Raw genomic sequence first — 112,204 nt, forward strand, 5'->3', positions numbered from 1 at the left:
AAAAAGAAGATAAAGTAATTAAATCAGAGAAAGAAAGTAAAGAAACTGAATCAAAAAAAGAAGATAAAGTAATTAAATCAGAGAAAGAAAGTAAAGAAACTGAATCAAAAAAAGAAGATAAAGTAATTAAATCAGAGAAAGAAAGTAAAGAAACTGAATCAAAAAAAGAAGATAAAGCAATTGAATTAAAGAAAGAAAGTGAAAAAACTAGATCAGCAAAAGAAGATAAAGCGAATGGATTAAAGGAAGAAGAGGTGAAAATTAAATCAGCAAAAGAAGATGAAGAAACCGAGTCAGAGAAAGAAGAAATAGTAATTGCATCAAAGAAAAAAAGTGAAGAGACTGAACCAGCAAAAGAAGAAGTAGCAAATGAATCAAAGAAAGTAAGTATAGATTCAGGATCAAAAATAGAGACTTCAGTGAGTTCAATAGTAGTGAAGACTCCATTTTCTATTATTTCGGATGTGACTAGTTTTATAAAATTTCCTAATATTAATGTAAAAAAACAAGAAGTATTTGTATTTCGTAATGAAAAAAATGCTAGGGGTCGTGAACTGGATGCTAAGTTATTAACGACAGTGCAACATTATCATGGAGAAGTTAATTGTAATTTAGTTTCTTCAAACCTTCATGAAAAGAGAGTACTTTTAGAATTTCCTAATCAAAAAATAAAAGGTAATACTAAAGAGAATTGTATAGGAACATCTTCGTGGATCCCTATACACGGTATAATTTTAGAGAAGGAAGATGAAGGAGGAGTAAATAATTACATACCTGCGAAATTACCAATAGAAATAGGGAAGTATAAAGGTGAAATTAATTTACGAGAAAAAGTGGTATTTAAAGAAAAAGTTATAGAAATAAAAGAGGTGTCACAGGAAATTATTTTAACAAAAAAAGAATTCTTAGTGCCAAAAATAATAAAGAAAGGAAATAATCCATCTATAATTGAAAAAGGGAGCTTACTTGTAGAAGGTTATATTTCTCAATGTATTGAATTTATATCGGAACGAAGTACACCACATGATAACACTTATCAATTAATGCAAAATATTGTATTGGAATTAACTATACAATTATTACAAGAACAGGAAGTGTTGGTGCGGATTAAATAAATGATCATCCCCATTAACTAGTTAAAAATTTCCTCAGGAATATGTAATAGGGAAACTTAAAAATAGTGCTAGCAAGTTTGTAAACGAGCTAGCTAATAAGCGTTTGGGAAAGATGTGAAATACAACTGATGGATCGATTTAAAAAACTAGGTACTTAAATTGATGAAAGGCATAAATCTTTATTAAAACATGTGGTGTAATACAAAGTGTATCCACTCCTATTATAGAAAACTCACAACTTAAATAGTAATACATGTTTATCATAATTTTTCAAACACCAATTATATTTTTTTAGAATAATTGGATGGACAACCTCTTGCGTAGTATCGACTTCAGTAAAACCGTATTTTTTATAAAAGCTTTTTAATTCTTCGAAAGGGAGACAGAATACATGTTGCATATATGATTCCTTTGCTGTTTGCACTAAAAATGAAACGAGTTCTCCTGCTAATTGTAACCCTCTAAATTTAGGTGCTATGAAAATCCCCCCCATTTCCATAGTCTCTCCATCGATTTGGACTAAACGACCTACACCTGCATACTCATCGTTATATGTAATGATTGCAACTTTATCCCGCTTTAAATCACTTGGTAAAAAACCTATTGATTCGTATTGTTTATTAATCCATTCTAAATCTTTAGGAGTAGCTAGTTGTATACTCATAAGAACCTCCTTTGGAAGAGTATTAATATTCTAATTATATATAGCTCTATAACTGGTGAAAAGAGGATGAATTGAAATCATTTTACTTTATAGTTCAAGTTTTGAAGAATAGAGCATACAATATAAAGTCTTTTCCTTTCTTCATTTAAGTTTTACGTATATAATTTAAAAGTACTATTTTTATTTTATATTTTTTATATTTATAACAGAATAGAGGTTTAAAAATGGGTGTTAAAATCATTACGGATAGTGCGGCGGATTTACCGGTAGAATTGCTGCAAGCATATGATATTGATTTAATTCCACTCCGTGTATATGATGAAGCAGAAACAGAGTATTTAGATGGGGTTACATTAAAATCAGTTACTTTATTGCAAAAAATGAGAGAAGGTGCAGTTTATAAAACGTCATTGCCTTCACTTGAAACATTTCAAGAAAAATTTGTTTCTTATGCAAAAGAAGGTAATCCTTGTATATATTTAGCTTTCTCATCTGAACTGTCTGGTACATATCAATCGTCAGTTCTCATTAAAGAAGAAGTGAAAGAAACATACACTGATTTAGATTTAGAAATTATTGATACAAAATGTGCCTCACTCGGTCAAGGTATTGTCGTATTAGAAGCTGCTAAAATGGCGAAAGACGGCGCATCAAAAGAAGAAATATTAAACCGTGTCGCTTTTCTAATGAACCATATGGAACATATCTTCACTGTAGCTGACTTGCAGTACCTAGTGAGAGGTGGGCGTTTAAGTAAAGTAGCTGGTATTATCGGTGGTTTATTAAACATTAAGCCGATCTTAAATGTGGATGAAGGAAAACTTGTACCACTTGAAAAGGTAAGAGGGAAAAAGAAAGTATTAAGCCGCATTGTTGATATTATGGAAGAGCGTGGGAAAGACCTTAAAGGTCAAACAATTGGTATGACTCACGGTGATGATTTAGAAACTGCCGAAGCATTAAAAGCATTAATTACTGAAAGATTCGGCTGTGAAGTATTTATCGTAAATACAATTGGAGCTGCAATCGGAGCGCATACAGGACCTGGTGCGTTAACATTGTTCTTCTTAAATGAAGTAGAGTAAAGGATTGATCTTTTGATCAATCCTTTTTTTATTCTATTATAATTGTTTTTTGCGAATGAAAAATATGTAATTTTATATTAGTTAGTAACTTTCTTTTTAGTAGGTAAGAAGGTAGATAGGAAACCAGTGAAGGCTAGCATGAAACCAAATATTTCAGTATCATCAATTACTAAACCATTGTTCCACTGATAAAGGAAGGATGCTAGCAATAAAAGAGTAGCAGCGCCTCCAACATATCTTGCTATTTTTCGTGTTGAATCTTTTTTTGTTTTTACAATCATATTTGTCATCCTTTCATATTTACTAAATAATTCAACAAACTAATTTCTAGGATGTGATATTGATAATTCATCTATTGAGCTCATTTAATTTATTTTCATTTACAATAGATGTCTTCCATGTACTAGGTAAATGTAATTAACCATTCGATCTATTTTAAGAATGATAGTTTACATGTAGTTAAATCCTTTTCATTAAGTTTATCGTAATTCAAGTATATGGCGCCGTCTTTGTTAATAACAAGAAGTAAAATTGTATGAAAAAAATGGACGGAAAACCCAAATTTTAACCATAAAATTTAACAAGCCATCTAGAAATAATCATAGTATGAATGTAAAATTAAAATATGTGATACATTTTTTTACATTTGTGAAATTATACATTTTCTTAATATGAAAGATTAAGCAATACATAATGGCTGATTTGGTAAAAAGAAAGAAATGGTTAAGCAGGGAGAGTAGAAAGATGGAAATAGGGGAACGTATTCGCCATGTTCGAATGCATAAAGGATTAACACAGGGGGAGCTCGTATCAGGAATATGTTCAATAACATATTTGAGTAGAATAGAAAGTGGAAAAATAAAACCGTCATCTTCTTTTATAAAAAAGGTTTCTAAGAAGTTAGAAGTTAAGAGCGATTATCTTATAAATGGAAATTACGAGGAGATACAGCTTACTATTTTTAAAATATGTAATAAATATAAAAAAGATAAAAGTATTACAGAAGCTGACTTATCTTTGTTAGAATTATACGTTCGTGAAGTAGATTCAATCCCTGTATTACTAAAGGTATATGGTGTACTTATATACTATCATGCCCGACAAAAAAACGTGTTATATGTGAAGTCGCTTATAGATCAAGCTTCGCAAATGATACCAAGTCAGGTCGAAATGCAAGATCCTGAAGATTATATTTATTATTTAAAAGCTCGAGGTTTATATTTTTATAATAAACAAGACTACAGTGCTGCTCATGATATTTATGTACAGGCTGAGAGTTTACTTGGTGCAGAAGAAACTGAACAACATGGTCATATATACTATAATTTATGTCATGTATATAAGGAGCTTTATAAAGATAAAAGTATTAGTCGTTTGTATGCCTTAAAAGCTTACAACATATACAGAAAAAATGGTATGCAGAAAAACGTAATAAATACACTTTTAATGCTTGCAATATTGTATATTATGGATGAGTTATATGAAAAGGCACTTGAAATTTTACAGCAAGTAGAAAATAGTTTGACTACTAATGGTGATTCAAAGTATTTACCTATCATTTCATATGATTACGGTAAAATTTATCAAGGTTTGAAAGACTATACGAATGCCATTAAATACTACGAAAAAACTTTGGAATTAAGTGAATTTTTATCACAGAAAGATCAAAAAGTATATGCGTTACGAAACATGTTGGAGGTTTACATAGAACTTAAAGATTGGAAAAATGTTAATAAGGTTATGAATGAAGCATTTCATTTTTTATCGATTTATGATGTACCAATTGCATTTGTCCAACTATATGGGTTGAAAGCTAAAGTATTCAAAATACGTGGAGATTATTATGAATATGAGAAAAATATGCAAAAAGCAATTGAAGTAGGATTAGAAAAAAAACAACATCGCTTAGTTGTTGAATTATCCTATGAGTTGGGTAACTTTTATAATGAGAATCGCTCTTATAAATTATCTGCGAAGTATTATAAAATATCAGCTGAAAATAAAATGGACTTATAAAGAAGTTTAGTCAAAAATTCTAATAAATTGTAAAGGGTTATCCAAAAGAGTAGGGTATTTTATACCTTTTGGATAACCTCTTTTTATTACTATTCTATAATTATCGGTCGATATGGTATCGGTGATGATAAAATCATAGAAGTTTTTACTGTACCAAATGGTATAACGATATCAATTAATTCCTCTAATTCTTTCATAGAGTGGACTGCTACTTTTAAGTAATAGCTACTTTCGCCTGTTACTCGATGACATTCGAGCATTCTATATTCTTCGTAGATTTTCTCCTCGAATTTTTTACAAGGAATCTTTAGATTTTCAATTCTTAAAAATGCTTGAATTGATTTTCCAACTGCATCTAATGATACCAGTGCGGTATATTTCTCAATTATTCCAGTATCTTGTAACCTCTTTAGTCTTTCGGTAACACTAGGGCGGCTGAGGTGTAGATGCTCAGTCATTTCTGTAATTTTCATCATGGCATCTTCTTGTAATAATGGGATTATTTTCTTATCAATCTCATCCATTACTCATGCTCCTTTGCAAAGTTGAAAGTAAACTTCTGAAATACATGCATAATATAAAATCTAATGCTAAATTACATACACAATTGAATGTTGAATAAACTGATAACTTTCTATAATTAAAATATAAATGGAGGTGCATGTAATGTCTAATCATTTCAACGAAACAATTTCTATTAAAAAGGGAACAGCTTTATACGTAGGGGCAGTTTTAGGATCAGGAATTCTTATTTTACCTGGTATGACTGCGAGTATAGCGGAAGGGAATGCGATTATTTCTTGGCTTATTATGATTTTACTTAGTATCCCACTTGCATTAACATTCGCTTTTTTATCTATTGAGCATCCAAGTGCAGGGGGGATTGCAACTTTTTCTGAGAAGGCTTTTGGTAAAAAAGTAGGTGCGATTATAGGGTGGTGTTTTTTTATCGCAGGTAGTGTTGGGCAAATCATTGTATCACTGACAGGTGGAATGTATATAGTAAAAGTCTTTTCTTTACCATCGTATTTTTCTTATATTATCGGGTTAATCATAGTAAGTATTTCTATCGGCTTTAATTTATTTGGATTAAAAATGAGCGGTTCATTTCAAGTATGTATCGGTGTATTAACTTTTTTTATTTTAATCGTAACAATTATAAGCTCACTACCTTATATTGAAATGAAAAATATAAATGTACATATTTCTATGAAAGCAGTAAACCCGATTTTAGATGCGTCATTATTAATTTTTTGGTCGTTTTTCGGTTGGGAAGCAATTGCGAGTTTAGCTCCAGAATTTAAAGCACCTAGAAAAAGAAATATTATTTTGTCTACAGGATTTGCGATTATTATTATTGGAGTTTTATATATGGGGATTGCATTATCAGTAATTGGAACAAAATCATATCATATTAATGCTGATAATACTACAGCTCTAGTACTTGGAATAAAACAAACATTAGGTAATCAATTTGCATGGTTAATTGGATTTGTAGCTTTTATTATTTGCTTAGGGACGACAAATGCATTTATCGCAAGCATGGGCCGTTTAGGCTATTCGCTAGGGCAGGAAGAAGTTGCACCTCGTTATTTAGCAAGTATTAATGTAAAAAGAGCAGCGCCAACAAATGCAATAAAAGTTGTAGGTTTTATTGCATTAATAGGTTTGTTAATATGTTTCGTTTTTCATATTAGTATAGATAGAATCGTATTAATACCGAACTCGTTAGGGATTGTTACATATATAGTCGGTACTGCGGCCGGAATTAAGTTAATAAATAATAGATTAGGTAAAATTTTTTCTATAATAGCTTTTACATGTTGTATAGCGGTTTATCCCTTTATTGGAGGAGTCATACTTATTCCAATAGTTGTAGCTTTAGCGTCTTTATGCTATTTATATTGCATAAAAGGTAGACTTGTAAATGGGAGGGAGCAGAATAAGGAATGTTAAAATACATCCGTTTAAGTTTCAATATTTAGATATATCTAAATACTGGAGATTCATATATAATTATGGAGGGATTAAATTGTTGTAACTATTTGTAAAAATAGGAGGCTATTAAAATGAATATACTTATTCAAGCTCCAACTAAATGGGATTTAGGCAGACTATATTCTAATAAACAAGATTTTATATTTTCTATAGAACGGTTAATTATAGAATATAAAGCAACAAAAGATACAGTAACTCTTTTACAACTTATTCAAGCTATCGAAAAGGCGGAATATTATTTGTATTGCCGTTCCACTGAAGATGATGTACAACCTGAAAATACTTTACTAAGTGTAAAAGTAAATCAATTAAAGAAAGAAGTCCAACTATTAATAGAATCTAGTAAGGGACAAAGTGTTCATGCAAATCATTCAAGTATTAAACTAATAGAAAATGAATTAAAAGCTTGGGAAGATATGTATGCACAATTAAGAAATAAGATAGTAGTAATACACGATAAAGAGACTTTATCATTTGGACAAGCAAATTACGTTGCGATGAATAGTGATGATCATAATGGAAGATTAATAGTATTTGATTCTCTTACAAATGCTTTGAATAAGGAAAAAGATATCTTTGCTACTGTATTGAATCAAATAGGAAGATTACGTCATGCTAAAAGTGATGAAATGGAAGGGAAAGAGATTTTAAAACAATCACTACAAGCGAATGGCATCTCTGAAACTGCATTATCCCAAATATGGAATGCAACGGAACAAAATCTTACGAAGCTAGTAATTGCGTTAAACGGTTATAAAAAAGGAAAGAATTCAATTACATGGCACGAGCTAATGACATGGAAAGAAAGTAATGAGACTGTTATTCCTTTTTCAGTAGCAGTAAAAAATATATATGATGCACTAAAAAATATAGATGAAGAATTGGCACAGTTCGCACAGAATGCAATAGCGAATGGCTGGATCGATGCTGAACCGAGAGATAATAAACCGCCGGGTGGATTTTGTGCTCCTTTTTTCAGTGAAAAAGAATCGCGCATTTCAATTCGTTATGATGGAACAATTGATAGTGTAAGAGTACTTGCTCATGAACTAGGACACGCTTGGCATTTTTATGTTATGAGTCTTGAACAATCTACAACATTTTTAGATGATTATCTGCCAATGAGTACAGCTGAATCAGCGTCTATTTTCTTTGAAACGGTAATCATGAATTATTTAATTCAAACAACAGATTGTATAGAGATGAAAAAGTCATTGCTTAGCTGGAAAATAAGAAATAGTTTTAATTATATTATGGCAATACGTGCTTCGTTTGAATTTGAGAAGGATTTTTATGAAAAATGTAAAGAAGGTCCTTTAAGTGCTGATGAAATCGAGAGATTATCTATAGTCGCGCAAGAAAAAGCATACGGGAATGCATTATCAGAATATCAGCCGTTTGTTTGGATGAAATATGTTCAGTTTTATATAGCAGATGTTCCTTTTTATAATTATCCATACACATTTGGTTATTTAGCTAGTTTTAGTTTATTAGAAATAGCTCAAGAAAGTAAAAGTACTTTTCATTCGAAATATAAAGAGTTTTTACGAGAAACAGGAAAAGCCCCAGTGGAAGAGCTTATGAAAAAACATCTTGAAATAGATATTACAAAATATGAATTTTGGAATAAAGCTTTTCTTCAAATGAATAAAGATATTGATGAATATTTGCAAATCATATAGGGGAGAGCAATTAGATAAAGGGGACTACATACATGAACAGAATCGGCATTATCGGAGCAATGCAAATTGAAATAGACTTACTTTTAGAAAAACTACATATAAAAGAGAAACATACAATTGCGGGAATGCCTTTTTACATTGGCGAATTCATGGGAACAGAAGTAATTATTACACGTTCTGGTGTAGGGAAAGTAAATGCAGCGGCATGTACGCAAACCTTAATTCATAAATTTAATGTAGATGCTATCATCAATACGGGTGTTGCTGGCGGGTTACACCCGAATGTAAAAGTTGGTGATATCGTTATTTCAACGAATGTTACCCATCATGATGTAAGTAAAACTCAAATGAAAAACTTATTCCCGTTCCAAGAAGAATTTAATGCAAGTAAGGAATTAATAGAGTTAGCACGTAAAGCATGCAATAGTAGTAGTTTACATATGGAGGTTCATAAAGGAAGAATTGTCAGCGGTGAATGTTTTGTTGAGGATTCAAAACTAAAAGCGAAACTAATAGACGAATATGCACCTCATTGTACAGAGATGGAAGGTGCAGCAATTGGACATGTTGCTTACATAAATGAAGTACCGTTTCTCGTTATACGATGTATTTCAGACAGCGCAGACGATGAAGCACAAGTCTCTTATGATGACTTCGCGAAAACTGCCGCAAATTATTGTTCGGAAATTATTGTTGAGATGCTGAAAAATATATCGAGTAATACTTATAGTTCAAAAGGGGAGAATGGAATGTTACAAGCATTAATTTTTGATATGGACGGAACATTATTTCAAACAGATAAAATTTTAGAATTATCGTTAGATGATACATTTGGTCACTTAAGATCACTACAATTATGGGATACGGTAACACCTATTGATAAATACCGTGAAATCATGGGTGTGCCTTTACCAAAAGTTTGGGAAGCTTTATTACCGAATCATTCTCTTGAAGTAAGAGAACAAACAGATGCATATTTTTTAGAAAGACTAATTGAAAACATTAAGAGCGGAAAAGGTGCTTTATATCCGAACGTAAAAGAAGTTTTTACATATATAAAAGAAAGTAATTGTTCAATATATATTGCTAGTAATGGTTTAACTGAATATTTACAAGCGATCGTATCTTATTACGCTTTAGACCAATGGGTTACTGAAACGTTTAGTATTGAGCAAATTAACTCACTTAATAAAAGCGACTTAGTTAAAAGTATTTTGAACAAATATGATATAAAAGAAGCAGCTGTAGTTGGGGATCGTTTATCAGATATTAATGCGGCAAAAGATAATGGTTTAATTGCGATTGGATGTAATTTTGATTTTGCACAAGAAGATGAGCTTGCTCATGCTGATTTAGTAATTGATGATTTAATGGAACTGAAGGGGATATTACCAGAATTGAAGAATACGTACATAACAAAATGAATAAGTTCACATTCAAATAAATGCTCAGGATAATATATTCTTGGGCATTTTTATTTTTCAAAAAGATACATTTGGATAGAGAAAGTGGGGGGAGTAAGCTGGAAAATATACAAATAAAACGAATTGGAGATTTGCTAAAATATGAGGTCAATCACCTTGTCCAGAAAAGTAAAGAAGAAGGATTTAACTTCTTAATAAAACTAATAAATGAATATGAAAGTAAAAGAAATACATTTAGTAAAACGGGCGAATGTTTATATGGCATTTTTCGAGATGATACGTTAATTGGAATCGGGGGATTAAATCAAGATCCGTATACGAAAGATAATAAAATTGGCCGATTAAGAAGGTTTTACATTGCAAAAGATTACCGGCGGAAAGGATTAGGAAGGTTACTGTTAGGGAGAATATTAAGCGATGCAAAAATCTATTTTACTATTGTTGTCTTACATACAGATACAGAACAGGGGGATCAATTTTATACTTTGAGTGGATTTGTGAAAGGGAAAATGTATGTAGGAACAAGCCATTATCTAAACTTAGATAAAAGGATGCAGTGAAGTATTATTTATTCTCCAATTGGAACATTCGTTCTTGTATGTGTAGATTAATGGTATAATTTATATAAATCTACTATTAGAATGGGGATTAGATGATGGGAGACAATAAAATTATTAATGATTTTAAAGAGTATTCAATTTGGATAACTACATTAAAAGATATGAAAGAAGAATTGTGGACAGCACCAATATCAGAGGGGAAATGGACTATTGGTGAAATCATATCTCATATTATGAATTGGGATGACTATCTTTTACGTGAGACATTATCATCAGTGAGAGATGGACTGGGAATGGAGTTCCCTGACTTTGATACATATAATAAAATAGCCTCTAATTATGCAAAATCAGGTATATCTAAGATAAAACTTCTTGAAGAAGCACAAGCTAAAAGAGATTTACTTGTTCAAGAGCTTAACCGACTGTCTATTGGAAAGCTAAAGGAACATTTAACTGCCAATGGAGTATCGCATTGTCCTCATACTGGAATGCCGTACTCTCTAATATATATTATTAAAGAATTCGTAGATCACGATAATCATCACAAAAGGCAGATTATTAATTTTTTAAATGAAAATCATATTAAAAAATCAACTTGTTAACTGATTAAGAAAGATCCCGCGAATGATACTTGTGGGATCTTTCTTTAATAAATTATAATTTAACATTCATTTGTTTCAATAAAGTTTTCGGATTACCTTTTACATAATAAAAATGTGGATTATTCTCATCATCGTAAAGCATAATGTAAGGTTTTTCATTAAGTGGGAGAAGGATGAGTACTTCATCGATTGTTGTATGTAACCATTGATTTGTAATAGGAACAGGTTTTGATAACGGGATTTTTATCATATGACCATCTTTCGGAACGACATTTAAGTTTTTAAATGGACCAGTAATTGATTTTGCGTATTGAACTGCTTCTTTTTGAATGGCTGAATCTAAAGATTGTTTTTGGACTACCATTTCTTTTTTGCAATCAAATACTTCAATTTGTTTATTTGTATTTGCGAACGCATTTGTTGATAATAAAAAGAAGAGAAGAGTAATGACTCCTATTTTTTTGAACATAAAACAACACCTCACACTTACTATACCCTCAAACGTTATAAATATTTTTATGTCACATTGATGTAACAAAGAAGTTGTATGATAAAATTGATATTTGTTTATAAGTTATGGAGGAAATGTAATGAAAGTATTAATCGCGGATGATGAACAAGATATGCTGAAAATTTTAAAAGCGTATTTTGAAAAAGAAGGCTTCGAAGTTTTACTAGCAAAAGATGGAGAGGAAGCACTTCAAATATTTTATGATGAGAAAATTGACTTAGCTATTTTAGACTGGATGATGCCGAAAAGTAGTGGTATTACTGTCTGTCAGGAAATAAAAAAGAATTCGAGTGTAAAAGTATTAATGCTTACTGCGAAAAGTGAAAGTGAAGATGAATTAGCAGCGCTTCAAAGCGGAGCAGATGAGTATGTGAAAAAACCGTTTCACCCAGGCGTACTAATTACGCGAGCGAAAAAGCTTGTACAACATGATGATATTATTCAAGTTCAAGATTTGAAAATAGATTTCACTAAAAATAAAGTATATAAAAACGAGAAAGAATTAGATATTACAAAGACAGAATTACAATTAATAAAATGTTTTTTAAATCATAAAGGAACGATTTTAACGCGGAAAAAGTTGTTAGATATCGTTTGGGGATTTGATTATTTTGGGGAAGAGCGAACGGTGGATACGCATGTAAGAAGGTTGCGTAAAAAAATAGGAGAAAATATTATAAAGACACATCGCGGTTTAGGATACAGTTTGGAGGAAGAGTGTGAATAAACTCGGTAAAAAGTTATTTTTCAGCATCTCTTTAACAGTCATCCTTATTTATACGGTCTCTTTATTATTAATTAACTATTTTTTACCCAAATATAATGTGCACAAAACACGCGAAAGCTTAGAAGGCATTACAGCGCAAATACAGTCAATACCGCGTAAAGAACTGGATGATGCTATAAATCGTATCGAAAATGAAGGTAATGTTACGATTGCGTATACATCAATAAATAATTCAGAAGATGCTATTAATGAAGAATTACGCATGCAACTTACAAAAAAGAGAGTTGCATTGAATAAACTTTGGATTACAAAAGAAGAAATTACGAAAGTGAAGAACCTCGGACAATCGAATAAAATATATGATCAAGAAAAGATAAAATCTAGTTTTTTTGCGAAATACATTGCGAAAGATGATATGTTGATTTTAGTAGGAGTTTCTATCGCACATTCTAATGAAGTAATTAAAACGCTTAACTCATTTTATTTATACATTTTGGGATTTTCACTATTTCTTATTATCGTACTCGTCTGGATTTTTTCAAAAACAATCACTACACCACTGAATGAATTGAGTGATGTCGCAGAAGATATTTCACGTCTGAAATTTAAACGGACGAAAGTTAAAACGAATGATGAAATAGGTGATTTAGCAAATAGTATAAATATTATGAGTGATAAATTACATGAAGCACATCAAGATTTAACAGATCGAAATGACCACTTAAAACGATTTATGGGCGATGTAACTCATGAATTAAAAACACCAATCGCATTAGTAAAAGCATATTCTATGGGAATAAAAGATGGTTTAGATGATGGTACATATGTTGATACAATCATTAAACAAACAGATCAAATTTCAAATTTAATTGAAGAGTTATTGCGATTTTCTAAACTAGAAAGAGATATTTTACAAAAAGAAGAATTCCCTATTGAACCACTAGTCCAAAGTATAATAGATAAGCATAAGATTGAACTGGAGTTGAAAGAACTCAATTTGCAAGTGAACTATAATGCTGGTGACGCGATTGTTTATGCTGATTTAAATAAAATGAGAATGGTCTTTCAAAATTTAATCTCTAATGCGATAAAATATACAACGAATCAAAATATAAAAATCATATTAGAAGAGAAAAATGACGTTGTGTATTTTCAAATTCAAAATGGTATTGCCGCTGAGGGCAGTAAAGAGATAGATAAAATTTGGGAACCTTTTTACGTATTAGAATCTTCTCGTAGTAAAGAAAAATCAGGTACAGGATTAGGACTAGCGATAGTAAAAAGTATTTTAGAAAGGCATGGATTTGAATACGGGGTTTCGGTAGTAGATGAGGAAATACAATTCTATATGTATATAGAAAGGAACTAATTGTTATTAGTTCCTTTTTTATATGATAATATTTGATAGTTCTACAAATTTCTCAACTTTTTATATAAAATATAAACTGAATTTTCTGTGTTTTTGATGTATAGTAAAAGAAGGAATATATGGGGAGGGAAGGGCATGAAAAAAAAGAAAATAGCAATTACACTATCGACTATATTATCTTTAACAATTACTTCAGGAGTTTCTAGTATGACTGCACATGCAGAAAATAATGAAGGGAGCTCCGTAAAAGACAAAAATGTTATGTTAAATGGTCAAATTTCAGAGGATTTAATGTCAAATACGAAAATTGAATTAGAAAATGGGATGACGAAGCCAATCTATTCACTTGATGAAGCCATCGTAGAAAATCTATTTGTAGAGACAGAAGTTGATAGTGATCGAGATGGTAAAAAAGATCGTGTATCAGTAAAGGTTATGCGTCCAAAGACGAATCCAGATGTGAAAGTCCCCGTTATTTATGAAATGAGTCCATATCGATCTGGATTAAAAGATGTTCCTGTTTATAATGTTGATGAAGAATTGAATGCATATGGAGGAAAACCGTATGGAGCTGTTAATCTTGGTTCATACGGAAATTATTACGTACCAAGAGGATATGCAGTCATTTTAGGTGAAAGTATCGGAACTGGGAAATCAGATGGATGTCCGACCACTGGAGATGAGCAAGAAATATTAGGGACTAAGTCTGTCATTGATTGGGTAAATGGTCGTGCAAAAGCATATACAGAGGATGGTAAGGAAGTAAATGCAAATTGGTCTACGGGAAATGTAGGGATGACAGGAGTTTCTTATAATGGTACGTTACCGAATGCTGTTGCGACGACAGGTGTTGAAGGTTTAAAAACAATTATTCCAATCGCAGCGATTAGTAGTTGGTATGACTATTATCGTGCAAATGGGGCAGTAATTGCGCCGGGAGGTTATCAAGGAGAAGATACAGATAATATGGCTGAAGCAGTACTAACAAGAAAGAACCCAGAAGTTTGCGGTCAGATCATTAAAGAACTAACAGCTGGACAAGATCGTAAAACAGGTGATTATAACGACTTTTGGGATAAACGTAACTATGTAAAAGATGTTAAGAATGTGAAGGCTAGTGTGTTTGTTGTTCACGGTTTAAATGATTGGAATGTAAAAACGAAGCAGTTCGCACAGTGGTGGGAAGCGCTTGGCGAAAATAATGTTCCTCGTAAAATGTGGTTACATCAAGGTGGACACGGCGGAACATCAAGTAATAACTGGCAACAAACGCAAAATAAATGGTTTGATTATTGGTTATATGGAATTGAAAATGGAATAATGGATGAACCAATGGTAGATGTACAACGTGAAAATAAATCGTGGCAAAAAATAAAAAATTGGCCAGATCCTGCGGCTGTACCATCAAAAGTCCGTATGTATTTAAGTAATAAAGCCACCAATCTACCATTAAGTATGGGATCAGTAAACGATGTTTTCTCATTAGTAGATGATGCAAAAATAAAATCGAATCAATTAGTAGAAAACCCAGAGCTAGAAATAGCGAACCGATTAGTATATACAATGCCTGTACTGCAAAAAGATATGCGAATAAGTGGGACGCCGAAAATTTCAATAACAGGTAATATTGATCGATCTGTTTCAAATTTAACCGCCTTACTCGTTGATTACGGCGGAGCGAAGCCTGAAATTGTAACGAGAGGTTGGATGGATCCGCAAAACTTAAATAGTATAGAAAATTCAACGGCACTTCAACCTGGTAAGAATTATACATTTACATGGGACATGCAGCCAGATGATTACGTATTTAAAGCAGGGCATCAAATAGGAGTCGTCTTAATCGCAAGTGACTACGATTATACAATTAGACCGAAAGCAGGAACAAAGCTAGCGGTGAAATTAAGTGAAGTAACATTGCCGATTGTGAAATAAATGGTTTTTGATGAAGAGCTTACTATAGTAAGCTCTTTGTTTATAATCAGAATTTTTAACTTTGGTATGTTCAATCGGGAGGGGATATTATACAATGTAAATATATTACATGGAAAGTGAGTGATAAATTATGACAGTCAGCTCTTTCGAATTCTCATTAAAATTAGAGGTACGGAAAGATTAAGTAAATTAGAATCTTCCGTACACATAAAACGGAGGAGAAAATAAATGTTTAGTTTTTATAGTACACTTTGTACGGAACTTTATGATTACACAAAACCTGTTGGTTATTCTTTAAATGGTGATATTGAGTATTACCAAAAACGTTTAAATAATTGTGAGGGCAGAATTCTCGAAGCAGCAGTAGGATCAGGGCGTGTCATTATACCACTTCTTGAAGCTGGTTTTAAAGTTGATGGGATAGATTATTCACCTGAAATGCTAGATTCTTGCCGTACGCGGTGTAACGAGAGAGGTTTGCATCCTAATTTATATGAAGGAAGCTTACAACAACTCTCACTGCCACATAAATATGAAGCGATAATAATTCCTACTGGTTCCTTTTGTTTAATTGAAAATCGTGATGATTCTATAAACGCTTTGAAATGTTTTTATGAACATCTTAATCCAGGTGGGCGTTTAATTGTAGATCTTGCGCTTCCATATGACTGGAAGACGGGTGAAATTCATACATCGACTTTTTCCTTACCAAGCGGAGACGGGATTACATTAGAAAATAAATCAATTGAAATAGATTGGCTTAACCAAGTAACTGTATCATATTTAAAATATGAAAAATGGAGTAAAGGACAGCTAGTACAAACAGAACTACAACGTTTTGCAATGCGGTGGTATGGAATAGAAGAGTTTAGACTCCTTTTAGAAAGTATAGGTTTCTCTAACATTACTTGCTCTGCTGAATATGTATACGAAAAAGAGCCATCAAATGCAAATCAAATGATTACGTTTGAAGCTGTACGAAAAAAATAGTACAGAAACTATTAATAAAAATAAGGCAATCGATACGAAATCGACTGCCTTATTTTCTATTTTATGTAATTGTTTATAGAGAAAGATAGGAGGGAAATAAATGAAATTCATATTAATATTTGGCCCACAAGCAGTTGGGAAAATGACAGTGGGGCAAGAATTAGCAACATTAACCGGTTTAAAACTTTTTCATAACCACATGACAATTGATTTAGTAAGTCCAATTTTTGATTACAGTACGAAAGAAGCCAAAAGACTAGTAAGTTTATTTCGTAATGAAATATTTGAAGAAGTATCTAAAAGTGATTTATCTGGAATGATTTTTACGTATGTATGGGCATTTGACCTCCAATCCGATTGGGATTATATACATCATGTAGTAAGTATTTTTGAATCAAAAGGTGGGACAGTGTATTTTGTAGAGCTGGAAGCGGAATTAGATGAAAGATTAGAACGGAATAAAAGTCCGCATAGATTAGAGCATAAACCGAAAAAAAGAGATATTGAATGGTCTGAAAATAATTTAAAAGAAACGATGAAAAAGCATAGATTAAACTCTCTTCATGGTGAAATTGAAAAAGAAGAGTATATAAAAATTAATAATACTTACTTGAGTGCAAAAAAAGTAGCGGAAATGATTAAAAAGAAGTTTCGATTGTAAAATTTTAAAATGCTAATACGTTTTCATTGTCCAAGCATTCTCCTACTAACTACATATACTATTTATGTTAAAATCGGTCACTATTTTAAACAGGACTGCTATTTTAATATATGCAACTATTCAGGGAAGAGGGGAGAATAAATTTGGAAAACGAAGAACAAGGAAGAATTGAAAATCAAGTGTATTCTAATCGGGTAGTTAGATCTGAATTTGATGAGAATTGGGAAACGTGTATTTCAAAGAGTGGTTATGTAATCTATGTAGCTACAAGTGATCATGCGGAAGTAATAGTACTTCTTGCAGATGGTTCAAGTAAATTATTAATCTTTGGAAAAGGCGGTAAAGTAGTAGTAGGTGGCGGCGGAACGAGTCATTACAGCAAACCACATATTGCAAGAAATATATAAGGTAGAACATGTTAATTAAAAAGACACTTGAAAACGGTTCGTCTATCATGTTTAGAACATGATAGACGAACCGTTTTAATTTGTTTAAGTGGTTTTAGAAAAACTTAATTTATTATTAACTTATGCATCATTCATATCATTTCGTCAAATGAATGTCACATAAAGGTCTTATAGTGTGAGTAGAAAGTGAAACATACACAAAACAGGAGATGAAATGATGAAAAAAGCGTTACAATATATATTCATATTACTTATATTAGTAACAGTAACGAATGCTCTTTATTCAAAATATGAGAAGTATAAAGAGATTGAAAATAATAAAAAAATAATTGGTGAAGTTGCTAAGAGGTATGATATTCCAGAGTGGATCCCACTATCTATCGCAGACCATGAAACAAAATTGAATCGAAAAGCGATAGGGGATAATGGCACATCATTTGGATTATTCCAATTGCATCGGGGCGGATTAGCACCAGCCTCGTTATCTGAAGAAAGTTTAATGGATTCACAAATCAATGCAAAAATAGCAATTACTAATATGGTCAAATCATATGAGCGCGGTGTGAAAAAAGGATTAAAAGATTGGGAGTTATTAAAATATGTCGCTAATACATCAGGGTGGCCAGGTAATTTAGGAGAAGAATGGACGGATAAAAACACGAAATATAATATAGGTTTGGAACAATCATATAAGCAATATAAGAAAGTGAATTAAGAAAAAGCATTTCCTATTTCGGGAAGTGCTTTTTCTATGTTATAGTATAATAGTGTTTTAAAATGATGTTATTTTAATATACTTCAAATTTTGTTATGTATTATTTTTATATTAAATAATCATTTAAAGTATTTTTTTATATAAGGAGCAATAATTAGAGAAATGAAAAATATAGACTTTATACTAGAAAGTGATGAGACATTAAAACCGTCAGAACGATTAGTACTATTATTATTAGAGAAGCATAGAATGTTATATACGAACGATCTATTGGCATTGTCTAATTTATCATATAAAACATTAACGGATTCATTAACTGCGCTTGTTTTAAAATCATATGTGTTAAAGGAAACAGGTAAGGGGAGAAGGCAAAATTGTTATAGATTAGTATGATAAGTCTGCTGATATTAGAGGGTTTATACGTATTTTTTTCAAACGAAAGGCTAAATTCTATTTAAGCTTTCAGATGATAAACATTTAATAGGCAGCTGTTTTTTGATATGCATAATGCGCTCGGGTTTTTAATATATATTTTTTATTTCATTATTATAAATCCAATTCAGTTAGGGTAAAAACGATTAAATTATTTTAAAAATTATAAAAATTATAAAAATGAAATACAAAAACAATCCATTTGTTAGATGGATTGTTTTTGTATTGGGATAATAAATTATAAAAATAATAGTATTATGTAAACAGTTTGAACTGAGAAGTAATGCCCCGTTATTAATAGAATGTATCCCGCTATTTGCCGGTAAGTAAAACTCCCACCTTAAACTCAGCTGGAACAAAGAAGTAAAGTGGAAGTAGGGATGCCCGTAAATGCCCGATTGGTGAAAGGTGATAATCAGTGGGGGAACAAAACCCCCACTGATTAAAGTTTCACTTTATAAAAATAAAAACATTACATCTTTATAAAAAGATGTAATTGTAGAATGATTCATATTAATATTAAAAGTAGTTATAGGTTGGCATAAAATTCAATTTGTAGTCTGTAATAAAATGGAATGATTGAATAAAATAATAATATGTTTTTAATAAAGGTGTGAAATTAATGGATGGAACGCAAGTAATGGTTTATTTCAATCTGTCCGGAGATGAATTTCCAGTAGAGGTTGTTTCTGAAAGATTGCAAGTAGACCCAACTAAAAGTTATAAAAAAGGGGAAATAATTAGAAAAACAAACGAAACTGAAAACATAACAAGAAACTATACATCTTGGCAACTAAGTACAGGATATCAGGAATCATTTGATGTAGGAGATGTAATGGAGCAATTAATTCTAAAACTAAAAGATAAGTCAGCCATTATTAATGAACTAAAAAGAGAATTTGGATTAGAATGTAGATTCACTATTGTAATTAAAATAAATGATGGTCATACACCAGCTTTTCATTTAGAAAATCAAGTAATTGATTTTGCTAACAGTATTAAAGCTGATTTTGATATTGATTTATATGCGAATCCTTATGTTGAGGAGATAAAGTGCTAAGTAAAAAAACTCTTCTACAATAGTAGAAAAAGAATAACATAAACTACTATTTTATTGCAGCATACATAAAAAATCTCGATGTAAATATGGAAATGTCGTCGAATGCTATCTTTAATTGGTTAATTTGTGAGATATTTTTGTGAAGGAACTTATTTTATAAGAATAGAATTTAGTTTAGTAAGAAAACGTGCCTATGGTAGTGAAAAATATGGGTTAGGGGGATTTGAAATGAGGAAACTCAAAAGAGTAAATGTTCCTAATATACCAGAGCAACTATCACAACCTAGTGACAATCGTACTATAAACAAAAAGAAATTAAGACGACTTATTTTAATGGTTCTTTTTATTGCAGCGACTACTTTGTATGTTCAATATATTTTAACGAAACAGCAAGAGATAATAATGAATAAAAAAGATACGATTACAAATCAAAAGAAACAATTAGTTACATTAGAGAAGGATCAATCGTTTCTAAAGGCTAACATTGAGAATTTAACGGATAATGAAGAGGAAATTTTGAAGTTTGCGAGAAAAGAGTACCAATTTTCTAAGTCAAATGAAACGATTTTCGTATTACCAAAGTAATGAAACAGTTAGCGTTGGCTAACTGTTTTTTATTTGTAAATGAAGTACGAAAACAGAAAGGCTAAATCTTTGCATGGTACAAGGAATTCTAACATAATGTAAGATGTACAGTTGAAGCTATTACATCAATGGAATTCAAGATTATCCATAATTATGGAATATGTGTAAAAATAAATGTTGTTAAAATTCTGATAATTCTATATAATATGCGTAAACGGATACATTTTTTAATTAACGTTGAGTTTATCGCTCGTACGACTATTAAGAAACCCGTTATCCACGTATAAGAAAGGAAGATAGCTGTGTATGCTTCAAATACAATTTATGTCGTAGGGGATGCGAAAGCGCCTCAAAATAATCCCATTACTGAAAAGTTTAAAAGCTATTTTGTAGCATTTGTACTTGTGAAGGAGACGGGGGAAATTGTAGATGCAGATTGCTCAGCGACAATTGCATTAACATCTCAATTCGTTAAATATTTATTTCTACATAAAAATATTAATGATCCAGCGCTAGTAACAGAGATAAAAGATCGTTATTTCGGTTCAACTCAAAAGGCACTACTTGTAGCGCTAAAAGATGCGCAAAAAAAATATAATCAGATTGCTGCTTTGTCTACTCAATCATAGACAAAATCCAGCCGTAAGGAAGTTCTTGCGGCTGGATTTTTTTATTGGACAACGAAAGGATGAGCGAAATGAAAATAACGGATATAAAGGTGAAACGTCGTTGTGTAAAGCTTCATACTCCATTTAAAACCGCACTTCGTACCGTAACTGAAATTGAAAGTATTGATGTGTTTATTCATACAGATGAAGGAATTGTTGGAAAAGGAGCTGCGGCCGCAACGCCGGTTATTACAGGGGATTTCACTAGTGGGATTGAGGAAGCAATTTTAGGACCGATGCGCTCACATCTAATTGGTCAAGATATAATTCAATTTCAGCAGTTATTACAGCATATCCAAATGAGTTGTATTGGAAATACAAGTGCGAAAGCGGCGGTTGATATCGCTTTATATGATGTGTATTGCCAATATCAAAACGTTCCTCTTTACGCATTATTAGGTGGTAAGAAAGAAATCTATACAGATATTACAGTAAGTGTAGATGATCCTATTATTATGGCAAAAGAGGCAAAGCAACATGTAGAAAAAGGATTTCAAACTTTAAAAATTAAAGTTGGTAAATCTGCTCATTTAGATTTAGAACGTATTGAGGCGATTCGAAATAGCGTACCCAAAAATACGACGTTACGATTAGATGCAAATCAAGGATGGAATCCAAAAGAAGCGGTTTCTATTGTTAAAGAGATGGAAAATCGTAATTTAAATATAGAATTCATTGAACAACCAGTACACGCGAAAGATTGGGATGGATTAAAGTACGTGAAAGAAAATGTACAAACGCCTATTATGGCTGATGAAAGTATCTTTTCAGCAAGTGACGCATTAAAACTCGTTCAAGGAAGATATGCGGACTTAATTAATATTAAATTAATGAAATGCGGTGGTATACGTGAAGCGTGGCGAATTGCGGATATTGCAGAAGCGGCAGGTGTGAAATGTATGGTTGGCAGTATGATGGAATCTTCACTTTCCGTTAGTGCTGTAGCACACTTTGCTGCTGCACATCCGAATATTCATTATTTCGATCTTGATGCACCGCTATGGTTAATGGAAGAACCGGAAGGAATGACTTACTCCGGCTCAAAGGTAAACCTTCATTCCAAAGTGAATATGTAATCTTAGAAGAAATGAATAGTAACTTACCTTTTAAGGAGGATATATATGAAAAAAGTAGGAACTGCATTTTTAACAACTTTATTTATATTTTCATCGTTTACATCGGCAAATGCTGAAGAGAAGAAAGATAGCAAAGCGTTTATCGATGTATCTGCCGCAACACTCTGGACTGCACCTGATTCATTACGGCCAATTGATGCACCGAGCGCAACAAATCCAGTTGATTTATGGAAGTGGACGAAATCAATGACGCTCGATGAAAAATTATGGTTAACAAATGCAAATAAATTAGAAACGCAAGCGCTATTAGGTCAAGAAGTAACGGTTGTTGATAAAAAAGGTGACTGGGTGAAAGTGTTAGTCCATGGTCAGCCAACTCCACGAAACGAAGAAGGCTATCCAGGTTGGATGCCTGAAAAACAATTAACATATAATCAAGAATTTGCAGATAAAACAAACGAACCTTTCGTTTTAGTAACGAAACCGACAGCCATTTTGTATATTAATCCTTCTGAAAAACATAAATCACTTGAAGTCAGTTATAATACGCGACTGCCGCTATTAAGTGAAGATACGATTTCATACCGTGTATTGTTGCCAAATGGTCAGAAGGCATGGCTACGAAAAAATGATGGAACGGTTTATCGTTCGCAAAATGATATTCCAAAGCCGACAGCTGATGATTTAATAAACACGGGAAAAATGTTTTTAGGATTACCGTATATATGGGCTGGTACAAGTGGATTCGGATTTGATTGCTCTGGATTTACACATACGCTTTATAAATCGTACGGTATTACAATTCCGCGGGATTCTGGTCCACAATCGAGAAATGGAGTTGCAGTTGATAAAGAAAACTTACAAAAAGGAGATTTAATCTTCTTTGCACATGAGCAAGGAAAAGGTAGTGTTCACCATGTTGCTATGTATATTGGTGATGGAAATATGATTCACTCACCGAGAGCTGAAAGATCGGTAGAGATTATACCACTAAATACGCCAGGATATATAGAAGAATACGCTGGTGCTCGTCGTTACTTACCTTAAAAAATAGAGGGGGTTTTCAAATGAAAAAAGTTGTTCGTTACTCATTAGTTAGTACTCTATTAGTTTCTTCATTCTTAGTTGGCTGCGCAAAAGAAAAAACAACTACAAAGCCGAAAGATGAGAAAAAAGTATTACAGCTACTAGAAACGGGTGAAATTCCGTCATTAAATTCAGGGAAAGTAACAGATGCGGTATCGTTTAACGTGTTAAATAACGTAATGGAAGGGTTATTCCGTTTATCGAAAAATGATGAAGTGATTGAGGCTGGGGCACAGAAATATGAAGTGAGTAAAGACGGAAAGACTTATACATTCCACTTGCGTGATGCAAAATGGTCTAACGGTGATCCAGTAACAGCTCATGATTACGTATATGCTTGGAAGCAACTTATTAATCCAGATACAGTCTCTCAATATGCATATATCGCGTACGATGTGAAAAATGCGGAGAAGATAAATAAGAAACAATTAGGCTTAGAAGAATTAGGTGTGAAAGCAAAAGATGATAAAACGTTCGTTGTTGAGTTAGAACATCCAGTACCGTATTTTACGAAACTACTTATTTTACCGTCTTTCTATCCAATTAATGAAAAGTTTGCAAAAGAGCAAGGCGATAAATACGGGTTAGAAGCAAATAAAGCGATATATAATGGGCCATTCACATTATCAGAGTGGAAGCATGAAGCAAGTTTTACAATGAAGAAAAACGATAAATATTGGGATAAAAAAGAAGTGAAATTAGATGAGGTAAACTATCAAATTGTTAAAGAAATTTCAACTGCGGTAAATTTATATGAAACAGATAAAGTAGACAGAGCAGTTATTTCTACAGAATTCGTAGATAAATATAAAAATAATAAAGAACTGAAACAATATACAGATCCAGTTATGTATTTCTTCCGTTTCAATGAAAATGTACCGATTCTTAAAAATAAAAACGCCCGTCTTGCATTAAGCACAGTTTTTGATAAGAAGGGGCTCGCAACTTCATTTTTAAATGATGGTTCCGTAGCTGCGAACTATTACGTTCCGAAAGGGTTTTTAAAAGGGCCAGACAAGAAAGACTTTAGAAGTACGGCAGGTGAGTTTAATAAGACTGATGTAAAACAGGCGAAAGAATATTGGGAAAAGGCAAAGCAAGAAACGGGAACAAATGAAGTAACGCTGGAGTTATTAAACTATGACTTAGAAAACTTTAAAAAAGTAGGCGAGTATATTAAAGAACAGCTTGAGAAAAATTTACCAGGCTTAAAGGTAAATGTGAAATTACAACCACATACACAAAAACTAGCGCTCGAGAAGAAAAAAGAATATGAAATGTCGTTATCACGTTGGTTACCTGATTATCCAGATCCAATGACATACTTAGAAGTTTTCCTTTCGGGAAGTACCGTAAATAATACAGGATATGCAAATCCAGAGTATGACGCGTTAATTAAGAAGATTAAAACTGAATTAGGTAATGATGAAAAAGCTCGTTGGAAAGCACTGCAAGATGCTGAAAAAATGCTTCTGGATGATGCAGTAATTGCACCAGTATTCCAGCGCGGTCTATCTTACTTACAAAAACCATATGTGAAAGACTTATATGTGCATCAATTTGGTCCAGCTACAAGTTTAAAATGGGCAGATGTACAAAAATAAAGTGATGGAGAAACAGACTTCACGTAAGTGATAGTCTGTTTTTTCTTATAGCTTCAAATGAGTTATAGACATTTCAAATGTTTTCTCGCCGTTTGAAAATAAAATTATTACATAAATTCCAGTGTGAAATTTATGTAGAATCTTGTATAATTAACGTGTTTCTTGTGCTATTTGTATAGGACTTAATAGAACAAGGAAGGAAATACATACATGTATAATAGATAAATAGAATGGAACATGTATAGAGAAAAAGGAGAGAAATGATGACGTGTCAAAAACAAGGGTTACAATTTATTCGTAATAGAAAGAGGAATAACCAATGAAGATGAAGCATGCTTTTGGTCCAATTATTATAGCATGTCTACTCTTTTTCATTGTCGTGCTTATTCCGTCTAAAAGTTTAGTATCACTAATTAGCGATAAGAAAGTTGAAGATGCGGCAACTTCTTTGCAAAAAGAAAAATTGCAAAGTGTTTTCTTACAGCAAAAAATGTTAGAGAATTCGCAGTATTTACCGATGTATGGTTCATCAGAATTTTTACGAATGGATGCATATCATCCGTCTAATTATTTTAAAGTAAATCCGGCAGGCTTTACTCCATTTTTAATCGGGACTGGTGGTACGCAAAGCTTGGCTCATATTTTAAATATGACGTCTACAATGGATGATTTAGAAGGTAAAAAGGTAATCTTTGTTCTTTCACCACAATGGTTTACACAAAACGGTGTATCACAAGGGGATTTTACAAATAATTTCTCCAAACAACAAGCCTATCACTTTATTTTTAATGACGAAATAAATCCTGAAATGAAGAAAAAAATCGCGAAGCGTTTATTAGATTACAAAGTTGTTCGTAAAGATGCGATATTAAGTAGTTCTCTAGAAAGTATTGTATATAACGATACAAAACATAACATAAAAGCTGGATTAGCTAAACCGCTAGCGTATATGTATCGGAACATTTTAGATCATCGAGATTTATTTAACTCTCTATTTAAGATCGAACCGATGAAAGAGAAAACGAATATGGGATTACGTTCGCTTTCTTGGGAAGATGCACGTAAACATGCGGAGCAAGAAGGTAAAGTGGGATCCACAACAAATACATTCGGAATTGAAAATCCATATTACTATAAACATAATTTAAAGAAAAAATTAAAAGGTTTAAAAAACTTTAGAGCAAATGAATCGTATGATGATTCACCAGAATATGATGACTTACAAATTGTTTTAGATCTTTTCAAAGAAAAAAATATAAAACCACTCTTTATTTCTGTGCCTGTAAACGGACCGTGGTATGATTACGCTGGTTTTCCGAAAGAACGTCGTGATGTGTATTATAATAAGGTTCGCGAGCAAGTCGAAAAAGCGGGATACCCAGTAGTCGATTTTTCTAGCCATGAATATGATAAGTATTTCTTAAAAGATACGATTCATTTAGGCTGGAAAGGCTGGATTTATTTCGATGAAGCAGTGCAGAAGTTTTACTCTGAGACATAACAACTTAGGAACAGGAATGGCAATTCAGCCGTTCCTGTTTTTTAGTATAAAGGATTTTGGTGTGGACAATTTGGAAAGGCGTGTATATCTTGAATTTGTCTAAAATCATAATGTTTCATTGCAAATTGAGCTTGGTAAAGGTATTCATAAACAAATAATTGATTATTTTGTACGCCGCATAAAACGCCGGATGTCCCTTGCCCATTAATGAGAGAAACACCAACAGGGCGTCCAATTAAGTATGATACTTTTTGCTGCCAATGCATAGGGGAAATCACTCCTTTTGAGTTACTATACGAATTATATGACTGAATGGTTGCTTATCCACGTAAATCTTAAACTGGAGGGGTTTTTATGTAATGTCTAGAAGTTATATATGAATCGATTATTAGTGTGAAAGAGGAAGGAATGAATTATGGAGAAAGAAAGTATTCTAGAAGAAAAGTTAAGACTAATAGAATGGTGCCAAACATTGAAGTGTGTAACTAATGATGTATGGTTTAAACCTTTTAGAAAAGGTTCATGGGGAATTGCGGATGTGATTTCACATTTAATCGTTTGGGATGAGTTTTTAATGAAGTTTAGAATTCCATACTTTATAAGTGGACAATCTGTACCCAATGTTCCAACAGGTGTTGAGGAAATGAATGAGGGTGCAATAAAATATGCGAGATCCGGTATTTCAAAAGAAGAACTATTAGATCAATTCAGCTTTACTCGTAAACAATTAGTTGATCAAATTAATCAAATTTCTTCCCGGAATTTTAAAGATGATTACCAATTCGGCACGAAAAGAGTGAGATTAGACAATTATTTTTCATCACTCATTCAACATGATTTAAAACATAAAGAAGAAATTATACAATTTATAAAAGATAATCAAGTTAATAATAAAAACCGCTATAATTTCGATTGAATTAATAGCGGTTTTTGTTTAGAAATTTAAGCGAGTTTTTTACGTTTTTTTGACCATTTTTTTATCATGAAATACAAAATAATAAGAACAACCCCGCCAACAGCGAACGATTTCACATATGGTCCAGCAACGTCATTTATATTACCCCAGTTTTCTCCAAGTTTTTCACCTAAATAAATGAAAATGATAGACCAAGGAATAATCGCAAGTCCTGTTAAAGTAATGAAACGTGAAATTGGCATTTTTGTAATCCCGGCAGGAATTGAAATCGCGTGGCGAACGACAGGAATGAAACGTGCTGTGAAAATTACGCCAGTTCCGTAACGATTAAACCAATCTTCAGCAGCATCAATTTGTTTTTTATGAATAAAAATATACTTTCCATAACGTTCTAATACAGGGCGACCACCGTATCGTCCAATCCAATAAATAAAGATTTGGGCAATAACCCCGCCAATTGTGCCGAATATGACTGCACCTACAAATGAGATACTGCCATTTGAAACTAAGTACCCCGCATAAGCAAGGACAATTTCACTTGGGATAATCTCAATCATAAGTCCAAGCATAATGCCCCAATAACCTAATCCTTCAAAAAACGTTAATACTGAATGAATAAAACTACTTAACATTGTTGCACCTTCTAGTTCATGAATTTTTGAATATATTCCTCTTTATTTAATAATATAAAAGGTTCACTATATGTAGATTATACCTTATTTATATAGGGGATTGCTATTCCAAGACTTTTATGTCTCGTATATGTTTTATCGTAAAGGATATAAGTTGGATTTTCATGAAGAGAGAATGAAAGGAGTATTAAAAATTTCTCATTTTGTATGTAGTAAAAATAAGAGGATTTGTATGTTATACGATAAAGATCGAATGTTTAGAATTCAAGGCTGTAAAAATGGGTTAAATGAAGGAGGAGTTAATCGAATGTTAGGATTACCACGTGGTGAAGTTTTTTTAGTTCCATGGACTGAGGAATGGGAAGTCGAATTTTTAAAAGAGAAACAATTAATTGAAGACCAAATTAGAGAATATATTTTGGCAATACACCATATTGGAAGCACTTCTATTCCATACTTGAGTGCAAAACCTATTATTGATATTGCAATTGAATTGAAAAATTTTGAGAATGGTGTGAAATGTATTGCTAGGTTAGAGCATTTAAAATATAGGTATAGAAAAGATGTATTACCTGAAAGATATTATTTTAATAAAGGAGAGCCGAGAACACATCAAATTCATATGTATGAAAAGGGGAATAAATATTTAATTGAGCAATTGTGTTTTAGAAACTACTTAATAAATAATAAAACTGCTCGGATTGAGTATGAGCAGTTAAAGATGAAATTGTCACAGGTTAACCCCAATAATAAACATAAATATGCTGATGATAAAACAGGCTTTGTTAAATCTGTATTGGATAAAATAAACAATTGAAAAAGGAGGCTATGTGAAACTATTGGCATTCCTAAATTAAATAAAACTATTATATACATAGAAACATCGATATAATCGTATCTTTTATAATGACAAAAAGAGGGGCCATAATCTATGGCTCCTCTTTTACGGCTTCACATCTAAATTTTGTAAAAATAACGTTGCTGTCACATAACGTTTCGCTAACATTTGTACATATGCGGTATGTACAGATAGTGTAGCGATAATAATAGCGTTACGAATTGCTTCGCGTTGTTCGTTATTTATTTGATCGAACTTGCTTGCGATTTTATCCGCTTTTTCTTTTACAATATTTTCAATCGTATGAATTGTATCTGTTGCATTTAGTTGTATGCAATTCCCTTGATTTAGTTCTTCAAATAAAGAGGAGTAAGCAACATATAAATGAACAGGATTAATTAAATCATCACTTCGATCGGCCGGGTCATTTACGATGAGTCGTAATAGTTTACGAATAGATTCAAAATCAAGCGCTGTTTTTAAATCTTCAACAATAAATAGTAAGGCTGCTTGTTCGATTGAGTATTTCTTCCCTTTTTGAGGGGAGCCAATCATTTCTTTTATATCTCGTTTCACCCAGTTTTGCATAGCAGTTACAGAGAAACTTGTGTTTTCAATCTGATTACCAAGCGCAACTATTTCATTTAAAGAAAAACCGACATCCGTATCATCGATTTTAATTAATTTTTCAAAAATAGGTGAAAGTGCGGTTGTAATAAAAGCTGTAACGCTTTGTCCGCTTTCAATATCTTTTTTATGTGACTTTGCCCAAGCTTCTTGTAAAATGCTAAGAGGCTTTTTCGGATTCCATCCTCTAAGTGATAGAAGGAGCGTTGCCATTTCGTTTCGTGTGAGATGAAATGTTTCCATCTTTTCACCTCCAAAATTATAAAAAGTTCTTATGAACTTATAATATGTTTTGTTTCATTTAAAGTCAATTCTGTTTTGCTTAATTTTTCCTATGTCATAAATTTGTCGTAAGTAAATAATACTTGCATATTTCGACAAAAGTTCATATAATAAGTTCATAAGAACCTTTAAAAAGGTTTTAAAATAAATCTATCATTCTTATTTTAAAAGAAAGGTAGATTTCACATATATCTATATAAAAGGAGAATGGATATAATATGTTGAAAAAATTTGTAGCAGTAATGACAGCATTCATGGTTATCTTTGGAGCTAGTAGCTTTATGTTCGTAAATCACGCGGAAGCGAAAAGTTACAAATCTGGTAAAAAATCATATACACCAAGTTCTGGTCAAAATTCAAAAGTTGATTTAAACAAAAAAGATTCTAATGTAAATTCACAAAAAACGACAACAGATTCAAAAACAAAGGCAACAAACACAGCACCAAAAAGTAATAAAGGTGGCTTTATGAAAGGTTTATTACTAGGTGGTCTTGGTGGTTTACTAATGGGTAGCTTATTTGCAAATATGGGAGCTCTTGGTTCTGTATTAGCGTTTATGGTAAATATGTTAGTAATGGCTGGTATCGTAATGTTAGCAGTTCGTGCATTTAAATACTTCAAAGATCAACGTAAGAAGAAGGCAGATGAAGTAGCATGGAAACAATAAAAATTTCTGAACAAGAATTAATAAATGCACTTTGTGTATATATCGCTGAAAAAAGACAAGTTGGTCCAGAAGAAGTTTCAGTTGAACTAATGTATGATGATGACTATGGTTTCTCTGCAGAAGTAGAGGTAAATGGTCGCCAGCAAATTTTAATTCAAGCAAACTTAATCGAAGCACTACGCTTGTTGCTAGATAGAGAATACAATGTCAATTCATTTGCAGCAAGATTGCAACTTGAATTAGATGATGAAGAAGGCATTTACGCATTAGCGAAATTTAATAACTCAGAAGAATAGTGAAAAGAGCTGTTGAGAGTAATCTCAGCAGCTCTTTTTAGTATGTGCATATGTAGAAGAATAATCACGCCAAATTTCATTCATCTTCCGTCTACCAACATCAATCATTGGATTAAATTGAATTGCTGCTTTTTGACGAACAGAGTGAACGTTTTGCATTGCTTGTTGTAATTGTTTCTCGACTACGTCACGTTTCTCACTTGCATGTTTAGCAATAGATAGACCTGCAACCTTTCCTTGTGCCATCGCGATTTTCCCGCTTTCAATTCCAGTAATATTTCCAGCTACAAATAAACCTGGAAGAGGGGTTTCCATTTCTTCTGAATGAAGTGGGACATGTCCGCCTAATTCCGGAATGTAATGGAAAGGGCATCCTGCTACAGCGGCAAGCTCAGCAAGCGGATATAAACCTCCAGCGATACAAACGAAGTCTGCCTCATATATCTTTTCTGATCCGTTAATAATATTCCCTTTAGAGTCAATGTTAGCAACACGTACACCCTCAACTTGATCTGTACCGATAATTTCAAGTGCAGCTTTACGGAGATGGAGTGGTGTCCCGTTTATTTTCATTCCGTTATTTGGATAGAAGGTTAATCCAGCTTTTCGAATCCAATCATATTTCATAAAACGGCTACCTATACGCAAAAAAGCAGAAGGAGCGAGGTGAGCCGCATTTAAAAGAGAGTTCAAAACTTCTTCTGGTTCACCAGCTTTTTGGCTTAACTCACTTTTTTCGGGAAGTACAATATGATCCACATTAATTCCAGCTAACTGTAGTTCATTTAAAATAGCGAATGACAAAATGTTAGCACCAATAATGATTCCTTTTTTTCCAACTTGCACGCGATGAACATTTGTCATAACTTGAGCTGCTCCTATTGACATAACTCCTGGAAGTGTCCAGCCAGGAAGGGGAATAGAATACTCAGCAGCCCCAGTAGCAATGAGTACGAACGGTGCTTCTAATGTACCGATATTAGTATGTATGAGCCAAGAGTCCTCATCTTTATCTAAATTAAAGACAGAAACACCGCACCGGATATCGACTGAAAGTGATTTTGCTTCTTTGTGAAGGCGTTTGGATTCTTCTATGCCGTTCCACCATTCTCCAGTAGGTTCTTGATGCAATTGTCCGAGCAACCTCCCGCCAGGCTTCATAAATTCATCAATAACAAGTACGTTAAGTCCAAAATGGGCACAAGAGATAGACGCGGATAATCCTGCTGGTCCTGCGCCAATAATAATTACATCGATCATCGCTTTTTCACCATCTCTCTCACGATATTCGGATGCTGTTTTCCACTTTTAACAACCATATTGTCTTCTACAACAGTTAAGCATGCTCTTACGTTCGTTTGATTATTTACTGTCACGCGGCATTCTGAGCAATGTCCGATATTACAATAAATACCTCGTGGTGTCCCGCTATCTTCATGGACCCTTAACGTTCGTATTCCGTTTGCTAGCAGGGCAGCAGCTATCGTTTCGTGTTCATAAGCTTCGTATTGTTGACCGTTAAATTGAAATGTGATGCGTTCACTATTATTTAAACTACCTAAAATAGGGTGATCTGTAATTCTACTCATTTACTTTCACCTACCGCTCCAAAAGTAACCGCACGTATTGGTGGTTGATATTTTAAAGGTATTTCATTAGGAGTTAAGTCAGGGTTTGCATTTTCAATCATTCGATCTATCATCATTCTACATGTGCGGCCACCGCAAAATCCCATGCCAGCACGTGTTCTTAGTTTTAATTCTCTTGCCGAGCATTTATATTCAGCAATTGTCGATTGAAGTTGTCCGTATGTAACTTCTTCACAGCGACAAACAATTAAGTTCTCTTTATTCGTCATATGTATTCCTCCTCTAGTTCGGTTTGCACAAATTATTATGCAAAAACTATGCCAATATAGAGGGGGATGGGTTATCCCGCTATTTGTGGGCAATAAGACCCCACCTCAAAATTCAGTGAAAGCAAAGAAGTTAGGTGGGGGGCGGGCTGCCCGGAAAAGCCCGATTGGTGAGGGCTGATAATCAAGTGGGGATGAACAAAACCTCCACTGATTAAAGTTTCACTTTATTGTAACCCCAGCCTTTTTAAACGGTTATATAAAGTGGCCCTCGTTACGCCAAGTTGTTTCGCACATTCTAATTTATTACCATCTAAAATGCGTAAAGCTCTTTCAATTACCTTCTTCTCGTGCTCATCCATTTCTTCTTGTAAAGAAAGAATCGTATTATTGTTGCTGAGTAATAGGGATTGAGCTGTATGATTGTCTAAAGTTTCATTTGTATGAAATGGTAAATATTCTTGTTTAATAATGCCGTCTGTCGCAAATACGACGAGTCGTTCAACTACGTTTCGGAGCTCGCGAATATTACCAGGCCAATTGTAATGAAGTAGTTCATGCATAATATTTGAAGGTAAGTCTCGAATTGGTCTGTTATAGTTTATTGAAAAATCGTTTAAGAATGAGTATGTTAATTCGATAATATCCTCTCGTCTTTCGCGTAGTGGCGGAATAAGCAAGCTAACTACATTTAAGCGATAGTATAAATCTTCTCGGAAAGTTCCTTTTTTCATTTCTTCTTGTAAATCACGATTTGTAGCAGCGATAATGCGGAAATCAATATTTATTTCTTTTTCTCCACCAACTCGGTAATACTTTCGTTCTTGCAGTACACGCAAAAGTTTCACTTGCATATCGAGAGGCATTTCGCCTATTTCATCAAGGAATAAAGTACCGCCTTGCGCGAGCTCAATTTTCCCTTTCTTACCTTTACTATTTGCACCAGAAAACGCCCCGCGCTCGTAACCGAATAGTTCACTTTCAAATAACGCTTCTGGGATTGCACCGCAGTTGATCGAAATGAAAGGGGCATTTGCTGTCTCACTTGCTTCATGAATTGCTTTCGCAAATACTTCTTTTCCAACACCGCTTTCACCAAGTATTAAAACCGTTGATTTTACCGAACAAACCTTTCTAGCTAATTGAATCGTTCTTTGTATAACAGGGCTTTTTCCATTCATCGCCTGGAAAGGATCAGATGTATCTTTATATTTTGCTACTTCTTGCTCTAATCGGTGCATTTCATGTGACATATTAAATAGTTTTTCATTCAATACAACTTGATTTGTCACATCTGTTTCTGAAACGACTGCTCCTATAATTTCATCGTTACAATAAACGGGATTTGAATTAATTAATACGAACAAGTCCGGCCGAGGCTGATGGAACTGAGCGATTATGCTTTTTCCGTCATGTAATGATTGTAAAATTTCTAAATCTTTATAATCAAAAAATCGAGTGATTGGTTGCCCGATAATTTCATTATGGTTGACTGAAAAAATTTTTTCGGCGCCATCCGTCCAAGTGCGAACGCATTCTTTATCATCGATGACTGTAACAGAGGAATCAGTTGTTTGAATAACAGTATTATAAAAAGCTTGTAGTTCATTGTAATACTTATAAAGAAACGGAATCATTTGCTGAGCAGTTATACAGCATATAGGTTCTTGAGTTTCGTTTATAATAACGACCGCTGAATAGCTAGAAAAGGCTTCGATTAAAGCATTGAAAGAGTCATTTTCATATATAACTGCACAACTCCATTCTTCAGTAGATGAATGGATGTAATAAAATTTGTCACCTACCTGTTTCATGCGCTTAAACATACTTGTACGATCGATTGATAAAATTTTTATAAACTCTTTTATTGTTGGAAATGAAAATGTCATAATGTCCTCCTGATATGTATAAAAATTTTGACAGTGATAAAAAAATAATACACCTATTTATGATAAATTTAAAATATTTTTACAAATAAAAATTATTTCATATAAATAGTTCTGCATGTAGAGTTGGCACACCAATTGCATAAATAGAAAGTGAGAGATTTAGGAGAAAGGGGGGGGCTATGTGAGACACTGTGACGTTTTAATAATAGGCGGTGGTATTATAGGCTGTTCTATCGCGTATTACACATCAAAATACGGAAGAGACGTAACAATCATTGAAAAAGGAGAATTTGTTAATGGGACGTCTTCACGGTGTGATGGTAACATTTTGGCTATTGATAAAGACCCTGGGTTTGATAGTCAAATGTCATTAGTAAGTCAAAAATTAGTAACAGAATTAAGTGAAGAATTGGAGCACTCATTTGAATATAGGGCGCCAGGAAGTATTCTCGTTTGTGAATCAGACGAAGAGATGGAGGCAGCGCAGCAATGGGTGAATCGTCAAAAAGAAGCTGGTTTACCGTTTCGAATGCTTGATCGGCAAGATATAAGAGAAGAATCGCCATTTTTTGCGGATGATTTATTAGGTGGTTTAGAATGCGCAACCGATTCGACTGTAAATCCATATCTTCTTGCTTTTTCACTTCTTGCAGAATCGAAGAAATTTGGTACGAAAGCTTTTAATCATACAGAAGTAAAAGAAATGAAAAGAGATATAGACGGTTCCTTTATTGTAGAAACGACAAATGGGACGTTTACTGCGAAGCAAGTGGTGAACGCAGCCGGTGTGTGGGCTCCTAAAATCGGGCAAATGTTAGATGTAAATATCCCAATTGAACCGAGAAAGGGGCATATTATTGTAGCTTCCAGGCAACAACACGTTGGCTGCCGTAAAGTAATGGAATTTGGTTATTTGATTTCTAAATTTGGCGGAAAACGAAAAGTGGATGCTTTAACTGAGAAATATGGGGTAGCTCTTGTATTTGAACCGACAGAAAGCCAAAATTTTTTAATTGGTAGTAGTAGAGAGTTTGTAGGGTTTCATACGAGGATAAATAACGAGGTCATTAAATGTATTGCAAATAGAGCAATTCGTTTTTATCCGAAAATGGCAGATATGATGGTGATTCGTTCATATGCTGGATTACGCCCTTGGACAGAAGATCATTTGCCGATCATTTCACGTGTGGAACATATTCCGAACTACTTTATAGCAGCAGGACATGAAGGTGATGGAATTAGTCTTGCGGCAGTTACTGGGAAAGTGATTGAGGAGTTATTAAATGAAAAAGAAACAATCATTCCTATTGAACCACTTCGTTTGAGTCGTTTTACAGAAAGGGTGTTAAACGGATGAGGTCACAAAGAGTCTTTACGACGATTGATACACATACGGGCGGGAATCCTACGAGGACATTAATTAGCGGACTTCCTAAGTTAATTGGAGAGACGATGGCAGAGAAGATGTTACATATGAAAAAGGAGTATGACTGGATTCGCAAATTGTTAATGAATGAGCCACGTGGTCATGATGTAATGTCAGGAGCACTATTAACAGATCCGTGTCATCCTGAAGCTGATATAGGTGTTATATACATAGAGACAGGTGGATATTTACCGATGTGTGGCCACGATACAATCGGTGTATGTACAGCTTTAGTTGAATCAGGTTTAATTCCAGTAATTGAACCGGTTACTTCTTTAAAGCTAGATACGCCAGCTGGCTTAGTTGAAGTGGATATTTCTGTTCAAGATGGGAAAGCGAAAGAAGTCTCCTTCTGTAACATACCGGCTTTTTTACTGAAAAATATTTCTGTACACGTCGAAGAAATTGGAACTGTAGAGGCGGATATTGCGTATGGAGGGAATTTTTATGCCATTATCGATGCGAAGTCAGTAGGTTTAGAGTTAGTACCAGAAAACGCATCTACAATCATTGATAAGGCGATTCATATTAGAAATACAATTAATGAGAAGTTTGAAATCATTCATCCAGAGTCTTCGTTTATAAGAGGATTAACACATGTTGAATTTTATACAGATCCTACTCATGAAAGTGCGCATGTGAAAAATACAGTTGTTGTTCCGCCAGGAGGAATTGATCGATCTCCATGTGGCACAGGAACATCAGCGAAGTTAGCTGTATTATACGCTCATAAAAAAATTGATATCGATGAAGAATTTGTTCATGAGAGTATTGTAGGTTCTTTATTTAAAGGGTGTGTTATGAATACAACATATGTAGAAAATATTGAAGCTGTAGTCACGAAAATTACGGGATCAGCTTGGCTTATGGGTATGCATAGATTTTTTTACAATGAAAAGGATCCACTTAAAGAAGGCTTTTTGCTAATTCCGCCGATGGAACATGAAACGGAGGATGTAAAATGAACATTCAAAAAATGTATACAGCAGTAGACGTACACGTAAATGGCGAGGCATTTCGTGTAATGAAAGACGTACCATGTAAATACTACTACAGTTTGGAGCAATTAAATGAACAATTTTCAGGTGAATTAGCAGAAGAAATGAAGCTTTTATTAAATGAACCACGTGGTTTCATCGGTTTAAATGGATGTATTGTCGTTCCTTCTATTCATAATGAAGTGGATGCAGCTGTATTGTTTTTTAATCATGAAGGATCCATTCCTCTTCATTACGGAGGCATTGTCGCAGTAATAACGATGTTACTAGAAAGCGGGTATTTAAAAAAGAGAGCGTCAAATCAATACAAAATCGAAACGCTATCTGGCATATTTTCAGTGGATGCATATGTAGAGAATGATGAAGTTGTATCTGTTTCGTTTGAAAGCAAACTATGTTATATGATTGAGAAAAATTTAAAGGTTGGTAATTTAAATTACTCTCTCATACAGGCAGATAAAGTATATGCAGTTGTAGAAAAGGATACGTATTCGCCAGAAATCAGTATTGAAAACATCTCTAAATTAAAAAAATGGGGTGAAGCTACACTTCAAACTATACAAAAACAGTCATTAATAAAAAGACTTATTTTAGTAGATTCTATGCAAAAAGAAAAGAACCATATAAAGTCGATTACATTTCATGAAGATAACTTTATAGTGCGTTCACCAGGTTTTGTTTCTACTATTGTGTCTTATGTTCATGCTTTATTTAAAAATGAATATATAGCGGATAAATCTTTTAAAAATGAAAGTATTTTTAATAGCTTTATAACAGTAGAAAAAGTGAAGAAAGAAGAACTCGGATACATTTTTCGATTTGAAAGTAGAGGGTTTATTACAGGTATGCAAACATTTATATTAGATCCTACAGATCCGTTTCCAACAGGTTTCTTATTAAAATAATATGTTAAAGGGAGAGATAAAGATGCAAAATATTAAAGGGGCATTTCCAGTATTAATAACACCAATGGATGAGTTTCAAGAGGTTGATTGGAAAGGTGTAAAGCAAAACGTAAACTACTTTATTGAGAAAAAAGTAGCTGGAATTATTATTAATGGGAGTACGGGAGAATTTGTTAGTTTATCAAAAGAAGAACGATTTAACATGGTAGAAACAGTATTAAAAGAAGTTGATGGCCGTATTCCAGTCATTGTTGGAACTGCAGCAGAAACGACGAAAGAAACGATTGAATATACGAAACATGCAGAAGCGCACGGAGCGGATTGTGCATTAATTATAAACTCTTACTATTGTAAACCGAAGGAAGAGGAGATTTATTTTCATTTTAAAGAAATCTCAAACGCTGTAAATATACCAATTATGCTATACAATAACCCATTTACTTCTGGTGTTGATATGAGCGCAGAGCTAATGCTCCGTATTGGAAAAGAGTGTGAAAATGTTACACATATTAAAGAATCTAGCGGAGATATTCGAAAAGCGAGAGATTTAGTAAGACAAGGTGAAGGTGCTTTTCAAGTCTTCTGCGGATCTGAAGATTTAGTTATGGAATCTTATTTAGTTGGTGCCTCGGGATGGGTTTCAGTAGCAGGAAATATCGTTCCAGGTCTCGTTACGAAAATGTATGAGCATTTTCAAAATGGTGAATTAGAAAAAGCATGGGAAATAAATGATGCTATTTTACCTCTTTGCGAGTTCCTTGAAGGGTCAGGGAAATATGTACAAATCGTTAAACGCTCAATGGAATTACATGGGCAAGTCGGGGGACCTTCACGTTATCCGAGACTCGGATTAACTGAAGAAGAAGATCAAAAGCTTCAAACGATTTTATCAGAAATTGCAGCTCATGCAGCTGTTTAAATAAGGAGGAGAGTATATATGTTAACGACAAACATTAAGCTGAAACCAAAAGTGAAAGCGTTTTTAAATGAAGAAATTAAAATGTTTATTAATGGCGAATTTGTTCCTTCTATTAGTGGGAAGACATTTGAAACATACAATCCAGCGACAGAAGACGTTCTAGCGGTCGTATGTGAAGCACAAGAAGAAGATGTTGATATCGCAGTAAAAGCGGCAAGATTTGCTTTTGAATCAGGCCCGTGGGCAGAGATGACTACTGCTGAAAGAGCACATCTTATTTATAAATTAGCAGATTTAATTGAAGAGCATAGAGAAGAATTAGCACAGCTAGAAGCTTTAGATAATGGAAAACCATATCAAGTAGCACTTGATGATGATATTTCAGCGACTATAGAAAATTACCGCTATTACGCGGGATGGGCTACAAAAATTATTGGGCAAACCATTCCAATTTCAAAAGATTATTTAAATTACACACGCCATGAACCAGTTGGCGTTGTAGGTCAAATTATTCCGTGGAATTTTCCGCTCGTTATGTCTTCCTGGAAAATGGGTGCTGCACTCGCGACAGGTTGTACGATTGTATTAAAACCAGCAGAGCAAACACCTTTATCTTTACTATATACAGCGAAGCTTTTTAAAGAAGCTGGTTTTCCAAACGGTGTTGTAAATTTTGTACCAGGTTTCGGCCCTGAAGCAGGTGCTGCAATTGTAAATCATCATGATATTGATAAAGTAGCTTTCACAGGTTCAACAGTTACAGGGAAATATATTATGCGTCAATCTGCAGAAACAATTAAACATGTAACGTTAGAACTTGGTGGTAAGTCACCAAATATCATTTTAGAAGACGCTGATTTAGACGAAGCGATTAACGGTGCATTCCAAGGCATTATGTATAATCATGGTCAAAATTGTAGTGCAGGATCCCGTGTATTCGTTCATCGGAAGCATTATGAAACTGTAGTAGAAGAGCTTGTAAAAAGAGCAAATAATATTAAACTTGGAGCCGGGATGGAAACAGATACAGAAATGGGTCCACTCGTATCTAAAAAACAACAAGAGCGTGTGCTGCATTACATTGCACAAGGAAGAGGTGAAGGCGCTACTGTTGCAGCTGGCGGTGAACGTGCATTTGAAAAAGGTTATTTTGTACAGCCAACGGTATTCACAAATGTTACTGATGATATGACAATTGTAAAAGAAGAAATTTTTGGACCAGTTGTCGTAGTACTTCCATTTGATTCAACAGAAGAGGTAATCGAAAGAGCAAATCGCTCTTCATACGGACTCGCTGCGGGCGTATGGACACAAAATATTAAAACGGGACACCAAGTTGCCAATAAATTAAAGGCAGGAACAGTGTGGATTAATGATTATAACTTAGAAAATGCAGCTGCACCATTTGGTGGATATAAACAATCAGGTATTGGACGTGAGTTAGGTTCATATGCGCTTGATAATTATACAGAAGTGAAAAGTGTTTGGGTAAATATAAAGTGAAACGCTATTCAGTGAGGAGTTTTACTGCCAGCAAATAGCGGGATAATAAAATCATGAAATATAGTAAGAGATGCGGACAACTGGAAGGTATGAAAAAGGTTGTCCGTTTTCTTATATATAGAATTGCTTTTTCAAAAGAATGATAAGGGGGATTTGGATGGAGCAGTTAGTAGAATGGTTAGTAGGGCAAGTATGGAGTATTGGTTTAGTTGTTTTCGCATTAGGAGCAGGGGTGTATTTTACAATTGCCACTCGTTTTTTACAAATTCGTTATTTTAAAGAGATGATTAAACTATTATTTGAAGGGAAGAGCTCGGAGACGGGAATATCATCCTTTCAAGCGTTTTGTTTAGCCTTATCAGGTAGGGTTGGAATAGGTAATATCGCAGGAGTAGCGACAGCTATCGCTTTTGGCGGACCTGGAGCTGTATTTTGGATGTGGGTAATGGCTTTGTTAGGGGCAGCTAGTGCTTTTGTTGAATCAACATTATCTCAAGTGTATAAAAGTAAAGTAGGGAATGAATACCGCGGTGGTACACCATATTTCATTGAAAAAGGCTTAAAAATGAAATGGTTTGCAGTCATTGTAGCGGTCGTTGTAACACTTTCATATGGTGTTTTATTACCAGGCATTCAATCTAGTAGTATCGCAGTTGGATTTGAAAACTCTAATGGTATTAACAAATATATAACTGGTATATTATTAGTCGTATTATTAGCAGCGATCATTTTTGGCGGCGTAAAGAGAATTGCGGGCGTTTCGCAAATGCTAGTTCCATTTATGGCAATTGGTTATGTAATTGTTACATGTATCGTATTAGTTGCGAATGTAACAGAAATTCCAAGTATGTTTGCTTTAATTTTCTCTAGTGCTTTTGGTGTAAATGAAATGTTTGGCGGCATCGTTGGTGCAGCTATTGCATGGGGCGTAAAGCGAGCTGTGTTTTCAAATGTTGCTGGTGTTGGAGAAGCGACGTATAGTTCCGCTGCTGCTGAAGTATCGCATCCTGCAAAACAAGGGTTAGTTCAAGCGTTTTCTGTATATATCGATACAATTGTTGTATGTACAGCGACAGCGCTTATGATTTTAATAACAGGTATGTATAATGTAATACCTGAAGGGAAAAGCGCTATTGTAAAGAATATAGGGAATGTAGATGCAGGTCCAATCTATACACAACAAGCAGTTGAAACTGTTATGACAGGATTTGGTCCAATATTTATTTCAATCGCAATCTTCTTCTTCGCATTTACAACTTTACTCGCGTATTACTATATCGCTGAAACGACACTCACTTATTTAGATCGTGAGCTTAAACATAGCTGGTTAAAACCAGTTTTGAAAATTGGATTTTTAATTATGGTTTACATCGGTAGTGTAGAATCAGCGTCGCTATTATGGAACCTTGGAGATTTAGGAATTGGTAGTATGGCATGGTTAAACTTAATCGCGATTCTACTATTAAGTAAAATTGCATTAAAAGTGTTAAAAGATTATGAAGCACAGAAAAAAGAAGGAAAAGATCCAGTGTTTGATCCTAAAAATGTGGGAATTGAAGGTTTAACATTTTGGGAAGAAAGAAGTAAAGAAATTGAAAGGAAAAACTATAAGGAACAATCAGTAGTGGATGATAGTCTGAAATTTTAGCTACAATAAACTGAATATTCATTCTTTTTAATGAGGTATATTGCCTTCTTTTCATCACATACTACAATAGGTACACATAATTAGAATGGGGGTAAGAATAAGATGGAACACGAACAACATAGTTCAGTAAATGACGTTCTACATCATTATAAAGAAGGTATCGGTAGTTTTACAAACCAAATTCCTGAAATTGCAGAAACATATAATGCATTCACGCAAGCTTGTTTTCAAGAGGGCGCTTTAACAAAAAGGGAAAAACAGCTTATCGCATTAGGAATTAGTCTAGCAACGCAAGATGAATATTGTACCGTTTATCATACAAAAGGCTGTCTTGATCAAGGGTGTTCAGATAAAGAAATTCTGGAAGCGTGTGGTGTATCAGCAGCATTTGCTGGTGGAGCTGCAATGAGTCAAGCGGTAACTTTAGTACAAGAGTGTATAAGTGAACTGCAAAATCAAAAGCATTGAATATAAAAGAACGTTTTAAACTTTATGTTTAAAACGTTCTTTTACGTGAGATTAAATTTGAGTATAAAAATTATCTGGTATGTAATGTAATAAAGTAAGGTTTTTAAATTAGTGGGAATGTGAAACCACAACCCTTTATTTAGTTTTAAGATTTTCTAAAAAGTTTTAATTGTTTCATATAATCAATAGCTTTTGTTTTGTTCTTTTGTTTACATACATATTCGAATTCATACTTATCTCGATAATAACAATTCATTATTTCTTCTGTAAGAATTCCATTTGACATAGCTTTTTTAATTGCGCAATGTGGTTCATTTGTATGAGAGCAGTTAGAGAATTTACATTTCTTAGATATCGCCTCTATATCTTCATATCCAAGATCAAAGTCGTCCTTGTGATTTATTAAGTCAAATCCAATTTTGCTAATGGTTAACCCCTCCATCATTCATACATTCTAAAAGTATGTTCTATCTAAATATATATTTCCTTTTAGTAATCTGTTATTCCTTCTATAAAACTTGGTACAATGACACAAAAGGGGAATTAGTAATGCAAAACTTAGTAATTGAAGAAATTCAGCAATTAGAAAATGATATGGAAGAGCTTTCTAAACTTTTGAAAACAGTAGTAGATGATGGGGCGTCAATTGGTTTCTTACCTCCACTGGAACAACAAGAAGCCATAAATTATTGGCAAACCGTATTAGCGCCAGAAGTGATATTATATGTTGCTAAAATAAACAATGAAGTGGCAGGAAGTGTTCAATTACATCTAGTTACAAAGCCTAACGGGACCCATAGGGCCGAAATTTGTAAGTTAATGACTCACCCAAACTTTAGACGGAATGGCATCGGACGTTCACTAATGAAAAAAGCAGAGGAACGAGCAAAGCAAGAAAACAGGTCTCTTTTAGTGTTAGATACTAGAGAAGGAGACCCTTCGAATAAATTGTACAAATCATTAGACTATCGAGAAGTTGGAAAAATACCGGAATATGCAATTTCTCCAAATGGTGAGTTGGATGCAACGGTAATTTATTATAAAATGATTTAGTTTTTTTATTTGAAAAGAAGGATAGTTTCAAACAATGTTTGATATACCCCTGTATAATAGTGTTTTTCTTTTGACCCTTTACCTTCATCTGGAATGTTTAATTTAAAGGGCCAGTCTGTAGAGAGGTTTAACAGTTTTTTTAGATTTTGATTTTGAAGTTATTTGGTGAATATTAAAATGTTAATCTAAAAAATGGAGGTTGTTGTGATGTTGAAACTGTTTCAATATAACTGGCAAGTTCGTGATGATTGGTTTACATTGTGCGAAGATATGTCGGCTGAAGAACTATTAAAGAAACGGGTTGGTGGATTTGGTAGCATCCTACATACCCTATTTCATATTGTAGATGTGGAATATATGTGGATCTTAGGTTTGCGAGGTGAACCAGTGCCTGAGGAGCCATTGTTTGAAGATTATGCTAGCTTGCAAAAAGTGAAAAATCTTTCGGATCAATACCACGAGAAAGTGAAGCCATTTGTGACAGCTTGGACAAATGAAATGGATTCTCGGAAACTTTCAGAAACTGATTTCAATGAAGAACCGATTAGCTCTAGAGACGCCCCAATCAGGCGCCGAGTCATTGAATGTACACACGGAGAGATAATACGTCATGTCATTGTCCATGAAATCCACCATATCGGTCAGTTATCTATATGGGCACGTGAAATAGGAAAGGAGCCTGTTTCCGCAAATCTGAGAGGAAGAGGGCTATTCGATAATTAGAATGCCTTTGCCAATTTCGTAATTTATTTATAAACGAATGGTTTAATTGAGTATATTTAAAGCGTGTTTAGATCAATCTTTTTCAAAACACACTTTTTCTTTGTATTATTTTATCTAGGTTTAAAGAGTTAATGTAATCAAACTTTTTTCAAAGCTACACTGTGATATATAATTGTAAGTAATTATTAACTACTTTAACGCCGCTTGTATTTTCAGACGGTGTTATAAGTATTTAACAGTAAAACGACAAAATAAATAATAGATTTGATAACTGGTAATTAAAATGCGTGAAGAATTGATATTTTTGTAGCTAAAAGAATTTGAGAAAGTTTTTAGAGGGTTATTTTAGTAATGCCCTTCCACTTATAATGGTTGTAGAGAAGATGACTAGGCAACTATAGTTATTTTCGTTTCATTTTTGGGAAGGGGATGAAAGAATGAAAAAGACAAGTTTACAAAAGATGAAAAAGGTTATGTTGAGTGGTGGGATATTACTTACGGGATTATTAACATTTGGATTTTCAGAAAAGGCTTCAGCTCACGGGTATGTAGAATCACCAGCGAGCCGATCTTTTTTATGTAAGCAAGGGGTAAATGTAAATTGCGGTCCAGTTCAATATGAACCACAAAGTGTAGAAGGAATAGGGGGTTTTCCGCAATTAGGACCTTCTGATGGACAAATCGCAGGAGCTGGCCATTTTCCTGCTTTAGACGTTCAAGCAGTTGATAGGTGGAAGAAAGTTACGTTAAACGGTGGGATGAATACATTCAAGTGGAAACTAACCGCTCCTCATAGTACGAAAGAATGGAAATACTACATTACAAAGAAGGATTGGAATCCAAATATGCCTTTAACAAGGTCTAGTTTAGATTTAATGCCGTTCTATGTGAAAAATGATGGCGGAGTTAGACCGGGGACAACAGTAACGCATGAAACAAATGTACCAACTGACCGTAGTGGCTACCATCTTATTTTAGCTGTTTGGGAGATTGCGGACACTGGAAATGCGTTTTATCAAGTTATTGATGTGAACCTTGTGAATAATGGTTTAAATTCTAATTTTGCGTTTAACACTGTAGTGCAAGTTCCTACACTATTTTAAATTAAATATACATTTTGATCATCTAATTCATTTTCGATGATCTTTTTTATGAAAAATATAGAAGAAAGTACAATTATTTATAAAAAATTCGGCTTTAAATATTGTCATATTTGCTTCTTTAAGATATCCTTTTCATGAAGAGGTGGAAAACATGGAAAAAGTACTAGTTTTCGGGCATAAAAACCCAGATACAGATGCAATTTGTTCTGCAATTGCTTATGCAGAATTGAAAAAAGAATTAGGAATGAATGCTGAGCCTGTACGTTTAGGCGAAATCAGCGGTGAAACTCAATTTGCGTTAGACTATTTTAAAGTAGAAGGACCGCGTTTTGTTGAGACAGTTGCAAGCGAAGTGGACAACGTTATTTTAGTTGACCATAACGAGCGTCAACAAAGTGCTAACGATATCGAATCTGTTCGTGTGTTAGAAGTTATCGACCATCACCGTATTGCTAATTTTGAAACAAGCGATCCTATTTACTACCGTTGTGAGCCAGTTGGATGTACAGCTACAATCTTAAACAAAATGTACAAAGAAAATGGCGTTACAATTCGTAAAGAAGTTGCTGGTTTAATGTTATCTGCAATCATTTCAGATTCTTTACTATTCAAATCTCCAACTTGCACAGAGCAAGACGTAGCAGCAGCTCGTGAATTAGCGGAAATCGCTGGTGTAGATGCAGATAGCTACGGCTTAGAAATGTTAAAAGCTGGTGCTGACTTAAGCGGAAAAACAATGGAGCAATTAATCTCTCTTGACGCTAAAGAATTCCAAATGGGTAACGCGAAAGTTGAAATCGCGCAAGTAAACGCTGTTGATACAAACGACGTTCTTGTACACCAAGCGGAACTTGAAAAAGTTATCTCTGCAGTAGTAGAAGAAAAAGGTTTAGACCTATTCTTATTCGTTGTAACTGATATCTTAATTAACGATTCTGTTGGTCTTGCGATCGGTAAAGCAGCAAACGTTGTTGAGAAAGCATACAACGTATCTCTAGAAAACAACACTGCTACTTTAAAAGGTGTTGTATCTCGTAAAAAACAAATCGTGCCAGTATTAACAGAAACATTCCAAGCTTAATATTATTGTGTACGGATAAACAGGAAGGACAAGTAGTCATATTGGCTGCTTGTCTTTTTCTATCTCTAAAAAACAGAAAATTGAAATTAAAAACAGGGGGATTGTGTATGTTTATTGATTTGGAAACATTGAAAAGTAAATTACAGGCACTTTTCGAGCGGAATATTACTTCTGTTTTAGAATTAGAGAGTTGGCTTTTGGATGAACAGTGTTTAAACGCTAAAATAGAAGAGGAGTTAACTAATAGTTTAATTGCCACATATAGAGATGCAGACGATAGTAATTTACGTGATTTACATATGTATAATCAAAATACAATTCAACCACTTTTAAAAAGATACAATGCAAAATTTGACCAGAAATTTAAAGATTGTCCGTTTGTCGATTTATTAGATGAGCAGAAATATGGATTTATGAAAAAAGCAAGATTGGTGAAAAGTAAAATGTTTAATGAAAAGAACATTGCTCTTTCCATTAAAGAGCAAGAGCTTATAACGAAGTATAGAGAAATAATGTCTAACATAGCTATTCATTGGGAAGGTGAACAAAAGACGTATGCATACGTAAAAGCACAGCTAGATAACCCAAATAGAAATATTCGAGAAAAGGCATGGTATGCTTTATGCGAAGCAAGAAGTGCAGTAAAAATAGAAATAGATTGTATTATGAATGAACTCGTACAATTGCGGAATGAGATAGCTTTACATGCAGGATTTAATAATTATAGTGAATATGCTTTTAAACAAAAAAATAGAGATTATAGTATTGAAGAGTGTTATAAACTTCATGAATCTATAGAAAAGTATGTTGTACCAATTTGGAAACAGTTAGGAAGTCTTTCTAAAAAGAATCTCGGTGTAAAAACGTATCGCCCTTGGGATCTAACGCCTTGTAATTTACCAAAAGCCCCATTTCAAAATACCGTTGATTTATTGGATGGGGTTGAAGAAATGTTACGGAAGACAGATTCGTGCTTTCATGGAGAATTTACTCATATAAGGAAAGCGGGATTAATTGACGTAGAAGAACGAGAAAATAAAGCGCCAGGAGCTGCTTGTTTTACCTTACCTCATAGTAAAGATGTTTTTGTGTATTCTAATTTTAGTCCTTCATTTTATGCAATTAATGCACTAATACATGAAATAGGGCATGCATTACATTTTTATAAACAATTTAACAATGAAAGTAGCATGCAGGAAAGATATCTTCGTGAAGAGGTGGCTGAACTTTATTCCCTTAGTCTTGAGCTACTATTAATGGATAAGCTTAATGTTTTTTATAAGCAAGAGGATGAGTATAAGGAAGTGCAGCAAGTACAATTGTTCCGTACGATGTCTTTATTAATGTCGTCAGTTTCAGGAGATGTATTCCAACACTGGATCTATACAAATCCAAACCATACGCCAGAAGAGCGTGATAAGAAATATGTTGAGCTATGTAAAAGGTATCAATATTCACCAGTCGATATTGCAGGATTAGAGTATGAAATCGGTGCAAGCTGGTTAGAGTCATTTCACTATTTTCAGTTTCCTTTTTATAAAATTGAATATGCAATTGCACAAATAGGAGCAATGCAATTGCTTCAAATTTATCGGGAAGATCCAGAAAAAGCGATTGCTTTCTTTAAAGTGGGAGCGAGTTCAGATTGGAATTTATCTATACAGGAAATATACGGAAATACAGGTGTTAAGTTTGACTTTTCGGAAGAAAGGATAGAAAATACTGCTAGCGCTATTCTGGATCTGATTAACGAATTAAAATAAGGATAGCCTTTAGCTATCCTTAAAAACTTTTATTCATAAGACTTTTTCTTATTTATATAAAATGTGATAATAGCAGCGATAATGAAAATAGGTATTGCGTACGCTTGCCCAACAAAGAATTTCCAACCTACAGTATTATAGCCGTCAGATGCTGGAATGATAATCGCGATGATACAAACGATAATATAAGCTAATAATGCTGGGAGTATATTTTTCATACGTATTCACCTCCTTTTTATAATATATTTGTATATTTTACTATTGAATAGCGGTTAGAAGATTTATTGTATTTAATTTTACAAAATCTTCACAAACTCACTAAAGGATGGGGTGTATGCATGCTGTATGAAAGTGACTTTAGTACGGTATGTTTATGTAATAATATATGCTTAATAGACTGCTCTAAAATAAATTAAACCAAATATAGAAGATAATGTAATTTAATCTTTCAAGATTAGTATATAGTATTCTGTAAAAAAATGTACTGGAAAATTGATATTTCATAAGAAAGATAGAAGCGAGGTAAGAAATAACGATGAAAAGGTTATGCATAATTCCATGCGGAAAGAAGAAAATTTGGGATAAGTACCCAGAGTATGGAGAGGCAGAGGCAAAAAATGTATATATTAGTCCATTCGGAAAAGCATGTCAGGCGTATGGAACTATGTTTTTCGAGAATTGGGTTATATTATCAGCGAAGCATGGATTTTTAAGGCCAAATGATATTGTACAGGAAAATTATGATCTTGCATTTGATTCAAAGAGTGATGAGATTATTAGCATTGAACAATTAAAACAACAGATGATTGAAAAAGGCTTACTTCAATTTGATGAAATAGTATTGCTTGCAGGGAAGAAGCATAAAAAAGTTGTGACGAAGCTATATCCAGAAGAAATCATTACATATCCATTAGAAGGGTGTAAAGGCATTGGGTATATGTTGCAGAGATTGAAGGGGGCTGTGGAAGGGCAGCAGGAAATATAGGCATGAATTAGTACTTGATTCAAATTACATCACATTTATACACTTTAAATAGACTATTAAACAAGCCTTTTTACCCTTTTAAACATAGAATATGATGAATTCTATTTTATATTAGGGGGGAATCATATTCATGTGTAATAATTGTGGTTGTAGACGCAGAGATTGTAATAGATTTTGGGATGATTTAATGTTTGGAAGATGTAGACGCAGAGATTGTGATGATTGTCGTTGCAATCGTAAACGTGACTGTGATTGTGATGATTGCCGTCGCAATCGTAAACGTGACGACGATGATGATAAATGTCGTAAGTGGTAATTTTCTTTGAAAGAGTACTTTGAAGTAAAGTACTCTTTTTTTGTATGAACCTTTTAAATTCCATTTTGAACAGATTTCTTTTCGATTTCCCATGAATCTTGCTTTTTAATTTTTAGAGCTATATTCGTACCATTAGATTCTGTATAAAAGATATATCCGTGGTTGGATTTAACGTAAGTTGAAGGTTCACTTGTGCACTCTTTAGAACAAGATGTGTTAATAATTTCGATTAATGATAATTCACTCGGATCAGTTTTACTAGCATCTATAAGTGTATCAAGGTTCGTTTTGCGAAAGCCTTGTAAGTTTACATGGAAATTCTTTTCTATTTCTCCAGTAACGCTAGTATTCATTACTTCAACTGAATTTTTCTTTTCTAAAAGAAAACCATTTCCATAAAAGAATTTTGTATATCCAAGCCACGCGATTAAAAATAGTATAAAAAATACACCAACTGTTCTAATTTTTCGAAGCCGTATACTTACGATTGATTCTGAATATTTCATTCAGCCTAATCCTCCAATGTTTTTATTTTAAAGTATGCTTGGGTACATATATTTAGAAGGAGATGAAAGTTAGCGAGTTACTGATTCAAAAAAAGAAAGCATCTGAAGTTAGGTGCTTTCTTTTTGAATACTGTCCGCTATCTGTTAGTTACTTGTTTCATTAGAGGTCTTATTTCTTTAACAGGTGGTTTTTTATCATAGGCATCAACGTAAGAAAAGTAATAATTTAAGTTTCTAAGAAGTCCCTTTCCTATTTTAGCGCTTAAGAAGGGGAATACTTGTCCAGTATAATCATCGAGAGATTTACAGTAGTATTTTTCATCTAAATATATACTGTATTTACATGTTAGTTCTACTAATGAGTTACCTTCATCATCAATTACTTCTTTAGAATCAATAATGTCTATTAATGCGAATTTTTCATTCAGATAAACTTTTTTCTTTTTCTCGTGCTTATTTGTGAGAATAAATACGAGACCAATTGCGTTAATCAAACTATTTCCTCCTATAAAAAACGGATATTAATAAAATATATCGATATAAGCTAAATGTAAAGAGGAGAGGTTTAAAATGTAAACTAGATAGAAACAATAATAAACCGATTTGAAGACAAATCGGTTTATTATTGAAATACTTGAGGAAATTGTTTTACGATTGCATTTGTTATCATGTCGGCCATTTCTAATGCTTCTTTTTCAATTTTATCGTAAAGTTTTACTCCTGCTTCATAATCTTTATTTAGGAAGGCAAGTGCTTCTGCTTTCGTTAGTGCTAAATGTTCATAAAACATTTTTCTGAATTCTTCTTTATCTATATATGGGTTGATACTGTTAAGAAATTCAGTAATTTCATCACCATTAGCGTACCATTTCTTTTCTATAGCGGCAGCTGCATTTTGATCACCAGCTTTTGCGGCTTTCACAAGATCGGCTGCAATTACTAAATGATCTTTAATTAATGCACTATATTTCTTTACTGCATTCTCGCCATAGAAGGGCTCAAGTGATAGTCCCATATGTGTTGCGTTTTGTAGAAGCCGTCCAACAGTAACATTAACATCTGGTAAATTAAATACAATACTTATAATAGCTAATCTCGTCCAAGCGACGTGTTGTTCCCATAAAGAACGCATAAACCCTTTTAAAAAATTCTCGTTTTTACTAATTCGGTAGTTACGTACGGATAAATCATAGTTTACATAAGGATTATGATAGGGGGAGTAATACGATTGCCAATAAGAATACATAAATAGTAACACTCCTTTGAACATGTATAACTCAAAGTATGATAAAGATTTATTTTTAGTTACGTGTCCTAGATTATTTTCAGGGAATTTGAAATGGAGAAATTCAATGAATAATGTTGTGGTATATATGAATAAATTGAATATAAAGTAAAAGAGGCTCTGCAAGGGAAGTTGCAGAGCCTCAAAAGGGTATTGCCGAGATGTCGGACTCGACTACGTAATATTATCACAAAATTCTTTTAAAAAAACCTGGTAAATGTGTCCAAATGAAAATGGGACTTTAATAAAGTCAAAGGGACCTGCTTCCCGCGGCAGGCCCCATTAACTAGATAATGTAGATGAGCAAAAACTCATCTGGAGTATCTTCATAGTAACAAATGAAATTTACTTTGTGTATTGAGAAAAAATGAATTACTTGTTTGAATGTAAAGGATTTATATTTTGCTTTTGGGAATTATAATCATTTGTGGAGAAAAGACTTTTTAATCAGGTTACGATATATCGTGATATGCAAGTGTAAAAAGACCTGCTAATTTAAGCAGGTCAACATAAGGGGGTTATCTAACAGATTATTATATATGATAACAACTGTATTGTAGTAAGTCTATAAGTTTAATGTTGAGAAAATTTGTTTGAATGATATATATTTGGCACATGTATTAACGCCTAAAAAGTTGAGAAAGGAAATTAAATAGTTTTTTATAAGAAAATAACGGCTGATACTTATAAAATGATTCATATTTCCACGCATCATTATTAGAGAATTGGAGTTGTTTATTTGACTCTTTAGATTCGATGGAACTATTGTAACGACTCTTCATAATTTAACCTCCTCAAATTCATATGTATACGATTAGTAGTATTCTAGGAAGGTAAATTAAATGAATATTTATTTTGAGATTCTTTCTTCTTGTGTACTAGATTTGTTTATTTTATGTTGGAAAACGTAGGAAGCAAATAGAACTCAAATACTTATAAAATTCAAAGTGGCGAGAATCAGTTTGATGATATAATGGGAATAGATGAAAGATAAAGAAAAGCAGGTGACTCTTTTTTGTTTACAAAAGCTCAAGAACTTTTAGCGTCTTATTTCGGTTATTCGTCATTCCGAAGAGGACAAGATGAAACAATTAAAAATGTATTAGATGGAAAGGATACGGTTTGTATTATGCCTACGGGCGGTGGTAAGTCAATTTGTTATCAAATTCCCGCACTAGTATTCGAAGGAACGACATTAGTAATATCACCTTTGATTTCACTTATGAAAGATCAAGTAGACACATTAATACAAAATGGTATTTCCGCTACATATATTAATAGTTCTATTTCTATTGCAGAAGCGAATCAACGAATTCAATTGGCGAAACAAGGACATTATAAGTTGCTTTATGTGGCGCCTGAGCGACTTGATTCTATGGAGTTTGTTGATCAACTTATCGATATGAAAATCCCGATGATTGCAATTGATGAGGCGCACTGTATTTCGCAGTGGGGACATGATTTCCGCCCGAGTTATTTACATATACATCGTATATTAGATTATCTTCCAGAAAAACCGCTCGTTTTAGCGTTAACAGCAACAGCAACACCACAAGTGCGTGATGATATTTGTAGTACGCTTGAAATTAATCAAGAAAATACAATTATGACAACGTTCGAGCGCGAGAACTTATCGTTTTCAGTAATTAAGGGACAGGATCGTAATGCGTATTTAGCAGATTATATTCGTCAAAATCAGAAGGAATCTGGGATTATTTATGCAGCTACAAGAAAAGTAGTCGATCAGTTATATGAAGATTTAGGGAAAGCAGGAGTTTCGGTATCGAAATATCATGCTGGTATGAGCGATCACGATCGAAATGAACAACAAGAACTCTTTTTACGAGATGAAATCAGTGTTATGGTAGCGACATCCGCGTTCGGAATGGGGATTGATAAATCGAATATTCGTTACGTAATCCATTATCAACTTCCTAAAAACATGGAAAGTTACTATCAAGAAGCAGGACGTGCTGGTCGTGACGGATTAGATAGTGAATGTATTTTGTTATATTCTTCTCAAGATGTGCAAGTACAACGCTTTTTAATCGATCAATCAACTGGAGAATCACGTTTTTCAAACGAACTTGAAAAATTGCAAAATATGACCGATTACTGTCATACAGAACAATGTTTACAATCATTTATTTTGCAATACTTCGGAGAAGAGCCGGGGGAAGATTGTGGACGCTGTGGTAATTGTACGGACGATCGTGAAAGTATCGATGTGACGAGAGAATCACAAATGGTACTATCTTGTATGATTAGGACGAACCAACGATTTGGGAAACAAATGATTGCACAAGTATTAACGGGATCGAAAAATAAGAAAGTTATTGAATTTAATTTTCATACTTTGCCAACGTACGGACTTTTATCAAATCGTAGTGTGAAAGAAGTCAGTGAGTTTATTGAGTTTTTAATTTCAGACGAGTTGATCGCAGTTGAACATGGTACATATCCGACATTAAAAGTAACGGAAAAAGGTAAAGAAGTACTACTTGGTAAAGAGAACGTTTTACGTAAAGAACGAGTAGAAACACGACAAATTGTTCAAGACCATCCTTTATTTGAAGTGCTTCGTGAAGTGCGTAAAGAAATTGCACAAGGAGAAGGCGTGCCTCCGTTCGTTATTTTCTCTGATCAAACGTTAAAAGATATGTGTGCGAAAATGCCGCAAAGTGACTCTGAACTCCTAACTGTAAAAGGAATTGGAGAGCACAAACTTGTGAAGTACGGTTCTCACTTCTTACAAGCAGTGCAGCACTTTATTGAGGAAAACCCAAACTATGCTGAAACAATTAAGACGGAAGTTGTTTCAGAGCGTAAAAAGTCAGGGAAAGCTTCAGCAAATTCTCATTTAGAAACATATGAAATGTATAAACAAGGTATTGATTTAAATGAGGTTGCAAAGGAACGTGGGTTATCGAGACAAACGATTGAAAATCATTTAATCCGTTGCTTTGAAGATGGTATGGAAGTAGACTGGAACAGCTTTGTTCCAGCAGAGTATGAAGCTCTAATTGAAACTGCCGTACAAAATGCAGAAGGCGGTTTGAAATCTATTAAAGAACAGCTTCCAGATGAAGTGAGTTACTTTATGATTCGTGCTTATTTACAAATAAGAAAGTAGAGACATATAAAGGGGATAGGAATATATGTATCATGTTTTTGTGTATGGCACGTTAAGAAAAGAGCAAACGAATGCTCATTATATGCAAGGTGCAACATGCATCGCAGACGCAGCATGGACGTATGGTGAATTATTTGATACAGGTGAAGGGTATCCTGCAATGATTTGTTCAAACAGGGAAAAGGTATATGGGGAAGTTTACGAAGTAGATGATGAGGTTTTGCAAAAATTAGATGAACTCGAAGAATATACAGGTAATGCAGAGAGTGATTTATATGACAGGATCACTCAAACTATTTATTTTGGGGATAGAGAAATACATGCATATGTGTATGTTGCTCAAGATAGTGAAATGTTAAAGAAAGTTATCATTTCTGGTGATTGGCTGGAGTATCAAAAAGGAAAATAAAAGAAGCTATAGAATGATGTAAAAGCAGATAGTGGAATAATCCATTATCTGCTTTTTGAATTTGTATTTTTAAAATTTTTATTATTATGATAAATTATAAATGTAGGGAAATAATAAGGGGGATTTTTCATGGGTATTAGAAATTTAGTTTCTCACCTGTAGTAGAAAAATCTATTGCAGGAGGAGAATAATAATGAACGAGTTAAATGTGAAAGAATTTCACAAAAAACAATTTGAATTGTCGAATTATGATATAAATACGGAAAACTGGCTAGAGCAGGTTGCTAAAGAGGTGCAAGAACAAGTTGGATATCCGTTTCAAACGATGTTAGAACTTGGTGCAGGGAATGGTGGATTTGCTAGAGCGATGTCTAAGTTACATGTGAGAATGACAACTGTTGAACTTGTATCAGAGCTGGTTTCTTTTGCAAAAGAACATTCTAGTAGTGATATTGCCATTCATTGTGGAGATTTTTATCAAATTAACTTTGAAGAAAAATTTGATGTGGTTAGTTATTTAGATGGATTTGGTGTAGGAACAGATGATGAGCAATTGTTTCTACTAAAACGGATTAAAGATTGGATGAAGGAAGATGGATGTGCACTTATTGATATTTATCAACCTTTGTATTGGAAAAAGGTAAGTGGACAAGAAATGCCATTAAGTTCAGCTATGAGAAAATATGAATATGATAGTATAAATGAAAGAATGTTAGATCATTGGTGGAATCCTAATCAGCCTAATGAGATTGTAACACAGTCTTTACGTTGCTATACAGTTGAAGAGATTAGTGATTTATGTGATGAAGTAAATTTAAATATTGTAGCAATTTTCCCGGGTGGCGCATTTGATTTTGAGAAATCGCGATATAAAGAGCAAGCTTCTTTACATGAGTGCTTATCGTATCGTATAAAAGTAAAAAAGAAATAAAGAATAGATTTTGCTTCTCCCTCATACACATTAAGTTAAATTTATGTGAAGGGAATTTTAAATTTATAGAATCTAATAAAGTAAATAATTGGTATGCATTGTTGATTGAGTGCTTCTATACTCATATAAATATCTTTGTTAGCTTCTAAAAGACTGAAAGGTTGGGTTAATGAAGAATGAGCTATGTTTTGGCTAAATAAAACACAAAGGTATACTAGTTTTTGTGAAATATATTCACTAGTTTGTTAAACGAATCAAATCTTTCTAACTAATCACTTCAAATTATTAGGCGGCATATATCATTGTATGTCCTTAAAAACTAATACTAGTTCATTTGAAATCGATAAATTTATATTAAAAACGCCATCCTTTTTGTGTATTTTTATAAAAAGAATAGCGTTTTTTTCGTTATATGGATGCAAATTACATTATCTTGATAATAGTAATAAGGTGAGAATCTATAATGATTAACCAATAATAAAATGACACAATTGACAAAATATACATCAGTGTTATAATGATACATTGTTATCAAGGTAATAAAATAACATTTTTGCATTAAGGGTGTGAATCTATGAAACAAAATAATGAACAAATAAATGAAAAAAAAACAAAAATTAAAGTTGAACGTGTGCAAACTGGTATTAGGATGGAAAAAAGAATGGTAAAAGTTTTGAAAGCGATGGCAGAATATCATGATATTTCGCTGGGCGTTCTTCTTGAAAGAATCGTTCTACATTCTTTCGAAAATAAACCTGTGTTTAGCGATGAAAGTCTTGAAAAAGTTAAAGCTATAAAAGAAGTGTACGATATGGATTATGGCCTAGAAATAAGTCGTCAGTGGAATGATTCGGATAACTAGAATGATTATTTTCACATACAGTTCCTTTTGTAAGCAATTTATGAAATGAAAAAAATAAAGAGAGAGAAAATTTTGTTTTAAAGATACTTCAAAAGCTTAGATAAAGAGGCATATTTTTCGTGTTTTTCTTTAATTTGGAAAATTCTCAATCAAACTATTGACTTTATGAATGGATTTTTATTACAATTGTATCTCGACTGAAAAAATTGGAACGGACAGGAGGGAATCATCAAATGAACAACATTTTTGAAGAAGAGTTACAAAAAATGAAAGATACTTTAAGTACGATGGATGATCAATTAGAACAGCTTGAAAAAATCCCGGTTTATTATGGAGAAGATTTTAAAGAGCAAATTCTTGAAAGTATGAGGGAATCTAATAGACAAAATTTACGTATTGGTGTACATGAGCCGTACTTTGGAAGATTAGATTTTCAGGAGGATGGCAAGGAAGATGTAATGCCGATTTACATCGGTAAAGTAGGTGTTTCAGATAAAGATACGATGAAACCAATTGTAATTGATTGGCGAGCACCTGTCGCGAGTATGTTTTATTCATTTACCGGTGGTGATGAACTGGCATTTTATCATTCACCAGACGGATTAGTAGAAGGCGATGTTTATTTAAAACGAAACATTTCGATTCGAAAGAGAGAACTAGAACGTGTTGTTGATACATATGTAAAAGGAAATGAAGATGTCTCGCATGCTGATGATTTTCTTCTATATCGATTAGGTGAGAATAAAGATAATAAATTAAAAGATATCGTTTCGACTATACAATCGGAGCAAAATGATATTATTCGTGCGGAAAGAAACTTACCATTATTAATTCAAGGGGTTGCAGGGAGCGGAAAAACAACGATCGCTTTACATCGCCTTGCTTTTTTAATTTATGAATATCGGGAACAACTTGAAGCGGAGAGAATGATCGTATTCGCTCCAAACAGTTTGTTTTTAGACTATATTTCAAGTGTACTTCCTGAGTTAGGGGTAGGAAATATTAGTCAAACAACGTTTCCAGATTGGGCATTGCGTCTGCTAGAGGGTTCAGTGAAACTGAAGCAGACAGAAGAAAAATTAAAAGAAGCTTTCTCAATTAATCGCGATGAAAAAAAGGTTATGCTAGGTAAATTGAAAGGCACGCTGGAATTTAAGTCGTTTATTGAAGAAAGAATGATTCAATTTGAAAAAGATTTAATGCCAACAAAAGATTTTGAGGCATGGGATAAAGCTGTTATTCCAGTGGAAGACGTTAAAAAATGGATGCAGGTTGAATATAAACACTATCCATTAAAGAAAAGAAGAGAACGTTTAGTCGGCCGTATGAAGCGCTGGATTGAAATTGAGCTTAAAAAGTTTGGAGAAACAAACGAGAAAAAATTACTAAAAAAAGAAGCGACAAAGAGATTGAACACATATATGAATTTTTGGCCGAAAATGAGCCCGCTTTCACTATATAATTCAATGATAAAGAGTAAAGAAATACTCGAAGTATTACCTGAAGAACTTGTTCAAGAAACAGAAAAGAATTGTCGTAAAAAGGAAGTGTATGTAGAAGACTTACCAGCTTTAATTTACATACATCATCGCATAACAGGAATTGAAATTGGACAAAAGTTCCATCACGTCGTTATTGATGAAGCGCAGGATTTCTCGCCATTCCAAGTATATGTATTAAAAGAAATTACACTAGGTAATTCTTTCACTATATTAGGTGATTTATCTCAAGCGATTTATGATTATCAAGGAATTGAAGATTGGAATGCTTTTAAGGAAGTATTCCAAGAAACAGGTTATTATGAACTGACGAGAAGTTATCGTTCTACAAAAGAAATTATTGAATTTGCGAATGAAATAATAAGAAATGCAGAAATTCCTGTAGGACTTGCTACACCAGTTTTCCGTAGCGGTGAAGACGTGAAAGTAATTCGGGCAGAGGACCAATTTACTGAAGTTTTACAGACAGTACAGCATTTACAAAATGAAGATGTGAAAACAATTGCGGTAATTGGAAGAACAGATGATGAATGCCGTGATATATATGAGAAATTAACAAATGCAGGGTTGACTGTTAACTTCATTGAAGCAGATCAAAGTAAGTATGAAGGTGGCATTTCGGTAGTACCTGTATACTTGGCGAAAGGATTAGAATTTGATGCAGTACTTCTAATCGACGTTGATGAGGAGCATTACAAAAATACAAAACATGATGCGAAATTATTGTATGTCGGATGTACAAGATCGCTGCATGATTTATGGATTTTCTATAGTGGGGAAGTATCTCCGTTAATTAAGAGATAGGGATATACAACAAATTCAAGAGGCTTTTCTAGTAATGAACAGAAGACCTCTTGTTTTTCTATATAAAGATACGGAGGAGAAAATGGAATGATTACAAAAGTAATAACAAAAAGAAATTGGGAAATCGCCAAAACAACTAGAGAGATTAATGAAGCCTCTCTTAAAGATGAGGGGTTCATTCATTGTTCATTATTAGATCAAGCTTTAAAAGTTGCTCAAAAACATTTCAGTCATGAAGAAGATGTATTATTACTTACAATTGATCCATCCCTAGTAAATGCAGAAATAAAATATGAACTTGCTTCTAACGGTCAAGAATACCCGCATGTATATGGAGTAATCAATTTTGAGGCAATTGTAGGTGTTGTTCCATTTCTTAAAGAAAAGGGAGATTTTTTATTACCAGAGGGAAAAAATTAAGAGTGTTATAGGTATTTAAGTTTGCTAGAAAAGCGCAAATTATATAGTTTGTGCTTTTTATTGTATATATTTTTTGAAAAATTATTGTTTTTGTCACACTAATACTGTACGATACATAGTATAAAACACATACTGTATGACATATAGTAATGGAAATGAGGTGGGTGAATGGATACTTTATTAAATTCATTAATTACTGAGCTAAGGAGAGGGACATTGACATTAGCGGTTTTAAGTCAACTAAGAACGCCGCAATATGGATATTCGCTTGTCCAATTATTGGAGCAATCAGGAATCGTAATCGATCAAAGTACTTTATATCCACTACTTCGCCGATTAGAAAAGCAGGAGCTAGTGACGAGTAGTTGGGATAAAACGGAGAGTAGACCTCGTAAGTATTATGTTTTAAGCGAATACGGATTAGAGATATTTTTACAGTTAAAAAAGGAATGGATAAAGGATTCGAAAGAACTTTATAACTTATTAAAGGAGGAGGACAAGAATGAGTTTGATTGATATGTACGTCAATGAAGTTGCGAAGAGATTACCTGAAAAAAATCGTGAAGATATTACGCTTGAATTACGGTCGACAATAGAGGATATGTTACCTGATGAGTACAATGAGGAAGATGTAAAAAGTGTCCTTGAAAAATTGGGGAGCCCGGTTTCATTGGCTAATGGGTATTTGGATAGACCGATGCATTTAATTGGGCCACGTTATTTTGATGTGTATACGACATTATTAAAAATGATCATACCAATTGCAGCTGTTATCGCACTCATTTCAATGGTTGCAGAAAATTTTATAGGCTATACTGGTGATCAAGCAGTATTAAATGTTATTTTACAATTGATAGGAAAAGGCATTGGGGAAATTGTCGAAGTAGGCCTCCATGTATTTTTCTGGTTGACACTTGTATTTGCTGTTATAGAAAGAACGGATAAAGAAAAGGACCCACAACCATTAACAACAAGTTTAAAAAAATGGACGCCAGATGATTTGAAAAATATTTCGTATATCCCGAAGAAAAAGGCGATCTCAAAGTTTGAAGTGTTTGGAGGTTTGATGTGGACTGCAATATGGGCCACACTTTACTTTTATGCGAATCATCTTGTAGGTATATATCATGGTACAGAAAGCGGACTGAAATTTGTCGCGCCAACTTTTAATCAAGATGTGTTACTTCAGTATTGGCCAATCGTTGTAATTATGATCGTATTTGAAATAGGTATATCTCTTTATAAGTTAGTACAAGGACAATGGACGAAAAAGTTGGCAATTTGGAATGGTATTCTTCAAATAGGTGGAACAATAGTATTCATTGTAATTGTAGTAAATCCGCATTTATTTAACGAAGGATTTATTACGTATGTGGCAAATGTGTTTACTACTTCTCCAGAGGAATTTAAAAAGTGGTTAATTGGTGGAGGTATTATCATTTATATTTTATCTGCCGCATTAAATATATTTGATGGTTTCCGAAAAACTCGTATTCGTATCTAGGAATGAAAAAGAAAAGTTGATAAATAGGTGATTAAAGAAGATAAACATTATGAAAGGAAGAAAGCAATGATAAGGGAAGCAAGGAAACAAGATGTAACATACATTTTAGATATTTATAATGATGCAATCTTTAATTCAACAGCTGTATATGCGTTTAAACCTGTAACCCTTGAAAATAGAATAGATTGGTATGAACAAAAAAAGGCTGATGGCTATCCAATTTTAGTCTATGAGCTAGATAATAAAGTAGTAGGATTTGCGACATTTGGCCCCTTTAGGGCATGGCCTGCCTATAAATATTCAGTTGAACATTCTGTGTATGTTGATAGGGAATATAGAAAAAATGGAATTGGGTCCTCTTTAATGGAAGAATTAATCACAATTGCAAAAGAAAGAGAATATATGACCTTAATTGCTGGAATTGATGCGGAAAATGAAAAAAGCATTGCACTGCATAAAAACTTCGGATTTGTTTATTCGGGAACAATAAAAAAGGCTGGTTATAAGTTCAATGGATGGCTAGATTTAGCTTTTTATCAATTGGAGCTTAATGGTCCTGAAAACCCTACTGAAGAATAGCTGTATTTATTGTTGTAAAATGATTTGAAAAAGAAATTGTATATATTTCAAAAGATAGTATGAAGAAATCTCATACTATCTTTTTTGTATTCACCAATATAATTTAACAAAAAAGGGTTTTTACATTTCATATCGAATTTTCAGAGGGTGATAAAACAATATAAAAAGAGGAATGAATATGGAAACGGTCATACGAAAAATAAAAGAAATACAAACTGGTCAAGTTGGAATACTTGTTTGTTCAACAAAGAATGGAAATATAGTTGCTGCCTATAACAATGAGCTGTACGTTCCGTTAGCATCAGCAGCAAAAGTGGCAATTGGATTTGCAGTAGCAAAGATGGTAAAGGATAAACTTATTAGTTGGAGTGATACACTTTATGACATTAAGTATAATCCAAATGAGGATAGTGCGCAGTTATATCCTCACTTACAAGACAGAGCTACATTAGCACTTAGTAAAGCGGTTGAAGTAATGATAGCATGTCACGACAGTTATATTGCTGAGTCAATTGTGATGCACTGCGGAGGATGGGATACTATTAGAGAATATGTTTCAACCTACTTTTCAAAGATTCACATACAAGAAAACCCTAGAGATGAACAAAATGTTGGAGAGTTAAATCAAGTACATACACTTTTAGTACACATTTTTCAAGGATACAAATCAGAACCAGAATTATGGGAACCTATTATTAATGGAATGGTAAGACAACAAGGAGAGTATGAAGGTATACCTTATTATCATCTAGCACATATGACAGGTGGATTGCCCACGGCTACAATAAATATTGGTATAATAGGAATGTTTCATGAATTTCCGTTTCTTTATGTAATTGGGGGAAGAGATTTACCTAATCGATTTGATAATAAAGAGGTTGATGAAACAATTCTAGAAGCTTTGAAGTGCTTATATAAAGAATATAAGATGACAAGTGAAACAAACGTTGTAACCGATAATTGAATAAAAACGTTATTTTAATAGCAGGGAGGAGAATAGTGCACCTAAAGGAGTATGCCGTTTACAAAGGTGAATCCCTCATATATATCGGGACTATAAGGTAATGCGCTCAGCATATGGGAGTGTCTGGTGATTTCTAACATAAAAAGAGAGCACAAAGGCTCTCCTTAATGGTTTTGTGATCCGCCAGCAAAACGAAAAGCTCAAGTACATCAATACATTAGAAATTTTGTGAACACGAAGTACAAGGTCCACCAGTCGGCTGAAATACAACATTGTCAACAAAAGCTGTTGCGCCTTCTCCGCCTGTAGCAGTATTTTGGAAAGAAATACATGCTGTAGTTACAGTAGCTGGTATACATACAACAAGGATATAATGTTGGAAAAGAGATTGCGGCTGATTCATAACTGGTACAATATGTGGAATATTTAATGGACCAAGAGTTACAGGGGCAGGAGGACATGCTTGCCCAAGTTCTGGAAAAGATACTGAAGCTATAAGAAATGCACCATCCCTTACATCTGCAGCAAAAGAAAGCGTATAACAACAACCTGCGTCAACATCAACTGTTTGATTAATACTTCCACCTGGATTAATTGATGCAGCTAAGAGACTAAATGAACCATCTGACAGAAACCGGCCACTATGAACGTTTGGAAACCCTACTTCTGAAACGGAACCTGCTTGATTCCAACCTGGAACTGGATCTCCTACTACTGCTGGCTCGTCAAATCCAGGGTTGTCAAGAATATTATTACATGGACAACACCCTACTGCTGTTGGACCTGTTGGACCTGTTGGACCTGTTGGACCTGTTGGACCTGTTGGACCCGTTGGACCCGTTGGACCAATTTCAGGTGGAGGCATAGGGGGACCAAAACATTCGCACGGAATATGAAATTTCTTTTTAAATTCACTCATTTTTACACCATCCTTATCATTCACCCACTTACACTCTATAGTCTATGATTTGGCTAACACTTAAGTATAAGGAAAAAGCCTTTAAAAATAAAAATAAACATAAGCCCTTATGAAACAAATATAAACCTATTCTAAAATAAATAAGGAACATGGTTTTACTTAAAACAGTACTTATTTTTTGGCCATCTATTTTATTATAAATTACTAGTTTAATCGTCATGAGTTATGCAAGGACGAGGCATGTATCAATGCCGGGATTAATTAGTTTTTTGTTTTGTTACACATGGTAGATTTGTATTGATCAATCTATTGAAATGATGCAGTGAAAATTATAAGAATTGAAAGGAAGAAGTATATATGAAGCATATAGAAACCGGTTCTCGCACTGAAGGAGAATACATTAAAAATAAAGTGATTCAATATAACATGTCTATATTAAAAGATGAAGTAAAGCAACCGATGGAACAAGTAAGCTTCGTAGTGAAAGATGAAGATGGAAAAATCTTTGGCGGGGTAACAGGAACGATGTATTTTTATCATCTTCATATCGATTTTTTATGGGTGGATGAATCAGTTCGTCATGATGGTTATGGTAGTCAATTGCTACATAAAATTGAGGACATTGCGAAGGAAAAAGGGTGTAGACTCATTTTACTAGATTCATTTAGTTTCCAAGCACCAGATTTTTATAAAAAGCACGGATACCGAGAATATGGTGTTGTTGAAGATCATCCTAAAGCGCATAGTCAACACTTTTTAGAAAAGAGATTATAATAATATTATGTATACTAGTTGATGGGAGGGAGAAAGAAAATGTACACGTATAAATTACAACATGAACAACCAATCTGTGTAGAAAAAATAAAGAAACTTTACGATTCTGTAGGCTGGTGGCCAGAAAGAAAAGAAGTCGATATTGAAAAAATGTTAAAAAATAGTATAGCAATTGGAGTATGGGAAGAAAACGAATTAATTGGATTTGCTAGAGTTGTTACTGATGGTGTTTTTCGGGCGTATATTGAAGATGTTGTCGTACATGAAAGTGTAAGAAACAAAGGAATTGGTGAGAAGATGCTAACATTGTTACTGAAAGAGATTTCTCATATTGATATTGTTAGTCTATTTTGCGGAGAGAAACTAATAAAGTTTTATGGTAAACAGCAATTTCAAGAGACGAAGCAAATTGTGATGCATCGTAATCAAATAGTGAAAGAATAAGAGGTGCCAATTAGAATGAATGCAACAAGAGCATATTGTTTATCGAAAAGAAAAGCGACAGAAGATTCTCCAGATGGCTGGAGTGCAACATGTATGAGGTTAAATAATAAAATATTTGCGATAGTGAATCATGAAGAAGGGGAAAAAGCTGCAATTACATTAAAATGTGATCCAGAACTCTCTTTACGAATAAGGGAAGATTACCCGGAAACAATTATTCCTGGATATCATATGAATAAAAAACATTGGAATACGGTGTACATACATAAGGATGTAGGACAAGAACAAATTAATAAGATGATAGATTGGTCGTATGATTTAGTATTACAATCGTTTTCAAAGAAAAAGCAGCAAGAGTTATTGGATTAAATACAAAGTGAAGTCGACTATAAATAGCTAGTAAAATGATTATATTTTACTAGCTATTTGCAGTTTAAAATTATGAATTAGGGGATTTTGAAATGAATACGAAACGAAATAGATTACTATATGCATTGTTTACTATAGTTGTTATTATTTTAGGTCTTAGTTCAAGAAAGTTTGCTTTTGCGTTACCAGATTTGTTAAATGAGTACTTAGGTGATGCTTTATGGGCATTAATGATTTTTACTGGATTCGGATTTTTGTTTCCTAAAATAGAAACGAGGAAATTAGCTTTTATTAGTTTGATATTTTGCTACGGGATTGAAATTAGCCAATTGTACCATGCGGAATGGATTGATAGCATTCGCGCAACGACTTTAGGTGGACTCGTATTAGGTTACGGATTTTTATGGAGTGATTTAGTGGCTTACACAATTGGTGTTGGAGTCGGATTGTTTTGCGAGTATATATTATGGAAGAAATAAGTGACTTTAAAAAGGGGGATTTGTACATGAAGGATATATTAGAAATTGCAAAGTTTTGGTTTCAAGATAAAGATGTCACAGCTACTGAAATACAACCAAACGTAACAAAGATTCATTGTAATAATAAAGCGTATATTTTAAAGGAAAAGGGATCGATAAAACAGTTTCTAGTTGAACTAAATGTATTAGAACAGCTTGATGAAAAAGGAGCTAAAGTACAAAAATTAGTAAAAACGAGAAATGATGAAAGGTACGTATTTTATAAAGAGAAGTATTATTGTTTGTACGAATATGTTGCCGGAAGTGTACTAGAAATAAAAGATACAGAAAAGCTAAAAGTGCTAGGAAGCACAATTGGAGAGGAAATAGCTAATTTACATCACGAACTAAATTTAGTGAATAGTGCTAACGAGTTAATAAAAAGAGAGTTATATAAAGTGGTATACGAATCGGCATTACCGAATTTAGTAAAGAATGAGCATGTTCATCAGGATGTAATTCAAAAAATGGATCAAATACATACAACTTTCAAGGAAACGGTTCACTCATTACCGAAACAAATTATTCATCGCGATATGCACTTATCAAATGTAATCTTTAGAGAAAGTGATTTTCAAGGGTTTATCGATTTTGAGCTTCTAGAAGAAAACGTTAGAGTATTCGATTTATGCTATTGCTGTACAAGTATTTTAAGTGAGATATTTAGTGATGAAACATTAAGAGGGAAATGGTTACAAATTGTAAGTGAAATTTTTAAAGGATATTATAAGCAAAACATTTTAACGAGAGAAGAACTACAATCAATTTGGTATGTAATGCTTTCAATTCAAATTATATTTATTACTTATTTTGTTCAGTTAAAAGATTTACTAAAGTTAAATGAAGAGATGTTTTTATGGATTTTTGCTAATAAGGAAGATATTGAAGAATCTATAGAACGAATCGTACTCATATGAAAAAAATAATATTAATAGGTTCTGGTGGTTCAGGAAAATCTACATTAGCAAAACAGTTAGGGAATAAATTAAATATTAAGGTGCATCATCTTGATGCACTATTTTGGAAACCAAATTGGGAGGGTGTACCGAAAGAGGAACAAAGAACGGTTCAAAATGAATTAGTTAAAGAAGAAAAGTGGATTATTGATGGGAATTATGGCGGGACAATGGACATAAGAATTAACGCAGCTGATACAATTATCTTCCTTGATATTCATAGAACAATATGTGTTTATCGTGCTTTTAAGAGAATTGTACAATATCGAAATAAAACAAGACCGGATATGGGTGCTGGATGTGAAGAAAGATTTGACTTGCAATTTTTCAAATGGATATGGGAGTATCCTAAAACTAAACGCCCTTCAATTTTAAAGAGGCTAAATCAATTGAGTAAGGATACAGATGTTATTATTTTAAAATCTTCAAATGAAGTAAGACTATTTTTAGAGAAGCACGATACCATAAATAGTTAGATTATAAAAAGAAGTAACATGGGGGGATAGGATTGAATAGATTCATTGGCCCGGTTGATTCTAATATGGTGAAAATTCCAGCAGGAAAAGTGGAATTAAGAGATGATCGAATAAAAAAAGAATGGCAAGTTCAAATAAAACCATTTCTTCTTGCAAAGTATGTTGTAACAGCGGAAATATATTACGCAATTACGAATCGTGCACTAAATGGTAATGAAAATGGTAATAAACCTGTTGTAAATATTTCATGGCATGATGCAATTGCTTTTTGTAATTTACTGTCTAAAATAGCAGGGTTTACAGAGTATTATTCTATACAAGATGATGGGAAAAAGGTTAGTTGTAACTTACATTCAAATGGCTATCGATTACCGACTGAGGCAGAGTGGCAATACGCATGTAAAGCTGGTACGACGGGATATACGTATGGGGAACTTCAGAAAATAGCATGGTATAATGAAAATTCAAATGGACAAATTCATGACGTCGGTAAAAAAGAGCCGAATGCATGGGGACTTTATGATATGTTAGGGAACGTTTGGGAATGGTGCTATGATTTGTATGATGAAACAGTGTACGGGTCATACCGCATTTTTCGTGGTGGTAGTTGGGCTGAAGCAGCTAGAGGTTGCGGTGCCACTTGTCGCCGTCGTAGTCATCCTACATTTTATATAGATGATCTTGGTTTTAGGCTTGCTAGGTCAATTTAGCAGGAAAATGATACATATAACACCGTAAAGAGTATGGAAAGTATCCATACTCTTTACAACATAGAAATTTTTAAATTTAAGGAGTGTTTATAATGGCACGTGTTTTATTCATTAACGCTGGATCAGAAGGACATATAAATCCAACATTACAAGTTGTAGAAGAACTGATTTCTCGTGGTGAAGAGGTAGTTTATTTTTCAATAGAGGCCTTCAGGGATCGTATTGAGAAGACAGGTGCTACTGTACGAACATTTGACGATCAAAAATTTATACAAGCATTTCTTTCCGGTGGTCGAAATTATTTACAGGAAAGAATAAACGGCCTTCTACATACAACGGATGTTGTAATACCTTGTGTTTTAGAACAAATTGAAGGAGAACATTTTGATTACATGATTCATGATTCTATGTTTGGCTGTGGCCGTTTACTTGCTCAAATTCTAAAGCTTCCAGCAATAAATTCATGCACATCGTTTGCACAGGACGAAAAATCATTTAAACAAATGTTAGACCATCTTTCTAAAAATATCCCACTGGAAGTTCAGGATAGAGTACATAATGATTTTGAAAACTTAACTAATGGAATTAAAGAAAAATATGGTGTTGATATAAACGCACCGTATGAAGTTTTCTGTAATCCAGCTTCACTTACTATTGTGTATACAATTAAGGAGTTCCAACCTTTTGGGGATACATTTAATGAAACATTCAAATTTGTGGGTCCATCTATATCTACACAAGTGAAAAATGAAGGTTTTGATTACACTCCAATTGAAGAAAAAAGCCTGATTTACATTTCATTAGGTACTGTTTTTAATGAAGCGCTTGATTTTTATAAACTTTGTATGAAGGCGTTCGAGAATAGTAAGCATACAATTGTTATGTCTATTGGCAACAAAACGGAAATAAGTGATTTAGGTAATATCCCTAAAAACTTCATTGTGAAAAACTATGTACCACAAACTGAACTTCTCAAATATACGAAACTATTTATTACACACGGCGGGATGAACAGTACACATGAAGGACTTTATAATGGGGTGCCACTAATTGTAATTCCGCAAAGTGCGGATCAGCCAGTAATTGCGAAGCAGGTGGAGACTCTCGGGGCAGGAATTAAGTTACATATGAAAGAAATAACTGAGGATCAACTACGTGAAAGTGTAGGTTTAGTATTAAATAACTCTTCATTCAAAGAAACTGCTTTGAATATGAAGGAGTCATTCCGAAAATCAGGTGGGTATAAGCAAGCTGCAGATGAAATTTTAAAATTTACAGGCCGTTATTAAAACTATACATGTGAAAGTGTGTCTATATTAAATGGTATAGACACTTTTATGTTATATGAAGCGAGGAATTGATGAAATGGAAAGAATGAATTTTGTTAGGTTTAATATGTATTGTATGCGGTAACTGTATGGTTATGGACGACAATATTATTTAGAAAATGAAAGTAAAACATCTAAATAGGATGCTTTTTATTTTATCTTGTAATTTTTATTTTTTATATCTGATAAACTTAATACTAAGCTACATAACATTGCTAGTGCGAGAATAAAACTCAGCCAGTTAAATGTATTTTCTGTAATATATATTGAAATGCATATTGTAGAAAAATAAATTAATCCTGCAATAAATAAGTATACGTCACGCTTTAAAGATTTTAATGTCCCCATTCTTTTCACCTCTGCTTTGTTTGAGTTATGTTATAAAAAAGGACCTGCATACCTGCAGATTCTCTTGGTGATGACTTCTAATTATGCAACTCATTGCTAATAATAGGGTATATTAAGTTACGAGAAATATCAATTATTAAAATGCGAATGTCTTTTTCCAAGAATCTATTGTTTTAAAAAACATCGCTTGGATCATTCATTTATGAACGGAGCGTATACTAGGACTAATAAATACTTGTGCAGTCTATAATTTGACGAATTACAGTATGGGTGATGGATTTAGAATATGGAATAGCAAAGCCTCTTCTACAAGAATAAAATCAAATTAAACGTTATACAAATAAAAAAACGATGATTCCTGAGTGTGCAAGGATCACCATTTTTTTATTTGTAAGAAGCGTAAATTTAGCGGTATAAGAGTATATATCGAATGCATCTCTATTCATAGTATTGTTGGGATAGCACTAAATTTCCGTCTAGAATATTCATTAAAGAGGCTTTGAAACGAATAAGATACAGAAAGGGTATTATATGAATCCATAATGCAGATTCATATAATACCCTATGTATCACGCCAATTCTTTCATCATAAGTATGTGCGGAATTCCATCTTCCATAAATACGTCGGAAGAAGTTTGATAACCTAATTTTTCATAAAACCCTTCAGCTTGTGTTTGACCGTGTAGTTTAACTTTTTTTGCTTCTTTGTTACGAGCAATCTCTTCTAGTGCTTTGATTATTACTTTTCCTAATCCGTATTTGCGATAGTCTTTTAAAATACAAATTCGTTCTAGTTTACCCATTCCGTCAACGAATCGTATACGACCAGTTCCTACAGGAAGCTCATTATAATAAACTAAAACATGTTTACATTTCTCACCGATTTCATCAAATGTATCGAATTCATCTTCAAGTGGGACACCTTGTTCTTTTACAAAGACTTCTTTTCGAATGTGAAAGGCAGTTTCTAAATCTGTAAGTTCTGTTATGAGTTTGGATTGCAAATTGTTCAGCCCTTTCTAGTGTGTTATGAATGTGTTTTCATAGTATATCATAATGTAATACTATAAAAGCACAAAAAAAAGACTGACTTGCGAAAGTCAGTTTTTAATATGGTTAATATTCTTTTATACCGTTTTCTGTTCCGATGATCGCTTTGCTCGTCATATTAATAAATAATCCTGTTTCAACTACACCGGTAATCATTTTTAACTTTGTATGTGTTTCATTTGGATTCAATATTTTGTTTGGAAAAATACTATCAATAATTAAATTGCCGTTATCAGTTATAAAAGGTCCGTCATCCTTCATACGTAAACGTGTTTCGCATCCTAAAGCTTGCACTCGCTTTTCAGTTTGCTTCCAAGAGAAGGGGATGATTTCAACAGGAAGTGGAAAGACACCTAAGTGTGAAACGAGTTTGGATTCATCTGCAATAATGATAAGTTCTTTAGAGGAAGCGGCAACAATTTTTTCACGAAGTAATGCACCACCGCCGCCTTTTATTAACTGTAAATTTGAATTCATTTCATCTGCTCCATCAATTGTGAGATCAAGTATATCAATTTCATTTAAAGAGATTAGCGGAATAGATAATTGCTTTGCTAATACTTCAGTTTCTTTTGATGTCGGTACAGCTTGAATAGATAACCCTTCTTGTACACGTTGACCTAACTTTTGTATCGTCCAATATACGGTTGAACCCGTACCAAGTCCAATCGTCATACCATCTCTTACAAAGCCAGCAGCATATTCGCCTGCAAGTTGTTTTAAATTCATCATTTTACTCCGCCGGGCGTGGTCCAGCATCTAAACCGGAATTTTCAACTGTAAGTATAGGGCGAACAGTAATATCTTTATGTACACGCATTTGGCACGATAATCGTAAGTGGTCTTCAATTCCTTTTTCCGTAATAGCTTGTTTTTCATCATTTGTCGCCTCGCAAAAATCACCTGCAATGACTTCAATTCGGCAAGTTGTACATCTGGCTTTGCCACCGCAACGATGAAGAATGTGTACACCGTTATCTTCAAGTGCTAATACTAATTTCGTTCCTTTTTTAATATCAAAAGTTCCGGTACCTTCCACTGTTAATTTTGGCAAATTGATTCCTCCTCATGTAAAATTCTATATAACATATTTATGACCCGTATTCATGAACATAAACATAAAATTTTTTTACAAGCACCGTAACTTTTTTATTTGTTCAATCGTTTAATAAATAAGCGCTGAAAAGGAGTGGTTATTTTGTGCACAAAAGTAACTCAGATTTTAAAGAATCATATCGATATGAATCATTCAAATATAAATTTATTAATCGAACATTATGCAGAGGTAAAAAGATACTGTACGTTTTTGACGAAGAATAAATGGGATGGGGAAGACCTTGCCCAAGAAGCAATTTGCAAAGTTCTTCAAAAGTATAGTGAGAAGAAAATTTGTATAACACTTCTGTATAAAATTGCTCGAAATCAATGGTTAGATCAAATGAAATCAAAATCCGTTCAAGAAAAGTTAGAACAGCAAATTACATTTGAAGAACCACATGAAAAAATTGCAGATTTGCATGAAATGGTAGGGAAAGTATTGTCTTCGTTAAATGTGCAACAATCTGTAATTTTATTATTGAAGGATGTTTTTCAGTATAGTATCGCGGATATCGCTAAAGTATGTTCGGTATCAGAAGGTGCAGTAAAAGCATCGTTATTTAGGAGTAGAAATAGGCTGAAAACTGTAAGTGAAGAAGGCATTGAAATAGTGGAGTACACGGATGATGTTGAAATCGTTGTAACTTCTATTCGTGAAGAAAGACCTGAATTGTTGACGAAACTTCTCCCAACAATAGACTTCACTAAGTTACCATCAATACAACCGGTGTTATTATTCAGTATGAAAAAACCTTCTTCTTACAGTTGTATGCTTAGTGCGGCATAAAATAGATGGAGGGATTTAATATGAATGCAATTCCTTACGTAGTAGAACAAACGAAATTAGGAGAGCGCTCCTATGATATATATTCAAGGTTATTAAAAGACCGAATTATTATGATCGGTTCAGAAATTAACGATCAAGTTGCAAGCAGTGTAGTAGCACAATTATTATTTTTAGAAGCGGAAGACGCAGAAAAAGATATATTCCTCTATATCAATAGTCCGGGCGGTTCAACGACAGCAGGATTTGCAATATTAGATACGATGAACCTTATTAAACCAGATGTGCAAACACTTTGTATGGGCTTTGCGGCATCATTTGGTGCGCTTTTACTATTAGCTGGCGCAAAGGGAAAAAGATTTGCGCTCCCTAACAGTGAAATTATGATTCATCAGCCGCTCGGCGGTGTAAAAGGGCAAGCAACGGAGATTGAAATTACAGCAAAAAGAATATTAAAGTTAAAACATGATATTAACAAAATCATATCTGATCGAACAGGGCAACCAGTAGAAAAGGTAGCTCATGATACAGAAAGAGATTATTTTATGACGGCAGTAGAAGCGAAGGAATATGGAATTGTCGATGCAGTTATTGAGAAAAAATAATATTAAACAGGCTAGAGAATAGGTTGAATTCTCTAGCCTGTTTTTGTCGTTCTTTATTCTTTTATCCATTCATCAACTAAAGCTTGATTTTTTTTAATCCATTTTCGCGCGGCTTCTTCCGGATCTTTCGTTTTATTTAGCATGACCATTAAAGTACCTAGTTGTTCATCGTTCATTTTCCATTGATCAAAGTATTTCACAATATCCGGATGATCTTTTTCGAAACCTTTACGAACTGAGTAATAAATGTCATCTTTTTCACCATATACTTTCTTAGGGTCTTTTAAATATTTTAAGTCAAATTCTGAAAAGCCCCAATGAGGATTCCAAAGCGTAACAGCGATTGGTTTCTTTTTCGTATATGCCTTCTTTAGTTCGCTCATCATCGCAGCTTCTGAAGATTGGACAAGTTTTAGTTTTATATCATATTCCTTCATTGCTTTATTTGTTAAATTCATAAGGCTACTACCAGGTTCAATCCCAACAATTTTATTATCTAGCTCATCTTTATGTGCATTTAAATCTTCAATACTGTTAACGTTTTTCACATAAGAAGGGACGACTAAACCAAGCCCGGTACCTTCATACCATTTTGATTTTAAGACGATGTCATCTTTGTAACGCGCATTTAATGGTTTATCCGTAACAGGAAGCCATACTTCTAGATTCGCATCAACATCACCGCGTGCAACGCCAGTCCATATCGCAGCTTTTTCTAAATACATGAGTTCAACTTTATAGCCTTTTTCTTCTAATAAAACTTTCCACATATTTGCGGTTGCGATATTTTCTTTCCAACTTGTTACACCAAGTTTAATTTTTCCTTTCGAATTTGCATTTGTTGCATTACAAGAAGTGAAAATCATACTAATAAATAGTAACAGACTTATAATCCATATTTTTTTTCGCATTCAAAACCTCCTGTGAAGCTTTTGCTTTTTATAAATTAATCTATAAGTGAACCTTCTTATTATGAACGGAAACAAGAATTTTTAAAGAAATCTTATATATGTCATTTTTATGTAATATTTCTCTGTAAAATCGCAACACTATGTAAATAGATGGGTAGAAAAGGAGTAGTGACATGGATAATACAAAGGTACGTGTTGAAAATGTAACAAAAGTCTTTGGGAAACATCCGCAACGAGCGCTTACCTTATTAAAAGAAGGAAAAAGCAAATCCGAAATTTTAAAGGAGACAGGAATGAACGTTGGTGTGAAAAAAGCAACGTTTGAAGTATACACTGGAGAAATTTTCGTTATTATGGGTTTGTCTGGTAGTGGGAAATCTACATTGGTTCGAATGCTAAATCAATTAATTAAACCGACAGCGGGGCATATATACATAGATGGTGAAGATATCGCGACGATGGGAAAAGAAGAGTTGCGAAGAGTAAGAAGAACGAAGATGAGCATGGTGTTTCAAAAGTTCGCTTTATTTCCACACCGTACAGTGATACAAAACGTTGCGTACGGGTTAGAAATTCAAGGAGTTCCAGTAGAGGAAAGAGAAAATAAGGCGTTAGAATCGCTACAGTTAGTAGGGCTAGATCATCATAAAGATAATTACCCAAGTCAACTTAGTGGTGGTATGCAGCAGCGTGTTGGAATCGCAAGGGCATTAACGAATAATCCAGATGTATTGTTAATGGATGAGTCATTTAGTGCTTTAGATCCACTGATTCGAAAAGAAATGCAAGATGAATTGTTAGAGTTACAAGATAAAATGGAAAAAACAATTATATTTATTACACATGATTTAGATGAAGCGCTTCGCATTGGAGATCGTATCGCATTAATGAAAGATGGAGAAATCGTTCAAATTGGAACGCCGGAAGAAATTATGATGAGTCCTGCCAATGAATTTGTAGAGAAATTCGTGGCGGACGTGAATTTAGGAAAAGTAATTACGGCGGAATCTATATTAAAACGACCGGAGACTTTATTAATTGATCGTGGACCACGTGTAGCACTTCAAATTATGAGGAATGCAGGTGTTTCTACCGTATATGTTGTAAACAAAAAGTATGAATTTTTAGGTATATTAACTGCGGATGATGCAAGTAAAGCAGTACAAAAACAGTGGCCGATTGCTGATTTATTACTTAACGATATTCCGCACGTTTATTTAGATACTTTACTTGAAGAAACGTATGCAAAAATGGCGGAGATGAAATATCCGTTACCCGTAATTGATGAGAAGAAAAGGTTAAGAGGAATTATTAAACGTGAAAGTGTCATTCAAGCTCTTGCAGGTAACATTGAGGAAGAGGTGAAAGACGATGAATAATATTCCGCGCATTCCATTAGGTGAATGGGTTGATTCATTTGTTGCAAGTTTATATGAGCACTTTGAAGGCTTGTTCCGAGGATTCTCCTATATTATTGGTGGATTTGTTGATTTACTCACTAATTTTTTAACAATAATACCAGCCATATTGATGATTATTCTCCTATGTTTCCTCATTTGGTATACAACGAGAAAATTATCTTTAGTTATTTTTACGCTCATCGGATTATTATTTATTTTAAATATTAACTACTGGGCACAAACGATGCAAACATTAGCGCTCGTACTTACGTCAGTTATTATTTCAATTATTATCGGAATTCCCATTGGCATTTTAGCATCTCAAAATGAACGTTTCTCAAAATTTTTAAAACCGACATTAGATTTTATGCAAACAATGCCGGCATTCGTTTATTTGATACCAGCCATTACGTTTTTTGGTGTAGGCGTTGTACCTGGTATTATTGCATCGGTAATTTTCGCTATGCCACCGACAATTCGTTTTACAGACTTAGGAATTAGACAAGTTCCAGAAGATTTAATTGAAGCTGCGAATGCATTTGGCTCTACCGCATCACAAAAATTATTTAAAGTACAATTACCGCTCGCAACCGGAACGATCATGGCTGGCGTGAATCAAAGTATTATGCTTTCATTATCAATGGTTGTAACAGCTTCACTTGTAGGAGCGCCAGGACTTGGCGTCGATGTATATCGCTCTGTAACACAAGTAAATATCGGAATGGGATTTGAAGCTGGACTAGCTATCGTCGTGATTGCGATTATATTAGACCGAATTACGCAAGGGTTTTATACAAAAAGAAAATAATGCAAAAAACACACTTTATACTACAAAGTGTGTTTTTTGCATTCGAATTACATCCGAACAATAACAGAACCTCCAGCTGGTGCACAAACTTGGTTTTGCTGTTGTTCCATTGATTTTATTAAATGATTATTTTCTTCGATTAAAGAGATTAACTTAGCTAATTGGCTTTCAAGGCTTGCGATGCGCTGCATCATATATTGAGAATCATGATGCAGTGTATTTCTTACAGGATGGGGGGAGTAAGCATATTGTTGATTTATATTTGGATTCCAATGAGGATACATTTGAGTCGTTCCTCCTTCAATAAATTACTGATCTTTCTTATAGTAAATGCCTATGTATATGTAATGGTGACTTGAAAATTTTTCAAAATAAGAGGAGTATGTACAGGAAATGGAAAAGTAATACATTTATAGTTTAAAGTACATTTTTTGGAAATATCCAAGGGGAATAGCGGATAAATTAGGATATTATCACGTTTATGTAAATAGATATTATATAGGGAGAAATGATTGGAGGAGATGCAATTTTGTCTAAAAATATAAAAAGAAATGATGCAATGACAATTGGTGTCGTTATAGGTGTTATAACCGGTGTGTTTCAAGGGTACTTTACAAATAATTTAGTAATCGGAATTGTGATTGGGATCGTAATTGGGATTGCATTTTTGAAGAAAGAATGAGTGTAAATTTATTTCAAAAATTGCTGTATTAAAGGAAAGAATTTTCGGAATATAAATCCTGTTTTTCCTTTTTTTATGATATTATAAATAAAAAGGATGGTGATGGATATGTCAACTAACAATCAAGTAGAACAAAATTGCTTTATTTGCGAAAAACATATAGGAAACATTACAGTTCCAGGTGGAGCTATTTACGAAGATAAACTAGTTTACGTTGGACATGTCCACTGGGATAGCGAAGAAACATACCTTGGTTATGTAATGATAGATATAAAAAGACATGTACCTGGTCTTGCTGAACTCACAGATGAAGAAGCGAAAGCGTTCGGACTTATAACAAGTAGAGTAAGTAAAGCGCTAAAAGAAAGCGAAGGAGCAGAACATATTTATACTTTCGTTTCAGGTAATGGTGTACCACATATGCATATGCACATTATACCGCGTTATCCAAATACACCAAAAGAGTTTTGGTCACCGACTGAAGTAGCAAATTGGACTGGTGCACCACATGGAGATTCAGAGAAAATTAAAAAACTATGCGAAAGAATACGAAAGTATATGGTGAATGAGTATGCATACAACAAATAATACACAATATTCATGGGTTGGAAGTAGAGAAATGTGTTTAGATGAGGTTTCAGTTAAGCAATATGGTGATATTGTACTTGGTAAATACGGCGGAAATATAAGCGCCGGAGCAAAAAAGAATGAAGATGGTGCATTAGTTTGGTCGAATGATGATTGGGAATTCACCGTTATATTAGACGGACATAATAGTGCAGAAAGTGTTGAATTAGTAGTAAATACAATCCAAAAAGAAAATGAAAATATAAAAGCGATTATGAAAGAATCAATTAAAACAGTATTTCGATCTGTTGAAAATCATATACTTGCAATTTTTCAATCGCAGTCATTTAAAGAAAAATGCAAAAATGCAAAAGGTGAAACAGCCTGCTTAATATGTGTAAGAAAAGAAAAGTACATATGGTGGCTATCTATTGGTGATTGCCTAGTTTATGTATTTCATGATGAATTACATAAACTAGGACAATATACATTGAATCAACGCCACTTTTACGAATGGATTGGAAATGTAAACACATTTGATTTACCGGTTCCTTGCTATTCTTCAGGAATTCGTGAATTACGTACTGGAAAGAATCGAATTGTAATGGTGACAGATGGGGTATTGGAATGTGGAGAACGCCGGTATGAAACGCCATTAAATCTTTATAATGATATGAATGGAAATAATATTGAGTTAAAAGAAAATATTCATAATGTGTTAGAACATGTTCATCATCAATTCGGACGAGATAGTGCGACAATTATTAGTTGGGACGTTGAAAATAAAATACATGCTACGTATCCGAGTGATCAGCCGGAGAAAATTAAAGTGAAAAAATAAAGAGGAGAGGGTTTTCTGTCAGTTACAAAAATATCCTTATTAATTTTATGGGTGCTATCTTTATTGGTTTTTGAAAGGATAGCGAGAAGACAGTTAAATATACCGAAACAAAAAGGATGGAATAGCCAATATGTGAATGATACACATAAGTGGGGAAATAGAATTATCATTTCCTCTTATATAGTTGTTATTGCTATAAGCACTTTTCTTCCAAATCGTATATTTATGGGCTATGCACCTCTTTTATTTTTTATTACGTTATATGGATTTCAATCATATATGGAGTGGAAATATGATAAGGAATCGCGTGAGTTTTTGATTTCATTATTAGGAGTTGTAGCATTAATAATAACAGGGTTTATACTATATTTCTTCCTTTAAAATAGTATAAATTTAAAGGAAGAGGGAGAGAAGAAATGAAAAGACCTTTCTTACGTGCAGAAGAAATCATTTTTAATGAAAATCATTCAAGAATACTCGTTCAATAACCGTTAAGATAGTCCACTTTATTTTAAACAATTCAATGAAGTAATAGGAGGAATGATATTGAGAACCTATACATTTTGGATCATAATTTTTGTTTTTTGTATAGCGGGCTACTTTTTGGATCGATTTTTAAGAAAAAAATTGAATATGCCAAAGAGCGGGTTTTGGGGATATAATAAATATGTAAATAGCTTACATAAAAAATTGGAAATAGGACTGCTTTTTGTTTATTTAATAATTAGTTTTATTTACATCTTTAAATTCGAAAGCACTAATATTTGGTTTATCATTTTCACTTATTTAGGGGTTACGTGGATCCTAAGGACATGGATGGAATGGAAGTATGATAGAGAATCGAAAGAATATATTTTTTCGATAATTGGATTATTTGCATTTATTTTTATGACTTCGATGCTATTTTACTTCGTTCCACCTGCTACATAATAAAAAAATATTGATGCGAGAGATATAAGAGGATGGATTATTTTGGATTCAACCGTAATTTTAAAAATGGATTCGTGAAAAATTTAAAGATCAATCACTTATAATAATAGGTATTGAGGGTACAAATGTTGAAATCATAAAGTAAATAGTAACCATTTATCTGAAAGATGATAAATGGTTACTATTCGTGTTAAAGTTACATTTTCTTAAAACTCCTCAAAACAAGAAACTCCCACAATCTCCAAGGAAGAACCTTCTTCGCAAAGATCATAAATTTTACGCTTTTCCCAATTGGATATCGTAATGTAGTACGCCTTGCTTCAGCAATTTCTACGATTTTATTGGCAACATCTATCGGATTACCAAGTGTATCGTTGCCATTGTTTATGTGCTTTTGTATTTTATCCATATACTCTTTGTAAGGAGAGGTTGTATCAGATTGGTTTTCAGCTAATTGTTTACCAACTTCCCATATATTCGTGTTATAAGAACCTGGTTCAATTAAAGCAACATCTATTCCGAACGGTTTTACTTCTAAGCGAAGGGATTCACTCCAGCCTTCTAATGCATATTTTGAAGAAACGTAAGGGGATAAACCAGGGAATCCGACTTGGCCGCTAATACTGCTTATATTAATAATTTTTCCGCTTTTCTGTTCTCTCATATAAGGTAAAACAAGTTGAGTAATTGATATAGCTCCAAAAAGGTTCGTTTCAAATTGTTTACGGTATTCCTCTACTGGAATTTCTTCTACAAAGCCCCCATTTGCATATCCTGCATTATTAATGAGAAGGTTAACTCTGCTTATTCCTTTTAAATATAATTGAAAGTTATGTATAGAGTTTTGATCGGTTACATCTAATTGTTGAATTTTTATGTTTTGCTGTAAGTTGAGTTTAGTAACTTGAGAAATTAAATCTTCTTGTTTATTAAGGTTTCGCATTGTAGCGATGACTAAATAGCCTTTTTTCGCAAGCTCAAGTGTTGTTAAAAGACCGAATCCACTTGAAGCCCCGGTTATAACTGCGATTTTTTTATTCATTTTTTGCTCACTTTCTTTTTCTTTTATCATAACGAGTTATGAAAAGAAAATCTATTATTCCTATATTTGCAATGAGAGCAATACCCGTTAATTCTATATTCTATGAGATTTTTAAAAGAGGGAATTATACGGACTCAGCGTATATAAAGAAGTGAGTATTAATACGTTAATGAAATGAGGGAAGAAAAATGGCCCATGTGAAAGATGTAATAGCAGATCAATTATTAGCAAATGCGAATGATCCTAGTTGGTATATTCCATTTTCAGATGCAGTTAAGGATTTATCTGAGAGAGAAGCTTTCTGGAAACCGAATGAAGAGTGTAATAGTATAGCTGAAATTGTACAACATTTACTGTATTGGAACTCGACGTGGCAAACAAGGTATAAAGAATCAAATGTCAATGCCGTGCCCGCTATTGGTGATAATAACAAAAGTTTTATGCTATCTGATAATCAAACATTTGAAGAGTTAAGAGAAAAACTGTTAGAGAAACTATTACAATGGCAAAATCTCATAAATGAAGAAAAGGTTGTATGTGATGTAGTTGGATTTCCTGTATCTGCGAAGTGGTGGGAAGTGCTAGCTAATGTAACAACTCATAATGCATATCATATTGGTCAAATTATTTACATTCGAAAATTACAGAAGAGTTTTGATAGTCAATAAGGTAATAATTCTCTAACAGAGTGAACAAAAGTGGACAAAACGAGACAACTGTCTCATTTTGTCCACTTTTTTGTTTTAAAAAGGAAGAGAAAACCTATTAAATTAAGGATTAGAATTTGGCACGGTACTTGCAATATAAAAGATGAACAACAAAATAGGAGGGCTGGACATGTTAAAAACAACTGAAAGTAAAGGGAATGAAATTACGAAAGAACAAGCTCGTTGGATGTATGAAAAAATGTTAGAGATTCGTAAGTTTGAAGATAAGGTACATGAATTATTCGCGCAAGGCGTTCTGCCAGGTTTCGTTCATTTATACGCAGGTGAAGAAGCGGTAGCAGTTGGTGTATGTGCCCACTTAACGGATAGTGACAGTATTACAAGTACGCATAGAGGACATGGGCATTGTATCGCAAAAGGCTGTGATTTAAACGGAATGATGGCTGAACTTTTTGGGAAAGTGACAGGGTTATGTAAAGGTAAAGGCGGTTCAATGCATATTGCTGATTTAAATAAAGGAATGCTTGGTGCAAATGGGATTGTAGGCGGAGGTTTTCCACTTGCTTGCGGTTCAGCATTAACAGCTAAATATAAAGGAACGAAAGATGTGAGTGTTTGCTTCTTTGGTGACGGAGCAAATAATGAAGGGACATTTCACGAAGGGGTTAATTTAGCAGCGATTTGGAAGTTACCAGTTATTTTTATCGCAGAAAATAACGGTTACGGTGAAGCAACAACATTTGAATATGCGTCAAGTTGTGATTCCATTGCAGATCGAGCGAAAGCTTACAATATTCCAGGTGTTCAAGTCGATGGAAAAGATTTACTTGCAGTGTATAAAGCGGCGGAAGAAGCAGTAGAACGTGCGCGTAATGGCGGTGGTCCAACAATAATTGAATGTATGACATATCGTAATTACGGTCATTTCGAAGGTGAAGCGCAAACGTATAAAATTTCAGAAGAAAAAGAAGAACATTTAAATGAAAAAGATGCGATTGTGAATTTCCGTAAGCATTTAATTCATGAAGCTTTATTAACTGAATCTGAACTTGTGGATATGGAAAAGGCAGTAGATGAAGCAGTACAAAAATCAATTGAATTTAGTGAAAATAGTCCATATCCAGAGGATGAAGAATTATTAAAAGATGTGTACGTTTCTTACAAATAAGAGGAGGGTGAAAAATAATGACTAGAACAGTAAGTATGTCAACTGCAATCAATGAAGCGATGAAAATATCAATGCGTCGTGATGAAAATGTAATTTTAATCGGAGAAGATGTTGCAGGCGGTGCACAAGTGGATCACTTGCAAGATGATGAAGCATGGGGCGGTGTACTCGGTGTTACGAAAGGACTTGTACAAGAATTTGGTCGAAATCGTATTTTAGATACTCCAATTTCAGAAGCGGGTTATATGGGAGCGGCGATGGCAGCTGCTGCAACAGGTTTACGTCCGATAGCTGAATTAATGTTTAATGACTTTATCGGTAGTTGCCTTGATCAAGTATTAAACCAAGGCGCAAAATTCCGCTATATGTTCGGTGGTAAAGCGAAAGTGCCAGTTACAGTACGTACGATGCATGGTGCTGGTTTTAGCGCAGCGGCACAGCATTCACAAAGTTTATATGCGTTATTTACGAGCATTCCAGGTATAAAAGTTGTCGTTCCTTCCACTCCTTATGACGCAAAAGGCTTATTATTAGCGGCAATTGAAGATGACGACCCAGTAATCTTCTTTGAAGATAAAACACTTTACAATATGAAAGGCGAAGTACCAGAAGGGTACTATACAATTCCTTTAGGAAAAGCAGATATTAAACGTGAAGGTTCTGATGTAACAATAGTTGCAATTGGAAAACAAGTTCATACAGCACTTGCAGCTGCAAAGCAATTATCGGAAAAAGGACTCGAAGTAGAAGTAATCGATCCACGTTCTTTATCACCGCTGGATGAAGATACGATTTTAACATCTGTTGAAAAAACGAATCGCCTGATTGTTATCGACGAAGCAAATCCAAGATGTAGTATCGCAACAGATATTGCAGCAATTGTAGCGGATAAAGGATTCGATTTGTTAGATGCACCTATTAAACGAATTACAGCACCACATACACCAGTTCCGTTTTCGCCACCACTTGAAAAGTTATATTTACCAACGCCGGAGAAAGTAATTGAAACTGTATCAGAAATGATCGGAGACCAATCTTTATTACATGTGTAATGAAATGATGAGAAGGGAGAGAGAAACATGGCTGTAGAAGTTGTAATGCCGAAGTTAGGTATGGCGATGAAAGAAGGTATTATTACGAGCTGGAATATTAAAGCAGGTGATAATGTAGAAAAAGGTGAACTAATTGCTAGTATTAACTCGGAAAAAATCGAAACTGAAATAGAAGCACCAGCTGATGGAACTGTTCTTGATATAGCTGTAAGTGAAGATGAGGGAGTGCCGCCGGGTACTGTAATTTGCTACATCGGTAAGCCAAACGAAAAAGTAGAAGTCTATGAAAATACAAATGTTGTAGAAGAAAAAACATCTAACCCAGAACCTAAAAAGGTACAACATCCAGAACCATATGCGATAGATGTGACGAAGCAAAGAGTTAAAATATCTCCAGTAGCAAAGAAAATTGCAAAAACTGAAAATCTCGATATTAGATCATTAATTGGTACAGGACCTGGCGGAAGAATTACAAAGGTAGATGTATTAAAGGCGCTTGAAGAAAGAGTAGAAATTCCAGAAGTACTTGAACAAGAAGAAAGTAAAGTCATTCCTGTTACTGGTATGCGAAAAGCAATTGCGAACCGTATGCATGCAAGCTTACAAAATAGTGCGCAATTAACATTAACGATGAAAGTAGATGTTACAGATTTAGTTGCTTTACATAAAGAAATAGCGGAAGTTGTACAAAAACGATACGATAACAAACTAACCATTACGGATTTTGTTTCTCGTGCTGTTGTATTAGCGCTTGGGGAGCATAAAGAAATGAATAGCGCTTATATAGATGATGCCATTCATCAATTTGAACATGTTCATTTAGGTATGGCAGTCGCGTTAGAAAAAGGATTAGTCGTTCCGGCTATTCGCTTTGCTAATAATCTATCTTTAGTAGAGTTATCTAAAGAGATTAAAACTGTTGCACAAAAAGCAAGAGAAGGCAGTTTAAGTAGTGATGATATGCAAGGGACAACATTTACAATTAGTAATTTAGGTAGCTTCGGTATTGAATATTTTACGCCAGTATTAAATACACCTGAAACTGGTATTTTAGGTGTAGGTGCAATTGAACATGTTCCTGTATATAAAGGGAAAAAATTAAGAAAAGGAAGTATGTTACCTTTAAGTTTAACATTCGACCATCGTGTACTAGACGGTGCACCAGCAGCTGGATTTTTACGCACAATTAAACGTTATTTAGAAGAACCTGTAACAATTCTTTTATAAAGAGAAGGTGAGAAAATGAGTAATTTAGTTGTTATTGGGGGCGGACCTGCTGGTTATGTAGCGGCAATTACCGCGGCTCAAAATGGAAAAGATGTCACTCTTATTGATGAAGCTGATCTTGGCGGGACTTGTTTAAATGTCGGTTGTATGCCCACGAAATCATTGTTAGAAAGTGCGGAAGTGCATGACATTGTGAGAAAAGCGAATAATTATGGAGTTACACTTAACGAAGGAAGTATATCAATTGATTGGAAGCAAATACAGGCGAGGAAATCACAAATCGTAACGCAGCTCGTCCAAGGAATTCAATATTTAATGAAGAAAAATAAAATAAAAGTTGTACAAGGTAAAGCGAAATTTGAAACGGATCACCGTGTGCGAGTTACACACGGTGAAAAAGAAGATGTAGTAGATGGAGAACAGTTCATTATAGCGGCAGGATCAGAACCAACTGAATTACCTTTTGCTCCATTTGATGGGAAGTGGATTTTAAATAGTAGTCATGCAATGTCCCTAGAAAATATACCGAAATCATTATTAATCGTTGGCGGTGGTGTAATAGGTTGCGAGTTTGCAAGTATTTATAGTCGTCTTGGAACAAAAGTTACGATTGTTGAAATGGCACCGCAATTATTACCTGGTGAAGATGAAGATATCGCACATATTTTAAGAGAGAAACTAGAAAATGATGGTGTGAAAATATTTACAGGAGCAGCTTTAAAAGGATTAAATAATTATAAGAAGCAGGCTTCATTTGAATATGAAGGAAGTATCCAAGAAGCCAATCCGGAATTTGTTCTCGTTTCTGTCGGTCGAAAACCACGTGTACAACAATTAGATTTAGAAAAAGCAGGCATTCAATTTTCAAATAAAGGAATTTCTGTGAATAAACATATGCAAACAAACAGATCACATATTTACGCAGCGGGTGATGTGATTGGTGGAATACAGCTTGCTCACGTTGCTTTCCATGAAGGAACGACAGCAGCATTACACGCGAGCGGAGAAGATGTGAAAGTAAACTATCATGCTGTACCTCGCTGTATTTATACAGCTCCAGAAATTGCTAGTGTCGGTTTAACAGAAAAAGGAGCAAGAGAGCAATATGGGGATATACTAATTGGAGAATTTTCTTTTACAGCGAACGGAAAAGCGCTTATTATTGGAGAACAAACGGGGAAAGTAAAAGTTATTGTTGAACCTAAATATCAAGAAATTATAGGGATTTCAATTATCGGTCCTCGTGCAACCGAACTAATCGGACAAGGAACTGTAATGATTCATACAGAAGTTACAGCTGATATAATGCGAGATTATATTGCAGCGCATCCAACTTTATCTGAAGCGATTCATGAGGCGTTATTGCAGGCAGTAGGACATGCTGTGCATGCTTAAATAGAAACATAATAACCCACTATTCTCATTAATAAGAGAATAGTGGGTTGGATTTTTTCAATTAGTAAATATACAATTATTTTTTAATTTCAATAGCTGAAGTAATATCGTTCCAATCGGCAGCTAAATTAGCAGTTTTACCGTACCAATCAGCGTGTTTAAATACAACACCTTTTCCATAACCTTGTGTTGAAGTATGCTCCCAAAGCGTCGTTGAATAACTTGCAGAAGGTGACGCTGTACTTACAGAGGAAATTCTGTCGTTCCAGCTAGATGGTAAGTTTTTAAAACCGCTGCTCCAGTAAATATATTGGCCACCTTTATCTTTATGTTCATAAAAATCAGTACTACCAGCACCGCTACCTAAAGGATTAATTTTATTTTTAAGTGCTTTTTTATCCTTTTCAATATAAGCATCTAATGTTTCGCGGCTAGTAAAACCATAAGCTAGCCAATCTCCATTTTCATTTTGCTCTGGTAATACCATAGTAATTTGGATGTCTTTTTTTGATGTATCGTTTAATTTTGCAAAGGAAGTAACATTCTGTTCATCCACTTTTAAATAATCAAATGATTTAATTACATTACTTTTTTCTTCAGCGCTTGCTACTCCTAGTCCTCCAGTTAATGCAAACCCCGCTACTAATGTCCCTGCTACTAATTTCTTCAACATATAACCATCCCTTTTTGTTTAGATTTTTGTACAGGTGAATCTTTGTACTAGTAAAATGTATTCCAAATGAGAAATATTGTAAATATTCTGAAGTTTTAGAAATAAAAGGCGGAATATTTACAGTTTTGCATTTTTTCTTTAGAAAAAATAGTTATCGGAATGATATAATAAATAGATATATCGCTTTTGTTGGATGTTAAAATGTTTTAGGAGGAAAGCTATTGAAGTATTTCAATAAAGATTGGTATAAAGAAATGCAAATTATAGAATTTGTAAGTTTTATAGAGTCTATAAAAGAATGGTCAGAAATGAATATACAAAGTTTAATTGAGGAAATTAAGGAAAGGAAAATAGATTTATTAAAATTCCTTCCTGAATCCATACACCCATTTATTCATAGCACCACAATTAATTCAGAATATCCTTCTAGTGAATTGAAAAAACTTATGAAAGAGTGGATAGAGGATTGTGAGAAAAGAAGGGCTCATTTAGATCGATTCTACTTAGAGCAATTCCATTCGATTAAGAAAAAACTCCCAACAAATGTTATTCAGTTACATGATTACTTACTACATGACAGTGTAGTCAAATCAGTAGAGAGAATATCAAAAGATACGCTAATTATTATTTTAGATTGCAGTGGTACTTTCAGTGAATTTGATAAACTGGAAGTAACTTTTACAGGCGTAACGAAGTGTTCAATTCCGGAAAATTTTGAAGGTGCTTGGTGGTTAAGTCATGAAATAGATCTTACTAATGAAGGGTTCGAATTGGGTGTTTTATTTGATTGCCCATTTGAAGAAGTGACGATTTGTGCAAAAGACGTATTGCTTGAGATAGGTAACTAGTAAACTTTATAATTTTACAAACAAAAAAACAGTCTTATAAGACTGTTTTTTATTTAGATGCTAAATTATCAAGTTTCCAATAAGTATCTGTTAACGGCGCAGCTTTGCTATCTATGTATAAATACATGGTATTTAAATCTTTTGGAGAAGCTTTCATATTAAATACAATGTCGGTAGTTAAAGAAAACTCAGATGGAACCTTTTTAGCATTTTCATTTTGAATAAATTCACCTTCATATTTTTCACCCGTTTTTTCATCTTTTATGAAATATTTTATTTCTGAAAGATCTATCGTTTGTCCGTCAGCACGAGCATTATTTATTGTAACGCGAGCTGTGAGACGCCACTCTTTGTCTATTTTTTCGAATTTAGCATTTTCAACAGTTGCTCTATAGTATTCGTTTTTAAATATTTCCCCATAGTGCATTGCATTCTTTTCAAGAGCGCTCTTTTCTTGTTTTGGTGTAGTACTACCATTACATCCTGCCATTATTCCTGTAAATAATAATGCTGTACAAGTTACTTTAATTATAGATTTCATAGTAATCCCTTTCTGTATTAAAAAGTAAAACATAGGAATAATTTTACATCAATAGGAAGTTAAATGGAAGTATATTTGTGGAATATGCAAATATACATTTATTTCGTTGTCAGTTAACGTGATAGAAAGAGGGGGAAAACTGTATAAAACGGAATAAATAAGAATTGAAAATATTGTAATACAGAAAAAGCATGCATATAATTAAAATAAAGATTAAATTTCTGAATCTTCAATAATGGTGGTGATAACATGTTCACTGAAGAGCGTAGAGAGAAAATTTTAGAGTTACTTAAGAAAGATGGAAGAGTAATTGCAAAGGATCTTGCGGAACGCTTCGATATGTCTATCGATTCTATAAGAAGAGATTTGTCTATAATGGAGAAGGATGGTTTATTAAAAAGAACGCACGGAGGTGCAGTTGAACTTACGCGAGTGAGAAACTTAGCTGCCGAACCCTCGAAACGTTATAGTGATGGTTCAATAGAGGAAGATGCGATTGCGAAAGTTGCTGCATCTTATATACAAGAAGGAGATTCCGTTTTTATTGGTGGGGCTTCAATTCATTGTGCCATGTTAAAATTTTTACCCGAAACATCATTTACAGTTATTACGAATTCTATAGAGATAGCTAGTTCATTACGAGAATACAAGAACATAGAAGTGTATTTAATTGGTGGTAAGGTAAAACCATCAGGAAATGTGACAGATACACTTGCCTCTGAAATGATAAGTAGATTATCTATTGATCTTTATTTCTCTACAGGTGGTGGTGTTTCATTGAATGGTATAAGTACTGCATCACCAGAAGTTGCTTATTTTGGAAAAACAGTAAGTAAAATTGCTAGAAGAAACATTTGTTTAGCTCCTCATAATAAACTCGGAATAGACTGCTTTATAAAAGGAGAGTCACTGATAGAAATTGACCTTATAATAACAGATGAAGAGGCTAGTAAAGAAACGATCCAAGAATTTGCGAAACAAGGTAAGGAAATTGTAATAGCATCAATAACCCCCATTTAAAAGGAGTTTGAAATGATTATAAAAGGACAAGAGTTTTATATAAATGGATTAACTTTTACAATTCGTTCTGCAGCTGAAACGGATGCTGAGCAGTTATCGGAAATTAGAGTTCAGATCGATGGCGAAACTGAAAATATGGATAGAGAAGCTGGAGAGGGATTTATAGATAAGATAGGTTTTCAAAAAATAATAAAATCAGATAGTGAAGAGATGAAAAATCTGTTTTTAGTTGCAGAAGTGCACAACCGAATCGTAGGATTTTCAAGATGTGAAGGATCAAATTTGAGGAGATTATCCCATAAAGTAGAGTTTGGCGTTTGTATTTTAAGAGAGTTTTGGGGATATGGGATGGGTAAGAGTCTATTGCAACAATCAATTCAGTGGGCTGACGAAAATGAAGTGAAAAAGATATCATTACAAGTGTTAGAGACAAATGAAAAAGCCATCCAACTTTATAAAAAATTAGGTTTTGAAGTAGAAGGTATTTTAAAAAGTGATAAAAGGCTGTCGGATGGGAAGTATTATAATACGGTAGTAATGGGAAGGTTAATACATTTCATAAAAGAGGTGTAGTGGAATGTTTTACAGAAGAAAGTACTATATAGTAAAGAATGAATTTATAGAAATATTTAATGAGCATTTTAATACCACGAACTTACCTAATCAATTAAAGCATGGTTCCAGGCTAATAGGACGCTGGATGAAAGATAATAATGATGGTACAACTGAAATATTCGCCATATGGGAATATGATAGTTATGACGAGTATAAAGAAATAGAATCGAAAATTAGAAGTGACGAGAAGCATGTTAAAAGAATACATGATTGGTATGAAAAACATGGCGGAAGAGAATATGTTTTACAGAAGTACATATTAGAGTTAAAAAATGAAGGGTTAGTATGTACTGTAAAGTGATAGAGGGGTGATGGATAATGGGAATTAAAACAAAATTATATTTTAGTTTAGCATCTACCATTTTATTTGCAATAGCAGTAATAGTTTTCTTTATAAACGGCAATCCACAAAAGTGGTTTTGGCTATGTATTTTCTTTGCGTCCATTATACAAAATATAGTTCTACTAAAAAAGAATAAAGGAGTTCATTAAGATATTCAAATTATTAACATATTTGTGTCGTCTTTCTAGTTATGTTGAAAACGCTTTTATTCAGTTTTATAATAAAAGTATGTTTTTACAGATCTCCAAAACAATGGATAGGGAGATGATACAATGTTAGCTTCACCGTTTTACTTACATACATGGAAAAAGTTTGTTGATGAAGGTGTTCTTGATTCGAACCGTATAAACGAAAGAATTTCAGAGTCATGGTATCGATGTAAACAAGCAAATGTGAATCCTCATATGAATAAAGGTCAGAAAATTTTGTCTTCTAATATTTTTCAGGATCAAAAGAAAAAAAGTGAAATCTTCCTTGATATAGCAATACCTCAAATACAAAATATGAGAAAAACCATTGATGAACTGCAAATGATGGCATTATTAATTGATCCAGATGGTTATGTTCTATCATTAAGTGGAAATCAGCAAACGTTGAAACGAGCGAAACATATTAATTTTATTGAAGGTGTGAAATGGACGGAAGCAGCTGTTGGTACAAATGCGATAGGAACAGCGTTAGAGATTGAAGAGGCTATTATGATAAGTGGTACAGAGCATTATTCTGTCGCATCTCATAGCTGGAGCTGTGCGGCCTCTCCGATTCATAATGATGATGGGAAATTAATTGGTGTTCTAGATTTCTCCTGTCCAATTGAGTTTTCACATCCATATATGCTCGGAATGGTAACTTCGATCGCGCATGCGATTGAACGTGAATGTAGTATTCGAGTACATCAAAATGAACTGCATTTAATCCATCGTTTTTTAGATGTAATTGACAGTGATGAACAAGTTGTTATTTGTAACCATCGTGATGTTATCGTTTCTGCGAGCAAGAGGGTTCGTGAACGAGTATGTAATTGGTCACGAATGAAACTTGAAGATTTAATATACAATGGATTGAAATCTAAATTAGAAGTACCAGTATATAGTAATGATAGAATGATTGGGAAATGTATTTATTTAAAGGAAAATAAACAGGCGAATTTATTTTCTAATTTCCCATTTATAAACGGAATTACTTTTCCTGGAGTTATTGGGACAAGCAGCGTATTTCAACATACTTTAGAAGAAATTAAGCTTGTTTCACCAACTGACGCTAGTGTATATGTATGTGGTGAAACAGGTGTAGGGAAAGAATATGTAGCGAGAGCGATTCATGAAAATAGTCTAAGAAAAAATGGTCCTTTTATAGCTGTTAACTGCGGTTCATTACCGAAAGAATTAATGGAAAGTGAATTATTCGGTTATGCTGAAGGTGCGTTTACAGGTGCGCGGCGCCAAGGATATAAAGGGAAATTCGAACAAGCAGACGGAGGAACAATATTTTTAGATGAAATTGGTGAAGTGCCGCCAGAGATGCAAGTGACATTATTGCGTGTTTTGCAAGAACGAACAGTAACCCCAATTGGTAGTTCAAAAGAGGTACCAGTAAATATTCGTATTATTACTGCGACACATAAAGATTTACTACGATTAGTAGAAGAAGGGAAATTCCGTCAAGATTTATATTATCGTTTACATGTTTATCCCCTATATGTTCCGTCGTTAATAGAAAGAAAAGAGGATATTCCGTACTTCATACAACATTTTTGTGAACGAAAGGATTGGAATGTTGTATTTCCAAAGAGTATTTGTAATCAATTTTCACAGCATACATGGCCCGGAAATATTCGAGAATTATTAAATGTATTAGAACGCATATACATTTTGTCGCAAGGACGGGAAATATGCGAAAAACAAATCTCTTTTTTATTACAAACAATGATGGGAAATCAACATCAACTTGAATTGCAAGCAGAAAATAAAACAGAGCATACATTAAATTTCCGTGAAAAAATACAGCGTGATAGTATGATTGAAGCGCTAGAAAAGACGAATGGAAATGTTTCGTTAGCTGCAAAACTATTAGATGTGCCACGCAGTACATTTTATAAACGTATGCAAAAATTCAGGCTATAAAAGTAGATTTTTGTAATCTACTTTTTCTTTATGGGCTCATGTTCTGTCGGAATGTGCGCTTGCCAGGGAAATAATAGAATAATTAGAAAGAAGATTTCCTGAAGGGGGTTAGCATGTGAAGTATATTGAAATTGGAATCGGGAATAGGTGGTTCATTCGAACGGAAACCGAAAATAAAGATGGAACTGAATTTGAGGAACGAGGAATTATTAAACCTATTTATTTTGAGTCTTTATATGTACGAATTTGGTTTCGGAAAACGTGTTTTATTTTTGATACGAAAGAGGGTTTTAAGAAAGTAAGAAAAAGTAGAGCTGAGTATAAGTTTATTGTTGGAATGGTGAGTAGGTTAAAACAATAGAATCAAACAGGGGGTGTTTTTTATGATTAGAATTATCACATTCATACTCGCTTTTATTATAATGGGCTATTCTATTTACAGTTGGAAGGATGATTCGAAGCAAAGTATGCTCATTTTACAATTACTTTTAGGTTTTATGCTCGCCGGTATGGGGATACAAAACGTTAAGAAGGATGAAAAAGAGAATAAGAATATGGGGTTGTTGCTTTTACTTACATCGCTGTTTTGTATCATTGTATCGCTAATAAAATATTTAAAATAAACTGTTACTTAGCATATGGAGTAACAGTTTATTTTTTGAAGTTTTCTCATTAAAAATTTCAGTAGCTGTTTGGTACATTTTTTTATCAATACAAAATTTTTCGGTTATCCAATAAGTAAGCTCAGAAGAGGTAAGGCTATGTTCGCTTTTCTTACCTTGGAAATATCGTTTTAAAACATTATCATTAATAGAAGTTGGAATGCCATCGATATAACCGAAAATTTGAATTTTTTTTAATACAGGAGAAGAATGCCAGTCATTAGACTTTGTAATGAGTTCTTTCATACTTGTTAAATGTATTGGCTCTGTATTTAAGATTTTTGCTGGACCAGGATCTCTAGTAATATGAATTTCCTTATTTGATACTTGATAAGCAAATGTTTCCCTTACATCACTTACTTGAAATGATTCATAAAGTGGAAATGCTTGAAATAAAGGTGCACAGTAACCAACATCAACATAATAAGGTTGCTCTAAGTTAATACGTAAGCATAAATGCCCAGGATCCATATACATATACTGCACAGAAAAACCTAGATTTGATAATAGCCAATGAAATCCAATAGAATGAGTCCAACAAGTACCGCCCATACCTTTAGTTGTAATTCGATTTATGTATGTCTTGATGGAAGGAAAGTAATTACCTGTTTTCTTACCTTTTCCCCAGTCAATTATTTTAGTAAGAGTTTCCCACTTTACTTTCTCTTGATGAGCTTTAACAAGTTCATTTAAAAAATTTAAACTTACAGGCTTTTTTGTAACGGATAAAAACGATAGAAACTGATTTGTTAGTTTTTCTTGGGACATTTGATTTTCCTTTCTATATAGATGTTGATATTAATAATGTCATATAATAATTGTTAGAAAATGCAGTTATTTATTGTGAGGGGAGAAAGTCAAATGCCGATGTCATTATATTATAAAAGACTTCGTGAAAAATTAGGATCTGAACTTATTTTTATGCCGAGTATAGCTGCTGTAATTAAAAACGAGAAGAGGGAAATTTTATTTCAATATCCTGGAGGAGAATACTGGAGTTTGCCAGCAGGGGCAATCGAACCAGGAGAAACACCAGAAGAAGCGGTTGTTAGAGAAGTATGGGAAGAAACAGGATTGAAAGTAAAAGTGAAAAAAGAAAAAGGTGTATTTGGAGGGAAAGAGTTCCGTCATACATATTCGAATGGAGATCAAGTAGAATATATTGTTGTTGTATTTGAGTGTGAAGTTATTGGCGGTGGATTGAAAGCAATTGATGGAGAATCTGTAAAACTAAAATATTTCCTTTTATCTGAAAAGCCACCTTTAGCATTACCGTATCCCGATAAAATATTTTTATAGATGAAAAATAGCACACCTTATGAATAAAGGGTGTGCTATTTATATAGACCTGTCGTATACATCACTGTCAATGTATGTACAACTTCTTCTAAATCTAGCTCTTTATCATTTTGCACAATTTCCCAAAGAAATGTTTCATTCATCGCGAACCAACCACGTGCTACAATCTCTTTATTTAATTCAGGCTGCGCCAATCCACTTTCTTGAGAGTAAGTAATATCCTGTGTAATACTTTTTATAAAGCGTTCACGTATCTCATCCCATTTTTGACTTATCTCTCTTGATAATCCTATTGCTTCTTCCACAACTTGTAATATATCTCTTTCTTCTTGTGCTAACTGTAAAAAAGCGCGCACTTGATTTTGAATCATATCGCGTGCTTCAGCCTTTGTTTGAGGGGAAAAAGAGCGATCTGCAATATCATAAAAGCGATTCATCACACCTTCCATCAAAATGACGAGGAGAGCATCTTTGTTTTTAAAGTATACATATGCTGTTCCATAACCAGTTTCTGCATGTTTAATAATTTGCGTGATTGTAGTTTTCTGAAATCCGTTTTTTATAAAAATAGTATAACCGGAATGTAATAGTTTCTTTTTTGTTTCTAAGGAGCGGTGTTTTCTTGTTGAAAGAGTGGAATTTTTCAAGGAATCACCTCTTTATACTGAAATATCTGAAAATATAATTGTATTGTAAAAGAAGTTCGTATATAAAGTCAACTGACATAATATCATTGACGTTATATCAATTTAAGTGATATATTTCAATTAGTTAGAATAAAAAGAAAATTAAAAGAAGGTGACACCATGTATAAAGAACCATTTCAACCAACTTATGAGTATGCGCTTGAATGTGATAAACATGATGAACTGAAAGATTTTCAATCTGAATTTTATAAAAAAGAAGGAACAATATATTTAGATGGTAACTCTTTAGGGTTGCTTTCAAAAAGAGCAGAGAAATCGTTACTTACATTGCTAGATTCATGGAAAGAGTTTGGGATTGATGGATGGACTGAAGGTGAGCATCCGTGGTTTTTCCTTTCGGAGAAATTGGGTGAGTTGACTGCACCTCTTATTGGATCTTTACCGGAAGAAACTATTGTAACCGGTTCCACGACTGCGAATATACATCAAGTTATTGCGACGTTTTATGAGCCAAAAGGAATACGAACAAAAATTCTTGCAGATGAATTAACTTTTCCGTCAGATATTTATGCACTTCAGAGTCAAATTCGTTTAAAAGGCTTAGATCCAGATGAGCATTTAGTACGAGTGAAAAGCCGAGATGGAAGAACACTTTCTGAAGATGATATTATTCATGCGATGACCGATGATATCGCTTTAATATTATTGCCTTCTGTACTATATAGGAGTGGACAAATTCTTGATATGAAGCGATTAACAGCTGAAGCTCATAAACGTGGTATTCATATCGGTTTTGACTTATGTCATTCAATCGGCTCCATTCCGCATCATTTTAAAGAGTGGGATGTAGATTTCGCTGTATGGTGTAATTATAAATATTTAAATGCAGGTCCTGGTGGTGTTGCAGGCCTTTATGTAAATAATAAACACTTTAATAGACTCCCAGGATTATCTGGTTGGTTTAGTTCTAGAAAAGATAAGCAATTTGATATGGAGCATTCATTAACTGCGGCTGACCACGCTGGAGCTTATCAAATAGGGACACCTCACGTATTAAGTACTGCACCATTAATCGGTTCTCTTGAAATTTTTAAAGAAGCTGGTATTGAAAAGTTACGTGAAAAATCATTACATATTACGAGCTATACGCTTGATTTAATTGAACAGGAATTAAAAGGCTTTGAATTTACAATTGGAAATCCATTAGAGGATGAAAAACGAGGCGGGCATATTTATTTAGAACATGCTGAGGCGGCACGTATTTGTAAAGCGTTAAAAGCAAATGGGGTTATTCCGGACTTTAGAGCACCAAATGGAGTTAGACTTGCGCCTGTTGCTTTATACAATACGTATGTGGAAGTATGGAACTCTGTACAAATATTAAAGAACATTATGAAAGATGAAGAATATAAAAAGTTTGAAAATAAGCGAGAGGTTGTGGCATAAGCATGAAAACATCGCAGTGGATTGATATTTCACAACCGTTAAATAATGATATCGCGACGTGGCCAGGGGATACACCTTTTTCATATGAAGTTTCATGGTCAAAAGAAAACAGTGGTTCAGTAAATGTCGGAAAGTTAACGATGAGCATTCATACAGGTACTCATATTGATGCACCTTTTCATTTCGATAATGACGGTAAGAAGGTGTTAGATTTAGATATAGATGTATATGTAGGTACAGCACGAGTTATCGATGTTTCAGGGATGGAGAGTATCGGTAAAAAAGAATTAGAAAGTTTTAACTTAGAAGGTGTAGAGCGACTATTATTACGTACATCTTCACATGGTAAAGCAAATGAATTCCCAGATGTAATCCCGCATTTACGCGCAGATATTGCACCCTTTCTTTCTGAAAAGGGAATTCGTTTAATCGGGGTGGACGTACCATCAGTTGATCCTTTAGATGATAAAGAACTAGCAGCGCATCATCAATTATTTAAACATGGAATACACATTTTAGAAAATGTCGTACTAGATCACGTAGTAGACGGCGATTACGAACTTATTGCATTACCACTTGCATTAACAGATGCGGATGGGAGTCCAGTTCGAGCTGTTATTAGACCGATATAAGTAGAAATGAACACAAAGGGGCGTTTGGCTAATATGAAAGAAAATGAAAAGGTAATTATGGAAAAAGGGATTCATACAGATTTTAAGGAGAATATGACGTACGGAGAGTATTTACAGCTAGATAGCTTATTATCTAGTCAACAAAGACTATCAGACCATCATGATGAAATGTTATTTATCGTCATCCATCAAGCGAGTGAGCTTTGGATGAAATTAATTTTACATGAACTGAATGCGGCAATTGAATCTATTAAACAAGATAAATTACCACCAGCTTTTAAAATGTTAGCACGCGTATCAAAAATTCAGTCACAAATCATTCAATCTTGGGATATTCTTGCGACATTAACGCCATCAGAATATATTGAGTTTCGTGATTCACTTGGTCAAGCGTCAGGCTTCCAATCGTATCAATATAGAATGATTGAGTATGCACTTGGCTATAAAACACCACATGCATTAAAGATTTATGAAAAAGATCCAGAATTACATGCTCGTCTTCATAAAGCACTTCATGCACCAAGTTTGTATGATGTTGCGATACAGGCGCTTGTTAAAGAAGGATTCCCAATTCATAAAGATGTGTTAAATCGTGATGTTACGCAGCCTTACGAAGAGGATGCAACTGTAGAAGCAGCTTGGATAGAAGTATATGCGGACGTGCAGAAATATTGGAATTTATATCAGCTTGCAGAGAAATTAATCGATATTGAAGACTGGCTACAACAATGGCGTTTCCGTCATATGAAAACAGTAGAACGAATTATCGGTCATAAAATGGGAACAGGTGGCTCTTCTGGCGTATCTTATTTAAAGCGAGTGCTTGATCAATGCTTCTTCCCAGAGCTTTGGAACGTTCGAACGAAATTATAAGAATAAACTTGTCAGCTAATAAAGGCTGGCAAGTTTATTTTTTTGTTTTAAAAACAAATATGATTTAATAGAGAGAACAGGGCGAACAACAAATATTACATAATCATTTAGATGGAGGAAGATTTCTTGAATTTCGAGCAATTACAAAATAAATTTGAAAAGAAAAAAGTGAATACATTTCTTGTTTATCAAAAGGGGGAAACAACGACTGAGTACTATAAAACGATAGACTGTGCAAATGAGTTATTTAAAATTAATTCGATTACAAAAAGTATCGTATCCATATTAATTGGCATAGCAATTGATAAGGGATGTATAGATGATATACATACACCAATCACAACATGGATTCCCAATGTACCGGAGAAAAAAAGGGAATTAACACTGTATCATTTATTAACGATGACAACAGGAGAAGATTGGCAAGAATTCGGCAATGGGGTTGTTTTCCCAAATGACTTTGTGGAATCAGACAATTGGGCACAATTCATTTTAGAAAAGCCGTTCATTGAAGAAATGGGTATGAAAATGAATTATAATTCAGGTTCTTCCCACTTACTTAGTTACGTCATTCAAGAAGCAACTGGAATGTCGACGGAGCAGTTCGCGAAAAAGTATTTATTTGATCCATTAAACATTACGGAATATGAATGGCAACAAGACCCGCAAGGTCTATATGTCGGCGGATTCGGTATGAAAATGAAATCTATAGATTTATTAAAGTTAGGAAAATTATGTTTGCAGAATGGATATTGGAAGGGAAATGAAATTGTATCATCGAAATGGTTAGAGCAATCAAGTACAGCTCTATTTGAAACGTATGAACATGTCGGGGCATATGGATATCACTGGTGGGTATTAAATAACGAAAGATTTCACATACCGTATTGTATGTATTTTGCTATGGGATACGGAGGGCAATACATTATTATCATTCCGCAGTTAGAGCTTGTAGCTGTAATTAGTAGTCACATGCCTAAACGTGGCCTCGTACCATTAAAGTTATTTATAGAGCATATAAAAGAGAATGCCAATTATAAATAAGAAGAGGAAGGAGGTGTTTTATGAGAAGTGCAAAAATGGTAGCGATTTATAGACTGTTATTAAGTCTTCTAGCGTTTAGTGCACTTATTACTCAATTTGTTACAAGGGCACAAGTGAAACCGTTCAATCCAGTTAACTTTTTTAGTTTCTTCACAATTGAAAGCAATATTTTAGTGGCGGTAATTCTACTATTAAGTAGCTTGGGGATAGCCACATTCGGACGTTCCGAGCAGTTTGGAGTTCTTCGCGGTGCAGCTACAGTATACATACTGACAACAGGACTTATTTATTTTTTGTTATTAAGGGGATTAGAAGAGTCACTTCAAACAGCGATACCATGGGTAAATACTGTACTTCATTACATCATGCCATTAGCGATGATTTTAGATTGGGTTATAAATCCACCTACGAAGACCATTACATGGAAACAGGCTGCGAGGTGGCTTGTTTTCCCGCTTTTATATGTTGTATATAGCTTAATCCGCGGTCCATTCGTGAATTGGTACCCATATCCATTTCTCGATCCGAGAATAGGTGGATATGGGAGAGTGCTTTTATATAGTATCGGAATAGCGGTTGTAATTGGAGCTATTTGCGGATTAGTAAAAATGTTAGGAAATCGATCTTTGCATATAAAAAATAATCCTCCTTATTAAAGAAGAAGTACATAAAGAAACCTCTGTCTGTATGTAAAGACGGAGGTTTCTCTGTTTTACCGACTTGTCTTCTGAAAGGACATCTTTAAAAATTTCTCTGTTTTCGTTTCAAACTCTACATCAACAAAAACACCATACTCTTTTCCATCTTCACGTAGCCATAATTTAAATTTTTCGACTGTTATTTGAACAGTTTTTGGTTTTCTACCAATATGAAGGTAATCGATAATCTCAGCTTTCGGATATTGTTCTTTCGTTTTTTCAACGGCTAGTTTACCCCACTTTGCGTATGGCGGCTGTGCGTGAACAATAGATGGACCAGTATATATATTTGAACAAGTTGTTATTAAAAAGATTATAAATGCTGTACGTACGAAAAATCTCTTCATAATAAACTCCTTTTATTCTTTTTTATATTGTGTGCATATATCTTCAAGCATATAAGCTTGGTTTTTTTTGTCTTCTTTACATAAAAGCTTCACATTTACAAAACATAACCATGAATTCATTACTGTGATTAAGGAGGGAAATATATGCGTCAAAAAGGTTTTTTGAAGATAGCAGTGCTACTTACTTTTATCGGCTTATCTTTAATCGTAAGTAGTATGCAAATAAAAAATGTAGAAGCCTTTTCTAATCAAGTGATTCAAAAAGGTGCATCTGGAGAAGATGTCATTGAATTGCAATCTCGTTTGAAATATAACGGATTTTATACAGGAAAAGTAGATGGTGTTTTCGGATGGGGTACATATTGGGCGCTTCGAAATTTCCAGCAAAAATTCGGATTGCCAGTTGATGGTTTAGCGGGTGCTAAAACGAAGCAAATGCTTGTAAAGGCAACGAAGTATGATAAGTCGATCGCTAATAAAGGGAACAGTGGTGGAGGTACACCGGAAAATAAGCCGCCAAAAAGTACAGGGACAAACGTTCCAAACGGTTATTCTCAAAATGACATTCAGTTAATGGCAAACGCTGTATACGGAGAATCCCGTGGTGAGCCGTATTTAGGACAAGTTGCAGTAGCTGCGGTTATTTTAAACCGTGTCACAAGTGCATCATTTCCAAATACCGTTTCAGGTGTAATCTTTGAGCCGAGAGCATTTACAGCAGTAGCAGATGGACAAATATATTTAACGCCAAATGAAAATGCGAAAAAAGCCGTATTAGATGCGATCAATGGATGGGACCCAACTGGGAATGCATTATATTATTTCAACCCAGATACTGCGACAAGTAAATGGATTTGGACTCGTCCACAAATTAAAAAAATTGGTAAGCATATTTTCTGTAAATAGAGCGGAGGTGGAAACATGTTACGAGGTATTATCATCGTATTGTTAACAGTAGGTGTAGTCGGAACAGGGTATTGGGGCTATAAAGAGCATCAAGAGAAAAATGCAGTATTAATTCGAGCGGAAAATAGTTATCAGCGTGCGTTTCATGATTTAGCATATGAAGTTGATTTATTACACGATAAAATTGGAACAACACTGGCGATGAATTCACGTTCCTCATTATCGCCAGCTTTAGTAGATGTATGGCGTTTAACATCAGAGGCTCGTTCTGATGTAGGACAATTACCTTTAACATTAATGCCATTTAATAAAACGGAAGAGTTCCTTGCGAATATCGGTGATTTCAGTTATCGTGCAGCGGTTCGTGATTTAGAAAAAGATCCGTTAAATGATCAAGAATATAAAACGTTACAAGGTTTATATTCAAATGCAGCAAATATACAAGATGAACTGAGAAAAGTGCAGCATCTTGTATTGAAGAATAATCTTCGCTGGATGGATGTAGAAATGGCTCTTGCGTCAAACAAAGATCCAGCAGATAACACAATTATCGATGGATTAAAGACGGTAGAAAAGAATGTAACATCATACTCGTCCACAAACTTTGGACCGACTTTTACAAGTGCACAAAAGAATAAAAAAGGCGGATTTGAAGCAAAAGGAAAGGCGATTTCGAAAGCGGAAGCGGAAAAAATCGCGAAATCATTTTTAAACTTAAAAGGGAATGAAAAAGTAGAAGTTGAGAAAAGTGGAAAAGGTGCAAAAGAATCATTCTACAGTGTGAAAATTCAAGATCCAGCAACGAACAATGAGTATTATATGGATATTACCGGAAAAGGTGGATATCCAATTTGGGTAATGAACAACCGAGAAATTAAAGAACAAAAAATCAGTTTAAATGATGCTGGAAGTAAAGGATTGACGTTTTTAAAGGATCACAAGTTTACAAATATGGAGCTATATGATAGTTCTCAATACGATAATATCGGTGTATTTACGTACGTTGTAAATGAAAATGGGGTGCGTATTTACCCAGAAGCCATCCAAATGAAAATTGCTTTAGATGACGGATCAATCGTAGGGTTTTCTGCGAAGGAATATTTAGCATCGCATCAAAAACGAACAATCCCTAGTGCGAAGCTATCCGCTTCAGATGCGAGAAAGAAAATAAACCCTGATGTAAAAGTAATGGAAGAGCGAAAAGCTGTAGTAGTAAACGACTTGCATAATGAAGTGCTATGTTATGAATTTGTTGGTACTTTAGGGAAAGATACGTACCAAATTTTCATTAACGCAAATAACGGAGCAGAAGAAAAAGTGAAGAAGATGCAAGCTGTCGAAAAAATTTATGATTAAATATCAATGATAAAGTGGTGAACATAATGAAAAGCATTATATATTTGTTAATACTTTGTTTCGTTATAACGGGCTGTAGCATTGGAAAGAAAGACAACCCTAATGAAAATCCAGAACAAAAAAATGTCTCGATGAAAAATGTTTCGTATACGAATAAAGCAAATAAGCCAAATGAAAAAGCTGCGGATCATTTAGCATCTTTAGCTGCAAGTATACCTGGTGTGAATGATGCGACGGCAGTTGTAGTTGGCAAGTATGCTGTTGTAGGTATTGATGTAAAAGCGAAACTTGATCGAACTCGAGTTGAGTCGATTAAGTATTCTGTTGCAGAAAGTTTAAAGAATGACCCGAACGGTGCAAATGCAGTTGTTGTTGCAGATGTCGATACGTATGAACGACTAAAACAATTAGGGAAGCAAATTAAAAAAGGTAAAACTGGTGAAGGTATACTTGATGAATTAGCAGCAATTGTCGGCCGTGTAATGCCGCAAGTTCCAAATGATCTGATTGAAAATAAAGAAACGGATCCGATTAAAGATAATGACAAACAATTACCGAAAGATGAAGAACAAGAACTTCGAAAAGAACAAGATGATCAGTCAAATAACCATTTGAAAAAATAAGGAAAATCCCGTACTGAATTGTACGGGATTTTCCCTTAAAATTAAATATTCAGTTTATTTTTAAAGGAAAATATGGTTTAATAATGATGGGAGGGACAACTGTTATGATGAAAAAAAGCGCATTTATATTATGTGGTTTATGCCTAAGTTTCAGTGTGACAGCGTGTGAACAGAAGAAAGAAGTGAAAAAGCAAACAGCTACATCTTCTACAATAACGGAAAATAAAAATCAAAAATCTATTAATGTAAATCATTTCTCAAATATTAATGAAGGAATGACATATTTAGAAGTGAGAGATTTAATTGGTTTTGAAGGGAATTTGCTCATAGAAGAAGGGGAAGAACATACTACACGAATTAAACAAATTTTTGCTTGGAAAGGCAGCGATCCAAAATCATTTGCTGAAATAACATTTTTGGATGGAAAAGTGCATTCTAAAACACAGCAAGGTTTAAGTTAACAACTCGAAGGAATGGGAGAATTAAACATGAACATACATACAGGGGAAATACAATTAGTTCCGTATAAGGAGCAGTATAAAGAGATAATACAATCATTTACTTTACCAAGTGAACAAGTGCAATTCACAGCGAATCCAGGTGAATTACTGGAGAAAGCGAAAAATGATCGAACTAAAAATGTAGTTGTTATTTTGGACTATAGCGGAGTACCTGTCGGTGTTTTTGCATTACAAACGGGTGACAGAGTACAGGAGTTTACAGAAAATAAAGATGCCATACTTTTAACTTCTTTTTCTGTTAATCACAATAAACAAAGAAAAGGATATGCTAAAAAATCATTGGCGTTATTACAATACTTTGTAAAAAATTATTATCCAATAATAAATGAAGTAATTCTTGCTGTAAATGAAAAAAATATTCCGGCACAAAAGTTATATGAGAAAGTTGGATTTCAAGATAAGGGGTTTAGAAGAATGGGGCCAATCGGACAACAATTCATATTACATTTACCTATAACGACATAATAAGATAACAAAGCTTACTCTTGAAGAAAATCATGTAGTAAGTTTTTTTATTACATGATATGTTAGAAAAATCAATGCAAATATCCGAGGAATATGAAGATGTAAATATATCTGATTTTTTAGGACTGTTAAAATGTGAGGTGTATTGTTATGACAATTTATATTGCACTACTACGAGGAATTAATGTCGGTGGACATAAAGTAATCAAAATGTTGGATTTGAAAAAAGCCTTTGAATCAATTGGGTTAAAAAAAGTGAAAACATATATTCAAAGTGGAAATGTAGTGTTTGAGTCAGAGGAAGGAATAAGTTTTCTAAAGGAACGAATTGAATGTGAAATTAAAAATGTTTTTGATTTCGATGTGCCAGTCATGTTAAGAACAAATGATGAATTTACTAATATTATTAATAAGTGTCCTTACGAGGCCCAGTCATTATTAGCAGGAGAGAGTGTATATGTGGCCTTTTTAGCCAATCCACTTTCTGAAGAAGATAGTAAGCAATTACTTATGTACAAAAGTGAAATAGAAGATTGCCATATTGAAGGCGGAGTAGTGTATTTGTTTTTCAAAAAAAGCATTCGGAATTCTAAATTAATGAACCAGTTTCAAAAATTACATACGCCAGCTACGGTAAGGAATTGGCGAACTGTGAATAAGTTAAAAACAATAGCGGAAGATATGTATTAAAAAAGTGGTTTTCTATTTACAGAAAACCACTTTTTTATTTATATTGTTTTGCGACAATGAGTTCAACTATAGGATAAATAAAGAATGAAGAACAAAGTGCTATAAATAGGGGAAGGTTTTTTACACCATCCAAATTGGAACCCATAGAAAATCCTTCTGACCAGAATAATATAAGAAACATAACAGCTACAAGAACAAAATACGCGATTTTAAAGCTTTTATATGTAATTTGTTGTCCCATCTCATCTTGACTTTCTTCTGAAACGCCGTGAAGATCTCCCCATGTAATATGATTGATGAGGTAACTAAGTATTAAAGCACTTGTGAATATTGTTCCACCTAAAATCGCACCTTCAGTAATGTATTTATAAGCACCATGTATAAATACTCCGAGTAATGATAAAACGATTGTTATTAAAATGAATTTTTTATGATTCATATTAGAACAACACCTCCTTCTTTGTAAAAAACTCTTTACATCCATAGTATAAAATTGGAAAAGTATCATGTCAAATACTTTTTACATGAAAGGTGAAGGTATATAGTATTTTGTTTTAAAGATAAATAAAAAATTACATCACATTTGAATGTAAAAGAATAGGCTCGCATATATTTGGAAGGGATGTCAGATTAATTTAGGGGGTAGTTATGTCTATACTTTTAAAAGCTGGTGCAGATGCAGGAAATAACGGTTTGAAGTTAATGGTGAAAGGGCAGGACCCTATTTTTATCCCGAGTATTTATTCTTTATATATAGGAGAGCCTACAGGACTGTTAGATGAGGGAGATGTATCATTATCAGAATTAGAGAATTACATTGATGTGACCATTAGTTCTCCATCGCTAATGTTAAATAATGTACGATACATCGTTGGAGAAAAAGTGATTCAAGATCAATTAAAAGGTACTGAAGTGGAGAAGAAATCAAATAAATCAACAGATGAATTAATGGTTATTACAATCCTTTCCGGTTTAGCAATAAGTGCTATGCGTCAAAGTCCAACATCAAGTCACATTAATATTCGTTATGATTTATCGGTCGCTCTTCCTATGCAGCTTATTACACAAGAAATAGCTGCTGAAAATGCAAAACGTTATATGGGAAATCATAAGGTTGTTTTCCATTATCCGAACGGACGGGATGTTACGATTAATGTTTCTATTGAGTTTTGTAAATGCCTACCTGAAGGCGCTTCTGGGACGTGGGGCATTGTATATGATGAAGAAGGAAATGTTGTGAAACATAAAATAGAATGTGAACAAAATCAAGTTTCAGAAATTGATTTTGTTGATAAAACATTATTATCTTTTGATATTGGCGCGGGGACAACCGAAGAAGTTGTTTCGTTAGGGGTAAATTTCCGTCCGCAATTAAGTAAAGGATTATCGTACGGTGTAAAAGAAACGTTACTACAAATTATTACAAGATGGAATCGGAAATATCCTACGAAAACAATTGATAGCATTACAGAATTTAACCAAATTTATTTAAATGAAAAACACCCGAGAAATGCATTGTTAGTTGAGGAATCGCAACCAGCGTTTTTAGGTTTAGCTGCACGTGTCGCAACAGATATTATTAACAAAATTGATGATATGAAAGACGATCCATATGTATTTATTTATGGTGGGGGCGCAGTTATTATTAAAAATAGCTTGAAAATGATTTTAAAACAAAAAGGACGCTTGAAAAATGTAATTTTTGTAGATAACCCGTTATTTACAAATGCTCGTGGGTTATTAGTATACACATGCTCGCCAAAATATAGAGAGCATAAGCAAAAAGAGTTAGGGTTTACAAACTTAACGATAAGTTAGTTGGTGGAAGTATGCGATCTAGGCGATATAAACGTGGTGATCGAGTGAAAATTAATATTAATAAATCAGTATCGCCTGAAATGATTGCTTGGCTTAATAAACAATCTAATCCAACTAATTTCTTTTTCTTTGCAGCCCAGCAATTATTTAAACAAGTAGGAGATATTGATGTATCAAAAACCTTGCCAATTAGCCATGTTTTTTCTTTATATGTAGAACCATCATCTCTATTAAAGGTTGAAATGAATCCATTTAAAAACGTACCATTAGAAAATAGTAAATCCACCGAAAATGCAAAAAAAAAATCGTGGGAATCTGTTGATCAGTTAGATTGTCCATTTTTTTAAACATAGAAAAAAATAGGTAGAGCCCATCACTATACATAGGAATACAGTGATGGGCTTTTGTTATTGTATCGTAATTTCTATAAAGTGAAACTATAATCAGTGGGGGGGTTGTTCATCCCCACTGATTATTAGCCCTCACCAAACGGGAGTTTTACTACCCACAAATAACGGGATAAATAGAAGGGGACAAAACAATTTGTGCCCTTTCTAAAAGTTATCCTTATCTTATATAGGATATATGTTCTGAAACTGCTTTGATAATTTTATCCCAGTCATCGGGGTGATTCTCATGTCCTGTACCTTCAAGGGTTAATAGCTTTGAGTTCGGAATTTCGTCAATAAGTGCGATTCCGTGTTCAAGTGGAAGAGCTGTATCGTCCGTACCATGAATTACTAAAGTTGGTACCAGTATTGATTTAAGTATACCCTCATAAGAATCATCACCTGTTAGGAGGGCGTGATTAAACATACTTAATAGATTGTTAGCACGTTCTATTTCTTGTTTTACTTGTTTCAAAGTTCTTGATTCATCAAATATACGCTTTGGTCCACAGAGTAGACGTGATCCTGTAACTAAATATTTCGCTATAACATCTTTATTTGTCCAATCTAAATTTGTACCATTAGCATGATGTGTCAAAATTCTTTCATCCATTGGAGGCAAATCACGAGTATTGTTATCAGATCCAATAACGCTTGTTGCTAGTAATGTTAAGGTCAAAATTCTTTCTGGGTGTTTTACTGCAGCAATTTGAGCAATCATACCTCCTAATGACATGCCCAGAAGGTGTGCCTTGTCAATATGATACGCATCGAGTACCCCGATTGCATCTTCAGCCATGTCTGCTACGGTGTAATTGGAAGTCCCAGGCTCATATGTAATAGAGCGCCCAACATCACGGTTATCATAGCGAATGACAAATCTTCCTGTGCTAGCTAACCTTTCACAAAATTCTTCATCCCAATAAACCATTGAACACGTAGCTCCCATAATTAATAATATTGCTGGGTTATTAGGATTGCCAAAGCTTTCTGTACATATATCAATACCATTTACTTTGAAAACTTGTTCACTCATAGCACACTCTCCGTTTCATTTAAAGGTCATTAATAAATAAAGAGAAATATAACTTTGGGTGTTTCTTAGGCGTAAATTAGATAGTATTTAAGTGAAATAAATGTTTTTTGCACTCATGATGCTTAATTAGTAGAGTAGCATAAATAGCACCTCCTAACATATTTATTGTCATTCAAGGCGGAAAATTTTGAAAAATAATTGTTTGTTATTACAATAAACAGCAAGGGGGAGAGGAAATGAAAGCAATTGTTATTGATCAATATGGTAATGTTGAAGAATTACAAGAAAGACAAGTTCCTAAACCAGTTGTTAAATGTAATGAAGTATTAATACGTATACAAGCAACATCTGTCAATCCTGTTGATTGGAAAATAAGAAAGGGGGACTTACAAGAAAAGTTGCGATTTTCATTTCCAATTACATTAGGATTAGATGTTGCTGGAGTAATTGAAGAAGTTGGAGAAGATGTGGACCATTTCAAAATAGGAGATAAAGTGTTTACGAAACCCGAAAATATAGGGAAAGGATCCTATGCTGAATACATTACAGTGAAATCAGATTTAGTAGCACAAATGCCAAATAATATTAGTTTTGAAGAAGCTGCGTCTATACCTCTTGCAGGACTAACAGCTTGGCAAAGTCTTGTGGATTACGCACAAATAAAAGAAAATGATCGAGTATTAATTCATGCTGGAGCGGGCGGAGTAGGGAGTTTTGCAATTCAAATCGCAAAATCATTTGGGGCCTTTGTCGCAACAACTGCAAGTAGTAAAAATGAAGAGTTTTTAAAGTCTTTAGGTGCTGACCTCATTATTGATTATAAAAATGAGAAATTTGAAGAGCTGCTATCAGATTATAATATTGTGTTAGATACAATTGGCGGAGAAGTGCAAGAAAAAAGTTTTCAAATTATTAAATCTGGTGGTGTTCTAGTTTCTATCGTTCATGAACCACTTCATGAAGTAAAGGGTATAAGATCAGGATTTTTATGGTTAAAACCAAGTGGAAAGCAATTAGAAGAATTAACTAGTTTGATCCAGGATGGAAAGATAAAACCGATTATTAGTAAGGTTGTTCCGTTTAGTGAACAAGGAGTTAGAGAATCTCATATTTTGAGTGAAAGTCAGCATACTAGAGGGAAAATTGTAATTACGATGGAATGATGTTTACATAAATACACGAGTGGTGACTATAAAAAATAAGAATTGTCACCACTCATATAAACTATAATTTTTGCATGACAAAAGTAATCGCATTCGTATTTAATTGAATGTGTGTACCGTTTCGTACAATATCATACGCTAATTTTTTTATTTCAACTTTTACTTCTTGCCATTCGGTATAAACGCCTTTTAGTGTACGTATCATTTCTTCCGTAGAAAGGTTAATTTCAATTAAAGCATTTAATTCTTGATTCGTTTTCAAGTCAATTTCTTGAATGTTAGAGTTAACTATTAAACAATTGATACCACCACTCTTTGTCCCATTTTTCATAGAGTGAAGCACTTTTTTTAAATCGTCTATTGATCTGACATGTTCTAAACTTGAAACTGCAACGATGTAGTCATAAGTATTAGGAGCAATATAGTAGTCTTCAATTGCTGCTTGTTCCGTTTTTATGTATTCAAATACACCATATTCTTTGCTATAAACTTGTAACTTCATTAAAGCCGAATCAAGTAGATCAACACAAGTAACAGTGCCGCCACTATTCATGATTTTTTGTGCAATCGGAATACTGTTTCTACCGACACCAGAGCCAAGGTCAAGTATTTGTAGGTCTTTCTGTCCTTCAAAATAGTTCAGCATGCCCATAACCGTTTTAACAGGTTTATACAGCCAAGATCCTGCTTCGAATAATTTGTATTGTTCATAGCAAAGATTGTGATACTTTTTCTCTTCTTGTCTTATGTAATCAATTCTGTTCATAGTATTTCAGCTCCAATAGTTTCATGGCGAAATGAATAGGTTGGACAACCTTTAACATTCATTTGAATTCGAAATATACCACCAGCATGTGGGTACTGCTTTAATTCCGCATCCGACATTCTTGTTCTGGCTGTTGTGATATATAAATCGGTCAAATTAGGTCCTCCAAATGTACACGACGTTACATATAAAGCAGGAATCGGAATACTTAAAATCTGTTTTCCAGTAAAGGGATTCCATCTAGTAATCTTCGAGCCTCCCCAATGTGCAATCCATAAACAACCTTCTACATCAATTGTCATACCATCGGGTATACCTTCATTTTCAGGGAAGATGATAACATCTGTTGGATTGCTAATTACACCAGTATGTATATCATAATGAAAACGGACTACTTTTTTTGTAGGTGTATCAATAAAATAAAGGTATGTATCGTCAGGAGACCATGCTATGCCGTTTGATGTATTTACATGTGATACCTTTTTCTCTACTTGGAGATTATTATTTAAAGAATACAAGGAACCGGCGCCACTTATACCATATAAATCAGTAGTGCCTGCCCAAAAGCGGCCAGCCGGATCGCATTTCCCGTCATTAAAACGATTTTCTATTAAATGTGGTTCCGGATCATAAATATGTGTAAGCTCTTCTGTATTTAGATTAAAAGAATAAAACCCTTTTTCTAGAGCTAAAAGTACTACATCATCTAGATACGGAACGACACAGCCGATTTGCTGATTGAGGGCAATCACTCGGTTTGAATTATTAGCGGGGGTATAAATGCATAGTTTTTTCTCCATAATATCAACCCAGTATAAAAGCTACTTTTTTTCATTCCAACATGGTCCTTCAGCTAAACTTGCTTTAGCATCTAAAACTAATTCTATATTACTGAACAAGATGTTCACCTCTCTTTATAAGATATTTATATAATTCGATAAGAATAGAGGTAAACCTTTTGTGAGAGATTATTAAGATTTGCAATGTCGAAAACAGACCTTTTCAAGTTATTAAAAAATGTATAAACACTGTGAGGAAAATGCATATGATGTTTTATGAGATTGTTTGCTTTTCGTGTAAAAATATATTCCGAGTATACGAAGGAAGTGAAAAATATAAGCGATTTAAAGAGAAACCGAAAGGGACATATTGTTGTGATGAGTGTAGCCACAGAATTCAATTAGAAGCGATAAAAAATTTTTTTAGGTAGTTTTATATTTTTGTTCAGAAAAAATTGACAATAAACACATAATAAATTATCATATGTAAAAATCAATATTTAAAATGGCATTGAAGAGAAGAGTAGTTAAGAAAGAATACGTACAGAGAGCTCTGGTAGCTGAGAAAGAGCGGTATACATCTTAATGAAAAAAGACTTGGAGCTGCGCAAGGAACTAATTTATTTAGGGATGGTGCGACGGGTTCTCCCGTTATAGAGATAGGGTATAAGCATATTTTGCCGTACCTGAAAAGGTTAATATGGTGACGTATTAACAAACTGAGGTGGTACCACGAAGCTAATAACTCTCGTCCTCAAGATGAATAATCTTGGGGGTGGGAGTTTTTTTGTTGTATAAAACTGAAAATGTGAAAATACAATTGAGGTGAGTGGCATATGCATTGGGCGTATGAAGTAGCACATGAATTAATTAGAAAACATCCAAACAAAGAAACTTTTGTTTGTGCAGCTGGAATTAGTCCATCTGGTTCTGTTCATATTGGGAACTTCCGTGAAATAGTAACGACTTATTTCGTTGTAAGGGCTCTGCAAGATTTAGGGAAAAAGACTCGTTTTATCTTTTCATGGGATGATTATGACAGGTTTAGAAAAGTTCCTAAAAATATTGATCCATCTTTTGAAAAATATATTGGTATGCCATACTGTGATATTCCTGATCCGTATGGGTGTCATAACTCGTACGCAGAGCATTTTGAAAAAGAGTTTGAGAAATCGCTCCAAACATTTGGGATTGAAGTGGAATTCATATATCAACATGCTGAATATAGAAGCGGAAGGTATAACGAAAACATATTAGAGTCTATGTATAAAAGAAAAGAAATATATGATATTTTAATGGGTTTTAAAACAGGAATACACAGAGAAGAAGATAGAGAAAACTTTTATCCCGTTACGTTATATTGTGAGAGCTGCGGGAAAGATGCAACAACTATTACACATTTTGATGAAGTATTAAAAACAGTTCTGTATGACTGTGAATGTGGAAATCAAAATAAATTATCAGTATTAAATACAAATCAAATGAAACTGAATTGGAAAATCGATTGGCCGATGAGATGGATGATAGAGGATGTTATTTTCGAACCGGGCGGAAGAGATCATTCATCGGAAACAGGTAGTTATAATGTATCAAAAGAAATTGCAAGGAAAATATTCAATTGTGAAGCCCCTCAATACGTTGCTTATGATTTCATTGGAATTAAAGGGCATCATGAAAAAATGTCCAGTTCTTCAGGGAATAGTATTACACCTAGCGACTTATTAAAAGTGTATGTACCAGAAGTAATTCTTTTTATGTTTGCAAAATATAAGCCTGATGCAGCATTTCATATTGGACTTGATGAAGATGTGATTCGCAATTATACAGAGTATGAGAGATTGAAGGATAGTTATGAAAATAAAACAATCAAAAATGAAGATTTATTTGATGCAATTAAACTTTCTATACTTGATAGCCGATTTAAAGAATATCCAAAGTTTAATCAAGTAGCAGGAACTTTACCGTTATTAAATTTTGATTCATCTATTTTACAAAATATATTAGAGAAAATAGATAGGAGCTATGCATTACCTGAAATGATAGCGATAAGTAATCGTGCTGAGTATTGGATAAGAAACTTGCAATCTAAAAAATTAATTGCGGTAAATAAAGAGAAAAATACGGAGTTTTATAACACATTGGATGAAAGGCAGAAAAAATGGCTAGTAGAAGTTTGTAAAATACTTCGTTCTAATAACGATCATTCTAAACTAATGGAGCAATTGTATACGATTTGTCATCATGAAAATAAAAAAATAATGAAAGAAAATCAAAAACAATTATTTACCATTATTTATAGGCTCGTTATGAATCAATCAAGTGGTCCACGTATACCGTTATTAATACATGTGGTAGGCACCAGAAGATTCATCACATTATTAGATTTCTAAACTACAGTAAAAACAACGCAAGTACTCAAAAAAATAAGTACTTGCGTTGTTTAAGTTTAGTTATCTTGAATACATTTTCGGACATTCATCACCACGTGGTTCATAAAAACAATGGCTTTTAAATTGTCCTGCAAACGGCTGGTTATACCATTCAGGCGGAC

The 112,204-nt window shown here is 33.7% G+C and carries 130 protein-coding genes, 1 pseudogene and 1 other annotated feature (1 of these 132 running past the window's edge); of the genes and pseudogenes, 97 read left to right on the forward strand and 34 right to left on the reverse strand.

Features of this window, described 5'->3' with window-relative positions:
- Positions 1 to 17: 17 nt before the first annotated feature.
- On the forward strand, positions 18 to 1,115 hold the full coding sequence (locus Q3V31_RS16785) for a BC_2427 family protein (protein WP_425332956.1): 1,098 nt from the start codon (positions 18 to 20) through the stop codon (positions 1,113 to 1,115).
- A 232-nt stretch (positions 1,116 to 1,347) separates the two neighbouring features.
- Here Q3V31_RS16785 and Q3V31_RS16790 read toward each other — a convergent pair whose 3' ends face one another.
- Positions 1,348 to 1,779, reverse strand: coding sequence for a GNAT family N-acetyltransferase (locus Q3V31_RS16790; protein ID WP_000027147.1), 432 nt, complete (start codon positions 1,777 to 1,779; stop codon positions 1,348 to 1,350).
- Positions 1,780 to 2,003: 224 nt separating this feature from the next.
- Between Q3V31_RS16790 and Q3V31_RS16795 the strand changes: the two genes are divergently transcribed.
- The gene (locus Q3V31_RS16795; RefSeq protein WP_090813551.1) at positions 2,004 to 2,864 is read left to right on the forward strand and encodes a DegV family protein; all 861 of its coding nucleotides are present in this window, start codon (positions 2,004 to 2,006) and stop codon (positions 2,862 to 2,864) included.
- Between the two features lie 77 nt (positions 2,865 to 2,941).
- Here Q3V31_RS16795 and Q3V31_RS16800 read toward each other — a convergent pair whose 3' ends face one another.
- Positions 2,942 to 3,145, reverse strand: a complete 204-nt coding sequence (locus Q3V31_RS16800; RefSeq protein WP_090813550.1) for a hypothetical protein — start codon at positions 3,143 to 3,145, stop codon at positions 2,942 to 2,944.
- 463 nt (positions 3,146 to 3,608) lie between these two features.
- On the opposite strand from Q3V31_RS16800, the gene Q3V31_RS16805 reads away from it, so the two are divergent.
- Positions 3,609 to 4,880, forward strand: a complete 1,272-nt coding sequence (locus Q3V31_RS16805) for a helix-turn-helix domain-containing protein (protein WP_090813549.1) — start codon at positions 3,609 to 3,611, stop codon at positions 4,878 to 4,880.
- Positions 4,881 to 4,969: 89 nt separating this feature from the next.
- Here Q3V31_RS16805 and Q3V31_RS16810 read toward each other — a convergent pair whose 3' ends face one another.
- Positions 4,970 to 5,404 (reverse strand): Lrp/AsnC family transcriptional regulator, encoded by a 435-nt coding sequence (locus Q3V31_RS16810; protein ID WP_090813548.1) that lies wholly within the window; start codon positions 5,402 to 5,404, stop codon positions 4,970 to 4,972.
- Positions 5,405 to 5,546: 142 nt separating this feature from the next.
- Between Q3V31_RS16810 and Q3V31_RS16815 the strand changes: the two genes are divergently transcribed.
- From Q3V31_RS16815 to Q3V31_RS16835, 5 genes are all read left to right on the forward strand, one after another.
- The gene (locus Q3V31_RS16815) at positions 5,547 to 6,836 is read left to right on the forward strand and encodes an APC family permease (protein ID WP_329765634.1); all 1,290 of its coding nucleotides are present in this window, start codon (positions 5,547 to 5,549) and stop codon (positions 6,834 to 6,836) included.
- A 113-nt stretch (positions 6,837 to 6,949) separates the two neighbouring features.
- Positions 6,950 to 8,560 carry a M3 family metallopeptidase gene (locus Q3V31_RS16820; protein ID WP_141435228.1) on the forward strand — a complete coding sequence of 537 codons (1,611 nt, stop codon included), beginning with the start codon at positions 6,950 to 6,952 and terminating at the stop codon, positions 8,558 to 8,560.
- 32 nt (positions 8,561 to 8,592) lie between these two features.
- A complete protein-coding gene (locus tag Q3V31_RS16825) occupies positions 8,593 to 9,984 on the forward strand; it encodes a 5'-methylthioadenosine/adenosylhomocysteine nucleosidase (RefSeq protein ID WP_090813546.1) in 1,392 nt (463 codons plus the stop codon).
- A gap of 131 nt (positions 9,985 to 10,115) precedes the next feature.
- Entirely contained in the window at positions 10,116 to 10,544 is a 429-nt protein-coding gene (locus Q3V31_RS16830) for a GNAT family N-acetyltransferase (RefSeq protein ID WP_090813650.1), read from the forward strand.
- Between the two features lie 95 nt (positions 10,545 to 10,639).
- A complete protein-coding gene (locus tag Q3V31_RS16835) occupies positions 10,640 to 11,146 on the forward strand; it encodes a DinB family protein (protein WP_097872417.1) in 507 nt (168 codons plus the stop codon).
- A gap of 52 nt (positions 11,147 to 11,198) precedes the next feature.
- On the opposite strand, the gene Q3V31_RS16840 is transcribed toward Q3V31_RS16835, so the two are convergent.
- The gene (locus Q3V31_RS16840; protein WP_016120366.1) at positions 11,199 to 11,615 is read right to left on the reverse strand and encodes a hypothetical protein; all 417 of its coding nucleotides are present in this window, start codon (positions 11,613 to 11,615) and stop codon (positions 11,199 to 11,201) included.
- Positions 11,616 to 11,736: 121 nt separating this feature from the next.
- On the opposite strand from Q3V31_RS16840, the gene Q3V31_RS16845 reads away from it, so the two are divergent.
- The 15 genes from Q3V31_RS16845 to dltD all read left to right on the forward strand — a co-directional run bounded on the left by Q3V31_RS16845 (position 11,737) and on the right by dltD (position 26,470).
- Complete coding sequence (locus Q3V31_RS16845; protein WP_000865956.1) at positions 11,737 to 12,384, forward strand: response regulator transcription factor; 648 nt, start codon at positions 11,737 to 11,739, stop codon at positions 12,382 to 12,384.
- Positions 12,377 to 13,753 carry a sensor histidine kinase gene (locus Q3V31_RS16850; protein WP_329765635.1) on the forward strand — a complete coding sequence of 459 codons (1,377 nt, stop codon included), beginning with the start codon at positions 12,377 to 12,379 and terminating at the stop codon, positions 13,751 to 13,753. The genes Q3V31_RS16845 and Q3V31_RS16850 overlap by 8 nt, the downstream gene beginning before the upstream one ends.
- A 135-nt stretch (positions 13,754 to 13,888) precedes the next feature.
- Positions 13,889 to 15,685 carry a Xaa-Pro dipeptidyl-peptidase gene (locus Q3V31_RS16855; RefSeq protein WP_090813544.1) on the forward strand — a complete coding sequence of 599 codons (1,797 nt, stop codon included), beginning with the start codon at positions 13,889 to 13,891 and terminating at the stop codon, positions 15,683 to 15,685.
- A 228-nt stretch (positions 15,686 to 15,913) separates the two neighbouring features.
- Positions 15,914 to 16,675, forward strand: a complete 762-nt coding sequence (locus Q3V31_RS16860; RefSeq protein ID WP_000490932.1) for a class I SAM-dependent methyltransferase — start codon at positions 15,914 to 15,916, stop codon at positions 16,673 to 16,675.
- A 100-nt stretch (positions 16,676 to 16,775) separates the two neighbouring features.
- Positions 16,776 to 17,336, forward strand: coding sequence for an AAA family ATPase (locus tag Q3V31_RS16865; protein WP_090813543.1), 561 nt, complete (start codon positions 16,776 to 16,778; stop codon positions 17,334 to 17,336).
- 143 nt (positions 17,337 to 17,479) lie between these two features.
- Complete coding sequence (locus tag Q3V31_RS16870; protein WP_000426647.1) at positions 17,480 to 17,743, forward strand: hypothetical protein; 264 nt, start codon at positions 17,480 to 17,482, stop codon at positions 17,741 to 17,743.
- 214 nt (positions 17,744 to 17,957) lie between these two features.
- Entirely contained in the window at positions 17,958 to 18,458 is a 501-nt protein-coding gene (locus Q3V31_RS16875) for a lysozyme family protein (RefSeq protein ID WP_088008645.1), read from the forward strand.
- A 162-nt stretch (positions 18,459 to 18,620) separates the two neighbouring features.
- On the forward strand, positions 18,621 to 18,851 hold the full coding sequence (locus Q3V31_RS16880; RefSeq protein ID WP_000789036.1) for a hypothetical protein: 231 nt from the start codon (positions 18,621 to 18,623) through the stop codon (positions 18,849 to 18,851).
- A gap of 661 nt (positions 18,852 to 19,512) precedes the next feature.
- On the forward strand, positions 19,513 to 19,950 hold the full coding sequence (locus tag Q3V31_RS16885) for a DUF4279 domain-containing protein (RefSeq protein ID WP_000349198.1): 438 nt from the start codon (positions 19,513 to 19,515) through the stop codon (positions 19,948 to 19,950).
- A gap of 228 nt (positions 19,951 to 20,178) precedes the next feature.
- Entirely contained in the window at positions 20,179 to 20,535 is a 357-nt protein-coding gene (locus tag Q3V31_RS16890; RefSeq protein ID WP_090813541.1) for an FtsB family cell division protein, read from the forward strand.
- Positions 20,536 to 20,837: 302 nt separating this feature from the next.
- Positions 20,838 to 21,164, forward strand: a complete 327-nt coding sequence (locus Q3V31_RS16895; protein WP_000271327.1) for a DUF3870 domain-containing protein — start codon at positions 20,838 to 20,840, stop codon at positions 21,162 to 21,164.
- 68 nt (positions 21,165 to 21,232) lie between these two features.
- A complete protein-coding gene (locus tag Q3V31_RS16900; protein ID WP_000704547.1) occupies positions 21,233 to 22,279 on the forward strand; it encodes a dipeptide epimerase in 1,047 nt (348 codons plus the stop codon).
- A gap of 45 nt (positions 22,280 to 22,324) precedes the next feature.
- Positions 22,325 to 23,326, forward strand: coding sequence for a C40 family peptidase (locus tag Q3V31_RS16905; protein ID WP_090813540.1), 1,002 nt, complete (start codon positions 22,325 to 22,327; stop codon positions 23,324 to 23,326).
- Between the two features lie 20 nt (positions 23,327 to 23,346).
- Complete coding sequence (locus Q3V31_RS16910; protein WP_090813539.1) at positions 23,347 to 24,969, forward strand: peptide ABC transporter substrate-binding protein; 1,623 nt, start codon at positions 23,347 to 23,349, stop codon at positions 24,967 to 24,969.
- A 319-nt stretch (positions 24,970 to 25,288) separates the two neighbouring features.
- On the forward strand, positions 25,289 to 26,470 hold the full coding sequence (gene dltD / locus Q3V31_RS16915; RefSeq protein WP_000782284.1) for a D-alanyl-lipoteichoic acid biosynthesis protein DltD: 1,182 nt from the start codon (positions 25,289 to 25,291) through the stop codon (positions 26,468 to 26,470).
- Positions 26,471 to 26,511: 41 nt separating this feature from the next.
- Here the strand turns inward: dltD and Q3V31_RS16920 are convergent, their stop codons facing one another.
- A complete protein-coding gene (locus Q3V31_RS16920) occupies positions 26,512 to 26,736 on the reverse strand; it encodes a hypothetical protein (protein ID WP_000558714.1) in 225 nt (74 codons plus the stop codon).
- Between the two features lie 149 nt (positions 26,737 to 26,885).
- Between Q3V31_RS16920 and Q3V31_RS16925 the strand changes: the two genes are divergently transcribed.
- Positions 26,886 to 27,386 (forward strand): DinB family protein, encoded by a 501-nt coding sequence (locus Q3V31_RS16925; RefSeq protein WP_000410262.1) that lies wholly within the window; start codon positions 26,886 to 26,888, stop codon positions 27,384 to 27,386.
- Between the two features lie 26 nt (positions 27,387 to 27,412).
- On the opposite strand, the gene uptA is transcribed toward Q3V31_RS16925, so the two are convergent.
- Complete coding sequence (gene uptA / locus Q3V31_RS16930) at positions 27,413 to 28,018, reverse strand: undecaprenyl phosphate transporter UptA (RefSeq protein ID WP_000952917.1); 606 nt, start codon at positions 28,016 to 28,018, stop codon at positions 27,413 to 27,415.
- Positions 28,019 to 28,325: 307 nt separating this feature from the next.
- Here uptA and Q3V31_RS16935 point away from each other — a divergent pair, with 307 nt between their 5' ends.
- Positions 28,326 to 28,835: a GrpB family protein gene (locus tag Q3V31_RS16935; RefSeq protein ID WP_033656760.1), complete on the forward strand. Its 510-nt coding sequence runs from the start codon at positions 28,326 to 28,328 to the stop codon at positions 28,833 to 28,835.
- A gap of 126 nt (positions 28,836 to 28,961) precedes the next feature.
- Here Q3V31_RS16935 and Q3V31_RS16940 read toward each other — a convergent pair whose 3' ends face one another.
- Positions 28,962 to 29,726 (reverse strand): DUF1836 domain-containing protein, encoded by a 765-nt coding sequence (locus Q3V31_RS16940; protein WP_000447223.1) that lies wholly within the window; start codon positions 29,724 to 29,726, stop codon positions 28,962 to 28,964.
- A 257-nt stretch (positions 29,727 to 29,983) separates the two neighbouring features.
- Between Q3V31_RS16940 and Q3V31_RS16945 the strand changes: the two genes are divergently transcribed.
- Together Q3V31_RS16945 and Q3V31_RS16950 are read left to right on the forward strand one after the other, a co-directional pair.
- The gene (locus Q3V31_RS16945; protein WP_000913423.1) at positions 29,984 to 30,433 is read left to right on the forward strand and encodes a hypothetical protein; all 450 of its coding nucleotides are present in this window, start codon (positions 29,984 to 29,986) and stop codon (positions 30,431 to 30,433) included.
- Entirely contained in the window at positions 30,421 to 30,729 is a 309-nt protein-coding gene (locus tag Q3V31_RS16950) for a YxcD family protein (protein ID WP_000447768.1), read from the forward strand. Before Q3V31_RS16945 ends, Q3V31_RS16950 begins: the two co-directional genes overlap by 13 nt.
- 24 nt (positions 30,730 to 30,753) lie before the next feature.
- Here the strand turns inward: Q3V31_RS16950 and Q3V31_RS16955 are convergent, their stop codons facing one another.
- From Q3V31_RS16955 to Q3V31_RS16970, 4 genes are all read right to left on the reverse strand, one after another.
- The gene (locus Q3V31_RS16955) at positions 30,754 to 31,989 is read right to left on the reverse strand and encodes an NAD(P)/FAD-dependent oxidoreductase (protein WP_000567609.1); all 1,236 of its coding nucleotides are present in this window, start codon (positions 31,987 to 31,989) and stop codon (positions 30,754 to 30,756) included.
- Positions 31,986 to 32,318: a (2Fe-2S)-binding protein gene (locus Q3V31_RS16960; RefSeq protein ID WP_000087021.1), complete on the reverse strand. Its 333-nt coding sequence runs from the start codon at positions 32,316 to 32,318 to the stop codon at positions 31,986 to 31,988. Before Q3V31_RS16960 ends, Q3V31_RS16955 begins: the two co-directional genes overlap by 4 nt.
- Positions 32,315 to 32,587 carry a (2Fe-2S)-binding protein gene (locus tag Q3V31_RS16965; RefSeq protein WP_000182285.1) on the reverse strand — a complete coding sequence of 91 codons (273 nt, stop codon included), beginning with the start codon at positions 32,585 to 32,587 and terminating at the stop codon, positions 32,315 to 32,317. The genes Q3V31_RS16960 and Q3V31_RS16965 overlap by 4 nt, the downstream gene beginning before the upstream one ends.
- Positions 32,588 to 32,811: 224 nt before the next feature.
- Positions 32,812 to 34,473 (reverse strand): sigma-54 interaction domain-containing protein, encoded by a 1,662-nt coding sequence (locus Q3V31_RS16970; RefSeq protein WP_000144292.1) that lies wholly within the window; start codon positions 34,471 to 34,473, stop codon positions 32,812 to 32,814.
- 181 nt (positions 34,474 to 34,654) lie between these two features.
- Between Q3V31_RS16970 and Q3V31_RS16975 the strand changes: the two genes are divergently transcribed.
- The 7 genes from Q3V31_RS16975 to Q3V31_RS17005 all read left to right on the forward strand — a co-directional run bounded on the left by Q3V31_RS16975 (position 34,655) and on the right by Q3V31_RS17005 (position 42,340).
- Complete coding sequence (locus Q3V31_RS16975) at positions 34,655 to 35,830, forward strand: NAD(P)/FAD-dependent oxidoreductase (protein ID WP_329765636.1); 1,176 nt, start codon at positions 34,655 to 34,657, stop codon at positions 35,828 to 35,830.
- Positions 35,827 to 36,864 (forward strand): proline racemase family protein, encoded by a 1,038-nt coding sequence (locus tag Q3V31_RS16980; RefSeq protein ID WP_329765637.1) that lies wholly within the window; start codon positions 35,827 to 35,829, stop codon positions 36,862 to 36,864. Before Q3V31_RS16975 ends, Q3V31_RS16980 begins: the two co-directional genes overlap by 4 nt.
- Complete coding sequence (locus tag Q3V31_RS16985; RefSeq protein WP_001025557.1) at positions 36,861 to 37,802, forward strand: proline racemase family protein; 942 nt, start codon at positions 36,861 to 36,863, stop codon at positions 37,800 to 37,802. Before Q3V31_RS16980 ends, Q3V31_RS16985 begins: the two co-directional genes overlap by 4 nt.
- Before the next feature lie 22 nt (positions 37,803 to 37,824).
- A complete protein-coding gene (dapA, locus tag Q3V31_RS16990; RefSeq protein ID WP_071734411.1) occupies positions 37,825 to 38,721 on the forward strand; it encodes a 4-hydroxy-tetrahydrodipicolinate synthase in 897 nt (298 codons plus the stop codon).
- 18 nt (positions 38,722 to 38,739) lie between these two features.
- On the forward strand, positions 38,740 to 40,224 hold the full coding sequence (locus tag Q3V31_RS16995; protein ID WP_329765638.1) for an aldehyde dehydrogenase family protein: 1,485 nt from the start codon (positions 38,740 to 38,742) through the stop codon (positions 40,222 to 40,224).
- A gap of 157 nt (positions 40,225 to 40,381) precedes the next feature.
- On the forward strand, positions 40,382 to 41,872 hold the full coding sequence (locus tag Q3V31_RS17000; RefSeq protein WP_329765639.1) for an alanine/glycine:cation symporter family protein: 1,491 nt from the start codon (positions 40,382 to 40,384) through the stop codon (positions 41,870 to 41,872).
- Between the two features lie 102 nt (positions 41,873 to 41,974).
- On the forward strand, positions 41,975 to 42,340 hold the full coding sequence (locus tag Q3V31_RS17005) for a carboxymuconolactone decarboxylase family protein (protein ID WP_329765640.1): 366 nt from the start codon (positions 41,975 to 41,977) through the stop codon (positions 42,338 to 42,340).
- A gap of 145 nt (positions 42,341 to 42,485) precedes the next feature.
- Here Q3V31_RS17005 and Q3V31_RS17010 read toward each other — a convergent pair whose 3' ends face one another.
- Positions 42,486 to 42,782, reverse strand: a complete 297-nt coding sequence (locus Q3V31_RS17010) for a hypothetical protein (protein WP_329765641.1) — start codon at positions 42,780 to 42,782, stop codon at positions 42,486 to 42,488.
- Between the two features lie 107 nt (positions 42,783 to 42,889).
- Between Q3V31_RS17010 and Q3V31_RS17015 the strand changes: the two genes are divergently transcribed.
- The 5 genes from Q3V31_RS17015 to Q3V31_RS17035 all read left to right on the forward strand — a co-directional run bounded on the left by Q3V31_RS17015 (position 42,890) and on the right by Q3V31_RS17035 (position 48,063).
- Positions 42,890 to 43,393 carry a GNAT family N-acetyltransferase gene (locus tag Q3V31_RS17015; protein WP_001180588.1) on the forward strand — a complete coding sequence of 168 codons (504 nt, stop codon included), beginning with the start codon at positions 42,890 to 42,892 and terminating at the stop codon, positions 43,391 to 43,393.
- A 207-nt stretch (positions 43,394 to 43,600) separates the two neighbouring features.
- Complete coding sequence (locus Q3V31_RS17020) at positions 43,601 to 44,116, forward strand: DinB family protein (protein WP_071734413.1); 516 nt, start codon at positions 43,601 to 43,603, stop codon at positions 44,114 to 44,116.
- A gap of 437 nt (positions 44,117 to 44,553) precedes the next feature.
- Complete coding sequence (locus Q3V31_RS17025; RefSeq protein WP_000753780.1) at positions 44,554 to 45,219, forward strand: lytic polysaccharide monooxygenase; 666 nt, start codon at positions 44,554 to 44,556, stop codon at positions 45,217 to 45,219.
- Positions 45,220 to 45,370: 151 nt separating this feature from the next.
- On the forward strand, positions 45,371 to 46,300 hold the full coding sequence (gene ppaC, locus Q3V31_RS17030) for a manganese-dependent inorganic pyrophosphatase (RefSeq protein WP_000416870.1): 930 nt from the start codon (positions 45,371 to 45,373) through the stop codon (positions 46,298 to 46,300).
- Positions 46,301 to 46,407: 107 nt separating this feature from the next.
- Positions 46,408 to 48,063 (forward strand): M3 family oligoendopeptidase, encoded by a 1,656-nt coding sequence (locus Q3V31_RS17035; protein WP_329765642.1) that lies wholly within the window; start codon positions 46,408 to 46,410, stop codon positions 48,061 to 48,063.
- Positions 48,064 to 48,092: 29 nt separating this feature from the next.
- On the opposite strand, the gene Q3V31_RS17040 is transcribed toward Q3V31_RS17035, so the two are convergent.
- Positions 48,093 to 48,281 (reverse strand): DUF4017 family protein, encoded by a 189-nt coding sequence (locus Q3V31_RS17040; RefSeq protein ID WP_000789862.1) that lies wholly within the window; start codon positions 48,279 to 48,281, stop codon positions 48,093 to 48,095.
- 317 nt (positions 48,282 to 48,598) lie between these two features.
- Between Q3V31_RS17040 and Q3V31_RS17045 the strand changes: the two genes are divergently transcribed.
- Together Q3V31_RS17045 and Q3V31_RS17050 are read left to right on the forward strand one after the other, a co-directional pair.
- Complete coding sequence (locus Q3V31_RS17045) at positions 48,599 to 49,048, forward strand: DUF6884 domain-containing protein (protein ID WP_000824889.1); 450 nt, start codon at positions 48,599 to 48,601, stop codon at positions 49,046 to 49,048.
- A 130-nt stretch (positions 49,049 to 49,178) separates the two neighbouring features.
- Positions 49,179 to 49,364 (forward strand): hypothetical protein, encoded by a 186-nt coding sequence (locus tag Q3V31_RS17050; RefSeq protein WP_071734417.1) that lies wholly within the window; start codon positions 49,179 to 49,181, stop codon positions 49,362 to 49,364.
- A gap of 53 nt (positions 49,365 to 49,417) precedes the next feature.
- Here the strand turns inward: Q3V31_RS17050 and Q3V31_RS17055 are convergent, their stop codons facing one another.
- The 4 genes from Q3V31_RS17055 to Q3V31_RS17070 form a co-directional block, all read right to left on the reverse strand.
- The gene (locus tag Q3V31_RS17055) at positions 49,418 to 49,870 is read right to left on the reverse strand and encodes a hypothetical protein (protein WP_090813538.1); all 453 of its coding nucleotides are present in this window, start codon (positions 49,868 to 49,870) and stop codon (positions 49,418 to 49,420) included.
- A 137-nt stretch (positions 49,871 to 50,007) separates the two neighbouring features.
- Positions 50,008 to 50,364, reverse strand: a complete 357-nt coding sequence (locus tag Q3V31_RS17060; RefSeq protein WP_000606238.1) for a hypothetical protein — start codon at positions 50,362 to 50,364, stop codon at positions 50,008 to 50,010.
- A gap of 128 nt (positions 50,365 to 50,492) precedes the next feature.
- Entirely contained in the window at positions 50,493 to 51,116 is a 624-nt protein-coding gene (locus tag Q3V31_RS17065; RefSeq protein WP_000287718.1) for a hypothetical protein, read from the reverse strand.
- Between the two features lie 659 nt (positions 51,117 to 51,775).
- A complete protein-coding gene (locus Q3V31_RS17070) occupies positions 51,776 to 51,937 on the reverse strand; it encodes a hypothetical protein (protein ID WP_000842437.1) in 162 nt (53 codons plus the stop codon).
- Positions 51,938 to 52,170: 233 nt separating this feature from the next.
- On the opposite strand from Q3V31_RS17070, the gene recQ reads away from it, so the two are divergent.
- From recQ to Q3V31_RS17120, 10 genes are all read left to right on the forward strand, one after another.
- The gene (gene recQ, locus Q3V31_RS17075; protein ID WP_000494248.1) at positions 52,171 to 54,288 is read left to right on the forward strand and encodes a DNA helicase RecQ; all 2,118 of its coding nucleotides are present in this window, start codon (positions 52,171 to 52,173) and stop codon (positions 54,286 to 54,288) included.
- 25 nt (positions 54,289 to 54,313) lie between these two features.
- The gene (locus Q3V31_RS17080; protein WP_329765660.1) at positions 54,314 to 54,697 is read left to right on the forward strand and encodes a gamma-glutamylcyclotransferase family protein; all 384 of its coding nucleotides are present in this window, start codon (positions 54,314 to 54,316) and stop codon (positions 54,695 to 54,697) included.
- 193 nt (positions 54,698 to 54,890) lie between these two features.
- On the forward strand, positions 54,891 to 55,628 hold the full coding sequence (locus tag Q3V31_RS17085; protein ID WP_329765661.1) for a class I SAM-dependent methyltransferase: 738 nt from the start codon (positions 54,891 to 54,893) through the stop codon (positions 55,626 to 55,628).
- A 574-nt stretch (positions 55,629 to 56,202) separates the two neighbouring features.
- On the forward strand, positions 56,203 to 56,490 hold the full coding sequence (locus tag Q3V31_RS17090) for a hypothetical protein (protein WP_090813536.1): 288 nt from the start codon (positions 56,203 to 56,205) through the stop codon (positions 56,488 to 56,490).
- Positions 56,491 to 56,723: 233 nt separating this feature from the next.
- Positions 56,724 to 58,793 (forward strand): HelD family protein, encoded by a 2,070-nt coding sequence (locus Q3V31_RS17095; protein ID WP_090813535.1) that lies wholly within the window; start codon positions 56,724 to 56,726, stop codon positions 58,791 to 58,793.
- A gap of 87 nt (positions 58,794 to 58,880) precedes the next feature.
- Positions 58,881 to 59,213 (forward strand): DUF952 domain-containing protein, encoded by a 333-nt coding sequence (locus Q3V31_RS17100; protein WP_242400378.1) that lies wholly within the window; start codon positions 58,881 to 58,883, stop codon positions 59,211 to 59,213.
- 168 nt (positions 59,214 to 59,381) lie between these two features.
- The gene (locus Q3V31_RS17105) at positions 59,382 to 59,729 is read left to right on the forward strand and encodes a PadR family transcriptional regulator (protein ID WP_098498384.1); all 348 of its coding nucleotides are present in this window, start codon (positions 59,382 to 59,384) and stop codon (positions 59,727 to 59,729) included.
- Positions 59,716 to 60,717, forward strand: a complete 1,002-nt coding sequence (locus Q3V31_RS17110) for an HAAS signaling domain-containing protein (protein ID WP_329765662.1) — start codon at positions 59,716 to 59,718, stop codon at positions 60,715 to 60,717. Before Q3V31_RS17105 ends, Q3V31_RS17110 begins: the two co-directional genes overlap by 14 nt.
- 66 nt (positions 60,718 to 60,783) lie before the next feature.
- Positions 60,784 to 61,296, forward strand: a complete 513-nt coding sequence (locus Q3V31_RS17115; protein ID WP_329765773.1) for a GNAT family N-acetyltransferase — start codon at positions 60,784 to 60,786, stop codon at positions 61,294 to 61,296.
- A gap of 178 nt (positions 61,297 to 61,474) precedes the next feature.
- Positions 61,475 to 62,260: a serine hydrolase gene (locus tag Q3V31_RS17120; protein ID WP_329765663.1), complete on the forward strand. Its 786-nt coding sequence runs from the start codon at positions 61,475 to 61,477 to the stop codon at positions 62,258 to 62,260.
- Positions 62,261 to 62,477: 217 nt separating this feature from the next.
- Here Q3V31_RS17120 and Q3V31_RS17125 read toward each other — a convergent pair whose 3' ends face one another.
- Positions 62,478 to 63,179, reverse strand: a complete 702-nt coding sequence (locus Q3V31_RS17125; protein ID WP_098219635.1) for a hypothetical protein — start codon at positions 63,177 to 63,179, stop codon at positions 62,478 to 62,480.
- A gap of 357 nt (positions 63,180 to 63,536) precedes the next feature.
- On the opposite strand from Q3V31_RS17125, the gene Q3V31_RS17130 reads away from it, so the two are divergent.
- The 8 genes from Q3V31_RS17130 (at position 63,537) to Q3V31_RS17165 (ending at position 68,715) form a co-directional block, all read left to right on the forward strand.
- Positions 63,537 to 63,953, forward strand: a complete 417-nt coding sequence (locus Q3V31_RS17130; RefSeq protein WP_090813534.1) for a GNAT family N-acetyltransferase — start codon at positions 63,537 to 63,539, stop codon at positions 63,951 to 63,953.
- Positions 63,954 to 63,992: 39 nt separating this feature from the next.
- The gene (locus Q3V31_RS17135) at positions 63,993 to 64,397 is read left to right on the forward strand and encodes a GNAT family N-acetyltransferase (RefSeq protein WP_090813533.1); all 405 of its coding nucleotides are present in this window, start codon (positions 63,993 to 63,995) and stop codon (positions 64,395 to 64,397) included.
- A 15-nt stretch (positions 64,398 to 64,412) separates the two neighbouring features.
- Positions 64,413 to 64,766, forward strand: coding sequence for an MmcQ/YjbR family DNA-binding protein (locus Q3V31_RS17140; RefSeq protein WP_000994618.1), 354 nt, complete (start codon positions 64,413 to 64,415; stop codon positions 64,764 to 64,766).
- 92 nt (positions 64,767 to 64,858) lie between these two features.
- Entirely contained in the window at positions 64,859 to 65,245 is a 387-nt protein-coding gene (locus Q3V31_RS17145; RefSeq protein ID WP_329765664.1) for a ribosomal maturation YjgA family protein, read from the forward strand.
- A gap of 26 nt (positions 65,246 to 65,271) precedes the next feature.
- The gene (locus Q3V31_RS17150) at positions 65,272 to 66,201 is read left to right on the forward strand and encodes a phosphotransferase enzyme family protein (protein ID WP_098219637.1); all 930 of its coding nucleotides are present in this window, start codon (positions 65,272 to 65,274) and stop codon (positions 66,199 to 66,201) included.
- Complete coding sequence (locus Q3V31_RS17155; protein WP_000720539.1) at positions 66,198 to 66,716, forward strand: DNA topology modulation protein; 519 nt, start codon at positions 66,198 to 66,200, stop codon at positions 66,714 to 66,716. The genes Q3V31_RS17150 and Q3V31_RS17155 overlap by 4 nt, the downstream gene beginning before the upstream one ends.
- A gap of 32 nt (positions 66,717 to 66,748) precedes the next feature.
- Positions 66,749 to 67,426, forward strand: coding sequence for a formylglycine-generating enzyme family protein (locus tag Q3V31_RS17160; RefSeq protein WP_001078761.1), 678 nt, complete (start codon positions 66,749 to 66,751; stop codon positions 67,424 to 67,426).
- Positions 67,427 to 67,518: 92 nt separating this feature from the next.
- Positions 67,519 to 68,715: a macrolide family glycosyltransferase gene (locus Q3V31_RS17165; protein WP_329765665.1), complete on the forward strand. Its 1,197-nt coding sequence runs from the start codon at positions 67,519 to 67,521 to the stop codon at positions 68,713 to 68,715.
- A gap of 956 nt (positions 68,716 to 69,671) precedes the next feature.
- On the opposite strand, the gene Q3V31_RS17170 is transcribed toward Q3V31_RS17165, so the two are convergent.
- The 3 genes from Q3V31_RS17170 to Q3V31_RS17180 all read right to left on the reverse strand — a co-directional run bounded on the left by Q3V31_RS17170 (position 69,672) and on the right by Q3V31_RS17180 (position 71,206).
- A complete protein-coding gene (locus tag Q3V31_RS17170) occupies positions 69,672 to 70,106 on the reverse strand; it encodes a GNAT family N-acetyltransferase (protein ID WP_001190877.1) in 435 nt (144 codons plus the stop codon).
- Positions 70,107 to 70,218: 112 nt separating this feature from the next.
- A complete protein-coding gene (rpiA, locus tag Q3V31_RS17175) occupies positions 70,219 to 70,881 on the reverse strand; it encodes a ribose 5-phosphate isomerase A (RefSeq protein ID WP_001049978.1) in 663 nt (220 codons plus the stop codon).
- A gap of 4 nt (positions 70,882 to 70,885) precedes the next feature.
- Positions 70,886 to 71,206, reverse strand: coding sequence for a 2Fe-2S iron-sulfur cluster-binding protein (locus Q3V31_RS17180; RefSeq protein ID WP_071734435.1), 321 nt, complete (start codon positions 71,204 to 71,206; stop codon positions 70,886 to 70,888).
- Between the two features lie 144 nt (positions 71,207 to 71,350).
- Here Q3V31_RS17180 and Q3V31_RS17185 point away from each other — a divergent pair, with 144 nt between their 5' ends.
- Both Q3V31_RS17185 and clpP read left to right on the forward strand, forming a co-directional pair.
- Complete coding sequence (locus Q3V31_RS17185; RefSeq protein WP_000337527.1) at positions 71,351 to 72,037, forward strand: RNA polymerase subunit sigma-70; 687 nt, start codon at positions 71,351 to 71,353, stop codon at positions 72,035 to 72,037.
- 20 nt (positions 72,038 to 72,057) lie between these two features.
- Complete coding sequence (clpP, locus tag Q3V31_RS17190; RefSeq protein ID WP_002147396.1) at positions 72,058 to 72,639, forward strand: ATP-dependent Clp endopeptidase proteolytic subunit ClpP; 582 nt, start codon at positions 72,058 to 72,060, stop codon at positions 72,637 to 72,639.
- Between the two features lie 53 nt (positions 72,640 to 72,692).
- Here the strand turns inward: clpP and Q3V31_RS17195 are convergent, their stop codons facing one another.
- Positions 72,693 to 73,550: a glycine betaine ABC transporter substrate-binding protein gene (locus tag Q3V31_RS17195; protein ID WP_001227642.1), complete on the reverse strand. Its 858-nt coding sequence runs from the start codon at positions 73,548 to 73,550 to the stop codon at positions 72,693 to 72,695.
- 173 nt (positions 73,551 to 73,723) lie between these two features.
- Here Q3V31_RS17195 and Q3V31_RS17200 point away from each other — a divergent pair, with 173 nt between their 5' ends.
- Positions 73,724 to 74,929 carry a quaternary amine ABC transporter ATP-binding protein gene (locus tag Q3V31_RS17200; protein WP_000370622.1) on the forward strand — a complete coding sequence of 402 codons (1,206 nt, stop codon included), beginning with the start codon at positions 73,724 to 73,726 and terminating at the stop codon, positions 74,927 to 74,929.
- Positions 74,922 to 75,758 carry an ABC transporter permease gene (locus Q3V31_RS17205; protein WP_001059834.1) on the forward strand — a complete coding sequence of 279 codons (837 nt, stop codon included), beginning with the start codon at positions 74,922 to 74,924 and terminating at the stop codon, positions 75,756 to 75,758. Before Q3V31_RS17200 ends, Q3V31_RS17205 begins: the two co-directional genes overlap by 8 nt.
- Positions 75,759 to 75,805: 47 nt before the next feature.
- Here Q3V31_RS17205 and Q3V31_RS17210 read toward each other — a convergent pair whose 3' ends face one another.
- Positions 75,806 to 76,042, reverse strand: a complete 237-nt coding sequence (locus Q3V31_RS17210; RefSeq protein ID WP_000283216.1) for a hypothetical protein — start codon at positions 76,040 to 76,042, stop codon at positions 75,806 to 75,808.
- A 224-nt stretch (positions 76,043 to 76,266) separates the two neighbouring features.
- Between Q3V31_RS17210 and Q3V31_RS17215 the strand changes: the two genes are divergently transcribed.
- The 5 genes from Q3V31_RS17215 (at position 76,267) to Q3V31_RS17235 (ending at position 78,778) form a co-directional block, all read left to right on the forward strand.
- Positions 76,267 to 76,440, forward strand: a complete 174-nt coding sequence (locus Q3V31_RS17215) for a hypothetical protein (protein WP_000579044.1) — start codon at positions 76,267 to 76,269, stop codon at positions 76,438 to 76,440.
- Between the two features lie 108 nt (positions 76,441 to 76,548).
- A complete protein-coding gene (locus tag Q3V31_RS17220; RefSeq protein ID WP_000106232.1) occupies positions 76,549 to 77,028 on the forward strand; it encodes an HIT family protein in 480 nt (159 codons plus the stop codon).
- On the forward strand, positions 77,006 to 77,848 hold the full coding sequence (locus tag Q3V31_RS17225; protein ID WP_329765666.1) for a PP2C family serine/threonine-protein phosphatase: 843 nt from the start codon (positions 77,006 to 77,008) through the stop codon (positions 77,846 to 77,848). The genes Q3V31_RS17220 and Q3V31_RS17225 overlap by 23 nt, the downstream gene beginning before the upstream one ends.
- A gap of 63 nt (positions 77,849 to 77,911) precedes the next feature.
- Positions 77,912 to 78,229 (forward strand): DUF4181 domain-containing protein, encoded by a 318-nt coding sequence (locus tag Q3V31_RS17230; RefSeq protein WP_090813526.1) that lies wholly within the window; start codon positions 77,912 to 77,914, stop codon positions 78,227 to 78,229.
- A 165-nt stretch (positions 78,230 to 78,394) separates the two neighbouring features.
- Positions 78,395 to 78,778 (forward strand): DUF4181 domain-containing protein, encoded by a 384-nt coding sequence (locus Q3V31_RS17235; protein ID WP_001261511.1) that lies wholly within the window; start codon positions 78,395 to 78,397, stop codon positions 78,776 to 78,778.
- Between the two features lie 196 nt (positions 78,779 to 78,974).
- On the opposite strand, the gene Q3V31_RS17240 is transcribed toward Q3V31_RS17235, so the two are convergent.
- The gene (locus Q3V31_RS17240) at positions 78,975 to 79,820 is read right to left on the reverse strand and encodes an oxidoreductase (protein WP_218011625.1); all 846 of its coding nucleotides are present in this window, start codon (positions 79,818 to 79,820) and stop codon (positions 78,975 to 78,977) included.
- 188 nt (positions 79,821 to 80,008) lie between these two features.
- Here Q3V31_RS17240 and Q3V31_RS17245 point away from each other — a divergent pair, with 188 nt between their 5' ends.
- The 5 genes from Q3V31_RS17245 to lpdA all read left to right on the forward strand — a co-directional run bounded on the left by Q3V31_RS17245 (position 80,009) and on the right by lpdA (position 85,330).
- Complete coding sequence (locus Q3V31_RS17245; protein WP_090813524.1) at positions 80,009 to 80,488, forward strand: DinB family protein; 480 nt, start codon at positions 80,009 to 80,011, stop codon at positions 80,486 to 80,488.
- Positions 80,489 to 80,657: 169 nt separating this feature from the next.
- Positions 80,658 to 81,656 carry an acetoin:2,6-dichlorophenolindophenol oxidoreductase subunit alpha gene (gene acoA / locus Q3V31_RS17250; RefSeq protein ID WP_329765667.1) on the forward strand — a complete coding sequence of 333 codons (999 nt, stop codon included), beginning with the start codon at positions 80,658 to 80,660 and terminating at the stop codon, positions 81,654 to 81,656.
- Positions 81,657 to 81,673: 17 nt separating this feature from the next.
- The gene (gene acoB / locus Q3V31_RS17255) at positions 81,674 to 82,708 is read left to right on the forward strand and encodes an acetoin:2,6-dichlorophenolindophenol oxidoreductase subunit beta (RefSeq protein ID WP_090813522.1); all 1,035 of its coding nucleotides are present in this window, start codon (positions 81,674 to 81,676) and stop codon (positions 82,706 to 82,708) included.
- Positions 82,709 to 82,735: 27 nt separating this feature from the next.
- Entirely contained in the window at positions 82,736 to 83,935 is a 1,200-nt protein-coding gene (locus Q3V31_RS17260; protein ID WP_329765668.1) for a dihydrolipoamide acetyltransferase family protein, read from the forward strand.
- Between the two features lie 15 nt (positions 83,936 to 83,950).
- A complete protein-coding gene (gene lpdA / locus Q3V31_RS17265) occupies positions 83,951 to 85,330 on the forward strand; it encodes a dihydrolipoyl dehydrogenase (RefSeq protein ID WP_090813520.1) in 1,380 nt (459 codons plus the stop codon).
- Positions 85,331 to 85,406: 76 nt separating this feature from the next.
- Here lpdA and Q3V31_RS17270 read toward each other — a convergent pair whose 3' ends face one another.
- Positions 85,407 to 86,003, reverse strand: coding sequence for a hypothetical protein (locus Q3V31_RS17270; RefSeq protein WP_088008722.1), 597 nt, complete (start codon positions 86,001 to 86,003; stop codon positions 85,407 to 85,409).
- Between the two features lie 221 nt (positions 86,004 to 86,224).
- On the opposite strand from Q3V31_RS17270, the gene Q3V31_RS17275 reads away from it, so the two are divergent.
- Positions 86,225 to 86,851, forward strand: a complete 627-nt coding sequence (locus Q3V31_RS17275) for a DUF4085 family protein (RefSeq protein ID WP_090813518.1) — start codon at positions 86,225 to 86,227, stop codon at positions 86,849 to 86,851.
- Positions 86,852 to 86,900: 49 nt separating this feature from the next.
- Here the strand turns inward: Q3V31_RS17275 and Q3V31_RS17280 are convergent, their stop codons facing one another.
- Positions 86,901 to 87,392, reverse strand: coding sequence for a hypothetical protein (locus Q3V31_RS17280; RefSeq protein WP_090813517.1), 492 nt, complete (start codon positions 87,390 to 87,392; stop codon positions 86,901 to 86,903).
- 249 nt (positions 87,393 to 87,641) lie between these two features.
- On the opposite strand from Q3V31_RS17280, the gene Q3V31_RS17285 reads away from it, so the two are divergent.
- The 6 genes from Q3V31_RS17285 (at position 87,642) to Q3V31_RS17310 (ending at position 92,116) form a co-directional block, all read left to right on the forward strand.
- The gene (locus Q3V31_RS17285; RefSeq protein ID WP_071734453.1) at positions 87,642 to 88,412 is read left to right on the forward strand and encodes a DeoR/GlpR family DNA-binding transcription regulator; all 771 of its coding nucleotides are present in this window, start codon (positions 87,642 to 87,644) and stop codon (positions 88,410 to 88,412) included.
- 12 nt (positions 88,413 to 88,424) lie between these two features.
- Positions 88,425 to 88,985 (forward strand): GNAT family N-acetyltransferase, encoded by a 561-nt coding sequence (locus Q3V31_RS17290; RefSeq protein ID WP_090813516.1) that lies wholly within the window; start codon positions 88,425 to 88,427, stop codon positions 88,983 to 88,985.
- A gap of 4 nt (positions 88,986 to 88,989) precedes the next feature.
- On the forward strand, positions 88,990 to 89,328 hold the full coding sequence (locus tag Q3V31_RS17295; RefSeq protein ID WP_000499965.1) for an NIPSNAP family protein: 339 nt from the start codon (positions 88,990 to 88,992) through the stop codon (positions 89,326 to 89,328).
- A 314-nt stretch (positions 89,329 to 89,642) separates the two neighbouring features.
- Entirely contained in the window at positions 89,643 to 91,493 is a 1,851-nt protein-coding gene (locus Q3V31_RS17300) for a sigma-54-dependent Fis family transcriptional regulator (protein ID WP_329765669.1), read from the forward strand.
- A gap of 115 nt (positions 91,494 to 91,608) precedes the next feature.
- On the forward strand, positions 91,609 to 91,854 hold the full coding sequence (locus tag Q3V31_RS17305; RefSeq protein WP_000873838.1) for a DUF3977 family protein: 246 nt from the start codon (positions 91,609 to 91,611) through the stop codon (positions 91,852 to 91,854).
- 22 nt (positions 91,855 to 91,876) lie between these two features.
- On the forward strand, positions 91,877 to 92,116 hold the full coding sequence (locus Q3V31_RS17310) for a DUF3953 domain-containing protein (protein ID WP_000619305.1): 240 nt from the start codon (positions 91,877 to 91,879) through the stop codon (positions 92,114 to 92,116).
- Here the strand turns inward: Q3V31_RS17310 and Q3V31_RS17315 are convergent.
- Entirely contained in the window at positions 92,108 to 92,923 is an 816-nt protein-coding gene (locus Q3V31_RS17315) for an arylamine N-acetyltransferase family protein (protein WP_329765670.1), read from the reverse strand. The two genes, Q3V31_RS17310 and Q3V31_RS17315, sit on opposite strands and share 9 nt — an antisense overlap.
- A gap of 93 nt (positions 92,924 to 93,016) precedes the next feature.
- On the opposite strand from Q3V31_RS17315, the gene Q3V31_RS17320 reads away from it, so the two are divergent.
- The gene (locus Q3V31_RS17320) at positions 93,017 to 93,454 is read left to right on the forward strand and encodes an NUDIX domain-containing protein (protein ID WP_090813513.1); all 438 of its coding nucleotides are present in this window, start codon (positions 93,017 to 93,019) and stop codon (positions 93,452 to 93,454) included.
- A 35-nt stretch (positions 93,455 to 93,489) separates the two neighbouring features.
- On the opposite strand, the gene Q3V31_RS17325 is transcribed toward Q3V31_RS17320, so the two are convergent.
- Complete coding sequence (locus Q3V31_RS17325) at positions 93,490 to 94,101, reverse strand: TetR/AcrR family transcriptional regulator (protein ID WP_016129607.1); 612 nt, start codon at positions 94,099 to 94,101, stop codon at positions 93,490 to 93,492.
- Positions 94,102 to 94,260: 159 nt separating this feature from the next.
- On the opposite strand from Q3V31_RS17325, the gene kynU reads away from it, so the two are divergent.
- The 5 genes from kynU (at position 94,261) to Q3V31_RS17350 (ending at position 98,752) form a co-directional block, all read left to right on the forward strand.
- A complete protein-coding gene (kynU, locus tag Q3V31_RS17330; RefSeq protein WP_329765671.1) occupies positions 94,261 to 95,547 on the forward strand; it encodes a kynureninase in 1,287 nt (428 codons plus the stop codon).
- 2 nt (positions 95,548 to 95,549) lie between these two features.
- Entirely contained in the window at positions 95,550 to 96,179 is a 630-nt protein-coding gene (gene kynB, locus Q3V31_RS17335; RefSeq protein ID WP_000858378.1) for an arylformamidase, read from the forward strand.
- 33 nt (positions 96,180 to 96,212) lie between these two features.
- Positions 96,213 to 97,052 (forward strand): tryptophan 2,3-dioxygenase, encoded by an 840-nt coding sequence (gene kynA / locus Q3V31_RS17340; protein ID WP_000661976.1) that lies wholly within the window; start codon positions 96,213 to 96,215, stop codon positions 97,050 to 97,052.
- A 126-nt stretch (positions 97,053 to 97,178) separates the two neighbouring features.
- Positions 97,179 to 98,096, forward strand: coding sequence for a serine hydrolase domain-containing protein (locus Q3V31_RS17345; protein ID WP_001008614.1), 918 nt, complete (start codon positions 97,179 to 97,181; stop codon positions 98,094 to 98,096).
- A 20-nt stretch (positions 98,097 to 98,116) separates the two neighbouring features.
- Positions 98,117 to 98,752 (forward strand): Pr6Pr family membrane protein, encoded by a 636-nt coding sequence (locus Q3V31_RS17350; RefSeq protein WP_329765672.1) that lies wholly within the window; start codon positions 98,117 to 98,119, stop codon positions 98,750 to 98,752.
- Positions 98,753 to 98,808: 56 nt separating this feature from the next.
- On the opposite strand, the gene Q3V31_RS17355 is transcribed toward Q3V31_RS17350, so the two are convergent.
- Entirely contained in the window at positions 98,809 to 99,141 is a 333-nt protein-coding gene (locus Q3V31_RS17355) for a DUF3889 domain-containing protein (RefSeq protein ID WP_090813510.1), read from the reverse strand.
- A 144-nt stretch (positions 99,142 to 99,285) separates the two neighbouring features.
- Here Q3V31_RS17355 and sleB point away from each other — a divergent pair, with 144 nt between their 5' ends.
- From sleB to Q3V31_RS17385, 6 genes are all read left to right on the forward strand, one after another.
- Positions 99,286 to 100,047, forward strand: coding sequence for a spore cortex-lytic enzyme (sleB, locus tag Q3V31_RS17360; protein ID WP_090813509.1), 762 nt, complete (start codon positions 99,286 to 99,288; stop codon positions 100,045 to 100,047).
- A 15-nt stretch (positions 100,048 to 100,062) separates the two neighbouring features.
- Positions 100,063 to 101,403, forward strand: coding sequence for a germination protein YpeB (gene ypeB / locus Q3V31_RS17365; RefSeq protein WP_090813508.1), 1,341 nt, complete (start codon positions 100,063 to 100,065; stop codon positions 101,401 to 101,403).
- A 26-nt stretch (positions 101,404 to 101,429) separates the two neighbouring features.
- Positions 101,430 to 102,026, forward strand: a complete 597-nt coding sequence (locus Q3V31_RS17370; RefSeq protein ID WP_090813507.1) for a YhcN/YlaJ family sporulation lipoprotein — start codon at positions 101,430 to 101,432, stop codon at positions 102,024 to 102,026.
- 104 nt (positions 102,027 to 102,130) lie between these two features.
- The gene (locus tag Q3V31_RS17375) at positions 102,131 to 102,487 is read left to right on the forward strand and encodes a hypothetical protein (RefSeq protein WP_000976455.1); all 357 of its coding nucleotides are present in this window, start codon (positions 102,131 to 102,133) and stop codon (positions 102,485 to 102,487) included.
- A 27-nt stretch (positions 102,488 to 102,514) separates the two neighbouring features.
- Positions 102,515 to 103,012: a GNAT family N-acetyltransferase gene (locus Q3V31_RS17380; protein WP_001020891.1), complete on the forward strand. Its 498-nt coding sequence runs from the start codon at positions 102,515 to 102,517 to the stop codon at positions 103,010 to 103,012.
- A gap of 150 nt (positions 103,013 to 103,162) precedes the next feature.
- Positions 103,163 to 103,702 (forward strand): DUF1697 domain-containing protein, encoded by a 540-nt coding sequence (locus Q3V31_RS17385; RefSeq protein WP_000158259.1) that lies wholly within the window; start codon positions 103,163 to 103,165, stop codon positions 103,700 to 103,702.
- A 34-nt stretch (positions 103,703 to 103,736) separates the two neighbouring features.
- On the opposite strand, the gene Q3V31_RS17390 is transcribed toward Q3V31_RS17385, so the two are convergent.
- Positions 103,737 to 104,141, reverse strand: a complete 405-nt coding sequence (locus Q3V31_RS17390; protein ID WP_001015822.1) for a hypothetical protein — start codon at positions 104,139 to 104,141, stop codon at positions 103,737 to 103,739.
- 209 nt (positions 104,142 to 104,350) lie between these two features.
- Here Q3V31_RS17390 and Q3V31_RS17395 point away from each other — a divergent pair, with 209 nt between their 5' ends.
- Together Q3V31_RS17395 and Q3V31_RS17400 are read left to right on the forward strand one after the other, a co-directional pair.
- The gene (locus Q3V31_RS17395) at positions 104,351 to 105,520 is read left to right on the forward strand and encodes a ParM/StbA family protein (RefSeq protein WP_000025615.1); all 1,170 of its coding nucleotides are present in this window, start codon (positions 104,351 to 104,353) and stop codon (positions 105,518 to 105,520) included.
- An 11-nt stretch (positions 105,521 to 105,531) separates the two neighbouring features.
- Positions 105,532 to 105,867, forward strand: a complete 336-nt coding sequence (locus Q3V31_RS17400) for a hypothetical protein (protein WP_001257769.1) — start codon at positions 105,532 to 105,534, stop codon at positions 105,865 to 105,867.
- 220 nt (positions 105,868 to 106,087) lie between these two features.
- Here Q3V31_RS17400 and mleBCA read toward each other — a convergent pair whose 3' ends face one another.
- Positions 106,088 to 106,945, reverse strand: coding sequence for a BCA family alpha/beta fold macrolide esterase (gene mleBCA, locus Q3V31_RS17405; protein WP_071734467.1), 858 nt, complete (start codon positions 106,943 to 106,945; stop codon positions 106,088 to 106,090).
- 236 nt (positions 106,946 to 107,181) lie between these two features.
- On the opposite strand from mleBCA, the gene Q3V31_RS17410 reads away from it, so the two are divergent.
- A complete protein-coding gene (locus Q3V31_RS17410) occupies positions 107,182 to 108,108 on the forward strand; it encodes an NADP-dependent oxidoreductase (protein WP_090813506.1) in 927 nt (308 codons plus the stop codon).
- Positions 108,109 to 108,169: 61 nt separating this feature from the next.
- On the opposite strand, the gene Q3V31_RS17415 is transcribed toward Q3V31_RS17410, so the two are convergent.
- Entirely contained in the window at positions 108,170 to 108,874 is a 705-nt protein-coding gene (locus Q3V31_RS17415; RefSeq protein ID WP_001079478.1) for a class I SAM-dependent methyltransferase, read from the reverse strand.
- Positions 108,871 to 109,773, reverse strand: a pseudogene (locus Q3V31_RS17420) (SMP-30/gluconolactonase/LRE family protein). Before Q3V31_RS17420 ends, Q3V31_RS17415 begins: the two are co-directional and overlap by 4 nt.
- A 140-nt stretch (positions 109,774 to 109,913) precedes the next feature.
- Between Q3V31_RS17420 and Q3V31_RS17425 the strand changes: the two are divergent.
- Positions 109,914 to 110,084, forward strand: a complete 171-nt coding sequence (locus Q3V31_RS17425; protein WP_071734470.1) for a DUF2197 domain-containing protein — start codon at positions 109,914 to 109,916, stop codon at positions 110,082 to 110,084.
- A 71-nt stretch (positions 110,085 to 110,155) separates the two neighbouring features.
- Positions 110,156 to 110,412: a binding site (T-box leader), on the forward strand.
- A 77-nt stretch (positions 110,413 to 110,489) separates the two neighbouring features.
- Positions 110,490 to 112,043 carry a lysine--tRNA ligase gene (gene lysS / locus Q3V31_RS17430; protein WP_090813505.1) on the forward strand — a complete coding sequence of 518 codons (1,554 nt, stop codon included), beginning with the start codon at positions 110,490 to 110,492 and terminating at the stop codon, positions 112,041 to 112,043.
- A gap of 60 nt (positions 112,044 to 112,103) precedes the next feature.
- Here the strand turns inward: lysS and Q3V31_RS17435 are convergent, their stop codons facing one another.
- Positions 112,104 to 112,204 carry the 3' portion of a cell wall hydrolase gene (locus Q3V31_RS17435; RefSeq protein ID WP_001128405.1) on the reverse strand. Its footprint extends 328 nt past the window's final position, so only the last 101 of its 429 coding nucleotides appear in the window; its start codon lies off the right edge, out of view — the gene reads right to left on this strand; its stop codon occupies positions 112,104 to 112,106.

Origin of the sequence: Bacillus nitratireducens, assembly GCF_036320425.1 — a bacterium.
In the GTDB taxonomy this organism is placed as follows: Bacteria; Bacillota; Bacilli; order Bacillales; family Bacillaceae_G; genus Bacillus_A; species Bacillus_A nitratireducens.

What these genes read in the sequence shown, in the direction of transcription:
- Q3V31_RS17370 (WP_090813507.1), top strand. Translation starts at nt 101,430, where the DNA reads ATGAAAAGCATTATATATTTGTTAATACTTTGTTTCGTTATAACGGGC.
- Q3V31_RS17310 (WP_000619305.1), top strand. Translation starts at nt 91,877, where the DNA reads ATGATTAGAATTATCACATTCATACTCGCTTTTATTATAATGGGCTAT.
- kynA (WP_000661976.1), top strand. Translation starts at nt 96,213, where the DNA reads ATGAAAGAAAATGAAAAGGTAATTATGGAAAAAGGGATTCATACAGAT.
- Q3V31_RS17080 (WP_329765660.1), top strand. Translation starts at nt 54,314, where the DNA reads ATGTATCATGTTTTTGTGTATGGCACGTTAAGAAAAGAGCAAACGAAT.
- Q3V31_RS17050 (WP_071734417.1), top strand. Translation starts at nt 49,179, where the DNA reads ATGTGTAATAATTGTGGTTGTAGACGCAGAGATTGTAATAGATTTTGG.
- Q3V31_RS17240 (WP_218011625.1), bottom strand. Translation starts at nt 79,820, where the DNA reads ATGAATAAAAAAATCGCAGTTATAACCGGGGCTTCAAGTGGATTCGGT.
- Q3V31_RS16820 (WP_141435228.1), top strand. Translation starts at nt 6,950, where the DNA reads ATGAATATACTTATTCAAGCTCCAACTAAATGGGATTTAGGCAGACTA.
- Q3V31_RS17415 (WP_001079478.1), bottom strand. Translation starts at nt 108,874, where the DNA reads ATGAACAGAATTGATTACATAAGACAAGAAGAGAAAAAGTATCACAAT.
- Q3V31_RS17380 (WP_001020891.1), top strand. Translation starts at nt 102,515, where the DNA reads ATGAACATACATACAGGGGAAATACAATTAGTTCCGTATAAGGAGCAG.
- Q3V31_RS17395 (WP_000025615.1), top strand. Translation starts at nt 104,351, where the DNA reads ATGTCTATACTTTTAAAAGCTGGTGCAGATGCAGGAAATAACGGTTTG.
- Q3V31_RS17135 (WP_090813533.1), top strand. Translation starts at nt 63,993, where the DNA reads ATGTACACGTATAAATTACAACATGAACAACCAATCTGTGTAGAAAAA.
- Q3V31_RS16950 (WP_000447768.1), top strand. Translation starts at nt 30,421, where the DNA reads ATGGAAACAATAAAAATTTCTGAACAAGAATTAATAAATGCACTTTGT.
- Q3V31_RS16825 (WP_090813546.1), top strand. Translation starts at nt 8,593, where the DNA reads ATGAACAGAATCGGCATTATCGGAGCAATGCAAATTGAAATAGACTTA.
- Q3V31_RS16795 (WP_090813551.1), top strand. Translation starts at nt 2,004, where the DNA reads ATGGGTGTTAAAATCATTACGGATAGTGCGGCGGATTTACCGGTAGAA.
- Q3V31_RS17390 (WP_001015822.1), bottom strand. Translation starts at nt 104,141, where the DNA reads ATGAATCATAAAAAATTCATTTTAATAACAATCGTTTTATCATTACTC.
- Q3V31_RS16970 (WP_000144292.1), bottom strand. Translation starts at nt 34,473, where the DNA reads ATGACATTTTCATTTCCAACAATAAAAGAGTTTATAAAAATTTTATCA.
- Q3V31_RS17320 (WP_090813513.1), top strand. Translation starts at nt 93,017, where the DNA reads ATGCCGATGTCATTATATTATAAAAGACTTCGTGAAAAATTAGGATCT.
- Q3V31_RS17110 (WP_329765662.1), top strand. Translation starts at nt 59,716, where the DNA reads ATGAGTTTGATTGATATGTACGTCAATGAAGTTGCGAAGAGATTACCT.
- Q3V31_RS17055 (WP_090813538.1), bottom strand. Translation starts at nt 49,870, where the DNA reads ATGAAATATTCAGAATCAATCGTAAGTATACGGCTTCGAAAAATTAGA.
- Q3V31_RS17245 (WP_090813524.1), top strand. Translation starts at nt 80,009, where the DNA reads ATGGCCCATGTGAAAGATGTAATAGCAGATCAATTATTAGCAAATGCG.
- Q3V31_RS17200 (WP_000370622.1), top strand. Translation starts at nt 73,724, where the DNA reads ATGGATAATACAAAGGTACGTGTTGAAAATGTAACAAAAGTCTTTGGG.
- Q3V31_RS17025 (WP_000753780.1), top strand. Translation starts at nt 44,554, where the DNA reads ATGAAAAAGACAAGTTTACAAAAGATGAAAAAGGTTATGTTGAGTGGT.
- Q3V31_RS17315 (WP_329765670.1), bottom strand. Translation starts at nt 92,923, where the DNA reads ATGTCCCAAGAAAAACTAACAAATCAGTTTCTATCGTTTTTATCCGTT.
- Q3V31_RS17295 (WP_000499965.1), top strand. Translation starts at nt 88,990, where the DNA reads ATGTTTTACAGAAGAAAGTACTATATAGTAAAGAATGAATTTATAGAA.
- Q3V31_RS17410 (WP_090813506.1), top strand. Translation starts at nt 107,182, where the DNA reads ATGAAAGCAATTGTTATTGATCAATATGGTAATGTTGAAGAATTACAA.
- Q3V31_RS16885 (WP_000349198.1), top strand. Translation starts at nt 19,513, where the DNA reads ATGGATGGAACGCAAGTAATGGTTTATTTCAATCTGTCCGGAGATGAA.
- Q3V31_RS17270 (WP_088008722.1), bottom strand. Translation starts at nt 86,003, where the DNA reads ATGTTGAAGAAATTAGTAGCAGGGACATTAGTAGCGGGGTTTGCATTA.
- Q3V31_RS17155 (WP_000720539.1), top strand. Translation starts at nt 66,198, where the DNA reads ATGAAAAAAATAATATTAATAGGTTCTGGTGGTTCAGGAAAATCTACA.
- Q3V31_RS17150 (WP_098219637.1), top strand. Translation starts at nt 65,272, where the DNA reads ATGAAGGATATATTAGAAATTGCAAAGTTTTGGTTTCAAGATAAAGAT.
- Q3V31_RS17210 (WP_000283216.1), bottom strand. Translation starts at nt 76,042, where the DNA reads ATGTATCCTCATTGGAATCCAAATATAAATCAACAATATGCTTACTCC.
- Q3V31_RS17130 (WP_090813534.1), top strand. Translation starts at nt 63,537, where the DNA reads ATGAAGCATATAGAAACCGGTTCTCGCACTGAAGGAGAATACATTAAA.
- uptA (WP_000952917.1), bottom strand. Translation starts at nt 28,018, where the DNA reads ATGTTAAGTAGTTTTATTCATTCAGTATTAACGTTTTTTGAAGGATTA.
- sleB (WP_090813509.1), top strand. Translation starts at nt 99,286, where the DNA reads ATGCGTCAAAAAGGTTTTTTGAAGATAGCAGTGCTACTTACTTTTATC.
- Q3V31_RS17105 (WP_098498384.1), top strand. Translation starts at nt 59,382, where the DNA reads ATGGATACTTTATTAAATTCATTAATTACTGAGCTAAGGAGAGGGACA.
- Q3V31_RS17035 (WP_329765642.1), top strand. Translation starts at nt 46,408, where the DNA reads ATGTTTATTGATTTGGAAACATTGAAAAGTAAATTACAGGCACTTTTC.
- Q3V31_RS17005 (WP_329765640.1), top strand. Translation starts at nt 41,975, where the DNA reads ATGGAACACGAACAACATAGTTCAGTAAATGACGTTCTACATCATTAT.
- ypeB (WP_090813508.1), top strand. Translation starts at nt 100,063, where the DNA reads ATGTTACGAGGTATTATCATCGTATTGTTAACAGTAGGTGTAGTCGGA.
- Q3V31_RS16940 (WP_000447223.1), bottom strand. Translation starts at nt 29,726, where the DNA reads ATGGAAACATTTCATCTCACACGAAACGAAATGGCAACGCTCCTTCTA.
- dltD (WP_000782284.1), top strand. Translation starts at nt 25,289, where the DNA reads ATGAAGATGAAGCATGCTTTTGGTCCAATTATTATAGCATGTCTACTC.
- Q3V31_RS16860 (WP_000490932.1), top strand. Translation starts at nt 15,914, where the DNA reads ATGTTTAGTTTTTATAGTACACTTTGTACGGAACTTTATGATTACACA.
- Q3V31_RS17085 (WP_329765661.1), top strand. Translation starts at nt 54,891, where the DNA reads ATGAACGAGTTAAATGTGAAAGAATTTCACAAAAAACAATTTGAATTG.
- Q3V31_RS17225 (WP_329765666.1), top strand. Translation starts at nt 77,006, where the DNA reads ATGAGTATGCATACAACAAATAATACACAATATTCATGGGTTGGAAGT.
- Q3V31_RS16910 (WP_090813539.1), top strand. Translation starts at nt 23,347, where the DNA reads ATGAAAAAAGTTGTTCGTTACTCATTAGTTAGTACTCTATTAGTTTCT.
- Q3V31_RS16880 (WP_000789036.1), top strand. Translation starts at nt 18,621, where the DNA reads ATGAAAAATATAGACTTTATACTAGAAAGTGATGAGACATTAAAACCG.
- Q3V31_RS17290 (WP_090813516.1), top strand. Translation starts at nt 88,425, where the DNA reads ATGATTATAAAAGGACAAGAGTTTTATATAAATGGATTAACTTTTACA.
- Q3V31_RS17010 (WP_329765641.1), bottom strand. Translation starts at nt 42,782, where the DNA reads ATGGAGGGGTTAACCATTAGCAAAATTGGATTTGACTTAATAAATCAC.
- mleBCA (WP_071734467.1), bottom strand. Translation starts at nt 106,945, where the DNA reads ATGAGTGAACAAGTTTTCAAAGTAAATGGTATTGATATATGTACAGAA.
- Q3V31_RS16875 (WP_088008645.1), top strand. Translation starts at nt 17,958, where the DNA reads ATGATGAAAAAAGCGTTACAATATATATTCATATTACTTATATTAGTA.
- Q3V31_RS17095 (WP_090813535.1), top strand. Translation starts at nt 56,724, where the DNA reads ATGAACAACATTTTTGAAGAAGAGTTACAAAAAATGAAAGATACTTTA.
- Q3V31_RS17040 (WP_000789862.1), bottom strand. Translation starts at nt 48,281, where the DNA reads ATGAAAAATATACTCCCAGCATTATTAGCTTATATTATCGTTTGTATC.
- Q3V31_RS16845 (WP_000865956.1), top strand. Translation starts at nt 11,737, where the DNA reads ATGAAAGTATTAATCGCGGATGATGAACAAGATATGCTGAAAATTTTA.
- Q3V31_RS17070 (WP_000842437.1), bottom strand. Translation starts at nt 51,937, where the DNA reads ATGAAGAGTCGTTACAATAGTTCCATCGAATCTAAAGAGTCAAATAAA.
- Q3V31_RS17375 (WP_000976455.1), top strand. Translation starts at nt 102,131, where the DNA reads ATGATGAAAAAAAGCGCATTTATATTATGTGGTTTATGCCTAAGTTTC.
- Q3V31_RS17400 (WP_001257769.1), top strand. Translation starts at nt 105,532, where the DNA reads ATGCGATCTAGGCGATATAAACGTGGTGATCGAGTGAAAATTAATATT.
- Q3V31_RS17300 (WP_329765669.1), top strand. Translation starts at nt 89,643, where the DNA reads ATGTTAGCTTCACCGTTTTACTTACATACATGGAAAAAGTTTGTTGAT.
- Q3V31_RS16955 (WP_000567609.1), bottom strand. Translation starts at nt 31,989, where the DNA reads ATGATCGATGTAATTATTATTGGCGCAGGACCAGCAGGATTATCCGCG.
- Q3V31_RS17020 (WP_071734413.1), top strand. Translation starts at nt 43,601, where the DNA reads ATGTTGAAACTGTTTCAATATAACTGGCAAGTTCGTGATGATTGGTTT.
- Q3V31_RS17205 (WP_001059834.1), top strand. Translation starts at nt 74,922, where the DNA reads ATGAATAATATTCCGCGCATTCCATTAGGTGAATGGGTTGATTCATTT.
- Q3V31_RS16925 (WP_000410262.1), top strand. Translation starts at nt 26,886, where the DNA reads ATGGAGAAAGAAAGTATTCTAGAAGAAAAGTTAAGACTAATAGAATGG.
- Q3V31_RS17000 (WP_329765639.1), top strand. Translation starts at nt 40,382, where the DNA reads ATGGAGCAGTTAGTAGAATGGTTAGTAGGGCAAGTATGGAGTATTGGT.
- dapA (WP_071734411.1), top strand. Translation starts at nt 37,825, where the DNA reads ATGCAAAATATTAAAGGGGCATTTCCAGTATTAATAACACCAATGGAT.
- Q3V31_RS16815 (WP_329765634.1), top strand. Translation starts at nt 5,547, where the DNA reads ATGTCTAATCATTTCAACGAAACAATTTCTATTAAAAAGGGAACAGCT.
- Q3V31_RS17015 (WP_001180588.1), top strand. Translation starts at nt 42,890, where the DNA reads ATGCAAAACTTAGTAATTGAAGAAATTCAGCAATTAGAAAATGATATG.
- lysS (WP_090813505.1), top strand. Translation starts at nt 110,490, where the DNA reads ATGCATTGGGCGTATGAAGTAGCACATGAATTAATTAGAAAACATCCA.
- Q3V31_RS17385 (WP_000158259.1), top strand. Translation starts at nt 103,163, where the DNA reads ATGACAATTTATATTGCACTACTACGAGGAATTAATGTCGGTGGACAT.
- Q3V31_RS17285 (WP_071734453.1), top strand. Translation starts at nt 87,642, where the DNA reads ATGTTCACTGAAGAGCGTAGAGAGAAAATTTTAGAGTTACTTAAGAAA.
- Q3V31_RS16900 (WP_000704547.1), top strand. Translation starts at nt 21,233, where the DNA reads ATGAAAATAACGGATATAAAGGTGAAACGTCGTTGTGTAAAGCTTCAT.
- acoB (WP_090813522.1), top strand. Translation starts at nt 81,674, where the DNA reads ATGACTAGAACAGTAAGTATGTCAACTGCAATCAATGAAGCGATGAAA.
- Q3V31_RS16865 (WP_090813543.1), top strand. Translation starts at nt 16,776, where the DNA reads ATGAAATTCATATTAATATTTGGCCCACAAGCAGTTGGGAAAATGACA.
- Q3V31_RS16840 (WP_016120366.1), bottom strand. Translation starts at nt 11,615, where the DNA reads ATGTTCAAAAAAATAGGAGTCATTACTCTTCTCTTCTTTTTATTATCA.
- Q3V31_RS17115 (WP_329765773.1), top strand. Translation starts at nt 60,784, where the DNA reads ATGATAAGGGAAGCAAGGAAACAAGATGTAACATACATTTTAGATATT.
- Q3V31_RS17045 (WP_000824889.1), top strand. Translation starts at nt 48,599, where the DNA reads ATGAAAAGGTTATGCATAATTCCATGCGGAAAGAAGAAAATTTGGGAT.
- Q3V31_RS16960 (WP_000087021.1), bottom strand. Translation starts at nt 32,318, where the DNA reads ATGAGTAGAATTACAGATCACCCTATTTTAGGTAGTTTAAATAATAGT.
- Q3V31_RS17100 (WP_242400378.1), top strand. Translation starts at nt 58,881, where the DNA reads ATGATTACAAAAGTAATAACAAAAAGAAATTGGGAAATCGCCAAAACA.
- Q3V31_RS17125 (WP_098219635.1), bottom strand. Translation starts at nt 63,179, where the DNA reads ATGAGTGAATTTAAAAAGAAATTTCATATTCCGTGCGAATGTTTTGGT.
- ppaC (WP_000416870.1), top strand. Translation starts at nt 45,371, where the DNA reads ATGGAAAAAGTACTAGTTTTCGGGCATAAAAACCCAGATACAGATGCA.
- lpdA (WP_090813520.1), top strand. Translation starts at nt 83,951, where the DNA reads ATGAGTAATTTAGTTGTTATTGGGGGCGGACCTGCTGGTTATGTAGCG.
- Q3V31_RS16855 (WP_090813544.1), top strand. Translation starts at nt 13,889, where the DNA reads ATGAAAAAAAAGAAAATAGCAATTACACTATCGACTATATTATCTTTA.
- Q3V31_RS17425 (WP_071734470.1), top strand. Translation starts at nt 109,914, where the DNA reads ATGCATATGATGTTTTATGAGATTGTTTGCTTTTCGTGTAAAAATATA.
- Q3V31_RS17260 (WP_329765668.1), top strand. Translation starts at nt 82,736, where the DNA reads ATGGCTGTAGAAGTTGTAATGCCGAAGTTAGGTATGGCGATGAAAGAA.
- Q3V31_RS17195 (WP_001227642.1), bottom strand. Translation starts at nt 73,550, where the DNA reads ATGCGAAAAAAAATATGGATTATAAGTCTGTTACTATTTATTAGTATG.
- Q3V31_RS17145 (WP_329765664.1), top strand. Translation starts at nt 64,859, where the DNA reads ATGAATACGAAACGAAATAGATTACTATATGCATTGTTTACTATAGTT.
- Q3V31_RS17090 (WP_090813536.1), top strand. Translation starts at nt 56,203, where the DNA reads ATGAAACAAAATAATGAACAAATAAATGAAAAAAAAACAAAAATTAAA.
- Q3V31_RS17065 (WP_000287718.1), bottom strand. Translation starts at nt 51,116, where the DNA reads ATGTATTCTTATTGGCAATCGTATTACTCCCCCTATCATAATCCTTAT.
- Q3V31_RS16985 (WP_001025557.1), top strand. Translation starts at nt 36,861, where the DNA reads ATGAACATTCAAAAAATGTATACAGCAGTAGACGTACACGTAAATGGC.
- Q3V31_RS16995 (WP_329765638.1), top strand. Translation starts at nt 38,740, where the DNA reads ATGTTAACGACAAACATTAAGCTGAAACCAAAAGTGAAAGCGTTTTTA.
- Q3V31_RS16835 (WP_097872417.1), top strand. Translation starts at nt 10,640, where the DNA reads ATGGGAGACAATAAAATTATTAATGATTTTAAAGAGTATTCAATTTGG.
- Q3V31_RS16965 (WP_000182285.1), bottom strand. Translation starts at nt 32,587, where the DNA reads ATGACGAATAAAGAGAACTTAATTGTTTGTCGCTGTGAAGAAGTTACA.
- Q3V31_RS16945 (WP_000913423.1), top strand. Translation starts at nt 29,984, where the DNA reads ATGTTGAAAAAATTTGTAGCAGTAATGACAGCATTCATGGTTATCTTT.
- clpP (WP_002147396.1), top strand. Translation starts at nt 72,058, where the DNA reads ATGAATGCAATTCCTTACGTAGTAGAACAAACGAAATTAGGAGAGCGC.
- rpiA (WP_001049978.1), bottom strand. Translation starts at nt 70,881, where the DNA reads ATGAATTTAAAACAACTTGCAGGCGAATATGCTGCTGGCTTTGTAAGA.
- Q3V31_RS17140 (WP_000994618.1), top strand. Translation starts at nt 64,413, where the DNA reads ATGAATGCAACAAGAGCATATTGTTTATCGAAAAGAAAAGCGACAGAA.
- Q3V31_RS16805 (WP_090813549.1), top strand. Translation starts at nt 3,609, where the DNA reads ATGGAAATAGGGGAACGTATTCGCCATGTTCGAATGCATAAAGGATTA.
- Q3V31_RS16810 (WP_090813548.1), bottom strand. Translation starts at nt 5,404, where the DNA reads ATGGATGAGATTGATAAGAAAATAATCCCATTATTACAAGAAGATGCC.
- Q3V31_RS17120 (WP_329765663.1), top strand. Translation starts at nt 61,475, where the DNA reads ATGGAAACGGTCATACGAAAAATAAAAGAAATACAAACTGGTCAAGTT.
- Q3V31_RS17280 (WP_090813517.1), bottom strand. Translation starts at nt 87,392, where the DNA reads ATGAAATCTATAATTAAAGTAACTTGTACAGCATTATTATTTACAGGA.
- Q3V31_RS16920 (WP_000558714.1), bottom strand. Translation starts at nt 26,736, where the DNA reads ATGCATTGGCAGCAAAAAGTATCATACTTAATTGGACGCCCTGTTGGT.
- Q3V31_RS16905 (WP_090813540.1), top strand. Translation starts at nt 22,325, where the DNA reads ATGAAAAAAGTAGGAACTGCATTTTTAACAACTTTATTTATATTTTCA.
- Q3V31_RS17165 (WP_329765665.1), top strand. Translation starts at nt 67,519, where the DNA reads ATGGCACGTGTTTTATTCATTAACGCTGGATCAGAAGGACATATAAAT.
- Q3V31_RS17350 (WP_329765672.1), top strand. Translation starts at nt 98,117, where the DNA reads ATGAGAAGTGCAAAAATGGTAGCGATTTATAGACTGTTATTAAGTCTT.
- kynU (WP_329765671.1), top strand. Translation starts at nt 94,261, where the DNA reads ATGTATAAAGAACCATTTCAACCAACTTATGAGTATGCGCTTGAATGT.
- Q3V31_RS16800 (WP_090813550.1), bottom strand. Translation starts at nt 3,145, where the DNA reads ATGATTGTAAAAACAAAAAAAGATTCAACACGAAAAATAGCAAGATAT.
- Q3V31_RS16980 (WP_329765637.1), top strand. Translation starts at nt 35,827, where the DNA reads ATGAGGTCACAAAGAGTCTTTACGACGATTGATACACATACGGGCGGG.
- kynB (WP_000858378.1), top strand. Translation starts at nt 95,550, where the DNA reads ATGAAAACATCGCAGTGGATTGATATTTCACAACCGTTAAATAATGAT.
- Q3V31_RS16790 (WP_000027147.1), bottom strand. Translation starts at nt 1,779, where the DNA reads ATGAGTATACAACTAGCTACTCCTAAAGATTTAGAATGGATTAATAAA.
- acoA (WP_329765667.1), top strand. Translation starts at nt 80,658, where the DNA reads ATGTTAAAAACAACTGAAAGTAAAGGGAATGAAATTACGAAAGAACAA.
- Q3V31_RS17355 (WP_090813510.1), bottom strand. Translation starts at nt 99,141, where the DNA reads ATGAAGAGATTTTTCGTACGTACAGCATTTATAATCTTTTTAATAACA.
- Q3V31_RS17220 (WP_000106232.1), top strand. Translation starts at nt 76,549, where the DNA reads ATGTCAACTAACAATCAAGTAGAACAAAATTGCTTTATTTGCGAAAAA.
- Q3V31_RS16935 (WP_033656760.1), top strand. Translation starts at nt 28,326, where the DNA reads ATGTTAGGATTACCACGTGGTGAAGTTTTTTTAGTTCCATGGACTGAG.
- Q3V31_RS16890 (WP_090813541.1), top strand. Translation starts at nt 20,179, where the DNA reads ATGAGGAAACTCAAAAGAGTAAATGTTCCTAATATACCAGAGCAACTA.
- Q3V31_RS17215 (WP_000579044.1), top strand. Translation starts at nt 76,267, where the DNA reads ATGATTGGAGGAGATGCAATTTTGTCTAAAAATATAAAAAGAAATGAT.